Origin of the sequence: Rhodococcus sp. MEB041, assembly GCF_030208955.1 — a bacterium.
Taxonomy (GTDB): Bacteria; Actinomycetota; Actinomycetes; order Mycobacteriales; family Mycobacteriaceae; genus Rhodococcoides.
Map to the genome: position 1 here is coordinate 283,987 of NZ_JARVSZ010000004.1, position 113,164 is coordinate 397,150.

Below are 113,164 nucleotides of genomic sequence, written 5' to 3' on the forward strand. Positions count from 1 at the left end.
CATGTCGGACGTTCGGTAGAGCAGCTGCCATGCCGACACGCGCTGGCGGATGGTGCCGAACAGGGCGATCTCGACACGGCGCGACCGCAGCACGGTCCCCAGCTCGGCCTTCTCGAACCCGGCGGGGGAGCGGTAGAACGGATCCTTGTTCGGCGTCGTCGTCAGCCGCTCGACGGCATCGTCGGAGTCAGTGCTCCGGTCCGCCGCCGTCCCTCGCCCACCCGTGAACGCTGCATCTCGTTCGATGCTCATGTGCGTCTCGCTTCCTGATTCGTCGAGTCACAGTAACCCGACGACGCAGGAGGCGACCGACGCATGCGCCGGATCAGGTGAGGGAGACCAGCTCGTGGATGTCGTCCTTCGGCAGGCCGTCGGTCGCCACGGCCGTGACCGTGGAGCTGTTCAGCGTGATCGAACCCTTGTGGTTGTCGAGGAACGCGGTGTCGGCCGCATCGCGTCCGGTCGCGATCCGGACCAGCGTCGATCGAGGTGCGAGACACGTCGCGTCGACGACGTGCCAGGTGTCGTTCACCAGGGCCTCCGCGACGGCGTGGAAGTCCATCGGCTCGCATCCGGGTGCGTAGACGGCGACCAGACGAGCTGGAACGTTCAGCGCGCGCAGCATCGCGACGACCAGGTGCGCGTAGTCACGGCACACGCCGGCACCGGCGAGCAGCGTGTCCGCCGCACCGTCGATGGGATCGCTGCTGCCCGGGACGTAGTGCAGTCGACGGCCGACCCAGTCGGAGACCTCCGACAACAGCACCGCGTCGTCCGACTCGCTGCCGAACTCCGTGGCGGCGAAGCCGAAGAACTTGTCGGCCTCCGCGTACCGGCTCGGACGGAGGTAGACCGAGCGATCGAGATCCGTGACGGGGGACGGCTCCGCGTTCCCGGTGACGGTCGCGTCGTAGTAGACCTGCAGGTTGCCCACCGGCGCCTCGAGGACGTGGATCCGGTTGCCGTGGGCTCCGCTGACCTCGCGGGCCTCGACCGTCTTCCCGTCCAGGACGAACGAGAGGGTCTCGGCGACCTGCGCGCCGGGATGCGGGGCCACGGCGATCTGGAACTCCAGGGTGCTGGCGGCCGTGATGTCGACATCGAGGCGTGCGGAGACGACGCGTTCGGTCATGGAGGTGCTCGTTTCCGGGGGGCGAGGGGGTGTGCGCGGAGGTGTACCCAGCCTGACCAGGAACGACGCGTGTCGCTGGACACAGTGGGACGACCGCGAGTGTGAACTGTGGAATGTAGGCCCCGGATTCCGGGGTCCGGATTCCACCATCGCCCGGCGGCGAGGGGAGACGTGGAGCCGATGACGGGAATCGAACCCGCGTATTCAGCTTGGGAAGCTGATGTTCTGCCATTGAACTACATCGGCCGGTGGAGCTGCCCCTGAAGATTAGCAGGGCGCCCGGGTGGCCTCGGCGGGCTCGGTCGATAGTCTCTGTGCGTGCTGCTCTCCGATCGCGACATCAAGGCCGAGGTGGATGCCGGAACGCTCGGCATCGAACCGTTCGACGAGGCGATGGTGCAGCCGTCGAGTGTGGACGTGCGCCTGGACGGGCTGTTCCGGGTGTTCGACAACTCGCGCTACACCCACATCGACCCGAAGCTGCAGCAGGACGAGCTGACCACCTTGGTGGAGCCCGCCGAGGGGGAGCCGTTCGTTCTGCATCCGGGCGAGTTCGTGCTCGGGTCGACGCTCGAGCTGACGACCCTGCCGAACGATCTCGCGGGGCGACTGGAGGGCAAGTCGAGTCTGGGCCGGCTGGGACTTCTCACACACTCGACGGCGGGTTTCATCGATCCGGGCTTCAGCGGACACATCACGCTGGAGCTCTCGAATGTCGCCAATCTGCCCATCACGTTGTGGCCGGGCATGAAGATCGGGCAGCTCTGCTTGTTCCGTCTCTCCAGTCCGGCGATCAATCCTTATGGCAGCTCAGCGCTGGGATCGAAGTATCAGGGACAGCGCGGCCCGACTCCGTCGAAGGCTTATTTGAACTTTCTCCAGTAGACCTACGGTCGGTTTTCGCCGTCGTATACGTTGCTATGCCCGGTTTGACGCTCTACTATCGGTCTGTCTGAAACTCCGACAGCCGATGGTGGTGATCCATGATGCGAACCGAGACGGAAACGTTCGGTGTCTCCATGAGCACCGGGTGCGTGCGCGGAGTCGTGATGGACCCGGAGGGCCGGGTCGTCGAGGTGCGCTCGCTCGCCACCGGATCCGACCATCCTCTGTCCGCGGCCGCTGCGGCAGCGTTCGAGATGGCCGCGGATCTGTGCGTGAGTCCGGACGCGCCGGTGATCGCAGTGGGGGGAGACCCCGAGAGCACCTACGGTCCCGGCGGAGTTCGACTCGTCGCCGAGTGCGACGCGCTGCTGGCCGCCGCACGGATGGAGGGCTGCGTCGACGCGGCTCGCACGCTCGCGGTCGTCGACCTCGGTCGGGTCGGCACGCGCGTGCACGTCCTGGACACGCAGACCGGTGACCTGTACTCGAGCGTGGGCATCACGGAACTGTCCGGTGACGCGATCGACGCCGCGGTCGCCGATCACCTGTCCACCACCTTCGGTGCTGCCGAGAAGATGAGCCCCGCGGCCGTGCGCACCCTGGCCCGAGACAGTCTCGCGGCCAAGGAGATGCTGTCCGACGAGCGTGCGGTCGACCTGTCGGGGCCGTTCGTCACCGACTCGGTTCGCCTGCGCCGCACCGACTTCGAACTTCTCATCGCCCAGCCCACCGCGATGCTCGTCGACCTCGTGGACGACGCCGTGGCCCGGGGAGCCGACGCCGTGCTCCTGGTCGGCGGCGGCGCGCACATCCCGTCGGTGCGCCGCGACATCGCCGCTCGGGTCGCGGTCCCCGTCATCACGCCGCGCTGGCCGCAGTTCTTCGCGGCCATGGGCGCCGCACATCTCTCCACCGTCGTGCCCCCCGCCGTGGACGCCATGCCGCTGCCCGTCGTCACCGCACCGCCGGCGGACGACGAGGTCACGGCCGCCTTCACCACGGTGGCGGAGCCGGCTCACACCCCAGCGGCGGAGCCGGTTCCCACCCCGGAACCCGAGGTGGCACCGGAGCCGGAGACCGCTCGACCACCGCTGCCCACGCCGCGCGTCGTCACCGGTGCGCCTCGACGCGCCCGTTCCACGCGGCGACGTCGGTCCCGTGCCGGTGTCGTGGTGGGAACCACGGCGCTCGTCGCCGCGGTCACCCTCGGCGCGGCCGCCGGTGCGTCGGGACGGTCGGAGACCGAGGCCGTGCAGGCGACGGATCGCGTCGTCGTCACGTCGTCCGTCGACGCCACGCCCACTGCCACCACCGTGCCCAGCACTGCCCCGCGCGTCGACGCGGCGCCGGCCTCGCCCTCGGCGGCGTCGTCGAGCGCCACCGCCGCGCAGGCGCCGTCCACGGAGACGCCCGTCGCAGCACCGTCGAGCGTCACTCCGTCGACCTCGATCTCCCAGCGCCCGACGCTCGCCCCGGCACCCTCCACCGCGGTACAGGACGAGCCGGAGGAGACGCCGGCGCCCACCACGACACGGCGGCCGAACTCGAACACCAGCACGACGACGACATCTGCGGCTCCGTCGCCGACGACCACGACGACTCGGACGACCACGCCCACGGCAACCAGCGCGCAGGCCACCACGACGCCCTGACGTTGCCGGGCGGGACCGTACGAGACCACGCATCATCGAGAACGAACAGGCGGACGACGACGACATGCACATCGTGCTGGGAATCTCGGCGACGAGCGACGAGGTGACGGCGGCTCTCGTCGACGTCGAGCTGCCTCGGCTCGGTCCGGTCGACGAGCGCACCATCCCGATGCAGACCGGGTCCCCGGCCGAGGTGGCCGCGGCGGTCGCAACGTCCATCGGTGTCATGCGGCTCCGGGCTGCCCGCGCCGATCTGCTGCTCACCGGTGCCGCCGTCGTCCTCGAGTCGCCGCATCTGCGTGAGCCCGTCGAGTCCGCGCTGCGCGACGGTCACGTTCGCGACGTGGTCGTCGTCGACGCGGTGGACGTCGATCCGTCCCTCGAACCGGCGGTCGCCGTCGCGCTGTGGGCCGACCACGACGCGGGCGACGCGATCACCGGTCCGATCCCGGTGGTGCTGCCCGAGCCGGTCGACGCGTCCTCACGCGAGACGCGCCGAGGGTTCGCCGTCGTGGGTGCGGGAGTCGCTGCCGCCGTCCTGGCCGGATCGTTCGCGGTCTGGGCCGTGACGGGACCGCGGGCTCCCGAGGCCGCCGGTGTCGCGGAACCCCTGTCCACGTCGGCCACCGACTCGGCCGAGGCGGGCACCGGTATCGCCCCCAATCCCGCAGCGCCCGCCGGATCGAGCCCCACGGCCGTGCCGGCACCCGTGCCCGGCGGCACCACGGTCGCGGACGCCCTCACCGGCATCCGCCCCGGTGTCACGCAGCAGAACGGCGCCGCGTCGGTGCCCGCCGCACCCGGTGCCGCGACCACGCGACCGGGAACCTCGTCGGCGGCGCCGTCCAGCGGTGGATCGACGAGCGGCGGATCCACGAGCGGTGGATCGACGACGAGTGGTTCCACGAGCGGTGGTTCGACGAGTGGTGGTTCGACCAGCGGTGGTTCGACCAGCGGTGGTTCGACCAGCGGAGGCTCCACCGGCGGCGGATCGACCAGCGGCGGCGGAACCGGCACGGGTGGTACCGATCCCGGCACCGGTACAGGCGGTGGTTCCGGCGGCGGCGAGACACCCGGATCGACGGGAGGCTCGTCGTCCGAGCCGCCGACGGATTCCGAGCCGCCGACCCAGCCGTCCGAGCCCGACCCGACGCCGGACACGTCCGGTACCGCGTCGGTCGAGTGACGCCCCGGTTCCTAGTGAAACCAACCAAACTTTGCCAATAGCCACTGAGAACCGACCTTTTCCCTGTTCGAGCGCCTAGGCTTCGTCGCGGAACACCAGGAACGGGGCGGGTCATGCGAGCAGTGGTAGGAATTTCCCTCGGAGCGTCGGCGATACGAGCCGCGGTGATGGATCCCATGGGTCGTGCGTTGCTCGGTACCGAGTCCGTCACGGTGGCACGCGGTCGCGATCGACTGGAAGCCGCTGTCGACGTGGTGGATTCGGTCTGTGCGCGCCACGGCGCCGATCGTGAGACCGCCGTGCTGGTGGTTCCGGACGAGCCCCGGTCACGCGTGGGTACCATCTCCCTGTCCGTGCACACCGGCGGATGTGTCCGTCTCGCTTCGGAACTCGGCGCCCAGCTGATGTATCTGAGAATGCGCGGCCTGGTCGAGTCGGGATCCACGATCGCCGTCGTCGACATGGGGAAGAGCGGTACGTCGGTGTCCGTCGTCGACGTGGCCACGGGCTTCGTCAAGGACGCGACGTGGACCGACCGCTACCGGGGCAGTGCCTTCGCGGACAGTGTCCGCGAGCACCTCCTGGCTGCCTACGGCACAGCGGAACCGCTGTCGCCGAACGACTCTCAGCTACTGACCGAGGGCGTCGAGTGGGCGATGGAGATGATCGCCCTGCACCGCGTCGTGCGCGTCGGCGGACCGTTCGTCGGGGGCACCGTGAACGTCTGGCGGACCACGGTGGACCGGCTGATGCTGGACTACGTCACCGAGGCTGCCGACTGGGTGAGCGATGTGGTGCGCCGGGGTGCGCATCGTGTCGACGCCGTGGTGCTGGCCGGCGGACCGGCGAACCTCCCTCTGCTGCGCGGTGTGTTCGCGCGCGAGTGGGGTTCCGCTCTGGTGATGCCGCAGGATCCGCAGTCCATCGCCGCGACGGGGGCTGCCCTCCTCGCCGCACGGCGGTCGGAGTCTCCGTTCAGCGCGCCGCTGCCGGTGGTACCGACGCGGTCGGAACCGGTGCCCGCAGTGACGACGCAGTCGCGGCACGCACTGGTCTGACCGTCAGGCCGCGTTCCACCGCATCCGGACGGTCGTGCCGTCCTCCGAGGAATCCACCGACGCCTCGTGCGCGAGCGCATGAATGAGGGGAAGCCCTCGACCTCGGCGCGGATCGTTGCCGTTGTCGACCCAGGATCCCCGATCGGTCACGTCGATGGTCACCTCGCCGGCCCGCGGAGTACGCACCTCGAGTCCGACGGTGCGCACCACGGTGTCCGCGGAGCGCTCGTAGGCGTGCTCGACGCTGTTGGCCAGTGCCTCGTACGTGGCCAGGGTGATGTCCTGGCACAGGTCCTCGTCGAGGCCTCGGTCGCGCAGCCATGCGAGCACCGTCGTACGCACACCGGTCAGCGCCCGCGGCTCGGCGGGGATGTCCTGCAGGATCAGATCGCGGGTCGCGTCACCACGGTCGGTGACCGGCATGTCGTCGGCGACGTCGGTGATCATGGAAGCCCTGTACCCACTGCGCGCAGATTTTGCACATCCATGGTCGAGATCACTCGGTCGAATCGGACCGATCGTTCACCGGACCCAGCCGGCGGCGCAACGACACGGGCAGTACGAGGCAGACCGAGACGAACAGGGTGGCCGCCACTGCGCACGCGATGATGCCCGCGGTGGGACCCACCACCAGGTCGAAGATGAGCAGCGGTACGCCGGACATCGCGATGCCCAGCAGGACGAAGCCGGCGAGAGCGAACCGGTTCGCGTGGTCGACGAGCTGACGCAGTGCCCGGCGACGGAACAGGATCCTGTGCAGAGCCACCGGCGCGACCAGGAGGATGGTGGCGGTGACCGATGCTCCGAGCGTCACTAGGTAAACGGCCTGCTCGTACGTCTCGAGTTCCGGGAACCGGGCCTGGAACGGGAGGGTGAGCAGGAAGCCGGTGAGCAACTGGATACCGGTCTGCACCACTCGCAGCTCCTGCAGAAGGTTCGACCAGTTGCGATCGAGGCGCTCGGTCTCGGTCTCGTTCCGCTCGCGTGCGTTCCAGTCCGACCCGGTCAGGGGCCCGTCCGCTGTCATTCGGTGATACTACGGCGGAACCTCCGATACCCGGCGTCGTGCCTGTTTGACGGCTTGTACGATGACTCGGCTGTGGAATGGTCGAAACCTTTTCCCGCCCGTGACCGATACGGGGCTGGAACAGGTACGAATCACTGACGATCCGGGGGGTCACGGTGTCGGGACATGCCACGTCGGAACCATCCGACGGTGGCCTCGTAGAACGGACACGTCATGCAGAGGAGCGCACTCCGGCGCCAGAGTGAGTCGGCGCGGCACTATGTCGACTTCACGGCCACGGACTCCACGCTGCAGACCCTCACAGCTCTCGCGGCGACCACGCTGGGATTCTCCGCCGCGCAGCTCAACATCCTCGACGAGGACGTCCAGTACACCCGTGCTCAGCACGGGGGACCGTTCCCACACACACTGCCGCGCTCCGTCACCGCCTGCCAGCACGTGGTCGCGTCCGCGGGGCCCGTCGCGGTCTCGAACTCCGTCCTCGACCGGTTCTCGAACGATCCGGTCCGCGCGGCCACCGCGCAGGCTCTGCACGCTCTGTCGCTCGGGTCCTACGTCGGGGTTCCGTTACGCGGACGCGAGGGGCTGATCATCGGCACCCTCTGCGTGCTGGACGCCGAGCCGCACCCCGCGAACGAGTACACGGTCACCACTCTCACCGAGTTCGGTCGGGTGGTCGAAACCCATCTCGAGGCGCTGCGTGGTCACGGCCGCTCGAAGAGCGCCGGGTGCGTCCGCGCTGTCGCGGCCGCGATCGAGCGGGGCGAGATCACTCCCTGGTATCAGCCGATCGTGGACGTGTCGTCCGGCGCCGTCACGGCGGTCGAGGCTCTTGCCCGCTGGACGCGTCCGGGCGACGGCACCACTGCGCCGTCGATGGTGAGCCCCGCGGACTTCCTGCCCACCATCGAGGGCAGCGACCTCGAGATCGACGTCGACCACGCGGTCCTCGTCCGCGCGCTCGTCGACTTCGAGCGGTGGATGGTCGACGCTCCCGAGATGGACCTGCACGTCAACCTGTCCGCGCGGCATCTCGCGGCCCCCGACGCGGTACGCCACCTCATCGAGATCGTCGCCGCGTCCGCGGTGCCGGCGGCGCGCGTGGTCTTCGAACTGACCGAGACCGTGTCGCATGCTCGCCCGGCGCGGGCCCACGAGTTCGTCAGCGCCCTGCAGGCCGTCGGGTTCCGGGTGCTGCTCGACGACATCGGCATCGGCTTCTCGTCGCTCGAACGCCTCGTCGACTTCCCCGTCGACGGATTCAAGATCGACGCGGGCATCGCGCGCACGCTCGGTACCGCCGCGGGCGACTCGTTGGTCCGCGCACTGGCCGGATTCGCGGTCGACACCGGCCGTGCCCTGGTCGTCGAGGGAATCGAAAGCGACCACCAGGTCGCGGCCGCCCGCCATACTGGGTGCACTCGCGTCCAAGGATTTCTCTACTCTCGTGCGGTGCCCGCGCGCGACGTTCGCTCTCTGTTCGATTAGGGGGGCGCTCTCGCGGGTACCCCCCATCGTCGCGTCCTCCGGGACGCGTCGGCGGGACGGCCAAGATCGGGGACATCATGCGCAACGCGTACACAGCTCAACTCGAGGGACTGAACGACGATCTGTGCGCTCTCGCGCAGGCGGCGGAGACCGCCATGCGCGACGCCAGCATCGCTCTGCTCGACGGCGACCTGCAGGCTGCGGAGTCCGTCATCGCCCGCGGCGAGGTACTCGGAGAACTCGGTGCCCGCTGCGAGGATCAGGCTGTCACCGTACTGGCGCTGCAGGCACCCGTCGCGGCGGATCTCCGCCGAGTGTTCTCGGCCGTGCGCATCAGCAGTGACCTCTCACGGATGGTCGGCCTCGCGGTGCACGTCGCCGAAGCCGCGCGCCGTCGCTTTCCCGAGCCGATCGTTCCCGATCATCTGATGCCGCAGTTTCGTGAGATGAGCGAATTGTGTCTCGACATGTCCGGTCGAATAGTCGACGCACTGCGTACGAGTGATCTCGGGCGTATCGATTGTCTGAGTTCACAGAACGATCGGGTCGATTCTCTGAAGACAACGGTCGTGGACACCGTGTCGGCGGACGATCACGGGCACGACGTGATGAATGCCGTGGACATCGCACTGCTGGGACGGTATTTCGAGCGCTACGCCGACCAGATCATCGATGTCGCGTCGCGGATCGTCTTCTTCGTGAGCGGCCGCAAACAAATGGCCTGAGGGTCCTCTGAAATCGTGTCGTTCGAACACGCTAAATCTGTGTGAACTCACCGTGTGATTCACCGCACTGTGGTTGTCTGAGCGAGCCTTGCGGGAAGGCAATAAGCTACCGACTGCCCTGGTACACGTATCAGCGGTCGAGTCCCAGGCGGATCCAGTCGAACGGAACGAGGTACACGTGTCTGCTCCCAGCCCGGCGGAGAGCGAGTCGGCCGAGCGCCGCGACGTCGCACTGCCGCGGGCTCGGCGATCGCGGAGGGCGACCTCGCGACGCGACTGGGAGCGCGCGTACATGGACCGGCTCCGGGTGACCGACGTGCTCGTCGTCGTCGCCGCCGTCGCCTGCGCACAGGTGGTGCGCTTCGGTCGGCCGGATCTCGAGGTACCGCGCGCGGCGTTCAACTACACGTTGGTCTCGGTCACCCTCGCGCTGACGTGGATCGCATTCCTCGCGATCTTCCGCACCCGCTCGCCGCGTGTGCTCGGCGGGGGAGCCGAGGAGTACAGGCGTCTGCTGTCCGCCACCTTCCGCCTCTTCGGGCTCGTGGCCATCATCTCGTTGCTCTTCCGCTTCGAACTGGCGCGGGGCTACCTGGCCATCGCACTGCCGGTCGGGCTGATCGGGCTCCTCGTCTCGCGGTGGCTCTTCCGCAAGCACGTGGCTCGCGGACGTCGTCGCGGCGACTATCAGACGTCGGTCGTCATCGTCGGCAGTCACAGCTCGGCCCTCTCCATGGCGCGGTCGTTCAACCGCGACGGGAGTGCCGGATACGCCGTGGTCGGGGTGTGCCTGCCGCGCACCCAGTCGGTCACCGAGGATCAGCTGTCCGTCGACGGTCTCGAGATTCCCGTCCTCGGCAACGAGAACGACGTGCTCGATGCCATCGAGGCCACGGGCGCGGACACCGTCGCCGTCACCGCGACGGACCACATCGGCCACGAGGGCATCCGCCGCATGGTCTGGGACCTCGAGAAGAAGAACGTCGATCTGGTCGTGGCTCCCGGCGTCGTCGACGTCGCCGGCCCGCGCCTGCACATGCGGCCGGTCGCCGGCCTCCCGCTCATCCACGTGGAGAAGCCGCAGTACAACGGTGCGAGCCGCTTCGGGAAGACGGCGTTCGACATGGTGTTCGCCGTGGTCGCCCTCGTCGCCGTGGCCCCGCTGTTCCTTCTCGCCGCCCTTCTCGTCAAGGCCACCAGCAAGGGTCCGGTGTTCTACCGATCCGAGCGCATGGGCCTCGACGGCACACCGTTCCAGATGATCAAGTTCCGCTCGATGGTGCAGGACGCGGACGCTCGGGTGTCGGAGTTGTTGGCGCTCAACGACAGCGAGGGCGGCGTCCTGTTCAAGATGCGCGAGGATCCGCGTGTCACCAAGGTCGGCCGCGTGATGCGGCGGCTGAGCATCGACGAGCTGCCGCAGTTCTTCAACGTGCTGCGCCGCGAGATGTCGATCGTGGGCCCGCGGCCGCCGCTGCGCCGCGAGGTGGAGACCTACGACGGCGACGTGCGCCGCCGGCTGCTGGTCAAACCCGGTCTGACGGGCCTGTGGCAGGTGAGTGGCCGCTCCGACCTGTCCTGGGAGGAATCGGTGCGCCTCGACCTGAGCTACGTCGAGAACTGGTCCATGACAGGTGATCTGCTCATCGTGCTGAAGACCCTCAAGGCCGTCGTCGGCAGCGACGGCGCGTACTGAGTCGACCGCTCATCGGATGGTCGCGAGCACCTCGGCGGCGATCTCGGGCATCGTGGCGGACCGCGACGACGGCGTCGACGCCAGTCGCGCGACCGCGGCAGGTGCCTCGCATCCGTGCCGCACCATCAGTGCACCCACGGCGAGATCGATCGCGGCGCGCGCATCAGATCGATCGCGGCGCGCGCATCGAGGGACAGCCGGATGCGCTCGGTGACCACGGCCCCGAGTCGCTCGAGCAGTACGAGTTCGTCTGCGGCCGCGCGGATGCGTTCGTGCAACGACTGCTCCGGGTCGCTCGTCATGGGTCTCCGTGTTCTCGGTCGTTCGCCTGTTCGCCCGTTCACGAGTGCAACGGTGCGGGAAAACTCTACGCCGGTCGCCCGCGCGGTCCAGACTTGTCGCTACGGTTGACTCGCGGCACACGGGGCATTCCTCGGGTCGCGGACAACGGTGTGGACGTCGATCGACGAGGAGTGAGTGCTGGTCATGACGACGCGATCGGGTGGTGACGACGACGCGCACGCACCGTTGTCCATCACCGACATCGCCGATCTGTGCCGCAGTGTCGTGCAGTTGGTCGAGGTGGACGGCGCCGCCATCACCGTCATGAGCGGCACCACGCGCGAGTTGGTCTACGCCACCGACGCCGTGTCGCAGTACCTCGACGAACTGCAGTTCACCACCGGTCAGGGTCCCTGCGTCGACGCCTTCCACCGTGGCCGGACCGTGTTCGTCGCCGATCTCGACAGCGAGGCGGAGGAGCACTGGCCCGGATTCGCCGCCGACGCGTCGGACGGGGGCGCGGCCGCTCTGTTCGCCTTCCCGCTGCGCGGCGGCAACACCGTGTTCGGCGTGCTCGAGCTGTATCGCGCATCCGTCGGTGAACTCAGCGACGAGTTCGCCGCTGTCGCCCAGCTGACCGCGGACGCGGCAGCCATCAGCCTGCTGGAAGCCTTCGCGCCCGGCCTCGGCGCGGGACAGTCGCTCGGCGACGCCTCGGACGACTCGCCGCTGGGCGACCATCGCACCCGGCCCTACGTCAATCTGGCCGTCGGCATGATCACGGTGCAGATGCGGGTGTCGCCGACCGAGGCGCTCGCCCGGCTGCGCGCCGCGGCGTACTCGGCCCGACGCCCCGTCGACGACATCGCCCGCGAGGTGGTCGAGCGCAAGGTGCGCTTCTCCACCGACGACACCGCGTCGGACTCGACGACGAAAGGACAGCCGTCGTGACTTTCCCGCCCACTTTCGATCCGCCCGGCACCGGCGCCGTCGTGGTCCACACGTCGGGGCCGTGGCGGGCACCGGGTCACGCGGCGGCGTTCGTCCAGGCCGTCGCGGATCTGGCGGCGTTGGCCGTCAGCGTCGACACCGAGGGCGACGTGCGCCTGTCGGTCGAGGCGACGCGTCGACAGCAGGTCCTCGAGGACGCCGCCGTGATCGATCAGGCCATCGGTGTGCTCGCCGAGACCCACGGTCTCGACATCGGCCCCGCGACCGACCTGCTCGTCACCGACGCCCGCCGCTCACGGACCTCGCTCGCAGATCGGGCGCGTGCGGTGATCGATGCCCTGAGCTGACCGGCTCGTTTCACGGCCCCCTGCCGGGGTACCGCAGGTCCATGACCGACACCTCGACCGACGACCGCCCCGCCGTCGCGCCGGCCGTCACCGGCCCACGGGCCCTCGCCTACGCGGCGCGGCTGATGGGACCCTCGATCACCTCGGGGGTGATCCTTCGTCGTCCGGCGGCCATGGCGCTGGCCGAGAAGGTCGACGCCGATGCGGCCACGCTGGCCGCGATGCGGGAGCTGCGACTCCGGTACGGCTCCGCGCCCGTGCAGTTGGCTCTGCCCGGTCGCACCATCGCCGTCGTGCTCGACCCTGCCGATGTCCGGCGCATCCTCGTCGACTCCCCGGAGGACTTCACGGCGGCGAACCGGGAGAAGATCGGCGCGCTGGGACCGTTCCAGCCGCACGGGGTGCTCATCTCCCGTGGCCGGCTGCGCGACGAGCGACGTGCGTTCAACGAGCAGGTCCTGGACACCCCTCAGCCGCTGCACCATCTCGCGTCGGCGTTCGTGGCCGTGGTGGACGAGGAGGTCGACACTCTGCTGTCCGGTCCCGGTGCGGGAGCGCCGCGCCCGGTGTCGGCGGACGAGTTCCTGCAGCTGTGGTGGCGGGTGGTGCGCCGGGTCGTGCTGGGTGCGTCCGCGCGCGACGACGAGACGGTGACCGACCGTCTGCGTTCCCTGCGCGGGAACGGTAACTGGTCGTACTTCGTACCGCAGCGACGCCGTGCGCGGGATCGCTTCATCGACGACCTGTACTCGTATGTCGATGCGGCGGAGCCGAACTCGCTCGCCGCCGTCGTCGCGCACAGTCGGGTGGGCGGTGCGGTGGACCCGGTGGGTCAGATGCCGCAGTGGCTCTTCGCGTTCGACGCGGCCGGTATGGCGACGCTGCGGGCGCTCGCGCTGCTGGCCTCGCACCCCGACCTCGAGCGGCGGGCCGTCGAGGAGGCGAGCGCGGGTGACGTCGGCCGTCCGCAGGCGCTGCCGTTCCTGCGGGCGTGCATCCTCGAGTCGATCCGTCTGTGGCCGACGACGCCGGCGATCCTGCGGGACTCGACCGTCGACACGGAGTGGACCGGTGATTCGAGCACTCGAATCGTGCGAGCCGGCACGGCGTTCGCCATTCTGGCGTCCGGGTTCCACCGGGACGCGGACGCGCTGCCCTTCGCCGATCGGTTCGCGCCCGACATCTGGCTCGACGGCACCGCGGAGCAGTACCCGCAGCTGGTGCCGTTCAGTGCCGGGCCGGTGGTGTGCCCCGGTCAGAATCTCGTGTCGTTCACCGCGTCGTCGATGCTGGCGTCGATTCTCGCTCGGTCCGGGGTGGCTCTCACGAACCCTGCGCTCGCACCGTCGCGACCACTTCCCCCGACTCTGAACACCTACGGAGTCGAGCTGTCTCTCGAGCCCCGAACCTGAGCCGACCGACCTGAAGGATCAGCTGTGACAGATCAACTGCCCTCCATCGCCACGGCTTCCGTCGCCGAGCTCGGCGGCCGCACCAGCGTGTTGACCCGGCAACGCGACGACCACATCGAGCTCGACCAGTTGCTCCACGAGCTCGGCGAGACGCCGGCCGCAGATCGTGCCGACGTGCTGAACCGCATCTGTCGGCTCGTCTTCCCGCACGCGTTCGCCGAGGAGTCGGTGCTGTGGCCCGCCATCCGGAAGTGGGTGCCGGACGGCGAGTCGCTGACCCTCGAGATCGAGCGCGAGCATCAGGAGATCAACGAGCTGTTCTCCACGCTCGAGGAGAAGGGCCACGGCACCGACGAGGGCAGCGCGCTGCTCGATCGCATCGTCGTCCTGCTGCGTGAGGACGTGCGCGACGAGGAGGACCGGCTGTTCCCGATGCTGCGCCGCGCGATGGACGACGCGCAGCTCCGTCGGCTCGGCCTGGCGTGGACCGCGGTGCGGCGCACGGCGCCGACGAGGCCGCATCCGGTGGTGGCCCGCCGCCCACCGGGCAACGTCGTCGCCGCGCTGCCGCTCACGATGCTGGACAGATCGCGGGACGCACTGGACGTGGTGTCGAGGCGGGTGACCACGCCGTCGACGGTGCAGTTGCTGCAGCGCACCAGCGGACTGCTCGCGACGGTGGCGGGCGCGGTGGAACACGTGCCGCCGCTGACCCGAGGCGAAGACCCGTCGACGCGGTCGGGGCGCACTACTCGGCCGGAGTGACCTGACCCGACGGCACGCGCGTGTGCGCTGTCATCAGCAGCTTGCCGAGTTCGGTGGACAGAGCGTCCGGTGCATCGCCGAGCGAGCCGATGTCGCGGACCAGTTGCTCGGCGAGAGTCCGTACCTTGATGTTCGTGGTCTGCGAGCGCCAGAGCAGCAGGTCGAAGGCTTTGTCGGCCGACACGTTGAGTCCCAGCATCAGGGCGCCCTTGGCCTGTTCGATCGCGGCCCGGGACTCCATCGCGGCGGCATAGGTCTCGACCTGTCTCGCGGCGTGCTCGGAGTTCTCCGCTCCGGTCAGGGCCGACTGGGCGGCCTGCACGAACACCCGCATCGCCGACTCGTCGACGGAATCGAACCGGTGGTCGGTGTGGCTGTAGAGATTGAGGGCGCCGATGTGGGCACCACCCGCGGTGACGGGCGCGGACAGGAAACTCGCGACGTCGAGGTGATCGATCGCCTTCGCGAAAACGGGCCAGCGCTGGGACACGTCGTCGAGATCGGCACGCACCACCTCGTGGGTCAACGCCGACTCGATGCACGGTCCCTGCGCGCTGCGATACTGGGCCTGGTCCACCTCGAGGACGAACGTCTCGGTGCTCGCGGCGGTCTGCGGCCTGCCGCGGCGGAAGACAGTGACGCCCGCTGCGTCGGCGTCGGGAATCGCCGTCACGACGCGCGCGCAGATCGTGTCGAGCGCGCCGTCGGCCGTGTGGGAGACGGCGAGCGCACTGTCCAGGTCTGTCAGGGCCTCCGCCAACAGGGCCAACGCCCGTCGTTCGGCCGTGGTGTCCGCGCTGTCGGTCATTCCCGCATCTCCCGCCTTCGCCGATTCATCACTCGACGACCCGTACGCGGAGTGCGAGACCACCGTACCGCTGTCGGGGTGTCCGGTTATAGTTGCGCGGAAGGCGATACCCCGCCCGGCGTCCAGCAGTAGGCGTCGGCACTGGTGGGTGTCGCCTTTTGTCGTCCGGTCTGCGACGACCGAGTGACGACGGATGATGAGAGAACCGAAGGGATCAGCACCACACATGAGCAACGACGGTCGGCCGCCGAGCTCCGAGCACCTCGATCTGGTGCGCACTCTGGCCGAGCTGGCGCGCGAGTTCGCCGGGTCGCGCCAGGTCCGGACGATCGACGAAGTTCTCGATCACGTCCTCGCGGTGTCGGTCGATCTGATCGACGCCGCGAATCACGCGTCGGTGCGGCTCGCGGCCGATGTGCCGGGGCCTGCGGAGCCCAGCCGCACGAGCAGCGACATCGCGGCCGCACTCGACCGGGTGCAGAGGCGACCAGGGGACGGACCGACCGTCGATCTCCTGCATCGGTCCTTCGAGGCGGACGTGGACCTCGCTGCCGTCGTCGCCGGTCCGGTGCATCGTTGGCCCGGTCTGGCGGAGGTGGCCGACGCCGTCGGTGTCCGCGCGCTGGCCGCCGTACCGCTGGCGATGCACGAGCGCACGCTGGGAGTGCTCACGCTGTACTCGTCGTCGACCGCGGCGTTCGACGAGGACAGCCTGACCGTGGCGACGGCGATCGCGGCGCACGCCGCCATCGCGGTACAGAGTCTGCAGAAGGAAGCGCAGTTCCGGTCCGGCCTCGCGTCCCGCGACATCATCGGTCAGGCCAAGGGCATGCTGATGGAGCGGTTCGAGGTGGACTCGGTTCAGGCGTTCGAGATGCTCTCGAAGCTGTCGCAGAACAACAACCGACCGCTGCACAAGCTTGCCGCGGACATCGTCGAGGCGGGAGCCAAGCTGCGCTACCCGTCCACCTGAGGCAGGGTCGCGGCGAGTCGGTCGAGCAGAGCCTCGAGCGCTTTCTCGAACTCGGGCAGGCCGAGATCGCGCGCCAGCTCCGCCTTCATCCGCACCACGGTGGGGAACTCCGTCGGGTCGATGTCGTCTCCGGGCTGAGCGGTGGCGCGGGGATCGTCGGGATCGTTGGGGTCCGTCGGACCGATCGAGACTCCCTGCGCCGAGACCTCGAGCAACAGCTGTCCGAGCAGGAAACTCGTGTACGAGCGGTAGGCGGCGGCCGCGGCCGCGTCGTCGAATCCCCATTCCTTCAGGCTGGAGAGGAAGTTCTCGAGCCACCGCACGCTGCGGAGTGGGGGCCGCACCCACGGCGCGCTGTTCGGCCGGGTCGCGATGAGCGGGAACACCTCGGGATGTTCGAGCGCCATCCGGCGCACGCCGTGCGCCAGCCGCTGCAGGTAGTCCTGCCAGCTCGAGGCGCCCTTCATCAGCACCTGCGGGTCGCTGCCCAGATCGTCGATGACCTGGTCGACGATGCCGTCGAGCAGTTCTTCCTTGCCGCCGAAGTAGTGGTAGAGCGCCATCGCCTCGACGCCGAGACGCCCGCCGAGTCGGCGCATCGTCAGATCACGAGCGCCGTTGTCGTCGATGAAGGCGATGCCCGCGCGCAGGATGACGGTGCGGGTGAGCTGACCTCTACCGGGCGGTGGCGTGGTGCCGGGCGTCGAACCCACGATGAATCGACCCCCCGTTGTCTCGAGACTCGGACGCACCGAGTGGTGTCGACACTAGGCGTGTTCTGGCACGGTCACCACATGAGCACCGAGCACCTGTCCGTCCACGACGCCATCGCCGCACGTCGGGACGTCCGTAGCGAATTCAGCGGTGAGGTGGTCGACGACGCCGTCCTCACCCGCCTTCTCGCCGCCGCCCACCGCGCACCCAGTGTCGGGAACACCCAGCCGTGGGACTTCGTGATCGTCCGACACCCCGAGACGCTGGGGCGATTCGCCGCGCACGTGGCGCAGTGCCGCGCCGACTTCGCGGCATCACTGCCCGCCGACCGCGCCGAGACCTTCGACCCGATCCGCGTCGAGGGGATCGAGACCAGTGGCACCGGCGTCGTCGTGACGTACGACGACTCCCGCGGTGGTGAGCACGTTCTGGGCCGGGCCACGGTGCGGGACACGGGCCTGCTCTCCGTGGCCCTGGCCATCGAGAACCTGTGGCTCGCAGCGGTGTCCGAGGGTGTCGGCGTCGGGTGGGTGTCGTTCTACGACGAGGCGGTGCTGCGGGACATCATCGGCCTGACCGGCGACGACGCCGTGCGTCCCGTCGCGTGGCTGTGCGTCGGTCCGGTGACGCAGTTCCAGGAGGTTCCGGACCTCGAGCGGTTCGGGTGGCGTCCGCGTCGGCCCCTGTCCGACGCCGTGCACCGGGAACAGTGGGGCCGTCGGGGTTAACGTGGCCGGGTGACCTCCTCGCGTCGGCGTTCCCCGGTGAGCGCGCTGACGCGTCGCGGTGTCCCGATCGGCCGAGCCGACATCACCGTCGCGGAGGCAGCCGACGCGATGACCCGGGCGCGGTCGAGCACTCTCGTCGTGCAGTGCCCGGGCTCGGTGTGGGGAGTGGTGACCGACGGCGACCTGCGCCGACGCGTGATCGCCGCGGGCCTGAGCACCGCGGCACCGGTGTCGGCCGTCGCGTCCGTTCCTGCCGTCACTGTCGACGCCGAGGTGCCCGTCGCGGAGGCGGCGGCCGTCGCGCTCGCTGCGGGTGTCCGCCGACTGGTGGTGCTGGACGCGAGTGGGGGCGTGCTCGGCATCGCCCTCGAACAGGATCTGCTCTCGCCGGCGCTGCGTGCGGGCACAGCGCTGCGCACCGCGGTGGAGCGCTCGGCGAGTGTCGACGATCTGGTCGAGGCGTGCGGGCGGCTTGCCTCGGTGACGTTGTCGCTGAACGATTCCCGCGTCCCGTCGGCCGACGTGACGGCAGTGCGATCGTCCGTGGTGACGGCCACCGTGCGCCGGGCCGCCGAACTGCTGGGCGACGACGCGTCCACCTGGCTGGTCTCCGGAAGCGTCGCTCGACGCGAATCGGTCCCGTCGTCCGATGTCGAGACGGCGCGGGTGGGCGGCCCGTCCCCGATGGGGTCGGACGTGCACGCCGTACTCGAACGCTGCGGTCTCGCAGCCGATCCCCATCACGCGAGTGCCGCGTCGCCGCGCTTCGTGCGGACGGTCGACGAGTGGTCCGGCGCGGTGGCGGGCTGGGTGGCCGATCCGTACGAGGACACCGGTGTGGTGATGCTCTCGCTCGCGCTCGATGCGCGTCCGGTGATGCCGGGCGGATGGACACCGGCGGAGCCCGCGCGCGCCGCGCTGGCCGACGCCGCTCACTCGCGACTGCTGATGTTGCGTGAGGCGACGACGATCAAGGCGCGGGTGACACTGCGGGACAAGCTCTTCCGTCGTGCGGACACGATGGACGTGAAGGCGGGGATCCTGACTCCCATCGTGGACATCGCGCGCTGGGCCGGTGTCTCCGCCGGGCACGACGCCGTGGGCACGCCGGCTCGGCTCGAGCACGGTGCTCGCGCGCAGGTGCTGTCCGAGGACGACGCCGCGGTGCTCGCGGAATCGTTCGACGTCGTCCAGCGCATCCGGCTGCGGCACCAGTGCGAGGCACTGCGCGACGGCCGCCCCGTCGACGACCTGGTGCGCCCGTCGGACCTCACGCCCCTCGACCGGAGCCTGCTCGACGCGGCTGCGCGGGAAGTGGCGGGCGTGCAACGCGCCTCGGCGTACCTGGCTCGATGAGGCCGTCCGAGGAACATCCCGACACGTTCGCCGGGCTCACCCCGGATCAGTGTCACGCCGTCGATCAGGCCGTCGCCGCCGAACGGCTCGAGGGATGGCGTCCCACGCCGGCGGACCTGGCACTCCTCGTCGCCGAGTGTCGCGGCGAGACGGTGCTGCCGTCGGTGCGCGAGGGGCTCGTCGGCGATGGACCGAAGCGTGAATCACGCTGGGCGGCACTGCGTCCGCGGCACACCCCGTACCTGCTGCCCGGGTCGACGACGCTGCGCAACGTGCTGGGCATCGTCGACGCGGCCGCGTTGCACCGCGCGGAGAGCATCCTCACCGCACTCCGTCTGGTCCGCTGTCACACCGGGCGGGCCGACCTCGGGGGCGCCGTCGGTGTGCACCGCCTGCTGAGCGTGCACCGCTACGTCTTCCAGGACGTCTACGTGTGGGCAGGCGACGTGCGCACCGTGGAACTGTCGAAGAACGGCACCGCGTTCGCGAGGTGCTCCGTCGTGTGGGACGGCCTCATGAGCGTGCACGAGACCATCCTGGACGCCGACTGGACCGCCGCCGACCGGGGCGAGCTCGCGTACCTCCTGAGCCGCACCTACGCCGACCTCAACCAGGTGCATCCCTTCCGTGAAGGCAACGGACGGGCCGCGACCATGCTGCTGCATCTGCTCGTCGCGCCGACCGGGTTCCGGCTGGATCTGACCGACGTCGAGCGGCGGGACTGGATCGCCGCATCGCAGGACTCGGCGCCGTTCCGCCAGGCCGGTGCACCGTCGGCACGCCCCTTCCTTCCCCTCTTCCTGCGCGCTCTGAGCGCGTAACGCACTCGCAACATCTCGATACATCACGGACACCACCGAGGCCGCTGCGTCCGATTAACTATCACTCGACAGATACACCCCTCCCGTCGATGGAGAACACCCATGAGCCAGGCCGTGCTCCCACCCCCGTCGGACCGTCACGCGGACGGCGACTCCGACGATCTCCTCGAGTTCGGGTACGAACAACAGCTGCATCGCAAGCTGGGGAAGTTCGCGTCCTTCGCGGCGGGTTTCTCGTTCGTCTCGATCCTGACGACGATCTTCCAGCTGTTCGGCCTGGGCTTCAGCTTCGCCGGCCCGGCGTTCTTCTGGGCGTGGCCGGTGGTGTTCGTCGGCCAGTTCATGGTGGCGCTGTGCTTCGCCGAACTGGCCGCGCGCTACCCCATCTCCGGGGCCATCTACCAGTGGTCACGCCGCGTCGGCGGTGAGATCACCGGCTGGTTCGCCGGGTGGTTCATGATCATCGCGCAGATCGTGACGGCCTCCGCCGCCGCCATCGCACTGCAGGTGGTGCTGCCGAACGTCTGGAGCGGCTTCCAGATCGTCGGCACCGACACCGCACTGACCTCGTCGGACGGCGCCACCAACGCCGTCGTGCTGGGCACCGCGCTGCTGGTGATCACCACGACCATCAACTCCATCGGTGTCAACGCCATGGCGCGCATCAACTCGATCGGTGTCACCTGCGAGATCGTCGGTGTCATCGCGGTGATCGGCGTGTTCTTCACTCATGCTCAGCGCGGACCGGACGTCGTGTTCGACACCGGCGGCGTGCCCGTCGATTCCGGCTACATCGGGGCGTGGATCGTCTCGGGACTCATGGCCGCCTACGTCATGGTGGGATTCGGCTCCGCCGGCGAACTGGCCGAGGAGACGAAGAATCCCCGCCGGGTCGCACCGCGCACCATCCGTCTCGCGCTGTCCGTCTCCGCACTGGGCGGCGGGCTCATGATCATCGGTGCGCTCATGGCGGCACCCAGCCTCACCGACGGTGAACTCGCGACGCAGGGTCTGCCGTACGTGCTGAACTCCGTGCTCTCGTCCCCGTGGGGCACCGTGCTCCTGATCGACGTGGCCATCGCGATCCTCATCTGCACGTTGGCCATTCAGACCGCGGCGTCCCGGCTCATGTTCTCGATGGCCCGCGACGGCCGGCTCCCCGCGTCCCGTGTTCTCGGATCGGTCAACAAGACCACGGGCACGCCCATCGCCCCGGCCGTCGTCATCGGACTGGGCTGCGTCCTGGTGCTCGTGGTCAACGTCGGCAACTCGGCGATCTTTTCCACCCTCGCCAGCGTGTGCATCGTGCTCATCTACCTCGCCTACATGATGGTCACCGTGCCGCTGCTCCTCCAGCGGCTGAAGGGCTGGCCCCACAACACCACCGGCGCCCCGAAGGTCGACTCCGAGGGCAAGCCGCTGTTCACCCTCGGCCGACTCGGCCTGCCCGTCAACCTTCTCGCCGTCGTCTACGGCGCTGCCATGGTGGTCAACCTGTCCTGGCCGCGCCCCGAGATCTACGACCCCTCCGGCGATTTCCCGCTGCTGCGCTGGGCCGCGCCCCTCACCGTGCTGGCCGTCGTCGCCGTCGGTGCGCTGTGCTTCCCGCGCGGCAAGGCCCACCCCAACCCCGTCACCACAGGAGTGTCCGCATGACCGCCACCACCACAGCCGCCCGCGAGCACGCCCGGTCGCAGGCTCGGGAGATCACCGACTCGATGCCGGTGGTCCCACCCTCCCTGTGGCCGCACGAGGTTCCCGGAACCGATGCCGCGTCGCTCGTCTGGGCCGAGACCGTTCCCGGCGGGCGGTACACGACGAAGGTGCTCCAGCGCGGAACCCGAGTCCGGTTGCGCGACATCGACGGAGCGGCCTGCGCGCACGTCCTGCTGCACCGTGCCGACGCACCGTGGGAACGCCTCAACACCGCCGACACCGTCAAGGTGCCGTGGCAGGCGTACCTGGGTGTGGGTCATCCGCTGCTGTCCGACCAGGGGCGGGTGCTCGCCACCGTGCTGGCCGACTCGTCCGGACACCACGACGCACTGTGCGGTACGACGACGCTGCTCACCAACACCGCGAAGTACGGTGACGGCAGCGCATACTCGGCGTCGCCCGCGGGCCGCGAGTTGCTGATCCTGGCCGCCCTGAAGAACGGACTCGGTCCCCGCGATGTGCCGCCGACACTCAGCTTCTTCCACGGCGTCACCGTCGATCCCGACGGGGCGCTCCGTAGCACGGGTTCCGCGGGTGCCGGCCGCGAGGTCGACCTGATCCTGCACCTACCGGTGATCGTGAGCATCGCCAACACGGCGCACCCGATCGATCCGTCGCCCACCTTCGACACCACGTCCCTCGAGGTGCTGGCCTGGCCGTCGCCGCAGGATCTCGACGCGCTGCCGAACACCGATCCCGAATACCTCCGTGCCGTCGCCAACACGGAGGACACGTACGCAGCAGGAGGCTCGAAATGACCGCAGCAGTACAGGAACTGGCGCTGGTGGCCGGCCGGGTGATCCTCGACGAGGTCGCACCTGCCCGCGGCCCGTGGTCCGCCGTCGTGCGCGCCGGCGACGTCCTCACCATCCTCGACCTGGAGGGCAACCAGGCCGTCGACACCCTGGTCTACGGCGCCGACGACCACACCGTCCGCTACAGCGCACCGGCCACCATGGTGGGCCAGGGCAACGTCTACCTCACCACGGGAACGGTGCTGCGCGACAGCGAGTCCCGGCCGATGATGACCATCGTCGCCGACGAGGTGGGCAATCACGACACGATCGGCGGTGCGTGCTCGCAGGAATCGAACACGCTGCGCTACGGCCACCACACCAAGCACCAGCACGCGTGTGTCGAGAACTTCGTGCTCGAGGGGTCGCGGTGGGGTCTGGGCAAGCGCGACATCGTCTCCAACATCAACTTCTTCATGAACGTCCCGGTCGACGCGGACGGCACCCTGGGCATCGTCGACGGACTGTCCGCGCCGGGCAAGCGGCTCGCGCTGCGCGCGGAGATCGACTCGCTGGTCCTGATCTCCAACTGCCCGCAGATCAACAACCCGTGCAACGGTTTCGACCCGACACCGGTTCGTCTGATCGTGACGCGGCCCGCATGAGCATCCGCGTCGAGCGCCCCGGCATGCTCACCACCATTCAGGACTGGCCCGGCCGGGTGGGGTACTGGAAGGTGGGAGTACCCCCGTCGGGGCCGATGGACGACCTGTCGCTGCGGTTGGGCAACGTCGCCGTCGGCAACCCAGAGGGAGCGCCGGCGCTCGAGACCACGATGAGCGGTCCCGCACTGCGTTTCGACGACGAGACCGTCGTGTGCGTCACCGGTGCGGACGCACCCGTCACCGTGAACGGCGAACCCGCCGAGCGCTGGACTCCGATCACGGTGCCCGCGGGCGGGGTGCTCGACGTGGGTGCGGTGTCCGGGGCCGGTCTGCGGATGTACGTCGCGATCCGCGGCAGCGTCCTGGCCGAGGAGTACCTCGGCAGTGCGTCGACCTTCACGCTCGGGACGTTCGGCGGGCTCGACGGCCGAGTGCTGCAGGCGGGCGACGACCTCGCCCCGGCGGATCGCGCGACCGGTACGACCGCACCCGTGCCGATGGAACACGTTCCGGCGCTGACGCACTCGTGGCAGCTCGCCGTCACGGAAGGGCCGCACGGCGCACCCGAGTTCTTCACCCGCTCCGACATGGACACCATTCTCGGCACCGACTACGAGGTGCACTTCAACTCCGATCGCACCGGCGTGCGGCTGGTCGGACCCCGCCCGGACTGGGCGCGCACCGACGGGGGAGAGGCGGGTCTGCACCCGTCGAACATCCACGACAACGCGTATTCGGTCGGGGCGCTGGACTTCACGGGCGACACCCCCATCCTGCTCGGTCCCGACGGCCCGAGCCTGGGCGGTTTCGTGTGCCCGGTGACGGTGGTCGCGGCCGATCGCTGGAAGCTCGGTCAGCTGCGCCCCGGCGACACGGTGCGCTTCGTCGCGCTCGAGGCCGCTGCGGCCGCCTCGAAGAACACGCTGGGTGTCGGCCGGCGCGCCGGCCTGCCCGTGGTGTTCTCGCGCGGCGGCGACGGGGACGACGGAGTCATCGCGCGCCGCGACGGCGCGACGCCGGTCACCTACCGACGCTCCGGTGACGACAACATCCTGGTCGAGTACGGCGAGATGTCCCTCGACCTGGCACTGCGGGCCCGCGCGCACGCACTGCACGAGGCCGTCGAGGCCATCGCCCCCGCCGGACTGGTCGATCTGACGCCCGGTATCCGGTCATTGCAGGTGAAGGTCGACCCCGACGTGCTGCCGACTGCGAAACTCCTCGATCTGCTGCTCGAGGCCGAGGACGCGCTGCCGGACACCTCCGAGCTCACGGTGCCCAGTCGGCAGGTGCGGCTGCCGCTCTCGTGGGACGACCCGTCCACGCGCGAGGCGATCCAGCGCTACATGCACGGCGTACGCTCCGACGCGCCGTGGTGCCCGTGGAACATCGAGTTCATCCGCCGGATGAACGGGCTCGAATCCGTCGACGACGTGTACGACACGGTCTTCGACGCCGAGTACATGGTGCTGGGCCTGGGCGACGTGTACCTCGGTGCGCCGGTGGCGACTCCGCTGGATCCACGGCACCGCCTCGTCACGACGAAGTACAACCCGGCGCGGACGTGGACACCGGAGAACGCCGTGGGGATCGGCGGCGCGTATCTGTGCATCTACGGCATGGAGGGACCCGGCGGCTACCAGTTCGTCGGTCGCACCACGCAGGTCTGGAACCACCGACACCCGTCCGCAGTCAAGGGTTTCGAAGAGGGCACGCCCTGGCTGCTGCGTTTCTTCGACCGCATCTCCTGGTACCCCGTCAGCACCGAGGAACTCGCCGACATGCGCGCCGATCTCGCGGCCGGGCGCGGAGCGGGTGTCGAGATCACCGACGGCACCTTCTCTCTGGCCGACCACGACGAGTTCCTGGCCGAGAACGACAGCTCCATCGCCGAGTTCCGCAAGAAGCAGGCCGAGGCGTTCGGCATCGAGCGCGATGCCTGGTCCGCGGCCGGCGAGTTCGCCCTCACCACAGCACAGGGAGCATGATGACGACCGCCGCCGATCGAGTGTTGCTCGCGTACAAGCGCATCGCCGAGGTCGACCGCCCCGAGGTATGGATCACGCTGCGCGACGAGGCGGAGGTCCTCGCGGAGGCCGCCGGTCTGGACGAGAGCCTGCCGCTGTACGGGACGGTGCTCGCGGTCAAGGACAACATCGACGTCGCGGGTCTCCCGACGACGGCGGCGTGCCCCGAGTTCTCGCGTACCCCGGACGTCGATGCGACCGTGGTCGCGCGGCTCCGTGCCGCCGGCGCTCTGGTGCTGGGCAAGACCAATCTCGACCAGTTCGCCACCGGACTCGTGGGAACGCGCAGCCCGTACGGCGCGGTGCGGCACGCGCACGACCCTGAGAAGATCTCGGGCGGCTCGAGTTCCGGCTCCGCGACCGCGGTCGCGCTGGGCATCGTGGACATCGCCCTCGGAACGGACACGGCAGGGTCGGGCCGAGTTCCTGCGGCCTTCGCGTCCCTGGTGGGCATCAAGCCGACGCTGGGACTGGTGCCGAACACCGGCGTCGTCCCGGCGTGCGTGGACTACGACGCCGTGACGGTCTTCGCCGCCGACATCACCACGGCCACAGCAGCCATGGCGATCATGATCGGTGCGGACTCGGCGGATCCGCGGAGTCGTGCGTGGCCCGCGACGGTGCCGTTGTCGGCGCCGCCGCGCCCCCGTGTCGCCGTTCCACGCACCGAGGATCTCCGCGCGCTGTGCCCCGAGTACGCGGAGGCGTTCGAGCGCACGGTGTCGGGACTGGACGCTGTGGGGATCGACCACGAGATCGTCGACATCTCCGTGCTGCTGGACGCGGCCGTGCTGTTGTACGACGGGGCGATCGTGGCGCAGCGCTACGCGGCGGTCGGCGAGTTCCTGTCGACATCGCCCGAGCACGCCGACCCGACCGTCTCCCGCATCGTGCTGGGCGCGAAGGATCCGGCAGCGCACGCGTACGTCGACGACCTCTCGACGCTGCTGGCGGCGAAGGCGCACGCGGCGTCGATTCTCGACGGGCTCGACGGCCTGGTGCTGCCGACGACCACCGAGCACCCCACCATCGCTGCGGTACAGGCGGATCCGCTCGGCATCAACCGCAGGCTCGGCACGTTCACCAACTTCTGCAACCTCCTCGACATGGCGGCCGTCGCGGTGCCGGGTGCGCGCACGACGGCGGGGGATCCCTTCGGCGTCATGGTCGTGGGCCCCGCGTTCACCGATCAGGTACTGCTCGACATCGGCGCCGCGGTGGCGGATCAGGACACGGCGGTACTCGTGGAGGGCGGCGTGGACGTGCTCGTCGTCGGCGCGCACCTGCGAGGGTTCCCGCTGAACGGTCAGCTGGTCGAGCGTGGTGCGCGGTTCGTCGGTGAGGTGAGCACCTCCGCCGACTACCGCCTGGTCGATCTGGGCACCACGCCGCCCAAGCCCGGACTGGTGCGCGGCGGCAGCGCCTCCATCGCGGGCGAGCTGTATCGGATGGCCCCGGCGCACCTCGGCACGTTCCTGGCCGGGCTGCCCGCACCGATGGGCCTGGGATCGGTGACGCTGTCCGACGGTCGGGAGGTGGTCGGTTTCATGTGCGCCGCCGATGCGGCGGAGGCGGGCACCGACATCACCGAGTTCGGCGGCTGGCGGGCCTACACCGCGAATAGTGGAGTCTGAACCCCGGATTCCGGGGTCTGAGTTCCACGATCAGCTCGAGCGTGGCCGGTTCTCGTCGATGAGCCGTTCGAGTTCGCGAGGGTTCCTGGTCTGCAGCAGGACGCGGCCCGGACCGGTGAAGTCGAACACCAGCCCCTCGCCGGACTTCAGCGTCTGCATCGTCTTCCCCTGTACCGCTCGACGCACGTCGAACGTCATCGCGAGGTGGTACGCCACCACGTGACCGGTGTCGATGGTGACGCGTTCCCCGGGACCGAGGTCCATGACGTCGATGGCGCCGTACACACCCAGCAGCACGTGCCCGCGTCCCGACGCCTTGTAGCCGAAGGCGCCCTGGCCGCCGAACATCTGCTTCATTCCGCCGAACTGCGGGTCGACGGTGACGTCGGGGGAGTTGCCGAGCCACGAACCGTGGCCCACGAACCACTCCTGCCCGTCGGCGACGTCGACGGTGATGACGTCGCCGGGGAGCTTGCCGGCCAGGTCGACCCAGCCGCCCTGGTCCGGTGCCGTGTACGTGGTGACGTAGAAGGATCCGGCGCTCAGCGCGCTGCGTTTGAGTCCGCCGAGGAATCCGCCCGGGGTGCTGCTGCGGATGTCCACACCGGCCGAACACGCGAGCATCGCCCCGCCCTCGGTGTTCAGCGATTCCCGTGGCGCGAGGCGGCATCGGGCGACGGTGTTGGAGGGGTTGTGCCGGAGTTCGACGTCCATGCGCAGACGATAGAGCAGCGACGACCGCCGCGCGCGGCACGTGAGAGTGCCCGAGAAATTACTTTCGGGTAGCTCTGGTGTTGACGCCCGGTTACAGACATAATCCGATGCGTGAACAATGTAGGTGTTACCTCGAGTAACCTGATCGCACAGGCGCCGGCCGGTGGCGGCGCCGCGCTCGATCAGGTCTTCGGCATGACCGCGGCAGCCGGTGTCATCTCGCTGTTCCTGCTGTATCTGGCCGTGATGCACCGGACGAGGCGCATCACGTGGCTGCAGCGCCTCGCGGACTACGCGGGCGAGAAGCTGCACCGCCCCGGGTGGGTGGCGCTGCCGCTCGTCATGTTCATCTCGACGATCCTCACCGCGTTCTTCGGCTTCATCTGGGACGTCAGCCTGCACATCGGACGTGGTCGCGACGAGGGCCCGTTGGCCAACCCGGCGCACTACTTCATCCTGGTGGGCCTGTTCTTCCTGTTCATCGCCGGTGCGCTGGCGATCATCCTGCCGCGCGACGAGAAGCCCGGTCCGGCAGCCATCAAGATCACCCGGACCTGGTACGCCCCCACCGGCGGGCTGCTCATCGCCGGTTCGGGCCTGTACGCGCTCATCGGCTTCCCGCTCGACGACATCTGGCACCGCATGTTCGGCCAGGACGTGACGCTGTGGGGACCGACGCACCTCATGCTCATCGGCGGCGCCGGGCTCTCGCTCGTCGGCGTGCTGCTGCTCGAGCACGAGGGGCGCGTCGCGATGGCCTCCACCGCCGTGACCACCGCCGCCACCGGCGGTGAGCCCGACGGCGAGACGAAGGCGGACCCGGCGCAGGCCGTCGACTCGCGCAAGCGCTCGATCATCACCTGGTTCATGCGCAGCTCCGCCTTCGGTGGTCTCGTCATCGGCCTGTCCGTCTTCCAGATCGAGTACGACTTCGGCGTCGAACAGTTCCGGCTCGTCTTCCAACCGCTGCTCATGACGGCTGCCGGTGCCTTCGCGCTCATCGCCGCCCGCCTCATGGTGGGCCGCGGATCCGCTCTGTTCGCCGTCGCGTTCGCCGCGGTGATCCGCGAGGTCACCGCGCTGATCGTCGGTCCCGTCCTCGGTGAGCCGCACAGCGTGTTCACGCTCTACCTGGGCATGGCCGTGGTCGTCGAGATCATGGGTCTGACCACTCTCGTCCACCGCCGCCTCCTGTTCGGTGCCGTCACCGGTGTCGCCGTGGGCACCGTCGGCCTGTACCTGGAGTCCATGTGGGTCGACGCCGTCTTCCTCTACCCGTGGCCGAACAGCATGTGGGTCGAGGCGCTCGCCACCTGCATCCCCGCCGGCCTCGTCGTCGGTCTCACCGCGGGTCTCTTCGCGCAGGCGCTCAGCGGTGACGGACTCCCGCGTCCCGCCGTCCGGCGTTCCGTCGTCGTCGCGATGGTGCTGGTGCTCGGCGGCAGCGTCGCCAACGGCTTGATGATCGACGTTCCGCAGGGCGCGAGCGCGACCGTGAGTCTCACCGACGCTCCCCGCGAGGACGGCTTCCGCATGGTCACCGCCACGGTGAGCATCGACCCGAGCGACCTGGTGTCCGACGATCCCGAGTGGGTCTCCATCCTCGCCTGGCAGGGCGCAGGCGACTCGCTGCACGGACTCGTCGTCGACAACCTCGAGCGCACCGGCCCGGGTGAGTACCGCTCCACGCGTGCGATGCCGGTCGACGGGACGTGGAAGACGTTCCTGCGCATCCAGGACGGCCGCACCATGGCCGGTGCGCCCATCTTCATGGCGGCGGACGAGGGCATCGGCGCCGAGGAGGTCCCCGCGACCACCGAGTTCACCCGCGAATTCCAGTACGAGACCAAGCTGCTGCAGCGCGAGCGCTCGTTCGACCACCCGGCATGGCTGTTCACGGCGGCGTGCCTCGTGGTGCTGGCCTGCTCGCTGGCCCTCATCTGGTCGCTGTCCTGGGGCGCCGCGCGCATCAGCCTGGCCACCCCCGGCAACACCGCGACGAAGGGCAGCAAGGAGCGCAGTCGCGTATGACGCCCGATCCGAACGTGATCTACCTCGCGGATCATTCTGTCGTGCTGGCACTTCCGGCCGTCATCCCCGCAGTGCTCATCGCTCTCGTGGTGATCGTCATCGTCGTGCGTGACCGGCGGGCCGAGCGGGCGGAGAACGCCGAGAACGACCTGAAGGATGCGAACGAGAGGGAGGGCACGGAGTGAGCGGGAAGGCCGGAGGCCGGTCGGCAATCGGCATGCGCGCAGTGGTAGTCGGGCTGGCGGCCTTGGCGCTGGCGGGGTGCTCGCAGGCGGAGCCGGAGACCGAGGCGACGCCCGAGCAGGTCTCCTCGACACCGGCCACGTCCGTAGCGGCGTCCGACGTCCCACGCATCACGCCCACCACCACGCTCGACGTCTCCATCGCGGGCGGTGAGGTCACCCCGGTCGACCAGCGCCTCGAGGGCAGGGTCGGCGAGGAGATCCTCGTGACCGTGTCCAGCGACGCGGAGGACGAGATCCACGTGCATTCCGTTCCGGAGCACAGCTTCCCGGTGGCGGTCGGTGACGATCAGCAGTTCCGCTTCACGGTCGACGTGCCGGGCTCGGTCGACATCGAGTTGCACGAGGCCGACGTCACCGTGGCGACGGTGCTCGTCCGGTCGTGAGCAGCGAGCTCCTCGCGCACGGTCTCGGCGGGTCGACCGACCTGCCGATCCCGGTGACGTACGCCCTCATCGGCGGTGCCTGGGCGCTGGCAGCGTCCTTCGCGGTCCTGTTGTTGGCGTGGAAGACTCCGCGTCTGGCGCCCGATCGACACCTGGTCCGGACGCCGCTGGCGCGACTCGTGGACGCTGCCGCGTTCCGGGGCGTCGTCGGCGCCGCGTCGGTGGCGCTGGCCGTGTGGGTCGGTGCGGCGTCGGTGCTGGGTCCGCAGGACGCATCCAACGCGCTGCTCGGCGTGTTCTACGTGCTGGTGTGGGTCGGGCTGGTCCCGGCATCGCTGGTCTTCGGGCCGGTGTGGCGTACCGTGTCCCCGGTCCGCGCGCTGTATCGCGTTCTGCCGCACGGCCGGCCGCGGGCCCTGCCCGACGGCATCGGGGTGGTCCCGGCGGTGCTGGGCCTACTGGCCTTCGTGTGGCTCGAACTGGCGTCGAGTGATCCCGGTTCGGTTGCCGCCGTGCGTACCTGGTGTCTGCTGTACGTGGTGATCCTGCTCGGCGGCGCCCTGATCTTCGGCGAGGAATGGTTCGCGCGCGCGGATCCGTTCGAGGTGTTCAGCGACACCGTGGCGCGGTTGTCGATCCTGGCGCGCGACAGGGAGTCCCGCGCCCTCGTGCTGCGTAACCCGCTCGACGGTGCCGCCACCCTCCCCGTACGACGCGGAACCGTCGCCGTGACGGCCACGCTGCTCGGCTCCACCGCGTTCGACTCGCTGGCGCAGACGCCGAGTTGGAAGTCGTTCGCGCGTGACCTCGGTGACCCGGTGCTGATCCGCACGGCCGGCGTGCTGGCGTGTGTCGCACTGGTGGGCACCGTGTTCTGGCTCGCGGCGCGCACCAGCGGCGGTGTGACGAGGGAGCGTCGCGCGCAGTTGCCCGGCTTGCTGGCGCACTCGCTGATCCCGATCGTCGTCGGGTACTTCTTCGCCCATTACCTCACCTATCTCGTGGAGAAAGGTCAGCAGAGCGTCTTCACGTTGTTCGATCCGTTCGACCGAGGATGGAATCCGCTCGGCATCGCGGACGCGTCGGTGAACTACGCGTTGTCCTCGCACCCGTCGGTGGTCGCGTCGATCACGGTGCTGTGCGTGGTGATCGGGCACATCGTCGGAGTGACACTGGCGCACGACGCGGCTCTGCGGCTCCTACCGAAGAAGGATGCGCTGCTCGGTGAACTGGCACTGATGCTGGTGATGGTGCTGTACACCTTCCTCGGTCTCTTCTTGTTGTTCGGCGCATGAATGGTCGTTGACCTTTCCGTGACCGTAGGTTACCGTCCGGTAGGTTAGTGGCGCCCATCACAGGGGAGGGTGCCGATCAGAGCATGGGGGCTCGTGTGCGGCGTCGTTCCACGGTCATCTCGGGCGTTCTCGTCGCCCTCCTCGTCGCATCCGGTACCGCGGTGCCGGCCGCGGCGGATCCCACCGGCGGCGCGGACGCCGTCGCCTGGACCGCCGCGGCCGATGCGCCGCCGCACTACCCGCAGGTGGCCATCGACTGGGACGTCCCCATCACGATGAGTGACGGAACAGTGTTGCAGGCCAACATCTACCGGCCCGCCGATGCGTCCGGTCGCCCGGTGGAGACCGACCTCCCGACCGTCCTGAACATCACGCCGTACACCAAGCTCGTGGGCAACCTGATCGACTCGATCCAGCAGATCCCCGGGGTGAGCGAGCCGGTGCTCGACTTCCTGGCGAGCCTGAACTTCGCCGGTACGCCGTTCGACGGCATCACCGATCTCACGCAGGCGGTCGACGGCGGGGGCCTGCGCATCTTCGCCGTCAACCGGAACCTCGTCCAGAACGGCTACGCCCAGGTGGTCGTCGACGCCCGCGGCACCGGGTTCTCGCAGGGCGCATGGGACGTGTTGGGTCCACGCGAGCAACAGGATTCGGCGGAGATCATCGACTGGACCTCACGGCAGTCCTGGTCGGACGGTCAGGTCGGCATGTCGGGCATCTCCTACTCGGCCATCAACTCCGTGCAGGCCGCGGCGCTGCGTCCGCCGGCGCTGAAGGCCATCTTCCCGGTCGAGCCCGGCAACGACCTGCTGCGCGACATCGTGGGTACCGGCGGCGCGTTGGGTGTCGGGTTCATGCCGCTGTGGCTCACGTTGGTCAACGTGCTGAAGTTCGTCCCGAACGTGCAGTCGATCCTGCAGGGCCAGTTCGACACTCGGTGGCTCGCCGATCGATTGGCTGATCCGGCGATCCTGATTCCCGAACTCGCCAACGCTTTCACGGCGCCGACCATTGCCGACATCCGGCCCGAGACACTCGGTGTCGCGCAGGACGGCGAGTTCTACGCCGACCGTTCGGCGGATCTGTCGCAGATCGAGGTACCCACCATGGTCTACGGCGGCTGGCACGACATCTTCACCAACAGCGAGCCGCGCATCTACAACGACATACCGGTCGCGCCCGGACGCAAGCAGCTGATCATGGGCGACGGCTACCACGTCAATCCGGGTGCGGGCTTCGGACGCCCGGGCAACCCGCCGCGACTCGATGCACTCGAACGCGCGTGGTTCGACCATTGGCTGAAGGGCGTCGACAACGGTGTCGAGAAGTACGGCCCCGTGACGCTGTTCCAGCAGGGCGGCGGGTGGACCACCACCGATCAGTTCCCCCGAGCCGGAGCGCAGTCGCAGCGCACCTACCTCTCCGCCGCCCCCAGCGGCACCGCCGGGCACAGCCTCCATGACGGCACGCTGTCCTCGTCGCCGACGTCCGACACCGCGCGCCTCACCGTTGCTCCCGGGCTGCGCGGGGTCTGTTCTCGCGACGCCGCGGTCGGTACTGCGGGTGCGGCGGCGATCCTGGGGTCCGTGTGCACGAAGGACTCCCGGTTCAACGAGGCCGAGGCGCTGACGTTCACCAGCGCGCCGGCCGAGAGGCCCACCCAGATCTCAGGTGCCACCAACCTGCATCTCAACACGGTGCTCGATCGGCCCGACGGCTTCTGGGCCGCGACGATGAACGACGTCGCGCCGGACGGCACGTCCACCCCGATCAGCCACGGCGCTCTCACCGCGTCGCTGCGCCAGATCGACGAGGGCAAGAGCACCCGCTCCGCCAACGGTGACTACATCGACGCCAAGCCCGCGCTGACCTTGGCCAGCAGGCAACCACTTGTGCCCGGCGTCCCGACCACGGTGGACATCAACCTGCTCCCCACGGATGCCGTGATCGCGCCGGGCCACCGCATCCGCATCGACGTCTACGCCGCCAGCGTGCCGCGCTACCTGCCACTGGGGCCGATGCTCGTCGACTCCGCGCTGGCACCCCAGCACGTGCAACTCGACCCCGCGAACCCCAGCTTCGTGAACATTCCGTATGTGAACTGAGCGGATACCGTGACCATGTCGCGTCCTCGCAGGCGGTTCGGTCGCCGGTATCGGTGGAACACTTCGTGACATGTGGTGGTTCGTCATCGGCTTCGTGGCCGTCTGGATGGTGGTGTCGGTCGTTCTCGGCGTCCGAGTCGGCCATGCCATCCATGTGGCCGACGTCGAGGAAGACGTAGAGCATGCACACGACGTCGACGGTGACGCGCCACTCGCTCCCACGAGGTGATGGGGACCGAGATCGGATTGTGATCGAGCACGGCAATCCTCGCGAATGGCCGTGACGAAAACTCGTCGTGACGACACCGCACCACCTCGGGACCCGCTCGTGACCACGGGCTGGATGCTCGTGGTCGGCATCGCGGTCGCGTGGCTTCTCATGGCGGTCCTCATCGGTGTCTGGATCGGTCGCGCCGTCCGCAAGGCGGAGCGCGACGAGCGCGACGCGCGTCGGCAGGAGTCGACTCTCGAACACCGCCGCGACTCGGCGGCCTGACGACCGACCGTTAGAGTGACCCTCGAACAGTCGTTCAGCGAGGGAACCCGGTGCGATTCCGGGACTGGCGCGCAACGGTGACGAGCTTCGGCTCGAAGTCCGATCGCTTGCTGTCCGGCACCACCCTCGAAGCTCCGCGCACGGGCTCCCAGCAGGACGGCACAACCGAACATGACCCCACGCCTCGCGATCGCCGCTGTCGTCACGACAGTCGGCCTCCTCGCCACAGGATGCTCCACCGGCCCGACCACGACGGCTGCGGCCGAGGCCGGAAGCACCTATCCCGTCACCCTCGAGAACTGCGGCCGCACCGTCACCATCGACGCGCCGCCGCAGCGCGCCGTCTCCCTCAACCAGGGATCCACCGAGATCCTGCTGTCCCTCGGGCTGGAAGATCGGATGGTCGGTACCGCCACCTGGACGGACCCGGTACGGGCCGACCTCGCGGACGCCGACGCGCAGGTTCCTCGGCTGGCGGACAACAAGCCCTCGCTCGAGGTGGTGCTGGACACCGAGCCCGATCTGGTCACCGCGTCGTTCGGCGGAACGCTGGGAGAGGGTGGAGTCGCGGACCGCGACCGGTTCGATGCCCTCGGCGTCCCGACGTACCTGTCGCCGACCGACTGCATCGGTAAGTCGGCCACCAGCGTCAACGCTGACGGTGCCCGGGACGAGCCACTGAGCATCGAGACGGTGTTCGAGGAGGTGCGCGATCTTGCGGCGATCTTCGATGTCCGCGACCGAGGGGATGCCCTCGTCGACGAGCTGCGAACGCGCTACGACGCGGCATCCACGCCGGTGTCGGAGGCGTCGCTCGCGTACTGGTTCGCCGACACCACCGCCCCCTACATGGCCGGGTGCTGCGGAGCGTCCGGTGTCATCTCGAACGCGGTGGGCGTGCGCAACGTCTTCGCGGACACGAAGGACGAATGGCCGCAGGTGAGTTGGGAGAGTGTCGCCGACCGCAACCCCTCCGCACTCGTGCTGGCCGACCTCAGCCGGCGCAGCATCGACGGTGACGCGCTGGCGAGCAAGATCGCATTCCTCGAGAGCAACCCGGTGACGAGTCGCATGCAGGCGGTGATCGACAAGCGCTACATCGTCGTGAACGGTGCCGACCTCAATCCGTCGATCCGGACCATCGACGGTATCGAGAAAGTGGCTGCGGCACTGCAGGAGTGGTCGAACGGGTGAGGGTGCGACCGGCATTGGCGGTCGTGGCCACGCTGCTGGCGGTCGTCGCGTCGGTGGCGGTGTCCATCGCGCTGGGCCCGGCGAACGTGACGGTGCCCGACGTGGTCGCCGTCGTCGTCGCGCATCTCGGTGGCCCGCCGGCGGACGTCAGCCGCATCCAGGACGGCATCGTCTGGGAACTGCGGCTACCCCGTGCACTTCTCGCGGCCATCTGCGGGTGCGGCCTGGCGCTGTGCGGCGCGATCATGCAGTCGCTGCTGCGTAACCGCTTGGCGGATCCGTTCGTTCTCGGCATCTCGTCCGGTGCCTCGACGGGCGCGGTGTCGGTGGCGGTGCTCGGTGTGGGTGCGGGCGCACTGTCGCTGTCGACCGGCGCCTTCGTCGGTGCTCTCGTGTCCTTCGTGCTGGTGATGATGCTGGCCACCGGCGCGGGCGGTGGGACAGGGCCGGTGATTCTGGCGGGAGTGGCTGGTACGCAGTTGTTCTCGGCCCTCACCTCGTTCATCGTGCTGTCCTCCGCCGACGCCGAGCAGACGCGCGGGGTGCTGTTCTGGTTGCTGGGCTCGCTCGCCGGTGCCGGGTGGAGCGATGTCGCGGTGTGCGCCGGCGCCGTCGGGATCGGGGCGGTGGCGTGCGTGGTGGCGGCGCCGTCGCTCGACGCGGTCACGCTGGGATCGGACACGGCCCGCGCGCTCGGTGTCTCGATGCTCCGCCTGTCCGTCGTCCTGCTCGGAGTCACTGCACTGATGACCGCGACCATCGTGGCGTCGGCGGGAGCCATCGGGTTCGTCGGGCTGGTCATCCCGCACGCGGCTCGCATCCTCGTCGGCACCGCCCATCACCGCGTGCTGCCGGTGTCCATGGCGATCGGTGCCGTGTTCATGGTGTGGGCGGACACCCTGGCGCGCAGCGTCTTCGCACCGCAGGAGATTCCGGTGGGGGTCGTGACGGCGCTGGTGGGTGTGCCGGCGTTTGCGATCATCCTGTTGCGTGGAAAACGCTGATCGTGGAATCTGGACCCCGGAATCCGGGGCGCCGTTTCCACTATCGACGCAGTGCCCGACGAACTTCGGCGATCACGGCATCGGGCTCTCGAATCAGCCGGTGGTAGGTGAACCGGAGCACCGTCCAGCCGTCGTTCACGAGCGCGTTCTGACGCACCGCGTCGTGGGCCATGCGCTCGGCCGTGCGGTGATACGCCCAGCCGTCGATCTCGATCGCCACCCGTCGGTCGACGAAGGCCACGTCGATCACGTAGCCGCACGATCGCACGGCGCACTCCCATCCCGTGATGCGAAAGGTGCGCAGCAGTCGAAGGAAGATTCGCTCCGCCTCGGATTCGCCGCCGGTCGCCGCGTGCACGAGCATCGCCGCGGCGCGAGGGCTGCCGACACGTCCGGGGTTGCGAGCGTGGGCACTCTGCAGCCGGTCCAGTGATGTGCGGGTCTGCAGTGCGCGGTCGAGGAACTGGGTTCCGTCGCCGGGCCGTGCCTCCTCCAGGATCACGGCGGTCTCCAGCACAGTCAGAGCGAGGCCGGTGACGCGGAGATCACGGGCCACCGCCACGTCGACTGCAGGAACGTCGCGTCGTCGCACGGTGACCGACCGATCGAGGTAGCGCCGAGCACGCGGAATGGTCACCCAGGAGTGGGCGGGCGGCCGCTCGAGCAGGCCGAGCCACCATGCGGCGGTGGGCCCACTCGCCAGTGCTCCGCGACCGCATCGGAGCACCGCGATGCGCACCATCGCCTGCTGGGTGACCGGTTGACCTGCCGGCATGTAGATGCCCGACGCCATGCGGGTCCAGCGACCTGCGGACACGCGGCGTTCGAGCGCAGTGGACGACAGCCCCAGTGCGAGGGCCTGCGCCCGGCTGATGACGCCGTCGTGCCGACCAGCGAATCTGTCCAGTTCGTTCACGCACTGTTGGACGGGCGTGGGCCCACCGGGGATCCCCGCAGGAACAGTGGAATCGGAACCCCGGATTCCGGGGTCTGACATCCTCGATCAACACCCGCGCGGCGGCGGCTCCACGAGGTGATCGCGTGCCCGCGCGACGACGAACGCCTGCGCCGCCGTCTCCGTGCCGTGAGCGGATCGCACGGCGTCTCGGTGCAGCACGTATCCGCTGTCGATGAGCAGCGACTGCACCTCGTCGACGTCGTGGCGGAGGTAGTCGAGGTGCACGTCCCGCCCGAACGCGGTGCGCAGCTCGCGGGTGGGTGCTGCGGTCTGGAACGCCAGCAGCAGCCAGCCGTCCGGGACGGTGACGCGGCGGAACTCGGCGAACAGAGCGGGCAGATCGGCGGTGGGGGTGTGCACGATCGAGTACCAGGCGCACACGCCGTGAACAGAACCGTCGGCCAGGGGGAGCGCGGTCATGTCGCCCACCACCCAGGAGGCCGGCCCCGATGCTGCGGCGATCATGCCGCGCGACGCGTCGAGGCCTAGGACGTCGAGGCCGGCACCCGCGAGCTCGCGTGCCGCCTGGCCGGGCCCGCACCCGGCGTCGAGCACCGTCGTGCCGCGCGAGGACCGTACCGAGCGAGCGAACGACGACAGGAACCCGCGGTCGAAGGGGCGCGAGCCGAGCTCGTCGGCGAAGGCGGCCGCGTAGTCCGGGGCGATCGCGTCGTACTCCGAGTGCATGCGAGACAGCGTAATTGCCTGGCACCGAGGTACCCACACCTCGTACCGTCACTGACTCACCGACAACGAAGGAGATCACCATGCCACCGACAGGCGCGGGAACGCGGCTGCTCAACTGGGCCTCGGCCATCGAGGACGCCACGTTGGAGCAGGCGCGTCGCACCGCGGCCATGCCGTTCATCCACCCCCATGTCGCCCTGATGCCCGATGCGCACCCCGGAATGGGAAGCGCTGTGGGCACGGTCATTCCGACACTGCGCGCGGTCATCCCCGCCGCGGTCGGCGTCGACATCGGGTGCGGGATGATCGGCGTCGAGACGACGCTGACTCACAGCGACATCACGGACCTCGACCTGGCGCAGCTGCGTCAGGACGTCGAGCGCGTCATCCCCCTCTCGCCCGGCAACTACAACGGGCACCTCGACCGCTTCGAGTTCACCGCTGCCAAGATCGCGGAGCTCGAGGAACTGGCCGAGAAGAGCGGGGTGGACCTGTCGCACTCGCCGAAGTGGCGTCAGCAGCTGGGGTCTCTCGGTGGTGGCAACCACTTCATCGAGCTGTGTCTCGACGAGCGGGACCGGGTGTGGCTGTTTCTGCACTCGGGTTCGCGAGGGGTGGGCAACAAGATCGCCAAGAAGCACATCGCGATCGCGCAGAAGATGTGCGAGAAGTGGTGGATCCAGCTGCCCGACCGTGACCTCGCGTACCTGGCCCAGGGCACGCCCGAGTTCGATCGGTACATCGCGGATCTGACGTGGGCGCAGCGGTTCGCGTACCTCAACCGGGCGGAGATGATGGATCGGTTCCTGCACCAGTTCGCGCATCGGGCCGGTACCGACACGAGTGTCGAGTCGGATCGAATCAACTGTCACCACAACTACACCCGGCCGGAGAAGCATGCCGGCAAGGACGTGTGGCTCACCCGTAAGGGCGCAGTTCACGCGGCCGAGGGTGTGCGGGCCATCATTCCGGGCAGCATGGGAACGCGGTCGTACGTCGTCGAGGGCAAGGGCAGCGCGAGCGGTCTGCACTCGGCTCCGCACGGTGCGGGTCGGCGGTTCTCCCGTGCCGAGGCGCGCAAGCGCTACACGCAGGACGACCTGCGTGAGCGGATGGTGGGGATCGAGTACCGGGACTCGGCCGAGTTCATCGACGAGATCCCCGATGCCTACAAGTCCATCGACGTGGTGATGGAGGATGCTCGCGATCTGGTCACGGTGCTCCACGAGCTCCGCCAGATCATGAACGTCAAGGGCACCTGACGACCCCGATGGCCCTGCAGTGCAGGGCCATCGGACGTCACACGCTCCGCCAGGCGTCGTCCTTCACGAACTGGACGGCCTGCGGCCCCATCAGGGCCATGCCGCCGTCCACGACGAGGGAGGCGCCCGTCATGTACGACGACGTCGGGCCGGCGAGGAACGCGACGACGGAGGCGATCTCCCGTGCGTCGCCGGTACGCCCGAGCGGGACACCCGGCCGGGGGTTGCTCTCGGGGTTCTCGTCGGTCTGACCGGTCATCGGTGTCGAGATCTCGCCCGGTGCAACCGAATTGACGGTGATGCCGTACTGCGCGAGCTCGATCGCCATCACCTGCGTCAGTCCGCCGAGACCGGCCTTCGCGGCGCAGTACGGTGCCGCACCGACCTTGGGCAGGTGTTCGTGCACGCTGGTGACATTGACGATGCGCCCGCCGTGGCCCTGCTCCACCATCAGCCGTGCGGCGTGCTGGCCACACAGGAACGCCCCGTCGACGTCGACCGACAGCACCGTGCGCCACGAGTCGAAGTCAAGGTCGAGGAACGAGGTGGCGGTGCCTGTGCCGGAGCAGTTCACCAGCACGTCGATTCCGCCGAGCTCACTGGCCAGCGAGTCGACGGCGAACGGGGCGCCCGGGAGGTCGGTCAGGTCCATGTGGGCACTGAACCCGCTGCACCCGAGCGCGCGGATCTCCGCGACGGTGGCCTCGGCGCCCTCGCGGTCGAGGTTGTAGGTCACCCCGACGTCGAGGCCGCCGCCGGCCAACGCGACGGCCACCGCGCGGCCGATGCCGGAGTCGCCGCCGGTCACGACGGCGGTGCGGGGAACGAAGTCGGAACCTGGTGTCGTCATGGCCGGGCCATACCCGCTCAGAGGGCGTTCATGCCGTTCTGACGTCTCAGGATCGGAGTGGAGGTGGGGCGCCCCAGCAGGAACCCTTGCACCATGTCGGCACCGAGGCTGCGCGCCGACTCCAGCTCCTGCGGCGTCTCGATGCCCTCGTACACGCATTCCGCACCGATGGCGGCCGCGAAGGTGGTGAGGGCGCTGGCGGCGGCGCGGCGCATGGGGTCGGTGTCGATGCCGCGGACGATCGAGGCGTCGAGCTTGAGGACGTCGGGCTTGATCTCGACGAGCTGACGGAGACCGGAGTAGCCGGCCCCGACGTCGTCGACGGAGATGGACAGGCCCTCGTCGCGCAGATGATCGAGGGCGGCGCCGAGTGCGGTGTAGTCGCTGACCAGGTCGTGCTCGGTGATCTCGACGACGACGCGTCGGCACTCGGCGGCCTCGTCGAGGATCGGCACCAGGTCGGTGGCGACGATGGTGGTCGCCGAGACGTTGACGGCGAGGAAGACGTCGGTCGGGAGGTCTCGGGACGCCGCGACGGCGCGTCGGACAGCAGCGAGCTCCAGCGGGATCTGCAGGCCGTCGGCGGCCGCGTCGAGGAACCAGCTCTGGGTGGTGCCGTGCCCGGAAGGAAAGCGGGACAACGCTTCGTAGCCCATGACCCGACCCGTCGACACCGACAATACGGGTTGGAAGACGATGGCGGGCCCGCCGTCGGCGATCAGCTCGGCGACGTGGTGGTTGCTGCGCGGAGCCACGGCGTCGCCGTACTGCAGGAACGCGGCGGCGGTGAGGGTCTTGCCGAGCGCGACGGTCACGGTGGTGCGGTAGTCGACCGGCACGGTGGAACTGGTGCACGTCATGCTGACGGTGGCGCTGCGCAGGCGGGTCGACTCCACCAGGGCGCGCGCCGCGGCGAGCCGCTCGGCCACGTCGTCCGCGGAACCGAGCCAGACACAGGCGAATTCGCTCGGTTGGGTCCGGGCCACGATGGCGTCGGGAAACGCGTCCGTGAGGAGACTCGATGTCTCGGCGACCAGGTCGTGGCTCGTGGCGCGGCCGAGGCGTCGCTCGATCTGCACGAAGTCCCGGAGATGGACGACGGCCGCGCCCAGGGTCTGCTCGACTCCGCGGGGAACATCGAACCGGGCGACGGCGCCGTCGAGGCCGCGTCGGTTGAGCAGGCCGCTGACGCTGTCGCGTCGGCTGTTCTCGAGCTTGTCGGTGAGGAAGTCGACGTGCATCTTGAGCAGGATCGGCACGATGATCGCAGTGAGCAGGGTGAGCGCACGCGAGAGAACAATCCACCCGGAGACACCGTCGTGTACCGAGAGCACGGACAGCACGACGAGGATCGCCGCGGCGAAGGCCAGCTGGGCCGTCAGGATCCGCCCGGAGACGTACACGCCCGCGAACAACGACACCAGCATCAGCAGGACGACGCCGGGAAGGGCGTCGAACGGCGACCGGGAGGCGAACAGAACGACGGTGATGCCGATATCTGCGTAGACGACGAAAGGAATCGAGTAGCGGAGATTTCGCCCGTAGAGGTAGATGAGCAACGCGGACGGAAGAGTGGTCAGCGCCGCCACGGCGACGATGACGAAGGACGTCCTGTCGAACTGCGGTGACAGACCCCAGGTGATCCCGGCCAGGCCCACGATGATGACCAGCGTCAACACGACGAGACGCATCGCAGGCACGCTCGGGTACTCGAGGCGTGCCGCGGCGTGGTCAGCGGTCGGGATCGGACGTACGGGCAACACACACTCTCGTTCGTCGAGCCGCGTCGACCCCCGACGAACGATGCGGCAGTGAGGAGAAGGACAGGTCGAGTTCCCGGTATTCGGAGCTGCGGTTCGCAAGGACGGGCAAACGGTACCCGATGATCGAAGAATAGATGCCGAGTGAATGCAACAACCGAGAATGGCCTGATTTCGGCCATGATGACAACGTTCGTTGTACCAATTCGCGACGGCTCACTGCTTGCGTGGTACACCGAGTTGCAGTAACTTTTACTGCAACAGCCTGTCGCACCAAGTCGGCCCGGCACTCACGGAGGTTCACGCCATGACGATCACATCCGACACGCGCTCCGAGTACGAGCAGACGCTGCGCACCCTGTCCGAAGCGTCCGTTCACCAGCACTTCGATGCCTTCCTCGACATCCCCTGGGACGATCCGCACTACGCGATCGTGGCCGACGATCCCCGCTGGGTGCTCCCGGCAGCCGATCCGCTGGGCAACACCGAGTGGTACCGGTCGCTCCCTCTGGATCGGCAGATCGCGGTCGGCATGTACCGGCAGGCCAATATCCTCAAGGTGGGTCTGCAGTTCGAGCAGGTACTCATCGCCGGCATCATGAACTACGCGCTGCGGCTCCCGAACGGCTCGCCGGAGTTCCGCTACTCCACGCACGAGGCGACGGAGGAGTGCCACCACACCCAGATGTTCCAGGAGCTGGTGAACCGGATCGGTGTCGCCGTGCCCGGTGGCCCGAGGTGGTTCCGCAAGGCCGGCCCTCTCCTTCCCCTCTTCGCGGGCCCGCTCCCGTTCGGCTTCTTCGTCGGAGTGCTGGCCGGTGAGGAGCCCATCGACCACGCCCAGAAGTCGATCCTCCGCGCCGGTGCATCGCAGCACCCGTTGATGACTCGCATCATGCAGATCCACGTCGCCGAGGAGGCGCGACACATCGGCTTCGCGCACCAGTACCTGGAGCACCGCGCGCCCAAGCTGTCCCGACGTCAGCGGTTCGCGATGTCCATTGCGACGCCGATCATCATGCGCGTGCTGTGCGACGTCATCATGAAGCCCAGCAAGCAGGTGCAGCGCGAGCTCGGAATCCCGCGCGAGGTAGTGCGTGAGGTGTGGTGGGACAACGACGCCTCTGCGAAGACGTTGCGCGACATGTTCGGTGACGTCCGCAAGCTGTCGGAGGACATGGGGCTGATGAACCGCGTCTCGAAGCGTCTGTGGACGAGTCTGCGTATCGACGGACGCCCGTCGCGGTTCCGCAGCGAGCCCGCCTCCGCCGCGGCCTGATTCGATGCCCCACGTCGTCACCGGGACGTGCTGCGCCGACGCGTCCTGCGTCCTCGCGTGCCCGGTCAACTGCATCCACCCCGCGCCGGGTGAGCCCGGGTTCGGGACCACAGACATGCTGTTCATCGACCCGGCGACATGCGTGGGATGCAGTGCCTGTGTGACGGCGTGCCCGGTGGGCGCGATCGTCCCCGACACGAAGCTGACCATCGAGACCGCTCCGTACGCGGCCCTCAACGCGGAGTACTTCGAGCGGTCTCCGCACGCGGACCGCACTCCGCTGGCTCTCGTTGCGCCGCAACGACGTCTGCGCCGCGGTGGCCCGTTCCGCGTCGCGGTGATCGGTGCCGGGCCGGCCGGGCTGTATACCGCGGACGAGCTGCTCAAGCATCCCGAGGTGGCGTCGGTCGACGTCTACGACAAGCTCCACACTCCGCACGGCCTGGTGCGGCACGGCGTCGCACCCGACCACGCGACCACCAAGAAGGTCACCGACCTCTTCGAGGCGATCGAGAACGAGCCCGGCTTCCGCTACGTGCTGGGCGCCGAGGTGGGAACGACTGTCACTGTGGCGCAACTGCAGTCGGTCTATCACGCGGTGGTGTTCGCCGTCGGCGCGTCGTCCGACCGCTTGCTCGGCATTCCCGGTGAGAACCTGACGGGCTCCGTGGCGGCCACCGACGTCGTCGGCTGGTACAACGGCCATCCCGACCATCGGGACGCCGCCGTCACGCTCGATCACGAGCGCGCCGTCGTCGTCGGCAACGGCAACGTCGCCCTCGACGTCGCGCGCATGCTCACCCGCGACACCGAATGGCTATCGGAGAGAACGGACATCGCGCCGCACGCTCTCGACCAGCTGCGGGGTTCTCAGATCCGAGAGGTGCAGATCCTCGGCCGACGCGGACCGGCCGACGCGGCCTTCACCGTGCCCGAGCTGATGGGTCTCGCAGCGCTCACCGATGTCGATGTCATCGTCGAGGCGGATCCCGCGCAGCTGCAGGGTGACGATCAGCGGAGTCGCCTGCTCGCGGAGCTGGCTGCTCGGCCGCGATCGACAGACGCCACGCGCCGTCGCATCGTGCTCACGTTCGCGGTGTCGCCGGTGGAGATCCTGGGAGAGGACGGCCGGGTGAGCGGCGTCCGCGTCGCCCGGAACGACCTGGTCGAGGGTGCTGACGGTGCCGTCGTCGCCGTCCCGACGTCCGACGAGTACGTCCTCGACGCCGGCCTGGTGGTGCGGTCGGTCGGCTTCCGCGGTGTCGGTCTGCCCGGGCTCCCGTTCGATGAGCGCACGGGCACCGTGCCGAACGATCGCGGGCGGGTGGCGCCGGGTGTGTTCGTCGTCGGGTGGATCAAGCGCGGTCCGCGCGGCTTCATCGGCACGAACAAGACCTGCGCGCAGGAGACGGTGGAGGCGGTGCTCGACCACCTGGACTCCGACATCACCGAGCCGCACCACACGCCCGACGAGTTGATCGCAGCGGCGATCCCGCGGGCGGGTGACCTGGCGGCATGGCGCCGGCTGGATGCGGAGGAGCTCGCTCTCGGTCGACGGAACGGTCGGCCGCGCGTGAAGATCGTCGATCGGCTCGATCAGGAGGCCGTCGCGGCACGTGTGAACGTCAGGGCTCCGCGGAGACTACTGCGTACGTGAGATGCTTCGGTGCGATGAGCACCGAGCGCACCACCTCCGGTGACGGCCGGAGGCGACGGTGGGATCAGCACAACGCCGACCGCCGCCGTCAGGTGATCGCCGCTGCCCTCGACGTGCTCGAGCGGGGCGTGCATCCGGGGGAGTGGGTCACGGCGCAGCAGATCGCCGACGAGGCGCGCATCCATCGCACCGGCATCTACCGTTACTTCGCCGACAGGGCTGACCTCGACGTCGCCATCCAGCGCACCATCTGTGAGCAGCTGGAACACACCCTGACGGCGTCGGTGACACTCGAGGGTCTGCCACGCTCGGTGGTGCAACGGGTGGTCGACTCGTACGTGCGCTGGGTGGTGGCCCATCCCACCTGGACGTACGTCATCGAGCAGAACGTCACCGGATTGTCCGAATCACCGCTGCAGAGCACCATCGCCCGCGTCGCCGAGAAGATCGAGGTGGCCGTCGGCGGATTCCTCGCTCTCGTCGACGCCGACCTGGGCGACGAGGACCTGCGCCTGGTCGGACCGTGGGTGTCCAGCCTCATCTCCGGCTGCGTCGGCGCGGTGAGAACGTGGCGCGCACAGGAGGATTCGGTCGATCTCGACACGTTCGCTGCCTTCCTCGCCGACACCATCTGGCTGCAGATCACGGGCCTCGGCGCGTCGCGGGGGATCACGATCCCGAACGTGCCGCTGGAGCGGGTGCTGGACGCCAACTAGGCCGCGGCCGCGTGTGCCGACTGCAACTGACCTCGGTTGCGACGTAGATTGCAGCAATGACGAACGTGCGCTCCGCTGATTACGCGTGGATCACCGTCGACGACCCTTACCTGCTCGACGAAGGATTCTGCCTGTCGGTGTTCTCGCCTGCCACTGTGGACGACGTTCTCGCAGGACTTCCGGCAGTCACCGAGTCGAGCACAGGCGACTTGGGCGCGCTCTGTGATCTTGCCTGGGACAACGGCCGAGATCTGATCGGCGGTGTACTCCAAGTCGGCGAGTCGGTCGTTCTGTACGAACCCTATGGCTACCTCGACGACGACGCGAAGCAAAGCCTGTCGACTGGCCGAGTCGCGGTCAGCGTCGACGGCAACCTCGCTGCCAGTCACTTCCGGTTCTATCGTGACGGAGCGTCGGTGACCATGTTCGAGCACATGTTCGCGGACTCCCGCCAGGGCAACGATCCTGATGCGGTGTTGCCACTGATGGAACAGGTTGGTGGCTTCGACCTCGATCGCGGGCCCGAGGACGATCCAGCCCTCGACGCGAACTACCTTGCGTCGTCATTTGCGCTGTGCGAAGCGATAACTGGTGCGCGGCTCACTTATCGGCTCATGTCGGAGTCGCAGTTCTTGATCTGTCGATTCGCCTGAGTGCTACTGGCCGTAGGTATGGCGAAGGTTGCCATTGATCAGCCTGTCGATGCGCTTGCGCAAGCCACGAACGGCGTCGTCGTCCGGGCGCGGTGGGTCGAGAAGCAAGGTCCACCGGAGGTTCGTCCCAGCGCCATCGTCGGCCAGGTCGAATCGAATGAGAGCATCGGGTCTCGCCGGCCAGAGCGACGACCACACGACCAGCGACGGCGACTCGGTCGCGATGACGCGCGGAAGCGTCTCGTCGTCGAGCAGGTGCAACCACGGTCGTCTGGTCTCTCGACCCGGATGCGCGAGATCGTCGAAGACCACATGACGGGGCGGTGGTTGGTTCTTCCGTCGGGTCACGACCTCGTCCATGCACCGAACCGTACGGTGTCGAGGGGATCGTGAAAAACAGTTTTCCGAGCACCGGAATGCTTGCCACACTGGACCGATGTGGGTCCCCGATCTCGAGTACGTCGACGAATGGACGTTTCCGCTGATCCCCGACTCCGGAATGGGTGCGCCCACCCAGATGGTCGACGCGTGTGTCGCAGTGGGGTCGGACCTGCACTGGCGCCGGTCCGGTGCGCACCTGGACCTCGACAGACTTCGGTGGACCCTCTCGCTCCACGAGACGGGTGTCGTCGGACTCGGTGTGAACTCCAGCGGCCCTCGCCCACGCCTGAAGGCGAGCAACGTCGACGAGAGGACGCTCGGTATCGCGCGGTACACGGTTGACCTGCACATGGATCTGTCCCTCGCGGAGGCGACCGTCGTCATCGCGGACATCGTGCAGACCGAACTCGCGGGGTACCCGCCGTGGGTCGAGTGGCCCGTCGAAGAGAAGCGTCTGCTGTGGCCGACGGTCGTCGACGGCGAGGCAGTATGGCGCGATCCCCGCACCGACCGGGCAGTAGCGCCGATCGGACTGCTCGCAGCGAGAGAGGACGACTGACGTGAGTTCGTATGTACGACCGACGATCGACGAGCAGGTGTTCCGCGACTCCGACGGCCGGAAGATCGAGTACGGAAACCTGTGGGCCGACTCTCCGCCGGAGAGTGCGTATTCCGTGACCGAACACCCCGAACGCTATGCGCCACTTCATGTGATCGCGGATGCCCTCATCGAGCACCTACGCGACACCTACGACGTCGAGATCGACGAGGGTCCGGAGGCGGTGGCGGACTTGATTCGTCCGAATCGTGACGTGGTTCGGGGAGTCCGCGTTCGGCCGAACGCGTCGACGTGCGCACCTCTGACGCTGGTGTTCACCCCGTACCCGGGGATCGCAGTGCACGCTGGTCTGCTGCACGACTTCTACTTCCCGAGCTGCGGGTGCGACGCGTGCGACTCGACCTGGCAGGACGAAGCCGACGGCCTCGAGCGTCAGGTGTTCGCGGTCGTGAACGGCAACTATCGGGAGAGTGTGAAGCGCGGGCTCCGTCCGATGGTCGGGTACGCATTCACCTTTCCCGACGGCGCGAGCTCGGGGCGGACCGGCGCCGGCGATATCCCCGCAGCGCGTCTCGACGCTGCGGATCCCATTCTCCGTGCACTGCCTGACGGCTGGGCCGCCTGGCCACCGCGACCGTGATCGCACCAGGCCCCATGTGTCACAGCCCGGCGTGCGGGTATCTGCTGACAAAGGCCGAGAGGACGGAGGTAACCGATGGAACTGCGCATCGGCATCTCCGGCTGGCGCTACGCGGGGTGGCGGGGCGACTTCTATCCCGCGGGGCTGGCGCAACGCCGTGAGCTCGAGTACGCCTCCCGTGCACTGACCTCCATCGAGATCAACGGCTCGTTCTACTCGTTACAACGGCCGTCGAGCTATCAACGCTGGCGTGCGGAGACACCCGAGGGGTTCGTGTTCGCGGTGAAGGGGCCGCGCTTCGTCACGCACATGAAGAAGCTGGTGGGGGTGGACGCCGCCCTGGGCAACTTCTTCGCGTCGGGTGTTCTCGCGCTGGGGCCACGGCTCGGGCCGATCCTGTGGCAGCTGCCAGCCACGTTCCGTTTCGACGCCTCGAGGATGGCCGACTTCTTCGCGCTGCTGCCGCGGTCGACGACGGAGGCCGCTCGGCTGGGGGAGAAGCACGACGACGAGCTCGCCGACGACCGCGTGTTCCTGGACGTCGACGAGGACCGGCCGCTGCGACACTGCCTCGAGGTGCGGCACCCGAGCTTCGACTCAGCGGAGGCATACGAGCTGATGCGGGCACAGGGCATCGGGTGCGTGGTGGCCGACTCGGCCGGGAAGTTCCCGATGCTCACCGAGGTGACCAGTGACGTGGTCTACGTCCGGTTGCACGGCGACACGGAGCTGTACACGAGTGGGTACTCCGACGAGGCGCTCGGCCGGTGGGCCGAGCGCATCGGTGAGTGGCGCGCTGCGAAGCGAGACGTGTACGTCTACTTCGACAACGACGCGAAGGGCTTCGCGCCGTGGGATGCGTTGCGACTCAGCGAGATGACTCAGGCCGCTGGCTCGTCGTCCTCCCACAGATAGTCCTGTGGGTGGTGATAGTGGTTCACCCGGCCCGTCCTCGACGGGTCGATGAGGGCAGGCGGGTGCCACAGAGTGCGCCCGGCGTAGGGATGGCCTGGTGGTGCTGTGGTGGTGGACCATCCGAGTGCTCCGTCATGGACCATCGGATGGTGCATGTCGCACACGAAGGTGAGCGACTCGATGTCTGTGGGCCCGCCGTCCTGCCACTCGTGGATGTGGTGCGCCTGGGTGGCCACGGCAGGGCGATCACACCCCGGTGCTGTGCATCCGCGGTCTGTGGCCATGAGGACGAGGCGCTGGTCCTCACTGGCGATGCGGCGGGTGCGGCCGAAGTGCAGTGGCCTGCCGTCGTCGTCGCCGAAGACTGCGAGGTAGTGATCGGCGTGCGACCCCATGCGGATGACGTCGCGGATCGGCATGGTGGAACCCGTTGCGGCGGTGGCCAGTCCGGTGCCTCGGATCAGGTCCTTGAGACGGGCGACGATGATGACCTTGACCGGCACACCGCGGTGCTTGCCGAGATCGTCGGAGGACAGTGTGTCGCGTAGCAGCAGCTTGAGGGCGTCGTGCCGTCGTTGCGGTGTGGTCCGGGTGTCGCGCTGGCGGGTCTCGTCGTCCGGTTCTCCGATGACGGGCGCGCGTGTGTCCTCGGGATTGCCCACTCCGAGCGCCGCGTACTTGCTGTTGTAGGCGTCGATGTACGCCGCGGTCTCGGGATCGAGAACGAACCTGCCGCTGCGCATCCCGTCGCTGTCCTGCTTGCCCATGAAGATGCCGCGCTTGCGGACGCGCTCCGGCGGGAGCTCGAACTCGCCTTCCTCGACGATGTGCGCGGTGATGCGCTCGGCGAGCGCCGTGAGCTCCGCGGGACGCACCTCGCGCGCCGCGTCGGCGAGGTGACGCTCCGCGTGGGCGCGGGTATCGGCATCCACAGCAGCGGGGAGATTCTTGTCGAACTTCCGGATCACCTTCACGTGGGCCGGGTCGATGGCACCCTCGCGCAGCGCCGCGGCGGTGGCGGGTAGCTCGGGTTCCATGACGTCGCCGAGCAGGGTGGTCCTGTTGCCGAGCTGGGCGGCCACGGACAGTCGCGCCACAGCGGCTGCGCGATCGATGGTGAGGAGTTGGGCCAGCGCATCGGCGTTGTGCGCTCCGGTCTCCTCGAAGCCGCGCTGCTGGACGAGCTCGGCCAGCCACACGTGCGCCTGCGCCTGCCGCGCCCGCGTCACCCTCTCGTCCCGCACCAGAAGGGCGAGACGGTCCGATGTACCGATGTGCCGAGTCTCGTAGGCCGCGATGCGGCGCGTCAGCTCCTCCTGCGTAGCGACGAGCTGAGCGAGAACGGGGTCGCTGATGGAGCCGTCGTCACGACGACCGTCCCCTGCGTTTCCCCCCGAAAACATGCCTCACGGTACCTCGACCCACCGACAGAAATCGAACATGCGTTCGAACTGCCTACATGCGCGCAATCGGGCCGAGCTCAGAGGAGGCCGTGGCTGATGCAGAGAAACAGCAACACCAGGAAAGCGACGAAGCTGACACCGACGGATCCAACTTGTCCCAGCGTCGGTTTATCGGGCGCAACAATGCGCGAACGTCGTTTGACCATGTGGAAAGTATGCTCATCCGCTGTTTCGGCTGCAAGTCGCCCTGCAACCCCCGTCCGACTCGCCGTCGGCATCGAAGCATTCGAGACGTCGCCTGAGCGGCCCGACCGGCCGGAAGCGTCGCACACCCCGTCCTTCGATCGAATGACAGGCTCTGTGGTGCGGATCGCGTACCGAAGACGCCCGTGGTGGCGCTTCGAACCCCGCCGAGAAACGTTCTCAATGGTTTAATTGCCATTTATGGTCACATTTCCGGATTTCGGTGTCACACTCGTGCGATGTGGTGGATCGTCTACGGCATCGGCGCCGTCTGGGTTGTCGCAGCCCCGGTCATCGGCGTCGTGATGGGTCGTGCCATTCACAATGCGGACATCGAGGACGGGGCTCGCATTCTGCGCGAGGAGACGCCTCTGAACCGCATTCCCCGGACGCCCGTCACGCTCGAGTAGCGGCCGCCGAAACGGTGTCGCACTGTCCAGCAACGGCGACGTCAGCGGAAACCCGGCGCAGCGCGCCCAGCCGCGTCACCGGTCGCGGACCACCACTGCCCCGTCCGTCGGGTTCCACAGGATGCGGCCGGACTCGAAGTCCACGACGCGCTGACCGTCGGGCGCCTCGTACTCCCCGGTGACCGGGAACCCGAGCTCCGGCCGCCACTGATCGAGGATCGCGCCGACGACCGCCCATGTGCCGAACCGCGGATCGGAGAACACCCGGAACCCGCCGTCGGCCAGCAGGTCCTGGTATCCGTCGTGGAAGGGGCCCGCCGGAACGAGCCCCGTGGTGCGGGCGATGTCGGCGACCGCCGGCGGTGAGGTGAGCCAGCCGCTCGCGGTCGAGTACAGGCTGCCGTGGGTGTACTGGCGGCCCGAGCCCGCGGGGAGTGCGAAGACCGGGCCCCACGGCTCGCCCAAGTCGGAGGGTGCGGCGGCGTCGAACCGGTTCGCGATGTCGCGCTGGGGCAGCCCCGCCGCGGCCAGTGCGGCCAACTGTCCGTAGACGGGTTTGGGTACGAAGGCATCGTCGAGCACGCCGAAGCGCGCCTCCGGATCGGAGGACAGGCTGTCGCCGTCACGGACGGTGTAGACGTAGAACGGCCCGCCGTACGGCACCTCGCCCCACTGCTGCGCCGACTCCACGATGAGCCGCGCCTGCGTGTCCGCGTCCACGCCGGTGTCGGGCGCGCCGTACTCGGTGATCCAGATGCGTGCCGCCGCATCCCCGTGCGTCACCATCGTCTGCCGCATCCTGATGATCTGCTGCACAGCCGAATTGGGGTACAGGCCGGCGTCGGCGAGGGTGGTGCCGTAGTCGTACGCGTGGTACGAGAGCGCGTGGAACGACCCGGCCGCACCGGCGTCGTACATACCCACGAGGAACTCGTTCGAGTCCATCCGGCCGTCGGTGGTGTCCGTGTTGCCCAGTGCCCCGGCCACGACGACGGCGTCGGGATCGGACGCGGTGACGGCGGTGAAGGCGGACCGCAGCATGGCGGTGTACCGGGCGGGGTCGGGGTTCGGCCAGAAGAAAAGTCGGCCGTTCGGCTCGTTCCAGATCTCGTAGGTCGACACCCGCCCGCGATACCGATCGGCGACGACGCCCGCGAACGCGCCGTACTCCTGCGGGTTCCGGGGAGCCGCTGCGGCGAGGTCGGAGAACCCGATGGCCGCCCACGCCGGTGTCGTGGTCAGCGTGGCCACCACGTCCAGGCCGGCCGCCCTGGCAGCGTCGACCACCCGATCGGAGGGTCGCCAGTCGTACTGACCCCGAGCAGGTTCGGCGAAGCGCCACGAGATGTCGATACGAACCGATGTCGCCCCGCCGTCGCGGACCGCGGCCATCGTCCGGGAGACGTCCGCGTCGTCGGCCCACAGGATGGACGATCCGGTGGAGTAGCCGAGTACCCGGGGAGGCGCCTGGAGTTCCTCGGGCACGGGCGGCGCACTCCGGTCCCGCGTGCACGCCGCCGCCACTGCCGCGGCCGCGAGCACGAGGAACCCCCGTCGGTTCACGTGGTACGTCCGGCTCGCCATCGCATCATCGGTCGTTCCACCAGGTAGTACGTCAGCGACCCGAGCGCCACCGTCAGAGACATGACCAGCACGAATCCCCACACGAGACCGAGTGCGGTGGGCGGGATGGGAATCCCCGCACGGCCGACCAGGACCAGAACCGGGTAGTGCCACAGATAGGAGGACAGGGAGACCATGCCGAGATACTTGAGCGGCGCCCAGTCGGTCATCCTCGCGAGGCGGGAGTCCTCGCCGCGGCCGAGAGGCGCGACGATCGCGAGAATGGAGGCGCACGAGGCGATCGCGAACACCGAGGAGATGTAGCGAGATCCGAGCGCGAACAACAGCATCGAGCCGGACAGCGCCAGGACGGCGATGCTGAGGAGAACCGCCGACAACCGCGACGTCGACAAGCGGGAGAAAGCTCCCCGGGCGATCGCGGCGTAGACGACGGCCGCCACCATGCCCCAGGCGAAGTGGTCGGCGAGAGCGAGGAAGCTGCGCGAGAACACCGCGACCCAGTTCGGTCCCCAGTACTGCTCGAGCGGTGGGAGGCCGCTCGCGTGCTGCAGCCTGCCGACGATGGTGTTGGCGATCAGCCCGAGCGCGATGAGCGCCACCGCGGGGATCAGCGCGGTCACGAGGGGTCGCCGGCCGCCGCGGCCGAACCGGAAGAGCAGGAAGCCCGCTATCGGGAGGACGAGGTAGAAGCCCCACTCGGTGCTCAGCGACCAGGAGGGATTGATTCCGGTCTGCAGAGTGCTGGGGAAGTACGACTGCGTCAGCGTCAGGTGCGCCAGGAGGGGCAGCGGCGCGGTGATGGTGCCGGTGCCGTCGGCGGAATGATCCCAGCCGCTCGTCACGGGATTCACCACGTAGCCGGCGCCCAGGACGAAGTTCACGATCAGGAAGATGACGATGTAGGCGGGAAACACCCGTCGGACGCGGGCGACGAAGTAGCGCTTCGTGTTCGGGAACGCTGCCCCGTCGGCGAAGCGGGTGACGTACGGGAGATAGAGCAGGAAACCGGACAGCGCGAAGAAGAACGTGAGGGCCTGGCCCAGGAAGTCGATCCGCGTCGACGCGACGATGTTCGGGGTGTGCACCACGGCCACGTGGGCGAGGACGACGCAGATCGCGGCGACACCGCGGGGGCCTTCCAGCCCGGCGATCCAGGCCTTCCGCTGGGTCGGCGGTGCGGTGACGGGAGCGGGAGTATCGGTCACCGTGGAACCTCCTGCAGTCGAGCATGATCGGGTTCGACGGCGCTGTCGTCCGGTGTGGGTGTCGGGTTGACTGTGAGCAGAGCGAGGAAGACCGAGAACACCATCGTGACGATCGGATTGGTGACCACCGGGAAGTCCAGTTGCAGTGCGACGAGCAGGAATCCGATGAAGGCCGCACCGATCACACCGGCCTGCCAGTGCGTCGACGAGCGCATCCGTCGGTACGCGATGACCAGCGCGGCCAGCAGCAGCGCGAGGAACACGACGCCGACGATGATGCCCCCGCGATAGAGCGTCAGCAACGGGGTGTTGGCGACGTAGTTCGCGTTGTAGCCGGCCACCTCGTCGATGAGCTCGAGGGCACCCCACCCGCGCCCGAAGAGCCAATGCCCGTCCATCGATGGAAGGAAGTTCGCGAGTGCGCGGGCCCTGTCGTCGGTTCCGCGGTCGGACGAGCCGAAGCTGGACAGGAACCGCGCGTTGACGGCGGGGATGGCGAGTGCGACAGCCGCGCCCAGCAGCGTGGCCGCCACGACGATCACGCGGGTCCGTGTCCGCAGTTGCTGGAACGCGAGGTACACCGCCAGCGCGACGATCACCGACAGGATGGCCGAGCGCGACAGGGTCGCCATCAGCGCCAGTCCGATGACGGCACTCGACACGATGCGGATCCACCCGCGGGTCAACGCCAACGCGAGGGCGAAGCCGAGGAACAGAAAGATGCCCGCCACGTTCGGGTCGATGTAGGTGCCGGCCAACCGACGGATGGACGTGCCGCCCACCTCGAACCAGCGCAGCGTGGTGCCGATGGTCCCGGTGTTCCCGTACCCGATGGGGGACAGGACGGAGATCGCCGTCCCGGTGCGGTCGAAGAACAGGATCAGGAGGGAAGCGCCGCCGCCCACCGCCGCGCCGCACACATAGGACAGGCCGAAGCGGCGCAGGTCGACCGCATCGAGTCGGAGCAGCGGGAAGATCAGTGACGTCGCCACTGCCCATTTGAGGAACTCGGTGACATGGACTCCACTGGTGGCGCTCTGGGTGACCGAGGCGAGCGAGACGAGCAGGAGCAGCGCCACCATCACGTCGAGGCTGCGCACCCGCAGGACAGGGGGCGGGTGGGTGAGCATCGCGGCCCACACCGCGACCGCGAGGAGCAGCACCGCGGGTCCCGCGCCGGGAATCACCGCGAACGGGACGCCACCGAGCGTGAATCCCAGTGCGGCATAAACGAATTTCGGTGAGGCAAGGGTGACCGTCACGCCGACCACCATGCCGATCAGGCCCACCGCGAGCAGCCGGGCGGCGCTGGTGCTCGAGCCGGACAGCAGGCCCACCGCGACGGCCACACCGGCGCCGAGGATGCCCACCAGGAGAGACGCTCTGCGGGGGGTCATGGCGCCAACCACTCCTGCACCGCGCGGTGCGGCGCGCCCTCGTTCCAGCGGTCGGCGTTGGCTCGGTAGAGGGCGTCGCCGTCGGCCACCGCGGCCGAACGGTCGAGCAGGTAGCGCCGGCAGCGCTGCACGAACTCGTGCTTGTCGTCGATGCCGTCGATTCCCAGGACGGGTCCGAGCGATCCGACGGCCGCGGTGGTGCCGACGACGGGCATGCCCCGGCTGGCCGCGTCGAGGATCTTCACCCGGACTCCGCCGCCGGTGACGATGGGCGCGACCATGGCGCGGCTGGTCGAGAGGAACGCGTCCAGGTCGTCGACGAAGCCCAGATCCTCCACACCGGGCGGCAGCGGTACGGGCCGTCCGGGTCCGCGCGAGCCGACGATGCGCAGTTCCGCACCGTCGATGCCGCGGGCGATGTCCGGCCACCACGTCAGCAGCCGTTCGAACGCTTCCTGGTTGGGCGACCACTGGCGGTCGCCGAGGAACACCAGTCGAGGGCCGGACTCGCCGATGTCCACCTGCGTCTTCGGGGGCAGTGTCAGATCCAGCCAGTGCGCTCGCCGCACCCCGTGATCGGAGTAGAACTGCGCCTCCTCCGCGTCGTACGTCCCGACGGAGTAGGCCTGCCGCGCGACGCGGAGCTCGTCGCGCACGATGCGGCGCGAGTCGACCCGGCCGAGCACTCCCCGAGTGGCCCTCCACACCAACGTCTCCGACACGACGGTGCTCACCGCGAGGATGGGGTCTCCGTGTCGACGGGTGTGTGCCCGCGAGGAGTGCAGGAAGGCCTCGGCCATGTAACTGTGGTCGGCGACGAAGATGTCGGCGTCGGTGTCGTCCACGGCCTTCACGAGGCTGTCCGACGTGAAGCGCGTGTGCACCAGACTGCGACGGGTGCGCAGGCTCCGGCTCACCAGTTCGGCCGGGCGCGGAGCCGTCTTGGGAATGCGGACGACGTCGGCCTCCGCCACCTCCGGGCGGCCGGAGAGGCACACGACGGCGACGTCGTACGACGACCGGGCGAGCGTCATCACGAGGTTCGCCATCGTCAGGTCGCCGGTCGACTCGAACCGGGGATCCTTGGCCAGGAGAAATGCCGCTTTCATCGAGTAGCCCTGTCGTGGAGTGGTTCTCGGATGGAGGACGACGCCGCGCCGTGCACGGCGCGGTGGTACACGAACAGCAGGGCCGCCTCGCACACGACACAGGCCACGGCCGCGCCGTACCCGCCGAGCGGGCCCACGAGCAACGCCAGTGCCGCGAGCTTCGCCACCGCCACGGCGACGGTGGCCTTCACCCGCAAGGCGTCGCGCTTCTGCACGAACAGCACCACGATGAACGAGTGGTTGATCGCCCGCGCGACCACGAACAGCGAGAGGATCAGCGTGATGTGGCCGGTGTAGTCGGCGCCGCCCCAGAGCAGGATGCCGACGCCGATGACGGCCATCGACCCACCGGTGAGCAGGCCGACCTTGACGACGTCGCGGAGCGCCGGCGCTCCCGACACGTGACCGCCGGCGGCCCGGATCTTCTCGAGGTAGGTGTTGGCGTAGTTCTGGCCGATGGTCGAGATGGCCAGTGCCGCCACGAGTGCCACGGAGTAGTAGCCCGCGACCTCGTCGCCCGCGACCCACCCGATCACGACGACGTCGCCCTGCGCGTAGAGGGCGGCGGCGAGAGCCTCGAAGGAGAGCAGCGCGAACTCCTTCGGCCCGCCGGGTGCGGCGGGGGTCCGTCCGGGGATGTACCGGAGGCAGGCGCCGGCCACCACGAGGTAGGGGAGCAGGTACAGGGCCGCGGCCGTCGACAGTGACGGTGCCTCCACCGCATACAGATACGTGGCACCGAGGACGATGCTCGTGATCTGCCGGACCGCGTCGAAGCGCATGGCGACGTCGGGACGCCCTTCGCGGAGCAGGTGGCTCTTCCAGGTGTTGAACAGCAGCTCGCCCGCCGCGACGATCACGGCGAAACCCATGACGAACGACGCGGTGAACGCGACGACACCGACCACCGCCACCACCGAGCCGAACAGCACGCGGGCGCAACGCTCCCGCTCGTATCTGGCCTCGTCGAGTCGGAGGGAGCGCACGTAGAACGCGTTGTCGATACCGGCGTTCACGATGGCAGCCGTCGCCACCGCGACGGCGTACTGCCCGTAGGAGCCGATGCCGAGGGTGTGGATGAGGGCGAACGTCCAGCCGAGCCCGACGAGCCGGCCGCTGTAGTTCCAGAACGACGCCACCCCCGTGCGGAGGAGATGGCTGTCGAGCGCTCTCATCGCACCGAGTACTCGGCGGCGTCGAGGCTCGCCCCGGCGGACCACGCGTCGAGGAAGACGGCCGCACAGTGGGTCATGGCGTCGGCTCGCCGTACCGCGTCGACCTGGCGGGTGAGGTCGTCGAGCCGGGCGCCGTCGCGCACCACATCGAGTACCGCGGCCGCGAGATCGTCGACGCTGTCGACTCCCACGGCGCCTCCGCGCTCCACCGTCTCGGCGAGCGCTCCCTCGGTGATGCAGACGATGGGCGTTCCGTACGCGAACGATCGGGTGACGGCGCTCGAGGCGGGATAGGCCTTGCCGTACGGATTGTGCTTGGAGTAGGGCACCAGCAGCAGTCGGATCGACTCGAAGAAGCGGTCCTCGTCGGGACCGTTGACCTCGCCCACGAGGGTCACACCGTCCATCGCCGGCAGTGCCGCCGTTCCTCGTCCGGCGGCGCGGATGTCGATGTGGGCGTCCAGTTCCTCGCGCAGACGGCCGATGAGATCGAAGCCTTTGCCGCGGTAGACATGGCCGAACAATCCGACTGCGAGTGGACGCTCCGCGGGCGGAGTGAGGTCGGGGCGGGCCGGCACGAAGATGCGTGCCGCGACCGGGTGTGACCGAGGGAAGGTGCGACGGATGCTGTCGGCGCCCATCGTCGTGAGGGCGAAGACGGTGCGCCCCCGCAGCACTCGACGTTGCAACGCGGTGGTGACGATCCGGAACGGGTAGTGGACGGCGTGGTGCAGGAGGCGGTGGCGCCCGACCGACTTGGTCTTGAACGGCCACCACACCGGGTACGGCGGATCGTGCACCGTGGCCGTGACGGTCACCCCGCGCAGCAGCGATGCCCAGAACACCGACAGCGACCCGCCGCTCTGCTCGAAGTGGACGAGGGTGGGGCCTTGCGCCGACGATGCCTTCACCAGCGCGCGGATCCGTCTCGCATGGGCGAGTACCTCGCGCGCCGTCTCCGCGCCCTCTGTCTCGATGCGGTAGTCGACGACGTCGAGGAAGTGCGGGGCGACCTCGGCGAGGAAATCGTCGGCGTAGTCGCCGACGCCGCTGCGGCCGGCAGCCGGTGCGACGTAGACCAGCCGTGTACGGGCGAGATCCACCACGTCGGGTCCCATCAGTAGAGGAGTGGGCGGAAGGTGGGGTGGTAGTCCAACGCGGACGTGCGCTTGCCCAGCGCCGTGGCGGGGACGCCGGCGGCGATCTCCATCTCGCCCACGTCGCGGCGGACCAGAGACGCGGCACCGATCACGGCGCCGGCGCCGATCTCCACGTCCCTCAGCACCGTGGCGCGGCTCGCGATCCACGCGTGGTGTCCCACGTGCACCGGCCCGAGGCGGACACCGAAATCGTCACTGTCGACGTCGTGGTCCCCGGTGATGATGTGGACGTCGGACGCGATCACCACGTCGTCGTCGATGAGGAGACCCCCGCGGGCGTCCAGCAGCACGGACGATCCGATGGACACGTTGTTGCCGATCACCAGCCGTCGGAGCCCGAACGTCGTGGAGCCCAGCATGATCGACGAGCCCGTGCCGATGGTGGCGCCGAAGAAACGGAGCCACCCCTGGCGGAGCGTGTGCGACGGGATGTGGGTGATCAGGAAGTTGAAGACGCGCTCACCCAGTTGTTCCTTGCGCGTGCTCGAGTAGGGCGCGGAGTTCACAGGGCACCGGCCGCACGCTTGGACTGATCGTCGACGTCGTGCCGCACCATCATGCGGACCAACTCGTCGAAGCCGACCCTGGGGCGCCAGCCGAGCGTCTCCCGTGCCTTCGTGGAATCGCCGATGAGTTCGTCCACCTCGGCCGGTCGCATGAAGGCCGGATCGATGTGCACCCGCTCGCTCCAGTCGGTGATCCCGATCTCGTCGAACGCGATGTCGAGCAGTTCGCGGATCGAGTGCGTCTCACCGGTGGAGATGACGTAATCGTCGGCGTGGTCGTGCTGCAGCATCAACCACATCGCCTCGACGTAGTCGCCGGCGAAGCCCCAGTCGCGCTTGGCGTCCAGGTTTCCCAGTGCGATCTCGTCCTGCAGGCCCAATGTGATGCGAGCGACGGCCTGCGACACCTTTCTGGTGACGAATTCCGGTCCACGGCGCGGTGATTCATGGTTGAACAAGACGCCGGAGCTGGCATGCATGCCGTAGGACTCGCGGTAGTTGATCGTCATGTAGTGGCCGTACACCTTGGCGACGCCGTAGGGCGAGCGTGGCCAGAGAAGCGTCTTCTCGGTCTGCGGTACTTCCTGCACCTTGCCGAACATCTCGGAACTCGATGCCTGGTAGAACCGCACGTCGCGGCCGGAGCTGTCCTGGAAGAAGCGCACCGCCTCGAGGATGTTCAGCACACCGCCGCCGGTGACGTCACTGGTGAGCCGGGCGTTCTCCCACGAGTACGCGACGAAGGAGATGGCGCCGAGGTTGTAGACCTCGTCGGGCTTCGCATGGGCGACGGCGCGAATGAGGCTCACCAGATCGAGCAGGTTGCCGCTGATGATCTCCACGTACGGGTGGGTGACGCGGAGCAGATCCGCCTTGGGATTGTTCTGTCCGGCCACCAGGCCGAACACGTCGTACCCCTTCTCGTGCAGCAGTTCGGCGAGGTACATGCCGTCCTGCCCGGTGATTCCTGTGATGAGAGCTCGCTTGGTCAAGACACACCATCGCTTCCGTCAGTCGAGCTCGAGTGTCCGAAACGCCGAACTCCGTCGCGTCGTGCTCATGTACGTCCCCGTAAACGGGGCCATTTCCGGGTATCGCCGTTTCATTCTGTCAGTGCGACTGCGCGAGCGGATGACCATTCTGTGACACCCATGTTGCCCTGCGCTTTTCACTGATCATCCGCATACTATGAGCAATCATTCCCGGCCACAATCGCTGGGTATCTTCCGCGGGGAGAACGGGTCATGGACATACGGGAGTATTTCTCGGCCTGGCGGAGACACTGGGTCACCATCGTGCTGTGCACCGTCCTCGCGGTCGGTGCTGCCGGTGCGGTGTCGGCCCTGTCGCAACCGACCTACGTGGCGACGGCGCGACTCTTCATCTCGACCACCGGTGCGGGATCCATCAGCGACGCGTATCAGGGCAGCCTGTTCTCCACCGGTCGCGTCGCGTCGTACGCGGGGCTCGCGGTGGGCAAGCAGGTGGCCGAGCGCGCGATCGACGAATTGGGTCTGAACGTTCCTCCGGAGAGCGTGATGTCGAGAGTCACCGCCGCGGCCGTCACGGGATCGGTGCTGCTGGACGTCACGGCCAGCGACTCCGACGCGGCCGCTGCTCGCGACCTGGCCAATGCGGTGGCGTCCCAGACGAGTCAGCTCGTGCAGGAGTTGGAGACGGCGCAGGCGGGGCAACTGCCGGCAGCCACCGCCACGGTGGCTGATTTCGCCGACCTCCCCGTCGCCCCATCGAGTCCCCGCTGGGGTCGCAATCTGGTGTTAGGGCTGTTCGGTGGGTTGATCCTGGGTCTCGCGACGGCTGTGGGTCGCTCGGCCCTCGACTCGACCGTGCACACCGACGACGACATCGCGGCCGGCGCCGCCGGGCCCGTGCTCGGCGTCGTTCCCCGCCAGGAGGACGCGATGGCCGACTCCTTGCTTCTCGGCTCGTCGTTCCCGACGGCGGAGGAAGCGTTCCGCGAGATCCGTACGGCGATCCTCGCGCTCAGAACGGGCACGCCGCCGCGGACCATCGTGGTGGCGGCGCCGACGGTGGGGACCGGATCGACGACGGTGGCGGCAGGACTGGCGGCTGCACTGGCGGACACCGGCAGATCGGTGGCCCTGATCGACGCCGACTTCCGCGGCGGGCGGCTCCCGACTCTGTTCGGTATCGGGGGAGTGCCGGGGCTGAGCGAGTTGCTGCGCGGCAAGGCCACACTCGACGACGCGGTGGTCCCCACCGACCGTGACAACCTCAGCATCATCGGTACCGGCGTCGCCACCGAGTCGTCGAGCGCCCTGTTCGGCCGCGTGACGATGAACGAGATGGTCAAGCAACTTCACGAGTATTTCGAGTTCGTCATCATCGACGCACCGCCGGTGCTGTGCTCGGCCGACGCGGCCGTCCTCGCGGGAGTCGCGGACGGCGTCCTGCTGGTGGCACTTCTGGGGTCGACCACCTCGGCGGATCTGACGCACTCGGTGGGGAAGTTGGGACTGTCCGGCGCGAGTGTCCTGGGGTGCGTGGCCACCAGCCACCGTCGGCGCAGGCAGCACGACGCACCTCAGGTGAGGCGCGGGCTCCCTACCGGGTGATAGTCGAGAGCCGCGTCGCGTGTCCCGATGGGACGAGCAGGGACACCCGCGACGACGGTCCTCGGCGCCACGTCGTCGCGCACGAGCGACGCGGCTCCCACCACTGCACCGGCTCCGATGCGCACGCCGACCACCACCATCGACCGGCTGGCGATCCAGGCGTGGTGGCCGATGACGATGGGGCAGTAGGTGGTACCGAAATCGTCCGAGTCGACGACGTGCTGGCCGCTGATCATCTGCACGTGCGCGTCGATCTCCACGTCGTCGTGGATGGTGACCTGCCCCCGCGCGTCGAGCAGGCAGCCTGCACCGATGGCGCAGTGCGCACCGATGACAAGGGAGCGCAGCCCCAGCACTCGGGTGCCCATCCTGATGGTCGTGCCCTCGCCGATGGTGGCCCCGAACAGCCGCAACCAGCCCACCCGAAGCGTGCGTGACGGGATCCGGGTGATCACCACGTTGTAGAGCCGCTCGCCGGCCTGCTCCCGAGCGCCCGTCTGCACGCGGGACACCCACTGCTTGCGCGATTCGTCCATCGAGACCGGTGCCGCCATGCCGACAACTATGGCACGAAAATAGACGGATCGTCATGGTCTGTCACCGTGCGCCCGCAGCCTCGAAACAGTCACGACGCCGCTTTCCGGACGGTTTCACCGACCTTATCCGTAAAGTAGCCGTGCCTTTTCCATTGTAAGAACGCGAGCGACGCGAACAAACATTGTTCGGAGTGCGAAGAATGGTCCAGGGCGTTATGTTTCGTCTGCACGCGGGTGGGGAGCGTCGTGCCACCCACGACCGAGAAGGTGCGAGATGAAGATCGTGCATGTGTCGGAAGCATTCGGCGGCGGGTTGCGCAGCGCCATCGTGAACTACGTCCGCGGTGCCGATGCCCACGAGCACCATCTGTTCGTCCGCACCCGCGTGGGCCACGAGACGTTCGACGTGCCGGAGACGGCGACCGTCCAGACGTTCGACGGCGACCTCATGGCGTTCCTCCGTGACGCACGAAGATTCATCCTGGACAACGACTTCGACATCGTGCACCTGCACTCGAGCTACGCGGGGCTGCTCCGCGCGATGCTCCCCAAGGGCACCCGCATCGTCTACTCCCCGCACTGCTACGCCATGGAGGAGGGCCACCCGCCCGCGAAGCGCCTCACGTACTGGGCGGTGGAACGCTTCCTCGCCGGCCGCGAGCAGATGCTGATGGCCGTGAGTCCTCGCGAACTGGCCATCGGGCACGATCTGCGCCCGAGCATGCCGAGCCGCGAAGTGCCGAACACCGCTACCCCCATGTCCCTCGTCGTGGAGCGCCCGCCCGCGTCGGACCGCCCGTTGGTGGCGATGCTCGGACGGATTGCCGACCAGAAGGACCCGCGTTTCTTCGCCGAGGTGGCCGAGGTGGTGGGCCCGTCGTGCGAGTTCGTGTGGATCGGGTCGGGTGACGAGGGGCGCGAGTGCCTCGAGCGAGCGGGAGTCCGCATCACGGGATGGATCGAGCCGGCCGAGGTTCGTCGTCTGGTCCAGACCGCGAGCCTCTACCTCCACACCGCTGCGTGGGAAGGTGCTCCGCTGTCCACTCTCGAGGCGGCCGAGATGGGATGCCCGATTCTCAGCCGATCCATCCCCAGCATGGTGTCGCTCAATTACCCCTTGGCCGGCACCACCCCGGTGGAGATGGCGATCGCCGTCCGGCGCTTCTTCGCCGACCTGGACTACCAGGAGCTCGTGAGGGCGCAGTCGGTGGAGGTGGCGAAGTCCTTCGACTTCGCGCTGATGGCCGGGCGGTTGACCGAGGCGTACGACTTCGCGCGTTCACGACTGGGCAACACAGCGAACGTGGCTGGGGATCGAGGCACGCGGGACGGCATACTGACCGCATGAGCACCGGCCGTACCGACGTGGAGCTCGACACCACCGCACCCGTGGCTCTGATCACCGGAGTGGGTGGTCAGGACGGGACGTACCTGGCCGAGCTGCTGGTGTCGAAAGGGTGGCAGGTCCACGGCATCACGCGCCCGAACGACGACGGACCCCCGTTTCTGCAGTACCTCGACGGCGTGACCGTGCGATACCAGGACATCGCCGACCCGATCGCGACGACGACGGCGGTGCAGGAGATCGCGCCCGACTACGTCTTTCACCTGGCAGGCATCTCGTCGGTGTGGAAGTCGTGGCAGGACCCGGTGACCACCGCGCGAGTCAATGGAGTCTCCGCGGCTGCGCTGCTCGACGCCTGCCTGCAGCAGCAGGAGAAGTCGGGGAAGAAGGTGATGGTGGTCAACGCCTCGTCCGCCGAGATCTTCGCCGGATCGACCGAGTCACCGCAGACCGAGGACACCCCGATCAGGCCCACGTCGCCGTACGGCGCGTCCAAAGCTTTCTCGCACAACCTCGTTCAGGTCTACCGAGCCCGTGGTCTCGAGGGCACCAACGCGATCCTGTACAACCACGAGTCACCTCGCCGACCGACCACCTTCGTCACCCGCAAGATCACCGCGGCCGTCGCCGCCATCGCCGCCGGCAAGCAGGACACCCTCACCCTCGGCGACACGAGCATCCGGCGCGACTGGGGCTGGGCCCCGGACTACGTCGACGCGATGTACAGGATGGCGATGCACGGCAAAGGCGACGACTTCATCGTGGCGACGGGGGAAGCGAGGTCGATCATGGATTTTGTCGCGGTTGCGTTCGATGTTGCCGGCGTATCTGACTGGCAGCGTTTGGTGAAGTCGGACACGTCTTTGACGAGGCCTGCGGATTCCGCGGTGAGTATCGGAAATTATTCGAAGGCGCGGTACGAGCTAAGTTGGGTGCCCGCAACGAATTTCAAAACTGTCGTCGCATCGATGGTTCAGCACGATAGTGCGATCAATGGTGAACTATCGGCCGACTTCGGTCTCTCGTAGAACGCGGCCGAATCGCCGTACCGGCTCAGGCAGTCGACTGGTCAATCTTCACCATAGGGCTTGAGGATGACGACAGTAGTTCCAGCGCATGCGTGGCCTCGGGTAGGCAACAGTGGGTGTGTGCCACGAAGTCTTCTCGGCATAGGTGCGCCGTGGCGGATCGGCAACAGTCAACCAGCGAGCTGGCCTACATCATTGTCGGGCGATGCACCCCGCTCCTGAATGTCAGCGAGCCTGAGGCGCCAGACTCTGTTGGGGGTGTTCACTGTCGCGCTGGCCTTGGGTCGCACATCTGCGACCGTGGTTGCAGATTGCGTCTTTGCACCGGGAGGTGCCATGCGATCTCCGGTCGTATTCGATCAGTGTTCACCCGAAGCACCCATGGTTATCATGGGCACCGCCGCTAAGGTCGGCATGCCCGTTCATGAAGGATGTCGCCGTGTCTTTTCTCGCGTGAAGTGCGGGTCATCCAATCGGATGAACCGGGCTTGATCACACACCATCCGCGGGAAAGTTGGGATCGAATACGAGGCGTGATCCTCGCGCTCCGCCGTCTGATCGCCGCAGTGACGCGGCGCCGGTACCGATCGAACTGCACCTGCGCCGCCTGCAACTGGACGCGCGACTGAGAGTCGCTCGACACGCGCCGAGGTCGCCCGGTACGGCATGATTCGGTGATGCTCAGTGACATCTCCCGGTGGGTGGAAAGCACGCAGGGCGCGGTGATGCTGCTCAGCGGCGCCGCTCTGCTCGCGTGGTGGACGGTCCCGCGGAAGCCTGATGCCCTGCCCCGCACCCTGGTGCTGTTCACCGGCGCATTCACTTTCGGATCACTGCTGTCCGGGACCATCGGGCTCGCCCTTCAGGCGGTCGCACTGATCTGCGGGTTTACCGCCTGGATCGCCACGCCGGTCGCCGAACGTCGAGGTGGGTCGGTGGTGAAGGCCTGCGCGCTGCTGATCGGCTTCTGGACGCTGCTGATGTTTCATCCCAACGTCCCCGACTTCAACCCAGGGCTCCTCGGCTTCCGGAAAACTGCGCTCGCGTTCGGCGGCATCGTGCTCGGGTGCGCGATCGCCCGCCGCCACATCCGACGCATGGAACGACTCGTGATCGGCATGGTGACGTTCGCGCTCGCGATCTCCCTGTTCGGATACTTCTACCTCCCCGAGATCGCCGAGCTCGTGCCGCGTGCGGCCGACCAGTACACTTCGAACTTTCGCGGCACCGAGCGACTGCAGGGCGTCTTCTCGGGTCCGTTTCACGTGGCCGGTGCCGGACTGCTCGTCCTCGGATGGGCCGCGGTCCGCAGACGCCAGCACCCCGTTTTCGCGCTCATCGTCGGCGTCGTCGGAAGCATCGCGGTCTATTACACGTACGTGCGCAGCGCATACGTGGCAATCGTTCTCCTGGTCATCGTGCTCGTGATCTCCAGCGCAACCCCGGTCCGCCGACTTCAGGGCGTCTACTTCGTCTGTATCGCGTCGCTCGTCGGCTACATCGTCCTCAGCCGCTCAGCAGACAACCGCTTCGCGTCGACCATCCTGTCCATCTCCGACGCCTCCGAGGATGGTCGCTTCCAGAACCGCTTCCCGGAATGGCGCGAGGGCCTGCGGTTGATCGGGGAATCTCCGATCTTCGGCTGGGGCGCGGGCTCGGCGGGCGACACCCTCGGTCGAGCGTTCCGCGCAGGCGAGCACGTGACCCCGCATAACATCGCACTCAAGTTCTCGGTCGAGGGCGGGTTGATCGGGGTCTTGCTCGTCATCGCCGTCATCGCAGCGGTTCGGAAGTCGGTCGTGTGGACGAATCCCCAGGGCCAACTCGCGGCGATCTCGGCGGTGGGCCTCATCGGGATGGGCCTGACCGGATCAGCCATTGATACGCCGCCGATCTCGTATCTGGCCCTAGTCCTCGTGGGACTGGCCGTCGGGAGCACACCGGACGCTGGTGACACGACGGTTGCCGTGTCGGAAACCGACTCCAGTACGCCCCCTGAGATCGTCAGTCCACGACGGCGTACGACAGCTGATACACGCCGAGCGCCTGGCTCGAGACCGGCGCAGCCAGCAGCCCGACGTTGAATCCCATCGCGGTGAAGTCCTGGACGAATGGCCCTGTCTCGGCCTGAGCAGCGACGCCCACGACCGTGGGCGCTTCCGGATCTGGCTTTCCCAAAGCCACCGCGACGAGCCACACCGGCAGCCGGTGAGGAGCCGGTGCCGGTGCCGGTGCCGATGCCGGTGCAAAGGTCCGCGCCAATGGTTGCACCCCGACTCCAGCGTCGCGCCGTCTCGCCTGCGTTGCCGCTGGTCAACAGGGAGGGCGTATCAGCGGCACCAGCGACGGTAGGTCGTCGATAGCCGGGCGGTACTTGAACTGGGTGCGGCGAGGGTCAGCAGCGCCGTGCCGGTGCTCTCTGACGCCGTCGGCCATCTCGACAGGAACGTGCTCAGTCGAGCCACCGGTCGGGAGAACGCGCTCGGCGGGTGCATCATGCAGAGTCTCAGCTAGTTTCGTGACCAAACCGGCTGGCGTGCCGCGGAAAGCGCACTCGTACCGGTGCGGCCGTTTCGACGTCTTGTACGCACATTCACGTTCGAGGACAAATTCTTGTGCCGCCGCTGAAGGGTTGGAGCGTCCGTTCGCCGGCCGATGCGTAGGCCGCTTCGGTCGCGGCTTTCTGAGGCGCCCACCAGGATTCGTTGTCGCGGTACCAGTCGATGGTGGCGGCGAGTCCGCTGCGGAAGTCGGAGTAGCGGGGTGTCCAGCCGAGTTCGGTGCGCAGGCGGGTGCTGTCGATGGCGTAGCGCAGGTCGTGGCCGGGGCGGTCGGTGACGAAGTCGAAGTCGGCCTTGTCGTGGCCGCAGAGTTCGAGGATGGTCTCGACGACGGTGCGGTTGTCGACCTCGCCGTCGGCGCCGATGAGGTAGGTCTGGCCGAGGGCGCCCTTGTCGATGATGGTCCAGACGGCGGTGTTGTGGTCCTCGACGTGGATCCAGTCGCGGACGTTGAGTCCGGCGCCGTAGAGCTTGGGGCGGATGCCGGTGAGGACGCCGGTGATCTGGCGGGGGATGAACTTCTCGACGTGCTGGTAGGGCCCGTAGTTGTTGGAGCAGTTGGAGATGGTGGCGCGGACGCCGAAGGAGCGGGTCCAGGCGCGCACCAGCAGGTCGCTGGAGGCCTTGGTGGAGGAGTACGGCGAGGAGGGGTTGTAGGGGGTGTTCTCGGTGAACCGGGCGGGGTCGTCCAGTTCGAGGTCGCCGTAGACCTCGTCGGTGGAGATGTGGTGGTAGCGGACGTCGTGGGTGCGGACCGCTTGGAGGAGGGTGGTGGTGCCGATGATGTTGGTGTGCACGAACGGCCAGGGGTCGCCGAGGGAGTTGTCGTTGTGGGATTCGGCGGCGAAGTGGACGACGAGGTCGGTGTCGGCGACGAGGCGGTTCACGAGGGCGGTGTCGGTGATGTCGCCGTGGACGAAGGTGATGCGGTCGGCGACAGGCTGGAGGGAGGCCTTGTTGCCGGCGTAGGTGAGGGCGTCGAGGACGGTGATCTCGATGTCGGGGCGGGTGCGGGCGGTCAGGTGCACGAAGTTCGCGCCGATGAACCCGGCGCCGCCGGTCACGAGCATTCTCATGCGCCGAAGAGTACGTTCAACGCTTTCGAGTTTCGACTCGACTGAAATGTGTGACCGGCATCGCTCGAGACGCGCGATCTGCTGGCTTCTGAAACACTTCGTTCTCATGCGGGGAATCATTCTGGCCGGGGGAACCGGCTCACGGTTACATCCGATCACCGTCGGGGTGAGCAAGCAGTTAGTGCCTGTCTACGACAAGCCCATGATCTATTACCCCCTGACTACATTGATGCTGGCGGGCATCCGAGACATCCTCATCATCACGACGTCACACGATGCGGATCAGTTTCACCGTTTACTTGGTGACGGCTCACAATTTGGTGTTTCCATCACCTATACGGTTCAACATCAACCTAACGGCTTGGCTCGGGCGTTCGTATTAGGCGCGGAGCATGTCGGTTCCGAGCAGGTCGCGCTCGTACTGGGCGACAACATCTTCTATGGTCCCGGCCTGGGCTCCCAGTTGGCGCGCTTCGAGAACCTCGGTGGCGGTGCAGTCTTTGCGTACGAGGTGTCCGACCCGTCGGCCTACGGCGTCATCGAGTTCGACAGGGCGGGACGAGCAATTTCGCTGGAGGAGAAACCGGCCCACCCGCGGTCGAATTACGCGGTGCCGGGGCTCTACTTCTACGACAACGACGTCATTGCCATCGCCCGCGACCTGAAGCCGTCGGCGCGGGGTGAATACGAGATCACCGACGTCAATCGGCACTACCTGGAGGCCGGCACCCTCCAGGTCGAGGTGCTGCCGCGTGGTACCGCGTGGCTTGACACGGGTACTTTCGACTCCTTGTTGGACGCGTCGAACTTCGTACGCACCATCGAACAGCGCCAGGGACTGAAGGTGGGGGCGCCCGAAGAGGTGGCATGGCGCCGAGGTTGGATCACTGACGACGAACTGACTCAGCGGGCGACTCCGCTGGTCAAGTCGGGGTACGGCACGTACCTCCTGGAACTCATCGACAAGAAGGTGGGGTTGTATGAGTTTTCGTGAACTGCGCGTCCCCGGGGCGTTCGAATTCACTCCCCGCCAGTTCGGCGACGACCGCGGCGTGTTCTTCGAATGGCACAAGGACTCCGCCTTCACCGCCGCCGTCGGCCACCCCCTGGAACTGCTGCAGGCCAACTGCTCCGTCTCCGCCGCAGGCGTGCTTCGCGGGATCCACGTCACCGTCGACCCACCCGGGCAGGCCAAGTACGTCACCTGCACCCGCGGCGCGTTCCTCGACGTCGTGGTCGACCTCCGCAAGGACTCACCGACGTACGGCACCTGGGACTCGGTGCTCATCGACGACGTCGACCGCCGCGCGGTGTACCTGCCCGTCGGGCTCGGGCACGCGATCCTCTCCCTCGAGGACCACTCCACGGTGATGTACCTGTGCAGCCTCGAGTACACCCCCGGAGCGGACCGCGACATCCACCCGCTCGACCCCGACCTCGCCATCGACTGGCCCACCCACGGCCGCGACGGCACACCCCTGACCTACCAACTCTCCGACAAGGACGCCGCGGCACCCTCGTTCGCGGACTGGGCGTAGCCGCCCAGCACCTTCGTACAAAAGCTCATAAAAGTAGCCAGCACACGCTCAGCAAACCGACCGACTGCAACTTTCAAGTGACGGCACTGATGTGAAGATTCGTGCGCGGCACATCGAACCGATGGTTCGCATGTTGGTCGGAGCGGCATCTTGAGTTCATCACGCTGCGCTTTCGCTCTAATTCCGTGAATCGAGATTGACCAGATCGAGCCCGCCGAACCCGACTAAGGGTCGGGACTCGGCGGGTCGCCAGCGTCTTCTCGCACTTCTGCGTAATTTTGCAACTTCGTGACGACAGGTCTTTCAGCGGTTGAACAAAGACAAAATATGCTCAGCCTTGGACTTCCACTCCATGTCAACATTGATCGATTCCGGAATACGTTGTATACGATTGTAATTCGATGCTAGGTCCTGCAGATATGCGGCATGCTCTGACCTGTCGAGAACCTTCACGTGTTGGAGCCCTCGAGCCCCCGCTCCAGCAACGGGCGTAGTCAGTACCGGAAGGCCAGCCGCTCGATATTCGTAAGTCTTGATCACATCGCCTCCTACCTCGCCCTGCCCCACGTTGTGGGGTACCCAACCAATATCGAAGGTCTCCAGTAGGGATGGCATATCGTCGTAGTGCACATCTCCTGTCAGGGTGATATTAGCTGCCTTACGGCTCAAGTCTTTGTATGCCGAATCGAGAATCGGCCCTGCTACAACAAACTTCACACCTGGGAGGGCGCGAGCAGTCTCGACCACGAGTGCGTAGTCAACACGATTGCCAATCTTCCCAACGTACCCGACGGTTAGCGGACCTGAGGCGGAATGAGTTGGCGTGAACCGTGTCGAGTCGACGCCATTCAAAATCATCTCCGCGTCGGTACGCCCGAACCGATGAGCTAAAGATAGCGTTCCTTCCGCATTTGTTGTGACATGGTCTGCGCTGTCAAACAGAACTTTATAAGCATGCTCTGTCTCTTCCCTGATGCCCGCAAAAGCAAAATGGGTGGTCCAGTCGTCGAGTAGGTCCACGATTACTACTCTTCGCCCATTGAAAACGTCATTCTTGATATTGGATACTGCAACAAAAGGGTTCCAGATGATTGCTGGACTTTCGGGTGAGACAGAGTCCAAGGATCGATAAGAATTGGCCGACTTGACCCACCAATGCTGCCGATTGGAAAGCTTCGGCAACCTCCCCGAATAGGAAGGCTGCTCGAGCATGTTCGCGTGTATATCCGACAGGTGCTTTCTGCGCGAGTCGGCGAGTCGCGTAACGGAGGGCTCCGGCCGGGAATAAACGTTCACTGTGGATCGCTGACCGAGGATCTTTGAAAACCATTCTAATAAGTGGCCATCTCTAGTTCGAAAACCTTCCTCGATCATTTTTCTACTGCCATGCATCGGGAAGCCGGCGATCGAATCAAGCGGTTCTGTCATATTGCCCGTCCTATCGAATCGAGATTGTATTTTTCTCCGGTCGAACTCGTTGTGGTGAACGTCCTCTACGGAATAACGCAAAGAGTGTGAGCAACCAAGCCAAGTATGACACCGCAAGGACCGCAGCCACGGCAGATGATCCGCCCAAGCGGACCAGGGCAATATTGGCGAGAACCGAAACCGCGCTGATGAGAAGGGCTGTTATTGCCGCAACTTTGAGATACTGACTCCCGATCACGTACAGATATAGTGGTGACGATAACAGCATTATCGCGCCAGCCATTGACAGAAGGGAAGCGAGACCAAACCCCGTCGGATATTTACCAGAAGAAAGTAGACTAGAGCCAAAAGGCAACAAAGCAACCGACACCAAGCCTAAAGTAACCACCAAGGTTATCCATGGAATCAATTGTTGTCGGAACTCTCCGGACAGCGCTCGAGAAAGTTTCTTTGACACGTATGCTGTTTGTACCGAGCGGAACGCGCGATCGACAAGCGCGTAAGCGAGCGTGAACACTGCTAATTCATATGCGGTCACGCGTTCGTTCATTACCAGACGGCCATTGCTGCTTACCACCCAAAGCCCCACGTTCATCAGTCCAACCCATTCTATCGCATTCTGCTGACGAAGAAACGATGTAAGTTCCCATGATTTGAGAGGGTTGATCAAGCAGCACAGCAGGTTGCCAGAAATAATGCAGACCATGGTAATCGTCAGATCAAGACCGTCGAAGGCCAGTTCGAACGCCCACAGAAATAGAAGCGGCAATAACACTTTTAATGTGAGAAGTACGAGATACGACCAGAAATTCGAACGACCTAGGTCGAGCGACAATCTGGCCTCAGCTAAAACGAATGTGACAAGCGTTAGGGCTGATAGCAGTCCGAGGACGGGAGAACCCCAACTGACTATGCAGTAAATAAAACTAACAACAGACGAAAGTAGAATGAGCGATACGTCGCGAACCGTGAACATTATGCGTTGACCGTCCACAGCTGCGGACCGTGCCACGCGGGTCCCAATGCTGGTGCCAAGAACCGCGTTACCAATTGCCCACACCGCGGTGAGGGCTCCGTACTTCGCGTACTCGTCAGTTGGCAGAAACCGGGTTATCAACGCGATTTGACCGAGGGCGCATGTAACGGCAACGACTTGGGCAGCTAGCGTTGGCTGCAATACTTTCTTGAAAAGACTGCGTACTCTTCGCACAGCTACCTAATCTTCGAGTCACGCTGGTCGGCGTGATCCAGAAAGTCTTTCAGGATCGCTGCTGCCGCTGAATTCGACGAGGTCTCTTCGAATCGCGATCGGACGCGTTCGCCGCCTCTGGCGATTGCCTCGTCTATTCGACCCCGGACTTCGCTCACATCAGTATTATCCGGAAGATAAGTGACAGTGTCGCCTGCTATCTCGTAAATTGCTGAGGACTTAGATGTGACGACTGGTACTCCGGCACGCATTGCGTCGATCAGTTTTGCAGGAAGTTGAACATCCGCGCCCGACTCGGTGGACATAGGAATAAGGGCCACGTCTACACAGCCATATACGTGCATCAGATCTTCGTCGACGGAATGTTCGACGACTCGGCCGCTCGGCAGAGACGATGCAACTAGCCCGGAGTTTTCGAACACATGCATCTCCACGGCTTTATCGTACTGGATCAGTTCCCGGATCAGGCTCAGTCCTTTGTGGTCTCGGATCGTGCCGAAGGTCCCAACTTTAATGACCGCCAGCTCTGGCGCTGAGGCTCTCCGTCGCGGTTTCGGCTCAAGAGGACGAACATGCGGAATTCGCACCCGGGGCGTGAATGTATTGGGAAATACTTCCGCCAGAGAGTATGTCGAGAATGTAAACAACTGAGCGCGTTGTGCGATCATATTTTGACTCATTCGTATACGTCGAGGGTGTCCTTTTCTTAGGGCATTGAGTTTGAGCTTGTTCATGGTTCTGCGGTGGCGAAACATTTCCGCGAGCGCTGCATCGTCATCGTCTAGATCGAGAACAACAATTATTTGGGTGCAGTCGGCCAGGGCTCTCTTCATGATTTGCAATGACGGGCTGATCCCCTTGCTTATCCATAAAATTTTGCGGACGTCGGGCCGCTTTGATGTCCAAGATATGGTGCCGCTGCTTGAGACAAGATTAATGGAATGGCCAAATTTTGCTGCGGCAGGCCAAGTGGGACCGTCATCCACTGCCCAAACAGTAACTGGGCCGACCGACTGCGCGACTGTGGCCATAGCTAACGCACGACCCAATGCGTTCGATTTCGACGTATGGCTGAGTACGGCAAATTCGTATTTGGGAGTCATTCGTTCCTTTTCCATGCTCCGAGTGCCGGACCCAGGTAGTTGACTTTGGATTTGCCCCTGCTCGATTTAGCCGCGGCGTGCGCGTCTATCTTATAGAAACTCTATTGTTTCTTTCTGCGTCATTTTTCGGTTCGAGCCTCACCTGGGCTCGAACCAGAGCTTGGACGGCCTTCTGGTGAAACAGTGTCTTTGCTAACGGAAGGGGACAGAGTTGTGTTGTTCGCGAGCGCATGCAGTGCCCTCTGGTAGCTGCTGCATACTGACTCCCAGGTGTAGATCTCTGCGACCCGGCTTACCGCAGAACGGCTTAATTCCTGTTGCAGTTGTGAACTGGACATCATTTGATCGATCGCGATAAAAATCGCATCGCGATTGGGTTTCGCGAACACGCCAGAGTCGCCGAGGACCTCCCTGTTGAATACCGTGTCGCGGGCTACTGTCGCCGCGCCCAAGGCCATTGCTTGAACAAGTGCGGGATTCGTCCCACCAACGCTGTGTCCATGGAAGTAGACGCCACAGTTCTCCCAGAGTGAGAACAGCACCTCGTCGTCGCTGACATGGCCGAACCATCGAACTCTCGGGTTGCGCTCCGTGAGTGCCGTGAGTCGGTCTTCGAGCTCGCCGCCATACCCGGACGAACCGACGACAACAACGTCCCAGCGTTCACTCAGCTGCTCTGCGGCTTCGAGGAACTCCGCGACGGTGTTCTCAGGCACGAAGCGTGCCACCATCAAGATGTAGCCCCTGCGCTCGAGGCCGTCGACTACCGGCCGATCTTTGCCGAACGAGCCACCGTAGGGGATGAACTCACCGGTGCGGTTGAACTCCTCGCTCCACCTAGCGCCCAGCGCCTTCGAATCGAAGACGAGGTTGTCGGCGTGCCGCGCGGTTGCAGTCGCTCCAGCACGGAACAACTTCTTGGCCGCGTTGCCCCACTTGGCGCGCTCCCATTCGATGCCGTCCACGTTCACCAGTGTGGGGATGCCGCGAGCGCGAAGCAGGGGGAGCCAGAAGCCGTTGGCCACGTTCATGACGAGCGCCACGTCCGGTTTGGCGTAGGCACAGTGAGCGGTCGAGGTCAGACCGTAGGAGAGAGTACTCAACGACTTGGATTCGACGCCTACCGTGTCGATGGAGCGGATGCGAGAGTCGCCGTCCGCCTTACCGGCGTCGGCGGTACGGCCCCGGCCGTACACGGTGACGTCCCAGCCTTGATCCGCGAGGTACGGGGCGAGGCGACGGACCAACGTCTCGAAGCCCCCGTAATAACTCGGATAGCCACGAGTGCCAATGATATGCACAGATGGATTGGTCATGCATTCCCCACAATACTTGTGCGGTATTTCCACGCAGCGATTGTCAGCGGCGTGTGCGCGGTATGCGCGTCCCGATTGATCAGAGCCTACAACAGGCTGCAGTGCCCGTCTTGCTGGGGAAAGTGTCAGGATATGTGTCGAATATCGCAGTGAATGCCGGTGCCGCGCAGGATTTGTGGTCTGTCTGAATGATTGAGGTGATACTCCGGGCTGTGTGCAGTAACGACGCCGCGGAATCTATGGTTGCGCTCGCGCCCGCCTCCTATTGGACTCTCGGTTCAGATCTCAGCAACGCGCCGTGCGTCCATGTGTCCAATCCGTGTTCGTGCGTCGGCGTCATGGACTACCTGTTCGGGGGCTGTTTCTCTCGATAGCAAGGCGACACGGCATCGCCACGAATCGGGGGATCAGATGAAGCTCGCACGAACACTTGTCATCGCAGTAGCAGTCGGATCGTGCGCCGTCGTCGGTGCGGGGCCGGCAGCGGCATCCGAGGTGACCGATCCGGTGCAGCAAATCGCGGAGTCGTGGGAGTTCGCCGTCGACGAGTGTTCCTCCGGGATGCTCACCGGCGCCATGGGCGGTGCGAGTGTGGGCGGAATGCTCGGTGCCGGCGGGGGCCCTCTTGGCGTGGCTGTCGGTGCGGCTGTGGGGGGCTTGATAGGAGAAGTCGGCGGGGGAGAGACGTCCTGTGAGGAACGGGTGGTCACGGGACGAGCGGTGGCCGACCCCGATCAGGTCACTCGCGGACACAAGGGCACGGGTCGACGATGACCAGGCGACTCGACGCACGCACCGCGTCGGTACTCGCTGTCCTTCTTCTCTGTACGACGCTGGGACTTATGGTGGGCGGTGCTCCGGCTGTGCTGGTGTGGTGCGTCGCAGCCTCCACAGTGCTCTCGGCCACGTGGGCCATGGTCCCGCGCCGCTGAGCGACGCGGTATGTCCGGTTCTTGCGATCTACCGGCCGATCCATCACCATTCCACAGTGTCCGAAGCCTCCGCTGACCCCCGCATCACCGTCGTCGTACCCACGTACAACGAGCGCGAGAACCTTCCCAAGTTGGTCGGAATGCTCACCGACCTGCAGATGAAGAACCTCGGAGTCCTCGTGGTCGACGACGGATCGCCGGACGGGACGGGCGACGTGGCGGACGGACTCACCACCTCCGCCGCCATCCCGGTGAGTGTTCTGCATCGCACCACCAAGGACGGGCTGGGCCGCGCGTACGTCGCCGGCATCCTTCGTGCGCTGGAGGAGGGGGCGGACATCGTCGTACAGATGGACGCGGACCTCTCGCACCCGTGCGAAGCCATCCCGCGCATGGTGCAGCGCCTGCAGGAGTCGGACGCCGCCGTGGTGCTCGGATCGCGCTACGTGCCGGGCGGCGCCGTCGCCGAGGACTGGCCGTGGCACCGCAAGGCACTGTCGAAGTGGGCCAACCTCTACGTCAACGGCATTCTGCGTCTGAAGGTCAAGGACGCGACGGCCGGCTTCAAGGCCTGGCGCGCGTCGACGCTGCGCACCATCGACATCGCGTCCGTCGGCAGCAACGGCTACGCCTTCCAGGTGGAGATGAACTACCGCGTGATCAAGCACGGACTCCGCATCGCCGAGGTGCCCATCCGCTTCGAGGAACGCGTCGACGGCACCTCCAAGATGAGCCTCGCGGTACAGCTCGAGTCCGCCGCGGTTCCGTGGAAGCTGCTCCGCAGCGGGATCGGAAAGTAACAGACGCATTCCGCGTCCGGGACACCGCGCGTGGGACACTGGGTGTCGAGGCGCACAGTGCGTCCTGAGGAGGTTCGCTCGTGGATTCCATGCCCGACGACCCCACCCGCGACGACGATCGTCACGGTGCTTCGCGTGACGGCCTATCGTCGTTCACCGGCATCCGCCACGTCACCGAGACGTCGGTTCGGTTGACGGGTGTCGACGGTGCCGCGGTCGCGCTTCTCGGCACCTCGCACGATGTGCGTGAACTCGTCTTCGCCACCGACGCCCTCTCGCAGCAGCTCGACGAACTGCAGTTCACCGTCGGTGAAGGCCCGTGCATCGATGCGCACCGCTCCGCCGAGCCGGTTCGGGTGGGCGACATCCGCTCGCCCGTTTCCGCGGCCCGCTGGCCCATCTTCGGGCAGGGCGCGGCCACCCTGGGCGCTCGCGGGATGTACGCCTATCCGCTGCTGGGTGGGGCCTCGTCGTTCGGCGTCCTGGAGCTCTACCGCTCGACGCCCGTGGACCTGACCGACGTCGAGCACGACGCGGCCCGCATGTGCGCTGTCGCGATCGCGCGTACGGTGCTCGGGCACTACGTGAACCCGGACGACACCGACGACGCGGCGGCCACCCCGGAGGATGCTCTGGCATCGGAGGACGTCGCCGCCATCGAGGGCGCCGGCCCGTACAGCCGCGCCGACGTCTACGTGGCGGCGGGCATGATCGCGGTGCAACTGGCCGTGACCACCGATGTGGCGATGGACCGTCTGCGCGCGCACGCCTTCGCGCGGGGGCGCAGCGTCACCGAGGTCGCCGCCGACGTCGTGGCCCGTCGGATCAGCATGAGAGACGAACGAGACAACGGAGGTCCCCGGTGAACACGACGCCCACTCGGCTCGCCCTCGCCGACATCACCGCCACGCTGATCACTCGCTTCGACCTGCCAGCCCTCCTCGAGCGCATCGCGGGCACCGCACTCACCGGGTTCGACGCACACATCGCCGTCATCTCCCTGCTGGACGGCGATACCCTGCATACCGTGGCCACCGCCAGTGTCGGCAGTGCGGCCGCCGACGAGCGGCTCTTCACGTCCGGTCCCGTCCGCACCAGTGCCCGGGAAACGGCCGTGGCCATGATCGGCGACGCCTCAGAGGCGGGAAGCAGCCGGTGGGAGCAGTACCGCGCACTTGCCGAGGAGAGCGGCGTCGGCGCCGTACGGGCGTATCCGGTCGTCGCACTGGGCGTCGGACTCGGCGCCCTCGCCGTCTACACCGCCGAACCGTGGGGGACCCAGCGTCCGGACGAGCTGGGGCAGATGCTCGCCGACCTGACGGCGTTGGCCCTCACCACCGGAGCGTCGGAGATACGACGCGTCGACGCGTCGGCCGCCGTGCAGGCAGTACTCAGCGGCGCGGCCACCATCTCAGGGGCGACCGGTGTGTTGGCCGAATTCTTCGACGACTCCACGTCGGCGGCACGCACTCGGCTGTCCCGCCTGGCGCGGGCGCACGGCACCACGGACAGCGAGCACGCCGCCGCGATCATCGCCGCGCAGAACGTCGCGCCGGCGGACATCGGATCGTCGGAGCTGATCTACCTGCCGACGAGTCCGGTGCCGCCCCGGCGCTTCGACTCCTGACCTACTTCTTGGTGATGGCGGCGCTGACGGCGTCGGGTCCGTCGTAGCTGTCGTCGGGCATGGACGATAGTGCGTCGACCACGTCGTCGTCCGCGCCGTTGCTCTTCGCGAGATCGGCCAGGTCTTTCGGCGACGCCGGGTAGTCGGCGCCGGCCAGGTGCTTCTGCAGTTCGATCGGATTGACGGCCATGGGACGGTCCTCTCGTCGGTCGGGTGATGGCTCGCGTGCGAGCTACCCGAGGAGAGGGACGGCAAACCGTGCGGACGTCAGTCCGTGTAGACCACCACGGTGTTGCGGCCCGCGGCCTTGGCTCGATACATGGCGATGTCCGCGAGGTGCATTCCGTGGTTGATGGTCGACGCGATCGGGGCAGCCGTCATCCGAGTGGTGTCGAGACACGAGACCCCGATGCTCACCGTCACTGGGATGAGGTCGGACGTGTCGGACAGCGCGAGCCGGATCGATTCGGCGAGAGCGTGCAGTCCGGTCGACTGCGCGTCGAGCACCACGAGGAACTCCTCGCCGCCGCGTCGGGCGACCACTGCCCGGTCACCCAGGTGATCGCGCAGGCGCTGGGCGGCGAGCGCGAGCACCCCGTCGCCCGCGATGTGCCCGTGATGATCGTTGACCCACTTGAAGTGATCGAGGTCGACGAGCAGGAATCCCACCTGTGACCGTCCGCGGAGCTGCCGCTTCGCCTGCACCTCCAGGCCGCGCAGGTTGAGCAGTCCCGTCAGCGGATCGGTCCGCGCACTGTCGATCTGGCGCTCGAGGTGCCGGTGCAGAGACATCGAGGTGGTGCTCACGATGGACATGGTCGCGTTGACCGCCAGCCAGATGCTCGTCGCCGCGGCGATGGTGGCCATGGCGCCGATCGGTTGCTCGCGCAGGACCAGCGCTGTCATCCAGCCGATCACGACGGTGGTCAGCACCAGGTGCACCACCACGGTGGCGCGTCCGCCGAAGAAGGCGACGTACGAACTGATGACCGCGAACAGGGCGCACCCGGCGAGACCCAGAGCGTGACTGCTGCACAGCAGGAGGAAGGTCGACGTCCCCACGTCGGCGTAGACGGTGAAGGCCAGAGCGACGGCGCGCTGGGTGCGCGCCCGGCGCCACCAGGTGAACGACTTGCGAGCGGTGGCGACGATTGCCGCCACGGGAAGAGTGGACAGCAGAACGGCGATGGCAGCGATACGCGGGGCGCCGGCGGCCGGGCCGGCAGCGCTGAACATCGTCAGGATGCCGGGGAGGGCGAACGTCGGGATCAGCACAGCGATACGGCGACGCACGACGTCGGTCAAGGGTGCCCGGGACCGACCACGACTGCGGCCGCCGGAACCTGGGCGTATCACCTGTCGGACGGTATCAGCGTGGAACCTGCGTCGAGGGGTGGTTGCACGCTTCCGTCGGGCCCGATCCCTGTTTTGCGCACACGTAACAGGAGTGGAATCAGGAATTGTCGTTCTCGCGCGCAAGTCTTTCGATCAGCGGCCGGGTGCGATAGGGAATCGCTTCGCGCATCACGACGGAGACCGTCGTGCGTTCGACTCCGGGAACCGCAAGAATTAGCCCGGCCACGCGATATAGATCATCTGCGTCGGCGGCCGAGACGCCGATCTGCAGATCCGCTCCGCCCGAGACGCCGACCACCTCGGTCACCTCGGCAATGTCCCGCAGGCGATCGATGACCGCTTCGAGGCGGTGTTGGTCCGTCACTGCGCCCACGTACGCGCGGAGGGGATACCCCAGGTCCCGAGGGGAGACGAGCCGGTCCATCGGCGCGAGGGTATGTGAGTCGTCCCAACGAGAGAGTCTGGCCTGAACCGTGTTTCGCGCCAGTCCGAGAACCGAGGCGAGGTGGACTCCGGTGGCGCGAGGGATGTCGCAGAGCGCGAGCAACAGGCGAGCATCGGTGCGGTCGAGCTTGGTCACGTGGTGAACTGTGCCACACGGCGAGCGGAGCAGCCCGAAGTATGCAGTGCTCACGAACTTGATCGTGATTTCAAAAATCGGTGTTTCTCACATTTATCGCGTAAAAACCGGAGCGGGGCTTTCGCCCCGTTCCCGAGATGCCCGATGGTCACGACATGGTTAAGGTGAGCCCAGAAGTTTGCCCCAGATGTGTGGTCCGGGTGCTCGGTCCGGCCGTCATCGATGTGAGGAGTCGTCTCGGTGGAGATATCTGATTACGTGAGAATTCTCCGCGCGCGGTGGATCGTGATTGTTCTGACCACGGTGATCGCCGCAGCGGCGTCGCTGGTGTTCTCACTCGTGTCCACGCCCGTCTACGAGGCGTGCACCCGCCTCTACGTCTCCACCGGCTCGTCGTCGTCCTCGGTGACCGAGGTGTACCAGGGCAACCTGGCGTCGCAGCAGCGCGTCGCCTCCTACACGCAGCTCCTCGGCGGCGAGAGTGTCGCGCAGCGCACCATCGACAGCCTCGGCCTCTCCATGAGCCCGTCGGCACTGGCGTCGAAGGTCCGCACCACGTCGTCGCCCGACACCGTGCTGATCGACACGTGCGTCTCCGATTCCAACGCGACGACCGCGCGCGATCTCGCGAACGGCATCGGCACCACGTTCGTGGACTTCGTCGACGACCTCGAGACGCCTCCCGGCGGCGGCGCTCCGCTGGCCCAGGTCAGCGTCGTCGAGCCGGCACAGGTTCCCACCGGCCCGATCTCGCCGAAGACGACGCGCAACCTGGCGCTCGGTGTGGCCGTCGGACTGCTGCTCGGTATCGCGCTCGCCGTGATCCGCGACCGGCTCGACAACACCATCAAGGACCGCACCACGCTCGCCGACCTCTCGGGCGTTCCCGTCGTCGGCGTCGTGCCCTTCGACAAGACGATCAAGGAGGAGGCGGCGCTCTCGTTCGCCGAGTCGTCCTCCGGCACCGCCGAGGCGTTCCGCGAACTGCGCACCAACCTCCAGTTCCTCGAGGTGGACTCGCCGCCGCGCGTCATCGTCGTGACGTCCGCCGTGCCCGCCGAGGGCAAGACCACCACGGCCGTCAACCTCGCGCTGGTCCTCGCCGAGGCCGGCCACCACGTGGCTCTCATCGAGGGTGACCTCCGTCGTCCCCGTGTCTCGAAGTACCTCGGCCTCGTCGGGTCGGTCGGCTTCTCCACCGTGCTGTCGGGACAGGCGGACGTGGAGGAAGTGTTGCAGCCGACCAAGTTCCACGGTGTCGACGTGCTCGCCTCCGGACCGTTGCCGCCCAACCCGTCCGAGCTGCTCGGGTCCGAGGCGGCGCGCACCGTCATGGACACGCTCCGCGCGAGCTTCGACTACGTCGTCGTCGATGCACCGCCGTTGCTGCCCGTCACCGACGCGTCGGTCATCACGGCGCACGCCGACGGCGCCATCGTCGTGGCGCGCCACGGCCACACCAAGCGGGACGAACTCACCCGTGCACTGGGCAACCTGACGCAGGTTGGTGCCCCGATCCTGGGCGTCATCCTCACGATGGCCCCGTCGCGCGGCAAGCGGGACTACGACTACCGCCACTACTACGAGACCGACACCACGGTCGCTCGTCAGGACGCTCCGTCCGCCGCCGTGCGGCCGGCAGCGCCGGTCGTGGTGCCCGAGCCCGCACCGGAGCCCACTCCGGAACCCGTCCCCGAGGCCTACCCCGCGCCCCGCTACGAGCCCACCCGGAGCCATGGCGGCCGAGCTGCCCGGCGTCAGGCCGAGAACGCGAACGGCAACGGGTACGAGGCCGAGCAGGTTCCGAGTCGGTCGACGATGCGTCCGCCGCCTCGCCGTCCGTATCAGTCCTGACGGCGGCGGTATGTGAGGGCAACGCCGACCAGTGCGCCGAGAAGGCCGCCGGTGACGGTGTAGCCGACAGCGACGGCGACCGCGTCGACATCGAGGCGAGAAACGTTGTCGACCACGGTGTCGTCGAAGGATGCGCCGTCAGGTGGCGGTGCCACCATGTAGGACGAGTCGGTCACTCCGACGATGTGGACGACGGGCGGGTGCACGGTCGAGACGATCGCACCGGCTCCACCGCTTGCTGCACCCGCGACGGTCGTCGCGACGACGATGCCGATCGCTCGGGACACGAGGTGACGACGGGAGACGTACTTGTGCATCAGCCCGCAGGCGACACCGATCAGGGCTCCCAGAAGGGGAAGCACCAGAAGGGTCGGCCACCAGGTGGGGCCGTCGACGTGGCGCAGGTAGTCGGAGACACTGATGTACCCGACATCGGTCGGTGACATGTCGGGCGGCGGTTCGGCGTCGACGTAGATCCGCGGAACGACGTAGTGATGTCCGAGCGCAGTCGACAGCCCCAGCACGAGACCGAACAGTGCTTGGACGGCTACCTCGCGGGCCGGTCGGGTGTCGCTGTACGTCACAGCCAGTCCACAGTGATGACTCCTCGACTCCTGCTCGGATACCCGTTGTGTCAGAACGACAATAGCCGCAGACCTGCGGTCCGCGGCTATGTCATCAGGCGACGGTGCCCGCCAGTGCGCCTCTCGGCAGGTGGCCGCTCGAAGCGGCTGATGGTTGGTACCCGGGGCAGTGGAATCGAACACCGTCGGCCTGTTCAACGGCACCCGTGGCCGGAGTATTCCGGGTGTGTCAGGCTGCCGATCCCCATTCCGGATCGTGGTGCGCGGGCGTCTCACGGCTGTCACGCTCGCTGCGGCGGACCCGGTCGGCTTCGTCCTCGATCTCGGCATTGTGCAGGGAAGAACCGATCCAGACGCCGAGAACGACGGCCATCAGAATCCAGACGGCCACGATGCCGACGATCACCCACCCCATCGGCCGAGTGTCACATGTAACCAAGCATTCAGGCGCAGTTTGGTTACGATTCACAGGTTCGTGCACGTTTGCCAGCCGAGGCGGTCACGCAAGTCCGTGACGATGCCGTCACTGCCGGGCGATCGCCCTCTCGGGGTTCATTCGATCGAATGAAAGATCGAACGAATGATTGAATTACGCCCTGGGTGTGAAAAAGGCTGCGCTACAGTCGATTTGCGCCGTTCGCGATGACCGGTATGCGGGGGTGCAGTCTGGTACGACCACGCGGCGCGTGACGGAAGGCCAATGATGACCTCTCGAACATTCGCGAAGCCCACTCTCTACGCTGCTTCCGTACCGCTTGCTCTCGGTGCGCTGCTCTTCGGAGCATCGACCGCGTCAGCAGCGCCGGTGACGGCCCAGTTCGACGTCCAGGCGGCAGTGGAGGGTTTCCAGAACTCCGGCGTCGTCGCCACGGCGGCGGGCACCACCACCATCACCGCGACCGGTACCGCGTTCTTCGCCGACGACCCGCGTACGACCACCACTCCGGACGGCGCGTACGGCCTGTGCGGTGACACCTGTGTGTTGCCGGATCAACAGATCGGCGCTCTCGTCGTGACGGTGGGTGACGGCGCTCCGACCTTCGTCGGTTCCGGACCGACCGTGGTCACCGGTGTGGGTGCAGTTCGATTCGCCTACAACGACGCGGCGGGTGCCGGCAGCTACGCCGACAACACGGGTTCCTACGCTGTCACCATCGCCTACGACGATGGCATCACCCCCGAGCCCCAGCCCGAGCCCGAGCAGCCGGACTGCCTCGACCTCGGTTTCGTGTGCATCCCGCTCTCCGCCTTCGGATCCTGACATCTGACCGATCGCGCTGACACGAAGCCCCCTCGTCCGCCCGGCGAGGGGGCTTCACTCAGTGGTGCAGCCGCACTCTCGCCTAACCTTGACCCATGTCCTGGACGGTGCGCCTCGCGCTGGTGATGGCGTCCCTCGTGGTCGCCGGCACCGTGGGACTCGGCGCCTCGGGATATGTGCTGTTCACCCGTGCAGCAGAGGATCCGGTGACGTCCGTCGACGCCATCATCGTGCTGGGTGGTGAGCACGACGGGCGCGAGGAGTACGGCCTCGACCTCGCCCGTTCCGGAGTCGCCGACACGGTCGTCCTGTCCGATCCCTACAACTCGCGGGATCGGCGCATGGCAGCGTGGTGCGCGTCCGGCACCGCGACCCTGACGGTGCTGTGCCCCGCGCCGGTGCCGAGCACCACGCGAGGCGAAGCGATCTTCACGCAACGCCTGGCGCAGCAGTACGGATGGTCGCACGTCATGGTGATCAGCTGGCGGTATCACCTTCCGCGCGCGAGATACATCTTCGGACAGTGCTTCTCGGGTGAGGTCACCATGCGGGCCGTTCCTCGGTCGTATGCCTTCTCGCTGGCCGACTGGGAGTACACCTACCTCTACCAGGTCGCCGGCTTCGTCAAGGCTCGCGCGCAGGGCACGTGCACCGACGTCTCTCAGCGCAGCTTGCGATAGAGCGTCACACCGAAACGTAGGGACAGGTAGCCGAGCAAGGCAGCGGCCGCACCGGCCAGCACGTTCGCGCCGATCCCGAGAACGATGGTGCGCACCCGGCCGGGGCCGGGCGTCGTACTCGCCTGCAGCCCCAGGGCGGTGAACGGTGCTGCCGCTCCGGCGAATCCGAGCAACGCGGCGGCCCACGGCGTGTTCCAGCCGCCTGCGTAGTGCGCACCCATCGCGGCCACCACCCCGTACAGCGCGGACGCGGCGACGTTGGCCGCCAGCACCATTCGCTGGGGTGCCCTCGACATCGAGGTGGCTACGTAGTGGACCACCGTGCCCAGTGTTCCGCCGACGACGAAGGCCACGGCGGAGCTCATCGGCGCACGATCGAGGCGGTGAGAAGAGCGCCCGCAGCCATCGCCGCGAGAGCGACGACGGGTGTGACCACCAGGAAGACGACGCCGATCCACGCGGTCGACAACGCGGATCCCACCACCGCGTACAGGGAGAAGCTGGCGAAGCCGCCGCAGAGTCCGATCGCGAAGACGCGGAACGGGTTCGTGGGGGATCTCGTCGTCGCTCCCAGTACGAGACCCAGTGCGAGACAGCCGATCACGAGCATCGCGGCGACGGTGACGCGAAGTCCGGCCGCGGGGACGGCATCCGACAGAACGGCGTGACGGCCGGCCGACCCGATCGCCCCACCCAGCGCGACGATCACCACGTCCGTGACCGGGGGACGCGGCACTGTCAGTTGTCCCCCGAGTCCGTGTCCCCGGACTCGGCGTCGTCCGCGTCGGTGGTGGTGGTCGTGGACGTGCGGGTGCGCCGCGTCGTGGTGGTCGGCTCGTCGGCCGTCGTGGCCGCGGTGGTGGTCGGCGGAGGCGTGGTGGTGGGCCGGGGTGTGGTGACGGGGGCGATCTGCCACGTCGGGGACGGCGGCACCTCGATGGTGGGCGCGTAGGTCAGGCTGCCCACGACGGCGACCGTGCCGTCGATGGGTGGGGGAGAGACCCGTCGGACGTCCGCGTCGAACATTCCGCCGGCGGCAGCGACGGTGAGCCCGCCGGCCAGGGCGGCCGCGGCGATACCCATCACGACGGCGACGGCAGCTCTCTCACGCATGGTCTCCGCGCTCCGTTTCCGCCCGTGTCCTCGAGCCGAGTCATACCGTAGCCGGGGAGACGGCGGGTGGCAGTCCGAACTTCGATCAGCGAGCGCCCCAGATCTCGAACAGCGGACCGAGCGCCTCCGAGATGGCGTCGCCCACCCGCTCGTACACGTCGGTCGACTGACCGATGGGATCCATGATGTCGAGTTGTGTCACCGGGTTCGCCGCGCGCTCCGAGACCCACGCGGCCGGGTCGATCACCCCGGTGCGCCGCGCGAACTCCGCCGCCTCGAGCAACGTGAACGTGCGGCGGAGGTTGCGCGGCGCCACCGTCAGCACCTCGTCACGGTGCCGCGAGGTCATCGTCAGCACCAGATCCGCCCCGGACGCGATGGTCGGGGTGAGTCGGCGGGCCACGAACCCGGTGGGATCTCCGCCCAGGGATTCGAGAACGCGGGCCGCCTCGGCCTGGACACCGTGCCCGATCACGGCACGAGTGCCGGCGCTGTCGGTGGTCACGTCCAGGTTCAGGTCACGGGCGAACGCGGCGGTCAAGCGTTCCGCGGTGGGGGAGCGGCAGATGTTGCCCGTGCAGACGTAGAGGACATGCATGAGCGGAGTGTAGGTCCGCCCCGGTGTCAGGTGCGCGCGTTGTCCGTCGTGGTGTACGCCTGGTCGTCGAACCGCAGGCTGTCCCCTCCCGCGCGCTTCGCCTCGTACATCAGACGATCGGCGCGGCGGATCAGCAGTTCGACGTCGTCGGCGTCGAGGGTCCACCGGCTGCCGGGGATCCACGCCACTCCGGCACTCGCCGTGACCGGTACCTCGTCGGCGTCGCACCGGACGGCGGCGTGGACGTCGTCGAGACGGTTCCGCATCTCCGCCCACGGCACGATCCCGACGACGCAGAACTCCTCGCCGCCGAGACGGGCGACATACGCCCAGGTGGTCGTACTGGTCTGCAACCGTTCGGACACCCGTCGCAACACCTCGTCGCCGCCCTCGTGGCCCACGCGGTCGTTGACCGACTTGAACCTGTCGAGGTCGATCACCATCATCGCCACCACCTCGTCGTGACGTGCCGCCGCCAGCAATGGCGCGTGCACCACCGCGCTCAGCCCCCGACGGTTCAGCGCCCCGGTCAGTGGATCGGTGCCCGACTGGTACGCGTCGTCCCGCAGGTTCGACAGCGGGATCTGCGAGAGCAGCGGTGCGAGGAGGAACAGTGCCAGCTGCACGACCAGCAGGACGGACAGGTACGCCACGTCACTGTCGCCCTCCGCGGCGGCCGAGCCGAAGAAGTAGAGCGACACGGCCACCGTCAGCGCGATGTGCGCCACGAGCGTGCGGATCGAGTGGAAGTAGCCGCAGTAGATGCCGAGCAGGGCGAACACCACGGACACGGTGAACGAGGCCTGCACGTCGGCCAGCATCGACAGCCCCACCACCAGCGCCACGTCGTCGCCGAACAGGAAGACGAGGGATTGCCGACGAGTCGGCCACGTCCCGCGGAGCCACAGCAGCGCCGACACGGCGCCCGTGACCAGGCAGGCGATGAACACGGCGCGGGCGGCAGGTGAGGGGGGTGCCCCGCTGGTGAAGAGCAGCAGGGACCCGGCGAGCACCACCATGAGCACCACTGCGGCCATCATGCGGCGGTAGGGCCGCTGCAGTCCGCGCTGCGCCATGTAGCCGGGCATCGCGGAGTAGTCGAAGGGTCGACTCCACCACTCGCCCACAACACGGAACATCGACTGGCAACTCTCGGCTGGGAAGAATGGTGAAAGGTAAACCTACTCACAGGTTCGTGACGACGCCCCGCTTCGTTACAGCACCGAGGCCTCGCGTGGCAGGATTTCGAGCATGGCTGATGAACTCTCACGACAGCGCCCGAGTGTCGTCGTCGTCGGCGGCGGATTCGGTGGGCTGTACGCCGCCCGGCGACTGCGTCACATCGACGGCGACGTCACCGTGATCGACCGCGGCACCTCGCACGTCTTCCAACCGCTGCTCTACCAGTGCGCCACCGGCCTGCTGTCCGAGGGATCCATCACCTCGCCGCTGCGGCACCTCCTGCGTCGACAGAAGAACACCCACGTCGCGCTCGGGGAGGCGTCGGGCATCGATCTCGAGAAACGACGTCTCACCGCGTCGCGCATCGACGGGTCGACGTTCGAGCTCCCCTTCGACTACCTCGTGTTCGCGGCCGGCATGCGGCAGAGCTATCACGGCAACGAGGAGTTCGCGAAGTACGCGCCCGGCATGAAGACCGTCGACGACGCGCTCGCGATCCGCCGCAAGCTCATCAGCGCGTTCGAGATGGCCGAGTCGCTGCCCACTCCCGAGGAGCGTCGGCCGTGGCTCACGTTCGCGGTGTCCGGCGGCGGCCCCACCGGCGTGGAGATCGCCGGTCAGATCCGTGAGCTCGCCGTCGGTGCCCTCGAGCACGAGTTCCGCTCGATCGACCCGAGCGAGGCGCGGGTGCTGCTGTTCCACGGCGGTGACCGCGTCCTCGAGTCGTTCGACGCCACGCTGTCGGCGAAGGCTCAGAAGACCCTCGACCACATCGGGGTGGAGACCCACCTCGGGGTCCACGTGACCGACGTGACGGCCGACCACATCGAGGTCACCCGCAAGTCGGACAAGCAGAAGACGACCTACGACACCCACACGGTGCTGTGGACCGCGGGCGTCGAGGCGGTGCCGTTCGCCGGGACCCTGGCGTCGGCACTGGGCGTCACGCAGGCGCGTGGCGGACGCATTCCGGTGGAGAAGGACCTCTCGGTCGCGGGGCACCCCACCGTGTACGTCGTGGGCGACGTGGCCGCGCTGAACGATCTGCCCGGCGTCGCGGAGGTCGCCATGCAGGGCGGCCGCCACGCGGGCGCGATGATCGCCAAGACCATCGAGAACGGGACGCGCGCGTCGTCGCCGTTCAAGTACCACGATCTCGGTAGCGCGGCCTACATCGCGCGTCGGCACGCCCTGCTGCAGGCGGGCCCCATCCAGCTCTCGGGCTTCGCCGGGTGGGCCGCGTGGGGCGCGATCCACATCGCGTTCCTCTCGGGTCGACGCAACCGTGCCGGCACCTTGATCAACTGGGCCGCGACCCTCGCCTCGGGAACCAGACGCGAGCGAGCGGTCACGTTCGGCGATCCGGAGACCGCCCGCATGCCCTACGCGTGACCGGCCTCCGGACAAAGTGGACGCCTGCCCCGTTTGCAAGGTCGTAACAGCCGATGTGACGGCGATGGCGCGGCCTGGTTACACTCTGTGATCGCACGCGCTCGTCGTGCGGTACATCGGTCCGGACAAGGCGGCTCATGACAGTACTGGGAGTGTCGGTGGGCACCAGTGCCGTGCGCTTGGCCAGGCCCGTTCAGGGGCTGCGCGCCGGCGTCGAGGCCGCCTTCCGTCACCGCGCCATCGACACGACGTTCGACCAGGCCGAGCAGCTCGCGGCCGAGTCCATCGGTGTCATCCTCGCCGACCCCGCCGATCCCGAGTCGATCTCCGCCACCGGCGTCGCCTACCGCGACGACGCGCAGGCCGGCGCCGTCGCCCGGGCCATGGCCCGCCAGCACATCGTCAACTACCGCCTCGTCCCCGAAGTGCATGCGGCCGTGCAGTTCCTGCGGTCCACGGGCGACCTCGACGGGCTCCACGTCGTCGGGTTGTACGACCTGGGCAGCTCGGGTCTCAGCGTCACCGTCGTCGACCTGGACAACGGCCAGGTGCTCGCCTCGGAGCGCAGCTTCGCCGTCAGCGGCAACATGTTCGACGCCACCATCCGCGACAACCAGATCGGCCGCCAGCAGAGCGGCCTGGACGACGTGGACGGACGCGAGTTCGAGCTCCGGTGCCGCGTGGCCAAGGAACAGCTCTCCTCGAGTGGCGCCGTGTGCCTGCCGGGTATCGGCGGGCTCATCCTGCTGTCCCGCGAGGCGTTCGAGTCGATGGTCGCCGTCCCCATCGAGCAGTCCGCGCGGCTCACCCGCGATGTCATCACGCGCGCCGGCCGCCCCGTCGAGGCTCTCGTCATGATCGGCGGCGGATCCCGCATCCCCCTGGTCCGGGCGACGCTCGCGGGCTGGGTCGGTCTCCCCACCATCACGCCCGCGGAGCCCGAGCTGGTCGCCGCGAAGGGTGCGGCACTGTCCGCGACTCCCGTGGACGGCCAGTCGAACTCCGGTCCCGTCCCGATGGCCGCCCCTCGTCCCGCTGCTCCCGCTCCGACCGTCGCGGCACCGCTGGTGTCCGCTCCCGTGGTCGCCGGGCCGGTCGAGCCGCGCACGCCGGACGCACCGGCGCCGGAGAAGGCGCTCAGCGCACCGTCCGCGGAGACCATGGCCTACAGCGACGTGGAGAGCCGTGAGCACTCCGCGCGCGACATCGACCATGCGGCTCGCGACTCGGAGCATCGCCCCGACGTGGCGGATCCGCGCGCGGCGGAGACTCCCTCGTGGCTCTCCGGGTCCGGTTCCGCAGCGCCGGAACAGCGTTCGTCACGCCCACGGCTGCCGCTCATCGCGGCCGTCGGTCTCGCGGTGATCGCTGCCGTCGGGCTCGCGCTCGGGTACGGCGCGACGCCGTCGCAGTCCACCGCCGACGTCACGCCGGCCGATCAGGCGGGAACGTCGAGTTCGGACTCACCGTCCACGACGACGACGACCACCACACGGACCACCACCACGGTGCCGCCGACCACCACCACCGTTCCCCCGGTCGCTCCGGCTCCGGTGGAGGCGCCCGCTCCGGCCGCCGAGGTTCCCGACGTGGCGCCGGCCCCCGCGCCCGCTCCGCCGACCATCCCGGGACTCCCCGGTGTGCAGCTGCCGCCCGGCATCCAGATCCCGCCGGGTCTCATCCCCGGGTTCTGATCCTGCCGTTCGCGGTGCATGTCGTTGTCCTGCTGTGAACGTCGTCGAACACGAGCGCCGTAGCCCCCGACGGCATCGCATCGCAGCGATGCCGCACTACGGCGTTCGTGTTCGTCGCGTGTCCGGGCCTCAGGCCACGGTCACGAGCACTCGCTGTCGAGTGCAGCCTTGATGTAGCCGGCAGTCTGATAGATGTAGCTGCCGATCCACTCTCCGATCCCCTCCTGAGTGGGGTTGGGAGACATGGTGACCTCGCCGTCGAAGCACTGCTGGACGATGTAGCGCGACCGAGACAGGTGCGGCGTGTAGGTCACCACGATGATGTGTTTCCAGTTCTCCGCGGCGGCGCGGCGCTTGATCTCCTCCGCCTCGCCCTTCGTGGAGTACGGATCCGGGAGGAAGCACGACACCGTCACGGTGTAGGTGCCGTTGCAGATCTGCTGCATGCGCACGTCGTCCGGGCCCACCGAGTTGGAGAGCACCACCTCGGGTGCGTACCCCTGCTCGGCGATGTCGATGCCGTAGTGGAAGCGCCCGTAGGGCTTTCCCCCGAGCACCACGACGGCGTCGGCCGGTCGGAGTGGGTCTGTCTGAGGGTGGACGTACACGGGCCATCCCGCGGCCACGATGGCCACGAGCAGCACCGAGAACGCCACCAGAAGGCGGCGAAAGGTCACTGGTCTCAGCCACCGGTCCGCCGCAGTACGGACAGGACCGTACGGAGCAGGATCTTGACGTCGAGCCAGAGACTCCAGTTCTCGATGTAGAAGTTGTCGTAGAGTGCGCGGTCCTTGAGCGAGGTGTCGCCTCGGAGTCCGTGCACCGCAGCCCATCCCGTGAGCCCGCCGGGCACGCGGTGACGCGCGGAGTAGCCCGGGATCTCGGTGGTGAACTTGTCGACGAAGTGCGGTCGCTCGGGGCGCGGGCCCACCAGATCCATGTCGCCCACCATGATGTTCCACAGCTGAGGCAACTCGTCCAGAGAGGTCTTGCGCAGGAAGCGGCCCAGTCGCCCGACGCGGTCGTCCTGGGAGATGTTCCACGTCGTGTCCGACTCGGTGCGCGACGCGGGTTTCATCGACCGGAACTTGAGGCAGGCGAACAGCTGACCGTTGCCGGTGACGCGCAACTGCTTGAACAGCACGGGCGCGCTCGGATCGGAGAACCGCACGGCTGCCGCGATGGCGAGCAGGAGCGGGGACAGTATGAAGAGAGCCATACCCGCAAGGATGCTGCTCAGGACGCGCTTGATGCGCCAGGCGAGCGACCGGTGCGCGTCGCGTCGGATACGCACCAGCGGGATGGCGTGCAGTCGGTCCATCTCACCGGTGACGCTCACGAACTCGAACAGACGAGGCACCACGAAGATCTCGCAGTCCATCCGGTCGCACTCGCGCAGCAGTGTCAGCAGAGCCGACTCCCGCATCGCCGAGAACGCGATGACGATGGTGTCGATCTGGTGCAGGTCGATGTAGGTCCGCAGCTGGTTCGCCAGCGGCTCGACGGGGATGTGGCTGGCCACGCTCGCCGGCATCGGTGAATCGTCCAGCAGGGCGTGCGGCTCGAGACCGTGCTCCGGGTAGGACTGCATGCTCTCGACGAGCTGCGTGGCCACGAGCCCGCTGCCGATCACGACGGTGCGGCGCTGGAAGCGCGGCCGACGCCGCAGCCGACGGGCGACGAAGTAGGACGCCTCGCGCCCCGCCATGGTGGCCGCCAGGACGGACAGGGAGATGAGGGCGGCCGTGAGCAGGGTGGTGGACGGCGCCACGATGACGATGGCGCTCATGGAGACCAGCAGCACGATGGCGGCCATCAGCGGCAGATCGTCCAGCATCGACAGCGTGAGACGCTGACGACGGCGCTGCGGCAGCACCGCGAAGACGACGATCAGCACGGTCACGATCACTGGGTGGCCGTCGAACGGCGCGAGCGCGATCGCGAGGGAGACGAACATCGACTCGAGGACGATGCCGAGCACCGCGCTCAGGTGCAGAGCCGGCCAGCGCGACAGACGGCTGCGCGGATCCGGGATGTTGGGACGGAGCGGGATGGGCGGGGTGACCTCGGTGGCCGTCGCCTCCTGCGCTGCCTGTGCGTACTGCACGGCCTCGGCATGGCGGGCGAAGCGGGGGAGCAGGTTCTCCGGCTCGAGATCGGGTGAGTCCGCCCCGCGGCGCTTGTCGCCTCGGTGGTTGTCGCCACGGAGATCGATCGGCGAGGTGTCGGGGTGCGAGGTGGTCATCGGCTCGCCTCCGGCTGGACGGCGGCGGAGGTGTCGGACACATGGTCCAGCGCGTCGCGGATGGCGGCGATCGTGGAGAACGTGGAACGACGCAGAAGGTGATCGGGGAACTCGACCTGGGCCGATTCCTCCAGATCCACGAGCACGGCCACGCTGGCGTGCGAACTCAGGCCGGCGTCGAACAGGTTCTCGTCGTCGCCCAGCGTCCACGGATCGACGGGTAGCCGACCGGCTCGGTGCAGCGAGCTACGGACGATGGTGTCCCGGGTTGGTGACGGGTGCGTCACGAGGGTTTACTCCTTGCCTACGGTTCAGACAGACAGTCACGCTCATATCGCGCCCCGCGGCGAATGCATCGTCGACTTACATGGAAGAACTCGACCGCGTCGGCTCTTGTGGACGCCGCAACAATCTACGAGAAGTGTATATGAGAAGTTTCCGTACCGCAGGAAGGTTTTGGTGAAGGCGTGAGTGAGATGCCGATCGGACCGTCGTCGGAGCGCGAGATGGAGGCGCTCCGGCAGTCGTTCGGACAGACGACGCGCTCCTGGGCGGACCACACGTTCGAGTCGACCGACTCCGGGTGGGTGGCGTTCAGCGGGCTGGCCCGACCCGACTACAACCTCGCCCTGGTGCACGGCGGAGACGCCGCTGAACAGGTCGGACGGGTGATCGACTCGGTGACCGCGCTCCGCCGACCGGCTCTGGTGATGCTGGCCGGCGCCGGCCTCTCGGGGGCGCAGACCCTGGCCGACGCCGGCTGGGTGAGCCTGCAGGCCATGCCGTTCATGCACCGGTCCGCCGGTGGGTCGCAGCCGGTGGACGGCGTGCGCGAGATCACAGAGGCCGACCTGCCCGCCTGCCAGGAGGTCGCGTCGCTCGCGTTCGGGGTGGGACCCGAGCTGGCCGCCGCCGTCTACACCGCGGAGACGCTTCGCCGTCCCGACGCCATGGCGTTCGGCCTGTTCGTCGACGACGAGCTCGTCTCCTGCCTGCTGTCGTGCCGCGCCGCCGACACAGTCACGGGGTGGGCGCTGGCCACCCACCCCGACCATCGCCGTGCCGGACACGCGGCGCGCCTCATCGCGGGCGGCAAGCACGTCGAGACCGGACTGCACGGGCCGTCGCAGGATCTGTGCCTCGCCTCCCCGGCCGGAGTGCCGCTCTACGCGTCGCTGGGCTTCCACACGACGGAGTACTGGCAGGTGTGGTCGCGGCCTCGGTGGGTGCTCGGCGCCGCGTGACGGCCGACACGCTTTCCTGCCTTTGTCTTGGTGGGCGGGCGCGAAACACGATGCCCATCAGTGAACGGCTTTCGATGTGGAAGCCGCGGTCGGTCTTTTTCACACCGCCGTGTATCGCAGGTCTCTCGGGGCGGCGCGTCGCGTCGTGAATGCGCATTTCTTTGCTTGTGTATGGGCAGGCGCCGAGCGGGGGCAGGAGGTGCGCCGACCACGATGGTGAAGGGGTAAACCATGAACGACAGAGGTCCTTCGGGTTCGCGGCTCGACCGCCGCGCACTGCTCATGGGGGGACTGGCCGCTGGAGTGGGCACCACGCTCGCGGCGAGCAGCATCCTCGCGCAGGCCGGCGACCCCGTGGCCGTGACCCTCGCGGCGGGCGAGACCGACCCCGGCGCCCTGCTCGGGTGGGTCAACGTCAAGGCCGCCCCGTACAACGCGAAGGGTGACAACGCCGCCGACGACACCGCCGCCGTCGCCGCCGCGTATACCGCAGCGCAGCAACAGAACCGGCCGCTGTACTTCCCGCCCGGCATGTTCCGGGTGCGTTCGCTCCCACAGTTCGCCAACTACGCCACCGTGTTCGGAGCCGGCGCCGATCTGACGACGATCGTGCACACCAGCTCGGGCACGCTGCTCACCCTCAAGGGCCGCCAGCGCGTCGCACTGAAGAACCTGGGCATCTTCTCGCTGGATCCCTCGTCGCTGGCCGTGCTGCTCGACGCCTGCTTCCGCTGCTCGTTCGACTCGGTGGTCTTCCGCGGTAACCACACTCCGCAGAGCTACCCCCGGTTCCTGCCGCAGAAAGGCGTGTCGCTGATCAACAACACCGGCGGAACGTCGTTCGTGAATTGCGACTTCAACAATTACGGAACGGCGATGTCGACGACGGCCATTCAGTCGTACATCGCCAACTGCAAGTTCGCGACCAACTGGATCGGGCTGCTGGGAACGGGCAACAATTTCGCGTCGGGAATGTCGATCGTCAACACCGAGTTCGTCTCCGACATCAATGCGAACACCACCACGTCGCATCTCGTCGTGGACGGCCGGGCCAACGACTGGTGGCTCACCAACGTGTGGTTCGAGGGAGCGGCGACGGCCCTCACCATCGGTAAGGCGGGCACGGGCGGACCGTCGCAGTTCGGCATGGTCAACTGCAAGGTCGCCGCTCGCGGGATCTGCCTCGATCTGCAGCACTGCCGCCAGCCGTACCTCGCCAACGTGGCGTTCGACGCCGACCAACAGTCGAATCCCCAGCTCATCAGGGTGAACGCGCAGTACGTCGCGGAGGGGACCGCGATCAACCTCATCACCAGCCAGGGCGCCGACTTCCCCGGCAACACCTTCCCGGGCGGCTGGTCGGTGCTCGGCCGCGGCAAGCTCTTCTCCGCCGGCGGCGGACCCGTCGTCAAGTCGCCGGACGGCAAGAGTTGGCGGCTGTCGATCAGCAACACCGGTGTGGTGAGCGGGCAGAACCTCGGGGTGCTGTAGCGGTCAGCGCGGCCGATCGGTGCCGAGGGACTCGGTACTCAGGGTTCCGTCCGTCCCCACCACCAGACGCCAGTACGCGTTGGACTCGTCTTTGAGCACCACGCCCGCCTCCCGGCGGTCGGACAACCAGGTGCCGTCGGACAGGACGGCGGCGGTCACGGCATCGCCGCTGTCCCGCGCCTGCAGCAGGTCGACGTCGTCCTGCACGGTGCGCGTGACCACGGTGCTGGTGAAGGTGGGCCCCGACATGGTGCCGCGACCGATCACGGTCCACGCATCGGGGAAGACCGCGCCGTTCACGTCGTCGTTGACGCCCGAGATCAGGTTCACCGCGGTGCCCGTCGGGACGTGCTCCGCGTCGATGACCAGCTCGGCGGGCCGGCTGTTCGGGTCCGGATCGAAGATGATGTTGGCAAGGTAGGGCTGCCGGCAGTACAGCAGCTCGACACACGTGGTGCGCGCCGAGATCTTGCAGTTGACCATGCCGAACTGGGACGGCCCGCCGGTCTCGCGCGTGCCGATGCTCAGGGCCACCTCGGACCCCTCGAACCAGACGTTGGTGAACCACCAGTCGTTCGCGGGACCGTCGACGCGGACGTGCCGATCCGTCGTGTCCGGGTCGTTGTCCGACACGAACTCGACGTTGGTGAACGCCATGCCGGCGTTGAAGTCGCCGCCGGTGCCGAGCACCCCGACGCGGTTGCTCGTGAACTTCGAGGCCGTCACGTAGTTCTGGATGCACTCCGACGTCAGACCGATGCCGTAGTTGTTGATGTCGCAGTTGGTGAACGTGGTGCCGCCCGTGTTGTCGGTCAGCAGCACTCCGCGCTGGTTCTCGTACTGCGGGAACGTGGACGACGAGTGGTTGCCGCGGATGGTCACCGAGTCGAACGAGCAGCGGAAGCACGCGGACAGTGAGAAGCACGTCGACGTGGCGCCGGTGGTGAAGAACCCCATCCGGCGGAAGTTGACGCGCTGGCGTCCCCGCAGGTCGATCAGAGTGCCGTTCTGTTCGTACAGGACGGTGGTGACATCGGCGCCGTCGCCGTACACGGCGGCGTAGTCGGCCATCGCCGGCCACGCCGTCACCCGGTAGGTGCCGCCGGGCAGGTAGACCGCAGAGGCTTGGGTGATGCCTTCGAACGCCCGCGCGATCGCCTCGGTGTCGTCGGTGGTGCCGTCGCCCGTCGCCCCGAAGTCACGCACGTTGCGCGCAGCCGGGGTGTCCGTGACGTTCGGCGACTGGAACTGCACCGACTCGGCGTCGTCGCGCGAACACGCGACCGCGAGCGGAACGGTGGCGGCGACGAGGGTGCCTGTGAGCAGCCGTCGCCGGCCGAAGGAACTCGCGGTCACGCGGTGACCTGCTGTCTCTGCGGTTCGATGGTTCGGGCGAGCACCGAGGAGATGATCGTGCGGCGCATGTCGGCGTGGTACGCCGAGTGGTCACCGACGGGCGCGCTGACGATCAACGGCACGGTGCCGCTGCGACGCTGGATGCGTGTGAGGCCCTCGGGCCCACGCTGATCGACGAACCAGCGGTGATCGGCCGGAGCCAGGATCACGGTGGCGTCGACGTCGTTGTCCGCCAGCGAACGCAGGATGACCTCGGGAACCTGGGTCACGCCGCGCACACCGAGCAGCCGCCACGCCCGGTACGGCAGGTGCGTCTGCAGTGCGTTCTTGATGCGCGCCCGGGGCGTCTTCTGCCACGCCGGGTCCGACCGCGGGATGCCCAGATCGGCAGGATCGATCTCGCCCTGCGTCGACTTCTTGCGCTTCCAGCTCCACGCGATGGCGTTCACCATGACGGCGCCGCCGGCCCCGATCTCCGTGGCGGCGTGGGCCGCGTTCCACGACCCGGAGCAGATGCCCGTGAGCACCACGCGACGCGGATCCGCATGCGCCGCACGGGCGGCCGCGACCACGTCGTCGGCGCTCTCCGCCGAGTAGATCGGAGTGTGCTCGTCGGCACGCACCACCTCCGATTCACCGGTTCCGCGTCGGTCGAAGCGCAGCGCGGACGCACCGGAGCGCGCCGCCTCGCGAGCGAGCTCGACCCATAGCCGCGCCGGTCCGGTGCGCGTGTCGTTCGCCGTGGCGCAGAAGACCAGAGTCGGTGCGGAATCCGGTGTCCCGACCGGAGTGGATCGGATGCCGAACAGGCCGTGCGCGCCGATGCTCTCGATGTGCTCGGTGAAGGTCGACCCGTCGCTCGCCTGGTGCGTGACGCTCGTGGTCGGGGTGAACTCGACCGCGCAGTCGCGGGCGGAGTCGTGTGCGCCGTCGAGGATGTCGACGACCGCGCGGATCGCCGTGTTCGGCAACGGCACCAGGAAGCTCTCGGGCGTGACGAACTCGGTCATCGTGCCGACGTGCCGCACCGTCGCCCCCGACCGCTCGATCGCCTTGTCGAGCCGAGGCGAGGAGTACCCGTCACGCAGCGCGAAGATCCACTGCGACACGGCGGGTGACGCCGCGGTGAGCTCGAGGGCGGACAGCGCTGCCGCGGCCTCGGTGGACAGCGAGTGCCCGATGGTGTGCAGATCGGTGTCGTCGGTGTCGGTTCCGACGGTGTCCGTGCCCACGCCGAGCCGGTACAGCGCCTGCTGCTCGCGCAGGTACGCGCGGCCGCGCGGCACCGGATCCCACAGGACGACCGTGTGCAGCGGGCCGACCGCGTCGGCGGCGCGATCGAGAAGCAGGGCACCGGCGCGCAGGCCGACGGCGGAGACCGTCGTGCAGCCGAGCGAGCGCACCAGGCTCACCGCGTCCCCGATGCTCGCGAGCCACCCGTCCATCGCCGCAGCGTCGTTCTGGTCGCCGCCCGAGTCGCCCACACCGAGGTAGTCGAACCGCAGCACGGCGAAGCCGGCCGCGGCCAGCTCCTGCGCGAGCAGCTTGAGGCCACGGTAGGTGTCGACGTGCTCCTTGCCCATCGACGGGCACAGCACGATGCCCGCGCGCGCGTGGTCGCCTTCGGGAAGGTGAACCACGCCGAACAGGCGACGGCCGTCCGATCCGAACCAGGTCGGTGTCGTCGACATGGGTGCTCGGTCCTCTCGGGAGTGCGAGCCGATCGGGCTCGGGGTGCGGGTGGAGTGGAGGGTCTGCGTCACTTGGTGACCCGGAAGGTGCGGCGGCCGGTCTGCGTCCGAGGGCGGACGGGCCGCGAGGTGGTGGGCTCCGCGGGACGGGTCGCCTTCGTGACCGTCGTGTCCTGCGCAACCTTGTCCGCCTTGTCGGACGCGGCCGGCGTGGTCGTGTCGGCCTTGGTGATCGAGACCGGCTCGGGCGTCGCGCTGGTGTCGGCGTCGTCCGTCTCGGACTCGTCGGTGTCGACGTCCTCGACGTCCGCGGTGATGGTGTCGTTCACCTCGGACTCGGTCGAGTCCTTCTCCGCGACACCATCTTCTGCGTCGTCCTGCGGAACCTCGATCGGCTCCGCCGTCACCACGTGGAAGCGATCGGTCTCGGCGTCCGCCGGCGACTGGACCACGTCGTAACGCTCCTCCTGGCGGGGCTCGGGACGCGCGGCGCGCTCGGCACGAGGTGCCGGCTGGACGGTGTCCCAGCGATCCTGGTGATCGTCCCGGTAGCCGTCGGTGCGGTAGCCGTCACTGCGGTAGTCGTCGTTCCGGTACTCGGACTCGTGGACCGGCGACGGCGCGCGGTAGGACTGCGGTGCGGTCGGACGCGCAGCGGTGGTGGTCCGGGTGGTGGTCGGCACGTCGCGCACCTCGGCCACGGGAGCAGCCTTCGGCGACGTCGCGGGCACGACGTCGTCCTTCGCGGCGGAGGACTTCAGCAGCGACAGCGGCCAGCGGCGAGCCGAGACGTGCGGCACCAGAACGGTTCCGGCCACGGCGACCCCGATGCTGTCGAGCTCGGTCAGCAGTGCGCGGAGCTGCGCGGCGGTGGTGGTGCCGTTCTCGACGGCCACGACGACGTGGTCGACGTGCACGGCGATGGCGAGCGCATCAGTCGCGTCCGCCACCGAGGTCGCGTCGATCACCACGTAGTCACGATCGGCCTTCAGGCTCTGCACGATGGTGCCGAAGCGCGGGGAGGCCAGGAACAGGGTGGTCCGATCGTCACCCACGCCCATGGGCAGGATGCTCAGACCCTCGACCTGGCTCGGCCGCGTGAGATCGGTGGCCGACCGCTTGGGCGAGCGTGCGAGATCGGCGAGCCCGCCGGCGTTCTGCATGCGAGACGACACTCCGGTGCCGTCGGTGCAGGCGTCGACCACGAGAGTCGGGCGGCCCAGTCCGCTGAGCGCACGCGCCAGGGCGAGGACGGTGTCCGACCCGCCGGCGGGGGAGACGCCGACGACCGCGATGGAGTGCGGGGTCGTCCGGCCGACCGAGGCGTCGAGGCGCAGTGCGGCGCGCCGTGCGTCCGCGGTGCGCGTGGCCGCCTTGACGTCACCGAGGAACGTGGTGGGAGCGACCGCGGCGACCTGGCCGGTGGTGCGGATGCGCTTGTCGAGCCGGTCACGCAGGTACGCCGCAGCGCAGCCGAGCAGCATGCCGGCGACGGCGCCCATGAGCAGGGTGCGCATCGGTGCGGGCCCGCCCACGGCGGCCGGGGTGGTCGCCGGGTCGACGACGGTCACCTTCGCCGCGGGAGCCGCGCCGATCTCCGTGGTCTCGATCTCGTTGACCAGATCACGGAACTCGGTGACCACCGCGTCGTTGATCGCCCGCGCGCCGTCCGGCGTCGTGTCCGACACCGAGATGCCGATGAGCACGGTGGCCGGCGCGAAGGACGTGGTGACCGTCGACGCGAGAGCCGCCGGCGTGGTGTCGAGCTGCAGATCGGAGATGACACCCGACATGACGCGCTCGCTGGTCACCAGGTTCACGTAGGACGTGACACGCTGCTGCGCCGCCATGTTGCCCTGGTAGGCGTCCGACACCGAGGTGCCGGTCGCCATCGAGACGTAGAGACGGCTCGAGGAGGTGTAGGAGTAGCTCAGCGTCGACGTGTACGCCGCCGCTGCCACCGTTCCCAACACGACGAAGGCCAGGATGGTCATCCACCGGCGTCGTGCGATGTTCACGTAATCGATCAAACCCATGATGCAGATCCTTTGCTCGAAGAGCGGTCGAGTGTGGAGATGTCGTCGGGAACGTGCGTGGTCGGAGGGGGTGTCTCCGCGCACTGTCGGGAGTACTCGCCGACGAGAAGCGTCACGATCCACACGAGAATTGCCAATTGGAGTGATTTGCCGATGGACTCGGTCGTCCCGAGGATCCCGCGCTCGAACAGCACCGGATACTCGATGAGCGTCAGCCCGAGCACCACGAAGAGGAAGTTCCTCGCGAGGAGCCATCGAACGGCGACCAGCACCATGACGAAGGTGAAGGTCATGGTGACGGCCACGCCGGCGTACCCGCCGAACACGAAGCCCTCACTGATGTTTCCCTCGGCCAGGGAGACGGACACGTTGCGCATGTCCACCGACGACCCACGGACCTGGTTGGCCCACGCGGTGCCGGACTGGAACTTCTCCGATCCGAGGAGCTGGGACGGGATGAAGTTGAGGAGCGCGTTCTTCACCACGTCGCCGTGCGAGATCCATTCCCGGCCCTGCATGTAGTACGCGTCCGTCGCGGCCTCGAGGAGGTCGAAGCGGCGCAGGATCGGCAGGAACGGTTGCACGACAGGGGGATAGCTGGCCTCGGCGGCCGCCGAGATCGCGCGGGCCTCGGGGTCCACCTTCAGCGACTGCAGGATGCCGAACGCGCCGATGGCGCCCGCCGAGATACCGAGCACGCCGAGGATGGTCCCGCGCGTCCACCCGATGAGGGCGAAGCGCACGGCGACGGCGAGAGCCGCACCGAGCACGGGGGTCTTGGACTCCACGATCACGGTCCACACGAGCTCCATGCCCATCAGGCCGAGCAGCAGGACCGCGGTCTGCCACAGCTTCTCCGGTCGCGCGAAGACGATGAGGCCGAGGGCGCCCACCGTCGCCATCGTGGCGGCGAAGTCGAGGAGCGGGTTGGAACTGCTGACCTCACCGGCGGATCCGGTGTTGCCCGTCGCGAAGGACACGAAGCGTCCGCCGAGACCCAGCACGTAGATGGTGCCGAGGCTGCGGAAGAAGTACGGATCCGCGACGGCCGCGCCGATGGTGGTCCGCTCCTGCGGTCCCCGGCGCCACCGACGGAACAGCACGTATCCGACGACGAGAGCCACGTAGAACCACAGACCGAACACGACGGGCTTCAGCACCTCGGCGATGCCGATGTCGTAGCCGATGTTCGCCAGTCGCGGGTCCGCCAGGCTGTCCGCGAACTGCGGCTGCGGGAGCGTCCACAGCAGGACGAGGGGACGCGCCACGTAGCTCAGCGACCAGTAGGCGGACTGCGCCAGCAGGAACACCTTGGCGACACCCGGCACGAACATCGCGGACACGACGAGGGCGACGATGGCCGCAGTGGTGAGCGCGACGGCGGTGTAGGCGGTCACGGCGCGACCCCCGTCGGGCGGCGCACGGCGACGATGTCACAACGCATCGGTCATCTCCCGTGCTCGGTCCACGTACGCGTGGTGATCACCGACGATCCGCAGCCGGCCGCGCTCCGCCATCTCCCTGGCTGCATCAGGTTCGGTGCGGCACCACGCCAGGATGTCATCGAGCTCGTCCGAACTGGAGAAAAGACGGCAATCCCGTCCGTCCTCCAGCAGCGCCATGTGCTCGTCCGTGCGCTCACCGACGAACAGACCGCCGGCCGCGGGCACCTCGAACGTGCGGCACGTGTGGGTGTCGCGGTTGTCCGAGTTCAGCAGGACGAGGTTGGCCAGCACGGCCGACACCGCCACCGAGAACCCCTCGCCGTACACGGCGCCGCCGATGTGAGCCGACGTCGTCCGCAGCGCGGACACGCGTCGCCATCCCGGACCCTGGACCGTCATCGCGGAGCCGTGCGTGCGGGCGAGCTCCACCATCGAGTCGCGGCGGTCCGGTCGGCAGGCACCGATGAAGCCGACGAGGTACTCGGCCGGATCACGACGGGCGGTCGGACGGTGCCAGGCCGGGTCGTACGCGCTGTGGACGAAGAGCGTCGACTTCGCGCCGCGCGACTCCAGCTCGGGCACGTTGTGCCGCTTGGTGGTGACGACGAGGTCCCAGTCGGCCTCGCGGCGCAGGTACTCCGGCGTGGTGTTGTACGGGTTGGACACGTCGTCCGGGCTGTAGTGCACGTGCAGACCCGCCGGCAGAGCCAGCAGTCGGTCCTGGTCGAGATGCACAGTGCGGAACGCGAACAGCATGTCGGGGCGGAACTGCGCTGCCGCCGCCTCGATGCGGCGGTGCAGCGCCTCGAGAACCCAGGGGGCGCGGCCGCGGCCGAGCTTGCTGTACACCCACGGCGGGGACAGCCGGGTCGGCAGCGCGACCGGAGTGGTGTCGACGACGAGCACGGTGTGGCCGGCCTCGCGGAACCCGTCGGCCATGGACCGGGCGTTGCTGCCGATCCAGTCGTCTCCGAGGAACAGGATTTTCATCGACTTGCCTCCCGGAAGCGGCGAACGGCGAGGGGAACGGTGGGGGCATCGGAGGCGACCACGGCCATCGGCACGGTGGGTGCCTCCGATTCCGTGTGCAGCGCATCGTCGTTGCGGCGATGCAGCATGCGCACCCGGAACAGGTACCAGGCCGCGACTGCGACCTCGCAGGTGAGCGTGCCGTAGACCAGCGCCCACACCGACTCGGTGGACAGCGCGGTGGCCAGCGCTCCCGCGGCGAAGACGGTGCCGACGACGGCGCCGATCAGCACTCCCTTGGTGTCCTGGCGGACCGGCAGGATCGCGGTGGTGACGAACGAGGTGATGGCGGTGAAGGGCAGGATGAACACCTGCACGCGCATGATGTCCACCGCGGACGAGAACTGATCGCCGAACACCAGCGAGATCAGCAGCGGCGCGCTCACCCACAGCCCGACGGTGGCCACGACGGCCACACCCACGCACGCGGTCAGTCCGCGCAGTGCGTTCTGCCAGAAGTGGTCCTCCCGGCCGCGGGCCAGCCGCGGCAGAAGGCCGTAGCCGATGGCGTCGAGCAGCGACTGGAACGCGCGGATCAGCCGGTCGCTGGCGGAGAAGATGCCGAGCGACGCCGCGGGCAGCGCCACTGAGTAGAAGGTCGCGGCGCCTTGGCCGTAGCTGGTGATGAGCAGCCGCGAGGTCAGGACGGGCACGCCCATGCGGACCATCGCGGTGACGTCCTTCGGCTTGCTCGGCGGGCCGAACTCGCGGATGGTGAGCCGCCAGGTCAGGGCCACGGACACCACCGACGACGCCAGCAGGCACAGCATCGCGACCGCGGCGCTGGGGAACATCGGCAGCAGCGTCACCAGCAGCACGAGGTACAGGATGCGGCCGATGCCCTGGTAGACCACGCCGATACCGAAGCGGGCCTGGGCCACGAGCACCCAGTCGTCGCCGAACGACGCGAAGCCGCCGGCGAAGAGGCCGAGCAGGATCATGTGCAGGTGCACGTGCGCACCCACGGTGAGGCTGGCCAGCAGCCCGGTGCCCATCACGGCGAGCACCGTGGCGCGCAGTGCGAGGTAGTTGCCGCGCAGCTGATTGAGGTTCTCGTCGTTCGCCATCGCCGCGAGGAACGTGGTGATGCCGAAGTCGACCAGCAGCGAGCCGATGAAGTACGCCGACATCGCGATCGCGAGCAGACCCAGCCCCTCGGTGCCGAGGATGCGAGCCGTGAGCGGCAGCGTGACGATCGTGACCAGGTACTGGCCGTACTTGCCGAAGCTGACGAAGGCGATGTCGCGTACCGCCGACAGCTTGTGCAGCGATCCACGGCGGTGCTTCGGGGGCTCGGTGGTGGGGCCGCCGCGCGACCCGCCACGGGTGAGTTCACCGACCATGACGCACGCTCACGGTGTCGAGGACGTCCTCGAGGAAGCTCTCGACGGTGCGGGCCGATTCCTCGATGTCGAAGTGCGCGGCACGGGCCGGAGCGGCAGCGGACAAACGCGTCCGCAGGTCACGGTCGGCGACGACGCGATCGAGCATGGCGGTGAGCGCCTCACGGTCGCCGGAATCGACCAGCATGCCGTTGACGCCGTGCTCGACGATCTCCGCAGGTCCGCCCGGCCGTGACGCGACGACGGCGCACCCGGCCAGCATGCCCTCGACGACGACCTGGCCGAACGGCTCGGCCGTCAGGGTGCAGTGCACCAGCACGTCGGACATCCGCATGTAGTCCCGCGGATCGTCGACGTGGCCGGTGAAGGTTACGGGCAGCTCGAGATCGGCGGCCATGGCCTCGAGCTCCGCGCGGTACGGCTCCTCGCCGAAGAAGGTGCCGCCGACGAGGAAGACGTGCGCCGGCCGGGTGGTCATCGCCGCGACCGCCTCGAGGAAGAGGACGTGTCCCTTCCAAGGGGTGAGGCGGGCGACCAGACACAGCACCGTGTCCGCGGGAGCGGACTGCTCGGGGCGGGCACCCACCGGGCGGTCCGCCGACCCGTCGACGCCGGGGTAGGCGACCACGGCGGGCCGACGCCAGGTGGGCAGCGAGGCCAGCGTGGACGTGCTGTTGGCGATGAAGCCGCGGCACGCGGTCCAGCCCAGAACGTGCAGCACGGCGGTGAACAGCGTGCCGAAGTACTCGCGGGAGATGCGGTCGTGGGAGTGCCACACCAGGGGCACGCCCGCTCGCCGTGCGGCGATGGTCCCCATGAGCAACGCCTTGGACGACTCGGCGACGACCACGTCGGCACCCGACTCGCGAACGACGGCGCCCACGGCCCACCCCAGCCGGAGCAGGCCGGTGACTCCGCCGATCATGCGGCGGACGGACATGCCCTCGATGGTCACGGAGCGGCTGTCGAACGCGCCGTCCACGACGACGACGGTGTCGATGCCGTCGGCCCGGAGCTTGTCCACCATCGGACCCGTCTCGGTGAAGACGACGGTGACCTCGGTCTTGTCCATGGCGCGCACCAGGCGGTGCAGCGCGATCTCGGCGCCGGACGGCGCCGCGGTGTGGGCGAGGAACAGTGCGCGGGTCATCGCTGGACCAACTCTCGGTACACGTCGACGTGCCGGCGGGCCGAGGACTCCCACGAGAACGACTCGGCATGGGCGCGGCACGCGGCGGCACTCGGCACGTCGCCGCTCAGCGCGGTGGACAGGCGGTGGGCGAGTGCGTCGACGTCGCCGGCGGGTACCACGAGGGAGGGATCGAGGCCCGCGACGGCGTCGGGCAGGCCGCCGCAGTCGGTCACGACGGGGGCGCGTCCGCTGGCGCAGGACTCGAGGGCGATGAGCCCGAAGCCCTCCAGGCTCAGGGTCGGGACCACGGAGACGGTGGCCTCGGCGTAGAGCGCTGCGAGGCGCTCGTCGCTGGTCCGGCCGGTGAAGACGATGGAGTCGCCGGCGGTGGACTCGGCGGCCTGGCTGCGCAGTGCCGCCTCCTCGGTACCGGTCCCGACGACGACGAGCTGCGCGTCCGGGTGGTCCGCCACGACGGCGGGCCAGGCCGCGACGAGCCGGTCGATGCCCATGCGGCGCTCGAGTCGGCGCACGCAGAGGACGGTGGGGCGAGCGGTGCTCGGTGCCGGGGTGACGGCGAAACGGTCCAGGTCGACGCCCGGCGGGATGATCGTGATCGCGGCCGGATCGACGGCGTAGTCCTCGGTGAGGATGCGGGCGGAGTGCCCCGACAACACGATGAACCGGCGCACGTCGAGGAAGCGCAGACGCTCGACCCAGTACTTGGCGCGCACCACCAGATCGCTCTCGCCGGACATGGCGCTCTCGGCGGCCCAGGGTCCGTGGAAGTGCGCCACCGACGGGTGCGCACCGCGCAGGCCGACGGTGGGGCGTCCGAAGAGGCTGAAGTGGCGGTCGATCACCGTGTTCCTCGGCAGACCGCGATCGGCGGAGAGGGCCGACCAGACGCGCGAGAGCGTGGAACCCGTCGAGGGTCCCCACGAGGACGTGCCGTGGTGGCCGTCGCTCAGATCGGAGTCGCCGAACGCGGACGCGGAGGCGCTGACGCCGTCGAGAGCGGAGAGCGCGACGTAGAGATCGGTGAAGTAGCGGTTGAGGCCACCCGGCGAGTCGGCGAACCACTCGGCGCCGGTCATGTGTACCTGCACCGTGGCCGTGCGGTCACGAGTAGCGGGTGCGGGGATCATCGGGGTCGACAGCCTTTCGTCTCGGTCCGGTGCTCGTCGATGCGTCCACGGCGCCGGGTTTGTGACTCCGAACCAAACTTCTGGATCGGAGCGTCCGGTGCGCCGCGTCTGCATCGGCGAAGCTCGGCCGTGCGCGTCGGCCCCGCTCGACACGCTGCTCGGTCAGGGATTTCTGCGATCGATGTGCCACTGACAGTCGCCCTGGGGCCCTACCTGGCAGTAAGGTGTGCCCGGTCGCATCCACGACCGGTATCGATCTCGCAGTTCCCTATTTCATCGTTTAACATACCGGAAGATTCTTTTGGGCGCCATACAGCAGGAGCTGGCCGGTTCCTGCGCCCGAAGCGGGTGCGACGTGAACAGGGCTGTGACAAGTGACAATGCAGGGGAATCACCACCCACCGAGAGGAAGCGCCGACGGATGTCCGACACCGAAGCTGTGACGTCGGTCCCTCGGGGCGTGGTCGATTCGGGCGTTCTGTCCGGTCTCACCACGGTGTTGCTCTACGACCTGGGCCGTGGCGGCGCGACGGCGAGCCTCGTGGACGTCGACGAGATGGCGGTCCTGGGCTCCGTCGACTCCTCGGTGGCCGGTGGGGATGTTTTCGATCACATCGTGCTCGATCACATCGTCGACCGCGGCATTCTGGAGCGTCCCGCCGAGGGCGCGGACGACACGGACGTCATCGTCTTCTGCCGCCGCGTGAAAGAGTCACTGTCCTCCGCGACCGTCGCGCGCACCCCCGGCGGCGGCACCACACTGATCACGCGTCAGGAGTTCGAGACCGCGGTTCGCCCTCTGCTCGACCTCTCGCTCGACACCGCGGCGTCGCTTCTCGGCGAGCGCGACCTCGACGCGGTGATTCTCGTCGGGGGCGGTTCGCCCATCCCGATCCTGTCGATCGCCGCCGCGGAACGCTTCGGCGTTCCGGTCCTCACCGCGCTGGACCCGCGCGCGACGCGTGTGTCGGTACCGGCGCCGGCGCCCGAGCCCTCGTCCACGGATCGGACCGTCGCCTTCGCGGCCGCCCCCGCCGAGCCGGAACGCGAGCCCGACGCGTCGGCGCCCGCGGACGTCGTCGACGTGGGCGGGGAACCGGTGCCCGATCCGAAGCGCAGCAGGGTCCCCGTCGCCCTCGTCATCGCCTTCTCGTGCGCCGTCATGGCGGGCGCCGCGGCGTGGGCCTTCACCTCGATGCCCGAGCCGATGGACCCCGCCACGGTCAGCACCCCGTCCGTGGCACCCACCAGCGCGGTGGCGCCCGTCGGGTCGCGTGGAGTCCCGCCGCCCGTCACCACCACCGCCGACCCGTTCGCCGACGAGACCGACGGGGACTTCGGCGGTGGCGGAGACTTCGGTGGCGGGGACTTCGGTGGTGGCGGGGACTTCGGGGGGTTCTGATCACCTCTCTCGCGGCTACTGTCGTGCGTGATGTGAACGCGTGGGCCGACACCTCGTGTCGACGACCAATGGAGGAGCAGTGACGGTGAATCTCTCGGCGACGCCGGTGGGCGGGTCCCCGTTGCCCGCGGACCTCGATCCCGCGACGTACCGATCGCACTCCCTGCACTCGTCGGAGCGCACGTGGTCCGAGACCAACTGCTACGTCGACCTGTGGATCGAACTGCTGCACGCGATGGGCGCAGATCCGACACCCGCACTGGCGTTCGCCCTCAGCGCGGGGTTCGACGGCCGGCAGTGGGACTTCGTGAAGTTCCAGCCCGAGGATCTCCGCCTCCTCTACGGGGTGGACGTCTCCGAGATGAACATCTGGAAGCCGTTCGGAGAGCACCTGATCGAGAACATGCACGACGGTGTGCTGAGCACGGTCGAGATCGACGCCTTCTACCTCCCCGACACCGACGGCACCAGCTACGGCCGGGAGCACACCAAGACGACGATCGTGCCGACGGCCATCGATGCCGACGCGCGCCGGCTCGACTACTTCCACAACGCCGGTCTGTTCCGCCTCGAGGGCGACGACTTCGACGGCGCACTCGCCCGGTCGCTCGCTCCCGGAACGGTGGCGCTGCCGCCCTACGTCGAACGGGTCGTCGTCGACCGTGACGCTCTGGCCGCCGGTCCGGAGACCGACGATCACGACCTGCAGGTGGTGCGCGCGCACCTCGAGCGCGCCGATGCGGGCAACCCGGTGGAGCGCCTCGGCGAGCGTGTCGTCGAGGACGTCGCGCTGATCCAGCAGGCGGGCCCGGACTTCTTCCACCTGTGGTCGTTCGGCACCCTCCGTCAGTGCGGCTCCACCGCCGAACTCGCGGCCGACCTGGCCGAGTACCTCGAACGCCGCGGAGTCGAGGGTGCGGCGGCTGCCGCCGAGCCCTTCCGGGAGGTGGCGTCCGGCGCCAAGTCCGTGCAGTTCCGGATGGCGCGAGCCGCTCGGGGACGCGACGTCGACGTGCGTGACTCGATGGCCGGCATGGCAGCGGCCTGGCAGCGCGGTATGGACGCAGTGCGTTCGGCGCTGTGACCGCGCCGCTCGATCTGCTGGCCGACGCACACTGGACGCTTCTGTCGACCGATGCCGGTGCCGTCGAGAGCCCCGATGGTCTCCCGGACACCGATACTGCTGTGCCCGCACGGGTTCCGGGTACCGTCGCCGGCGCGCTGGCCGCGGCCGGGCTGCCGATCGAGGACCTCGACGGGCGCGACTGGTGGTTCCGCACCGAGGTGTCGGTGCCGGACGGGACGGAGTCGATACGGCTGCATCTCGAGGGCATCGCCACCCTCACGGAGGTCTGGGTCGACGGGACGCTGACGACCACCAGCACGTCGATGTTCGTTCCCGTCACCGTCGAGGCCCTCGTCGCCGGCACCGTCTCGATCGCGCTGTGCTGCCGTTCGCTCGACGCGGCACTGGCGACGCGCCGCCCGCGCGGCCGGTGGCGATCGTCCATGATCTCGTCGCAGGGCCTGCGGTGGATCCGCACCTCGATGCTCGGCCGCGCCCCCGTGTTCACCGGTGCCCCGGCTCCTGTCGGACCCTGGCGCGCCGTGCGCTGTGTCGCCGTGGACGTCCCTGCCGTGACGGTGCGCGGGCTGGTGCGGGACGGACGCTGCGTCCTACAGGTCGACGGCACGGCCACGACCGGCGCTGCTGTGCGAATCGAGCTGGGCGACAGCGTGTTCGAGCTCTCGGCCGATGCCGACGGACGAGTGACGGACGAGATCGACGCGGGTGAGCGGGCCCTGTGGTGGCCGCACACGCACGGTGATCCGACCCTCCACGACGTCACCGTGACCGTCGACGGTCACGCCATGCACTTCCGAGTGGGGTTCCGCTCGAGCGCACTGCGCGACACGACGCTGCTCGTGAACGAGGTGCCCGTCTTCTGCCGCGGCGGATGCTGGGTCCCGCTCGACCCGATCACGCTGCAGAACGATCCCGACCACCTGCGGGACACCCTGACCTCGTATGTCGAGGCCGGGCTGAACATGGTGCGACTCACGGGCACGATGGTCTACGAGTCGGCCGAGTTCCACACGCTCTGTTCGGAACTGGGCATCATGGTGTGGCAGGACGTCATGCTGGCGACCATCGATCCACCGGACGATCCCGCCGTCGAGTCCGCCGTCGTCGACGAGGTCCGGGCGATGCTCGCGACCGCCGGTGGGCCCTCCCTCGTGGTGGTGAGCGGCGGTAGCGAGACGTACCAGCAGCCGACGATGCTCGGGCTCGCCTCGGACGAGTCACGGATACCACTGCTGGACAGCATCATTCCAGACGTGGTGCACGCCTTCTCCGGTGTCGCGTACGTCCCGTCCACCCCGTCGGGCGGCGACCTCGCCACCCACGTGGGCTCCGGCTTCGCGCACTACTTCGGCATCGGCGGCTACCTGCGACCTCTCTCGGACGTGCGGTACGCCCGGGTGGCATTCGCGACGGAGTGCCTGGCGTTCTCCGTGCCCCCGGAGCGGCGCGTCGTCGACTCCGTGTTCGGCTCGGCACATCCGGCGGGCCACGATCCGCGCTGGAAGGCCACGGTTCCGCGTGATCGGGGAGCGTCGTGGGACTTCGAGGACGTGCGAGACCACTACGTGCGCACTCTCTTCGACGTGGAGCCGTCCGCGGTGCGCCGCGACGATCCGGAGCGCTACCTCGACCTGGGTCGCGCGGCCGTCTGTGAGGCGGTGACGCAGTCGTTCGGGTTCTGGAGGCAGGTGGACTCGGGTTGCGGGGGAGCGCTGGTGCTGACTCTGCGCGACCTCGAGCCGGGCGCGGGATGGGGATTCACCGACAGCACCGGCATCGCCAAGGCGCCCTGGTACGCGGTGGCGCGGGCCAGCGCACCGATCACCGTCCTCGTGACGGACGAGGGGATGGACGGGCTTCGTCTCGACGTGATGAACGACGGCGCGGATCCCGTCGCCGGAACACTCACCGTGCGGGCGCATCAGCGCACGGGAGCCGTTGCTGCCGAGGGTGTTCAGCAGCTCGCTCTCGATGCCCACTCGTCGTGGACCGGTACCGCGGACGGTGTCGTCGGCAGGTTCACCGACATGACGCACGCTCACCGATTCGGGTCGCGCACCGTCGACGCGGTGAGTGTCGTGCTGGCCGCCCCGGAGGGCACCGTGCTCGCCGAGGCAGTGCATCTGGTGGAGAACGGGCTGCTCCCGCTGCAGAACTCGGTGGGTCTCACCGCGTCGGCGGCCCCGGAGGGCGACGGCCGGTGGACCCTCACCGTCGCGTGCACGGATGCCGCGCAGTACGTGTGCGTGGACGTGGACGGCTACCGGGCGTCCGACTCGTGGTTCCACCTCGCCCCCGGAACGAGCCGCGCCCTGACTCTGCTGCCACGCACGGGTTCGACCACGCCGCGAGGGCATGTCCGAGCGGTGAACAGCACAGCCAGGGCGACGGTGACGGTTCTCGAGAGGTAGATCAGCTGAGGCGGAGCGACGCCGGCCACCGCGAGGTGTCGAGGCCGTGAGTACGCACCATCGCGAGGGCGATGCGCTCCATACCGAAACCGACACAGGCACTGTGGGCCTCGTTGCCGTCCGCGGTACGGATGTCGAAGGTCTGGCCGAAGTGGTCGCGGTGGCAATTGCACGACACCACCGCGGTGCCCTCGTCCAGGTCGCCGTAGAGGCGGACGACCAGCTCGGTCTTGAGGTTCTCGTTGCGCTGGTTCGCGGCCAGCATGCGTCCCGCGCGACCGAAGAACGGGTCGTTGGCGATGACGGGCGAGGCGTCGAGCCCGAGGTCGGACAGCACCGTCATGCCGCGTTCGATCCACGACTCACGGTGCTCCACTGCCTGATCGGGCGTGCCGACCTGGACGAACTCGTGCATCCGGAACGCCTGCATGCGAGCAGGATCCACGGCGGGCTCGTGGCGGAAGCAGTACCCGTAGACGTCGAGCATGGTGCCGCCGTCGGGAAGCTGACCGGTGAGCATGGAGTAGGACGGGTGGCACGCGGCCGACACCAGCATGGTGCCGGCGGACTCGAGCCAGTGGTCCCAGTCCTTGCCCTCGGACCGTGCCGCGAGCAGCTCGGCGTGGGCCTTGTTGTCACCGGAGAAGGTGGTGATGGCACCGGTGAGGTTGGGGAACGAGGCGATGTAGTCGGTCTTCTCGAACGCATCGCGCGGGAACACCGGCGGGAACCGGAAGCGGCGCAGCGCATCTCCGTGTGCGGCAGCGCCTGCGGCCTTCACCTTGGAGTCGATGAGATCGATGATGTCCTCGAACTCGCCCGAGCGGCCGTAGAGACCGTCGAGCGAGCTGGGGACGAGGAGACCGGCGCCGACGAGCTGATCGCGGAAATCGGCACGAGCGAGATCGAGGTCGGAGACCACGTCGCGGTCGAGTGTGGAGGTCATGGTCAGATCCCCTTGTAGACGAGCGAGAGCTGCGCGTTGTGGTTGAGGATGCGCTCGTTGCTCACCATGATCGCGGAACCGTGCGAGTCGCGGAGGTGGCGGCTCATGCGGAGCTCACTGTCCTCGCGGTAGCCGGCGATGCCGCAGATGAGCAGCGCGCGGGCGACGATGTCGATGAGCAGATCGGACGCCGTGACCTTCACGTTGTTGATCTGCAGCGCGAAACCGATGGCGCTGAGCGCAGCCGGATCGTCGGCGATGGAGTCGAACTTCGCGGCGGCCGTGAACACGGTGTCGGACAGCTGCTGATGGACCACGAGCAGCTCGGCGAGGCGCGCGGCGGACGGCGGCGTGACACCGGGCGTCTTGCGGGCCAGCTTCTGCACGGACTTGCGAGCCTTGCGCACCGCGGCGTCGGCGATGCCCAACCAGGCGCCACCCCAGAGGACGTGTGCCGAGGGCAGCATCGTCTGGGCCGAGATGTCGCTGTACGTGGCGGGAACGACCCACTCCGCCGAACCCGATGCGCGGAGCATGAAGCCGGGGCTGCACGTACCGCGGAAGCCCATGGTGTCCCACGTGCCGGTCTTCTGCAGCGTGACATCCTCGCGCTGACACGCGACGAGCACCTGATCGCTGGGCGCTGCGTCGGGGGACCGACGGGCCGTGGCCAGGATGACGTCGGCGTACTCGCCGTACGAGATGACGGGGGCATTCTTGGTGAGCGTGTAGCGGTCGCCGTCGTACTCCACCGCGCACCCGCTGGTGCGGACGTCGCCACCGATGTTGATCTCGGTGGTGGCGGAGGCCACGAGGGGCTGCTCCACGACCATGTTCGCCAGGAACTCCCGGATGACCGGGGACTCCATACCGTGGCGGGTCAGCGACAACACCTGCGTGTGGTGCATCGCGTAGATCATCGCGGTGGACGCGCACTCGCCACCGAGAGCGCGGCCCACGGTCGCGAGTTCGGTGAGTGTGAGTCCGGCGCCCCCCAGCGACGTCG

Annotated in this window: 110 protein-coding genes and 1 tRNA gene (2 of these 111 running past the window's edge); 58 read left to right on the plus strand and 53 right to left on the minus strand. The window is 67.9% G+C overall.

The genetic code is table 11. The features are described 5' to 3' along the window. The 3 genes from QRN16_RS13375 to QRN16_RS13385 all read right to left on the minus strand — a co-directional run. Positions 1-252 carry the beginning of a lipase family protein gene (locus tag QRN16_RS13375; protein ID WP_285187362.1) on the minus strand. Its footprint begins 1,077 nt before the window's first position, so the window shows 252 of its 1,329 coding nt (coding positions 1-252); it begins with the start codon at positions 250-252; its stop codon lies off the left edge, out of view. A gap of 73 nt (positions 253-325) precedes the next feature. Continuing rightward, positions 326-1,132: a transglutaminase-like domain-containing protein gene (locus QRN16_RS13380; protein WP_285187364.1), complete on the minus strand. Its 807-nt coding sequence runs from the start codon at positions 1,130-1,132 to the stop codon at positions 326-328. Between the two features lie 172 nt (positions 1,133-1,304). Beyond that, a tRNA-Gly gene (locus QRN16_RS13385) sits at positions 1,305-1,378 on the minus strand. A 72-nt stretch (positions 1,379-1,450) separates the two neighbouring features. Between QRN16_RS13385 and dcd the strand changes: the two genes are divergently transcribed. From dcd to QRN16_RS13405, 4 genes are all read left to right on the plus strand, one after another. Further along, positions 1,451-2,017: a dCTP deaminase gene (dcd, locus tag QRN16_RS13390; RefSeq protein ID WP_027506388.1), complete on the plus strand. Its 567-nt coding sequence runs from the start codon at positions 1,451-1,453 to the stop codon at positions 2,015-2,017. A gap of 98 nt (positions 2,018-2,115) precedes the next feature. Continuing rightward, positions 2,116-3,669 carry an Hsp70 family protein gene (locus QRN16_RS13395; protein ID WP_285187366.1) on the plus strand — a complete coding sequence of 518 codons (1,554 nt, stop codon included), beginning with the start codon at positions 2,116-2,118 and terminating at the stop codon, positions 3,667-3,669. 64 nt (positions 3,670-3,733) lie between these two features. Next, positions 3,734-4,855 (plus strand): hypothetical protein, encoded by a 1,122-nt coding sequence (locus tag QRN16_RS13400; protein ID WP_285187368.1) that lies wholly within the window; start codon positions 3,734-3,736, stop codon positions 4,853-4,855. 113 nt (positions 4,856-4,968) lie between these two features. Further along, complete coding sequence (locus tag QRN16_RS13405) at positions 4,969-5,913, plus strand: Hsp70 family protein (protein WP_156380600.1); 945 nt, start codon at positions 4,969-4,971, stop codon at positions 5,911-5,913. A gap of 3 nt (positions 5,914-5,916) precedes the next feature. On the opposite strand, the gene QRN16_RS13410 is transcribed toward QRN16_RS13405, so the two are convergent. Beyond that, entirely contained in the window at positions 5,917-6,360 is a 444-nt protein-coding gene (locus tag QRN16_RS13410; RefSeq protein WP_051613502.1) for an ATP-binding protein, read from the minus strand. A gap of 49 nt (positions 6,361-6,409) precedes the next feature. Beyond that, positions 6,410-6,940: a DUF6328 family protein gene (locus QRN16_RS13415; RefSeq protein WP_056443779.1), complete on the minus strand. Its 531-nt coding sequence runs from the start codon at positions 6,938-6,940 to the stop codon at positions 6,410-6,412. A gap of 213 nt (positions 6,941-7,153) precedes the next feature. Between QRN16_RS13415 and QRN16_RS13420 the strand changes: the two genes are divergently transcribed. The 3 genes from QRN16_RS13420 (at position 7,154) to QRN16_RS13430 (ending at position 10,849) form a co-directional block, all read left to right on the plus strand. Then, positions 7,154-8,428 carry an EAL domain-containing protein gene (locus QRN16_RS13420; RefSeq protein ID WP_285187373.1) on the plus strand — a complete coding sequence of 425 codons (1,275 nt, stop codon included), beginning with the start codon at positions 7,154-7,156 and terminating at the stop codon, positions 8,426-8,428. A gap of 77 nt (positions 8,429-8,505) precedes the next feature. Continuing rightward, complete coding sequence (locus tag QRN16_RS13425; protein WP_285187376.1) at positions 8,506-9,153, plus strand: phosphate signaling complex PhoU family protein; 648 nt, start codon at positions 8,506-8,508, stop codon at positions 9,151-9,153. Positions 9,154-9,445: 292 nt separating this feature from the next. Continuing rightward, a complete protein-coding gene (locus QRN16_RS13430; protein WP_037186361.1) occupies positions 9,446-10,849 on the plus strand; it encodes a sugar transferase in 1,404 nt (467 codons plus the stop codon). Between the two features lie 9 nt (positions 10,850-10,858). On the opposite strand, the gene QRN16_RS13435 is transcribed toward QRN16_RS13430, so the two are convergent. Then, on the minus strand, positions 10,859-10,975 hold the full coding sequence (locus tag QRN16_RS13435) for a hypothetical protein (RefSeq protein WP_285187378.1): 117 nt from the start codon (positions 10,973-10,975) through the stop codon (positions 10,859-10,861). Then, positions 10,975-11,151: a hypothetical protein gene (locus QRN16_RS13440; RefSeq protein ID WP_285187380.1), complete on the minus strand. Its 177-nt coding sequence runs from the start codon at positions 11,149-11,151 to the stop codon at positions 10,975-10,977. Before QRN16_RS13440 ends, QRN16_RS13435 begins: the two co-directional genes overlap by 1 nt. 184 nt (positions 11,152-11,335) lie before the next feature. Between QRN16_RS13440 and QRN16_RS13445 the strand changes: the two genes are divergently transcribed. From QRN16_RS13445 to QRN16_RS13460, 4 genes are read left to right on the plus strand one after another with little or no spacing between them, the layout of a single operon-like run. Further along, positions 11,336-12,082 carry a GAF domain-containing protein gene (locus QRN16_RS13445; protein ID WP_056443790.1) on the plus strand — a complete coding sequence of 249 codons (747 nt, stop codon included), beginning with the start codon at positions 11,336-11,338 and terminating at the stop codon, positions 12,080-12,082. Then, positions 12,079-12,429: an ANTAR domain-containing protein gene (locus QRN16_RS13450; protein ID WP_285187382.1), complete on the plus strand. Its 351-nt coding sequence runs from the start codon at positions 12,079-12,081 to the stop codon at positions 12,427-12,429. Before QRN16_RS13445 ends, QRN16_RS13450 begins: the two co-directional genes overlap by 4 nt. Positions 12,430-12,470: 41 nt before the next feature. After that, positions 12,471-13,841 carry a cytochrome P450 gene (locus QRN16_RS13455; protein WP_222646728.1) on the plus strand — a complete coding sequence of 457 codons (1,371 nt, stop codon included), beginning with the start codon at positions 12,471-12,473 and terminating at the stop codon, positions 13,839-13,841. Positions 13,842-13,865: 24 nt separating this feature from the next. After that, positions 13,866-14,606: a hemerythrin domain-containing protein gene (locus tag QRN16_RS13460; RefSeq protein WP_285187385.1), complete on the plus strand. Its 741-nt coding sequence runs from the start codon at positions 13,866-13,868 to the stop codon at positions 14,604-14,606. Here QRN16_RS13460 and QRN16_RS13465 read toward each other — a convergent pair. Continuing rightward, on the minus strand, positions 14,590-15,414 hold the full coding sequence (locus QRN16_RS13465; RefSeq protein ID WP_285187387.1) for a GAF and ANTAR domain-containing protein: 825 nt from the start codon (positions 15,412-15,414) through the stop codon (positions 14,590-14,592). The genes QRN16_RS13460 and QRN16_RS13465 overlap by 17 nt on opposite strands. A gap of 226 nt (positions 15,415-15,640) precedes the next feature. On the opposite strand from QRN16_RS13465, the gene QRN16_RS13470 reads away from it, so the two are divergent. Then, complete coding sequence (locus QRN16_RS13470) at positions 15,641-16,387, plus strand: GAF and ANTAR domain-containing protein (protein WP_285187389.1); 747 nt, start codon at positions 15,641-15,643, stop codon at positions 16,385-16,387. On the opposite strand, the gene QRN16_RS13475 is transcribed toward QRN16_RS13470, so the two are convergent. Further along, the gene (locus QRN16_RS13475; protein ID WP_231476411.1) at positions 16,372-17,100 is read right to left on the minus strand and encodes a TetR/AcrR family transcriptional regulator; all 729 of its coding nucleotides are present in this window, start codon (positions 17,098-17,100) and stop codon (positions 16,372-16,374) included. The two genes, QRN16_RS13470 and QRN16_RS13475, sit on opposite strands and share 16 nt — an antisense overlap. An 81-nt stretch (positions 17,101-17,181) precedes the next feature. Here QRN16_RS13475 and bluB point away from each other — a divergent pair, with 81 nt between their 5' ends. The 8 genes from bluB (at position 17,182) to atzF (ending at position 26,782) form a co-directional block, all read left to right on the plus strand. Beyond that, a complete protein-coding gene (bluB, locus tag QRN16_RS13480) occupies positions 17,182-17,829 on the plus strand; it encodes a 5,6-dimethylbenzimidazole synthase (RefSeq protein WP_222650708.1) in 648 nt (215 codons plus the stop codon). A 9-nt stretch (positions 17,830-17,838) separates the two neighbouring features. After that, positions 17,839-19,185, plus strand: coding sequence for a putative nucleotidyltransferase substrate binding domain-containing protein (locus QRN16_RS13485; RefSeq protein ID WP_285187393.1), 1,347 nt, complete (start codon positions 17,839-17,841; stop codon positions 19,183-19,185). After that, positions 19,182-20,006: a Fic family protein gene (locus tag QRN16_RS13490; protein ID WP_285187396.1), complete on the plus strand. Its 825-nt coding sequence runs from the start codon at positions 19,182-19,184 to the stop codon at positions 20,004-20,006. The genes QRN16_RS13485 and QRN16_RS13490 overlap by 4 nt, the downstream gene beginning before the upstream one ends. 102 nt (positions 20,007-20,108) lie before the next feature. Continuing rightward, entirely contained in the window at positions 20,109-21,662 is a 1,554-nt protein-coding gene (locus QRN16_RS13495; RefSeq protein ID WP_222638827.1) for an amino acid permease, read from the plus strand. Then, positions 21,659-22,480, plus strand: coding sequence for an urea amidolyase associated protein UAAP1 (locus QRN16_RS13500; RefSeq protein ID WP_285187398.1), 822 nt, complete (start codon positions 21,659-21,661; stop codon positions 22,478-22,480). Before QRN16_RS13495 ends, QRN16_RS13500 begins: the two co-directional genes overlap by 4 nt. After that, positions 22,477-23,121: an urea amidolyase associated protein UAAP2 gene (locus tag QRN16_RS13505; protein ID WP_285187400.1), complete on the plus strand. Its 645-nt coding sequence runs from the start codon at positions 22,477-22,479 to the stop codon at positions 23,119-23,121. Before QRN16_RS13500 ends, QRN16_RS13505 begins: the two co-directional genes overlap by 4 nt. After that, complete coding sequence (locus tag QRN16_RS13510; protein WP_285187402.1) at positions 23,118-25,109, plus strand: 5-oxoprolinase/urea amidolyase family protein; 1,992 nt, start codon at positions 23,118-23,120, stop codon at positions 25,107-25,109. The genes QRN16_RS13505 and QRN16_RS13510 overlap by 4 nt, the downstream gene beginning before the upstream one ends. Then, complete coding sequence (gene atzF / locus QRN16_RS13515) at positions 25,106-26,782, plus strand: allophanate hydrolase (RefSeq protein WP_285187404.1); 1,677 nt, start codon at positions 25,106-25,108, stop codon at positions 26,780-26,782. Before QRN16_RS13510 ends, atzF begins: the two co-directional genes overlap by 4 nt. A gap of 30 nt (positions 26,783-26,812) precedes the next feature. Here the strand turns inward: atzF and QRN16_RS13520 are convergent, their stop codons facing one another. Beyond that, complete coding sequence (locus QRN16_RS13520; protein WP_051613494.1) at positions 26,813-27,496, minus strand: TIGR00266 family protein; 684 nt, start codon at positions 27,494-27,496, stop codon at positions 26,813-26,815. A gap of 195 nt (positions 27,497-27,691) precedes the next feature. Here QRN16_RS13520 and QRN16_RS13525 point away from each other — a divergent pair, with 195 nt between their 5' ends. From QRN16_RS13525 to QRN16_RS13565, 9 genes are all read left to right on the plus strand, one after another. After that, positions 27,692-29,527 (plus strand): hypothetical protein, encoded by a 1,836-nt coding sequence (locus QRN16_RS13525; protein ID WP_285187406.1) that lies wholly within the window; start codon positions 27,692-27,694, stop codon positions 29,525-29,527. Then, positions 29,524-29,712: a hypothetical protein gene (locus QRN16_RS13530; protein ID WP_222638821.1), complete on the plus strand. Its 189-nt coding sequence runs from the start codon at positions 29,524-29,526 to the stop codon at positions 29,710-29,712. Before QRN16_RS13525 ends, QRN16_RS13530 begins: the two co-directional genes overlap by 4 nt. A gap of 32 nt (positions 29,713-29,744) precedes the next feature. Continuing rightward, positions 29,745-30,155, plus strand: a complete 411-nt coding sequence (locus tag QRN16_RS13535; protein ID WP_285187407.1) for a hypothetical protein — start codon at positions 29,745-29,747, stop codon at positions 30,153-30,155. Then, complete coding sequence (locus QRN16_RS13540; protein WP_285187409.1) at positions 30,152-31,450, plus strand: hypothetical protein; 1,299 nt, start codon at positions 30,152-30,154, stop codon at positions 31,448-31,450. The genes QRN16_RS13535 and QRN16_RS13540 overlap by 4 nt, the downstream gene beginning before the upstream one ends. A gap of 83 nt (positions 31,451-31,533) precedes the next feature. Continuing rightward, positions 31,534-33,558 carry a CocE/NonD family hydrolase gene (locus tag QRN16_RS13545; RefSeq protein ID WP_285187410.1) on the plus strand — a complete coding sequence of 675 codons (2,025 nt, stop codon included), beginning with the start codon at positions 31,534-31,536 and terminating at the stop codon, positions 33,556-33,558. 70 nt (positions 33,559-33,628) lie between these two features. Then, on the plus strand, positions 33,629-33,787 hold the full coding sequence (locus QRN16_RS13550; protein WP_155957071.1) for a hypothetical protein: 159 nt from the start codon (positions 33,629-33,631) through the stop codon (positions 33,785-33,787). Between the two features lie 99 nt (positions 33,788-33,886). After that, a complete protein-coding gene (locus tag QRN16_RS13555; RefSeq protein ID WP_285187412.1) occupies positions 33,887-34,054 on the plus strand; it encodes a hypothetical protein in 168 nt (55 codons plus the stop codon). Between the two features lie 171 nt (positions 34,055-34,225). Next, positions 34,226-35,248: an ABC transporter substrate-binding protein gene (locus QRN16_RS13560; RefSeq protein WP_222633104.1), complete on the plus strand. Its 1,023-nt coding sequence runs from the start codon at positions 34,226-34,228 to the stop codon at positions 35,246-35,248. After that, a complete protein-coding gene (locus QRN16_RS13565) occupies positions 35,245-36,252 on the plus strand; it encodes a FecCD family ABC transporter permease (protein WP_222638817.1) in 1,008 nt (335 codons plus the stop codon). The genes QRN16_RS13560 and QRN16_RS13565 overlap by 4 nt, the downstream gene beginning before the upstream one ends. 40 nt (positions 36,253-36,292) lie before the next feature. Here the strand turns inward: QRN16_RS13565 and QRN16_RS13570 are convergent, their stop codons facing one another. Both QRN16_RS13570 and QRN16_RS13575 read right to left on the minus strand, forming a co-directional pair. Then, positions 36,293-37,249, minus strand: coding sequence for a type IV toxin-antitoxin system AbiEi family antitoxin domain-containing protein (locus QRN16_RS13570; RefSeq protein ID WP_285187416.1), 957 nt, complete (start codon positions 37,247-37,249; stop codon positions 36,293-36,295). 6 nt (positions 37,250-37,255) lie between these two features. Then, positions 37,256-37,897, minus strand: coding sequence for a class I SAM-dependent methyltransferase (locus tag QRN16_RS13575; protein WP_285187418.1), 642 nt, complete (start codon positions 37,895-37,897; stop codon positions 37,256-37,258). An 80-nt stretch (positions 37,898-37,977) separates the two neighbouring features. Between QRN16_RS13575 and QRN16_RS13580 the strand changes: the two genes are divergently transcribed. Next, a complete protein-coding gene (locus tag QRN16_RS13580; RefSeq protein WP_285187419.1) occupies positions 37,978-39,159 on the plus strand; it encodes an RtcB family protein in 1,182 nt (393 codons plus the stop codon). Between the two features lie 37 nt (positions 39,160-39,196). On the opposite strand, the gene QRN16_RS13585 is transcribed toward QRN16_RS13580, so the two are convergent. Together QRN16_RS13585 and QRN16_RS13590 are read right to left on the minus strand one after the other, a co-directional pair. Continuing rightward, positions 39,197-40,009: an SDR family oxidoreductase gene (locus QRN16_RS13585; protein WP_285187421.1), complete on the minus strand. Its 813-nt coding sequence runs from the start codon at positions 40,007-40,009 to the stop codon at positions 39,197-39,199. Positions 40,010-40,026: 17 nt separating this feature from the next. Next, positions 40,027-41,700 carry an EAL domain-containing protein gene (locus QRN16_RS13590; protein ID WP_285187424.1) on the minus strand — a complete coding sequence of 558 codons (1,674 nt, stop codon included), beginning with the start codon at positions 41,698-41,700 and terminating at the stop codon, positions 40,027-40,029. A 376-nt stretch (positions 41,701-42,076) separates the two neighbouring features. Here QRN16_RS13590 and QRN16_RS13595 point away from each other — a divergent pair, with 376 nt between their 5' ends. From QRN16_RS13595 to QRN16_RS13610, 4 genes are read left to right on the plus strand one after another with little or no spacing between them, the layout of a single operon-like run. Beyond that, positions 42,077-43,048, plus strand: coding sequence for an AurF N-oxygenase family protein (locus tag QRN16_RS13595; RefSeq protein WP_056443859.1), 972 nt, complete (start codon positions 42,077-42,079; stop codon positions 43,046-43,048). A 4-nt stretch (positions 43,049-43,052) separates the two neighbouring features. After that, entirely contained in the window at positions 43,053-44,705 is a 1,653-nt protein-coding gene (locus QRN16_RS13600; protein ID WP_285187425.1) for an FAD-dependent oxidoreductase, read from the plus strand. 14 nt (positions 44,706-44,719) lie between these two features. Next, positions 44,720-45,421: a TetR/AcrR family transcriptional regulator gene (locus tag QRN16_RS13605; RefSeq protein ID WP_285187427.1), complete on the plus strand. Its 702-nt coding sequence runs from the start codon at positions 44,720-44,722 to the stop codon at positions 45,419-45,421. Between the two features lie 56 nt (positions 45,422-45,477). Further along, a complete protein-coding gene (locus tag QRN16_RS13610; protein WP_285187429.1) occupies positions 45,478-46,074 on the plus strand; it encodes a DUF6461 domain-containing protein in 597 nt (198 codons plus the stop codon). A gap of 3 nt (positions 46,075-46,077) precedes the next feature. On the opposite strand, the gene QRN16_RS13615 is transcribed toward QRN16_RS13610, so the two are convergent. Continuing rightward, positions 46,078-46,434 (minus strand): hypothetical protein, encoded by a 357-nt coding sequence (locus QRN16_RS13615; RefSeq protein ID WP_285187431.1) that lies wholly within the window; start codon positions 46,432-46,434, stop codon positions 46,078-46,080. Between the two features lie 76 nt (positions 46,435-46,510). Between QRN16_RS13615 and QRN16_RS13620 the strand changes: the two genes are divergently transcribed. The 3 genes from QRN16_RS13620 (at position 46,511) to QRN16_RS13630 (ending at position 48,569) form a co-directional block, all read left to right on the plus strand. Beyond that, positions 46,511-47,014 carry a hypothetical protein gene (locus tag QRN16_RS13620; protein ID WP_285187433.1) on the plus strand — a complete coding sequence of 168 codons (504 nt, stop codon included), beginning with the start codon at positions 46,511-46,513 and terminating at the stop codon, positions 47,012-47,014. 1 nt (position 47,015) lies between these two features. Beyond that, a complete protein-coding gene (locus tag QRN16_RS13625) occupies positions 47,016-47,654 on the plus strand; it encodes a DUF6226 family protein (RefSeq protein ID WP_285187435.1) in 639 nt (212 codons plus the stop codon). A 75-nt stretch (positions 47,655-47,729) separates the two neighbouring features. Next, positions 47,730-48,569: a DUF72 domain-containing protein gene (locus QRN16_RS13630; RefSeq protein WP_285187437.1), complete on the plus strand. Its 840-nt coding sequence runs from the start codon at positions 47,730-47,732 to the stop codon at positions 48,567-48,569. Here the strand turns inward: QRN16_RS13630 and QRN16_RS13635 are convergent. Further along, on the minus strand, positions 48,536-49,972 hold the full coding sequence (locus QRN16_RS13635) for an HNH endonuclease signature motif containing protein (protein ID WP_285187439.1): 1,437 nt from the start codon (positions 49,970-49,972) through the stop codon (positions 48,536-48,538). The genes QRN16_RS13630 and QRN16_RS13635 overlap by 34 nt on opposite strands. Positions 49,973-50,454: 482 nt before the next feature. Between QRN16_RS13635 and QRN16_RS13640 the strand changes: the two genes are divergently transcribed. Beyond that, on the plus strand, positions 50,455-50,625 hold the full coding sequence (locus QRN16_RS13640; protein ID WP_285187443.1) for a hypothetical protein: 171 nt from the start codon (positions 50,455-50,457) through the stop codon (positions 50,623-50,625). 75 nt (positions 50,626-50,700) lie between these two features. Here QRN16_RS13640 and QRN16_RS13645 read toward each other — a convergent pair whose 3' ends face one another. From QRN16_RS13645 to QRN16_RS13680, 8 genes are read right to left on the minus strand one after another with little or no spacing between them, the layout of a single operon-like run. Continuing rightward, positions 50,701-52,209, minus strand: coding sequence for a cellulase family glycosylhydrolase (locus QRN16_RS13645; protein ID WP_285187446.1), 1,509 nt, complete (start codon positions 52,207-52,209; stop codon positions 50,701-50,703). Then, positions 52,185-53,414 carry an acyltransferase family protein gene (locus QRN16_RS13650; protein ID WP_027506357.1) on the minus strand — a complete coding sequence of 410 codons (1,230 nt, stop codon included), beginning with the start codon at positions 53,412-53,414 and terminating at the stop codon, positions 52,185-52,187. The genes QRN16_RS13645 and QRN16_RS13650 overlap by 25 nt, the downstream gene beginning before the upstream one ends. After that, complete coding sequence (locus QRN16_RS13655; protein ID WP_285187448.1) at positions 53,411-54,811, minus strand: O-antigen ligase family protein; 1,401 nt, start codon at positions 54,809-54,811, stop codon at positions 53,411-53,413. The genes QRN16_RS13650 and QRN16_RS13655 overlap by 4 nt, the downstream gene beginning before the upstream one ends. Beyond that, entirely contained in the window at positions 54,808-55,920 is a 1,113-nt protein-coding gene (locus QRN16_RS13660; RefSeq protein ID WP_285187450.1) for a glycosyltransferase, read from the minus strand. Before QRN16_RS13660 ends, QRN16_RS13655 begins: the two co-directional genes overlap by 4 nt. Further along, complete coding sequence (locus QRN16_RS13665; RefSeq protein WP_285187452.1) at positions 55,917-57,095, minus strand: lipopolysaccharide biosynthesis protein; 1,179 nt, start codon at positions 57,093-57,095, stop codon at positions 55,917-55,919. The genes QRN16_RS13660 and QRN16_RS13665 overlap by 4 nt, the downstream gene beginning before the upstream one ends. Further along, entirely contained in the window at positions 57,092-58,213 is a 1,122-nt protein-coding gene (locus QRN16_RS13670) for a glycosyltransferase family protein (RefSeq protein ID WP_285187454.1), read from the minus strand. Before QRN16_RS13670 ends, QRN16_RS13665 begins: the two co-directional genes overlap by 4 nt. Next, positions 58,213-58,761, minus strand: a complete 549-nt coding sequence (locus QRN16_RS13675; protein ID WP_051613483.1) for an acyltransferase — start codon at positions 58,759-58,761, stop codon at positions 58,213-58,215. Before QRN16_RS13675 ends, QRN16_RS13670 begins: the two co-directional genes overlap by 1 nt. Next, positions 58,758-59,753: a GDP-mannose 4,6-dehydratase gene (locus QRN16_RS13680; protein WP_285187457.1), complete on the minus strand. Its 996-nt coding sequence runs from the start codon at positions 59,751-59,753 to the stop codon at positions 58,758-58,760. The genes QRN16_RS13675 and QRN16_RS13680 overlap by 4 nt, the downstream gene beginning before the upstream one ends. A gap of 252 nt (positions 59,754-60,005) precedes the next feature. Between QRN16_RS13680 and QRN16_RS13685 the strand changes: the two genes are divergently transcribed. Next, positions 60,006-61,358 (plus strand): tyrosine-protein kinase domain-containing protein, encoded by a 1,353-nt coding sequence (locus tag QRN16_RS13685; RefSeq protein WP_285187458.1) that lies wholly within the window; start codon positions 60,006-60,008, stop codon positions 61,356-61,358. Here QRN16_RS13685 and QRN16_RS13690 read toward each other — a convergent pair. Next, positions 61,328-61,912 carry an acyltransferase gene (locus tag QRN16_RS13690; protein WP_285187460.1) on the minus strand — a complete coding sequence of 195 codons (585 nt, stop codon included), beginning with the start codon at positions 61,910-61,912 and terminating at the stop codon, positions 61,328-61,330. The two genes, QRN16_RS13685 and QRN16_RS13690, sit on opposite strands and share 31 nt — an antisense overlap. A gap of 256 nt (positions 61,913-62,168) precedes the next feature. On the opposite strand from QRN16_RS13690, the gene QRN16_RS13695 reads away from it, so the two are divergent. The 3 genes from QRN16_RS13695 to QRN16_RS13705 all read left to right on the plus strand — a co-directional run bounded on the left by QRN16_RS13695 (position 62,169) and on the right by QRN16_RS13705 (position 66,351). Continuing rightward, complete coding sequence (locus QRN16_RS13695) at positions 62,169-63,242, plus strand: glycosyltransferase (protein WP_051613481.1); 1,074 nt, start codon at positions 62,169-62,171, stop codon at positions 63,240-63,242. Then, complete coding sequence (locus QRN16_RS13700; protein WP_285187462.1) at positions 63,239-64,267, plus strand: GDP-mannose 4,6-dehydratase; 1,029 nt, start codon at positions 63,239-63,241, stop codon at positions 64,265-64,267. Before QRN16_RS13695 ends, QRN16_RS13700 begins: the two co-directional genes overlap by 4 nt. Before the next feature lie 677 nt (positions 64,268-64,944). Then, a complete protein-coding gene (locus QRN16_RS13705) occupies positions 64,945-66,351 on the plus strand; it encodes an O-antigen ligase family protein (RefSeq protein WP_285187465.1) in 1,407 nt (468 codons plus the stop codon). 509 nt (positions 66,352-66,860) lie between these two features. Here QRN16_RS13705 and rfbB read toward each other — a convergent pair. Further along, a complete protein-coding gene (rfbB, locus tag QRN16_RS13710) occupies positions 66,861-67,904 on the minus strand; it encodes a dTDP-glucose 4,6-dehydratase (protein WP_285187467.1) in 1,044 nt (347 codons plus the stop codon). A 106-nt stretch (positions 67,905-68,010) separates the two neighbouring features. On the opposite strand from rfbB, the gene rfbA reads away from it, so the two are divergent. Next, the gene (gene rfbA / locus QRN16_RS13715; RefSeq protein ID WP_285187469.1) at positions 68,011-68,898 is read left to right on the plus strand and encodes a glucose-1-phosphate thymidylyltransferase RfbA; all 888 of its coding nucleotides are present in this window, start codon (positions 68,011-68,013) and stop codon (positions 68,896-68,898) included. Then, positions 68,885-69,442 (plus strand): dTDP-4-dehydrorhamnose 3,5-epimerase family protein, encoded by a 558-nt coding sequence (locus QRN16_RS13720; RefSeq protein WP_285187472.1) that lies wholly within the window; start codon positions 68,885-68,887, stop codon positions 69,440-69,442. Before rfbA ends, QRN16_RS13720 begins: the two co-directional genes overlap by 14 nt. 303 nt (positions 69,443-69,745) lie before the next feature. Here the strand turns inward: QRN16_RS13720 and QRN16_RS13725 are convergent, their stop codons facing one another. The 4 genes from QRN16_RS13725 to QRN16_RS13740 all read right to left on the minus strand — a co-directional run bounded on the left by QRN16_RS13725 (position 69,746) and on the right by QRN16_RS13740 (position 74,499). Further along, positions 69,746-70,870, minus strand: a complete 1,125-nt coding sequence (locus QRN16_RS13725; protein ID WP_285187474.1) for a glycosyltransferase — start codon at positions 70,868-70,870, stop codon at positions 69,746-69,748. A gap of 10 nt (positions 70,871-70,880) precedes the next feature. Further along, positions 70,881-71,864 (minus strand): hypothetical protein, encoded by a 984-nt coding sequence (locus tag QRN16_RS13730; RefSeq protein WP_285187476.1) that lies wholly within the window; start codon positions 71,862-71,864, stop codon positions 70,881-70,883. Positions 71,865-72,082: 218 nt separating this feature from the next. Next, positions 72,083-73,183: a glycosyltransferase gene (locus QRN16_RS13735; protein WP_285187477.1), complete on the minus strand. Its 1,101-nt coding sequence runs from the start codon at positions 73,181-73,183 to the stop codon at positions 72,083-72,085. 119 nt (positions 73,184-73,302) lie between these two features. Beyond that, on the minus strand, positions 73,303-74,499 hold the full coding sequence (locus QRN16_RS13740; protein WP_285187478.1) for a glycosyltransferase: 1,197 nt from the start codon (positions 74,497-74,499) through the stop codon (positions 73,303-73,305). Between the two features lie 411 nt (positions 74,500-74,910). On the opposite strand from QRN16_RS13740, the gene QRN16_RS13745 reads away from it, so the two are divergent. From QRN16_RS13745 to QRN16_RS13760, 4 genes are all read left to right on the plus strand, one after another. Then, complete coding sequence (locus tag QRN16_RS13745; protein ID WP_285187479.1) at positions 74,911-75,273, plus strand: hypothetical protein; 363 nt, start codon at positions 74,911-74,913, stop codon at positions 75,271-75,273. A gap of 214 nt (positions 75,274-75,487) precedes the next feature. Further along, positions 75,488-76,231 (plus strand): polyprenol monophosphomannose synthase, encoded by a 744-nt coding sequence (locus QRN16_RS13750; RefSeq protein WP_285187480.1) that lies wholly within the window; start codon positions 75,488-75,490, stop codon positions 76,229-76,231. A gap of 89 nt (positions 76,232-76,320) precedes the next feature. Then, the gene (locus tag QRN16_RS13755) at positions 76,321-77,097 is read left to right on the plus strand and encodes a GAF and ANTAR domain-containing protein (RefSeq protein ID WP_350310213.1); all 777 of its coding nucleotides are present in this window, start codon (positions 76,321-76,323) and stop codon (positions 77,095-77,097) included. After that, positions 77,094-77,858, plus strand: a complete 765-nt coding sequence (locus tag QRN16_RS13760; protein ID WP_285187484.1) for a GAF domain-containing protein — start codon at positions 77,094-77,096, stop codon at positions 77,856-77,858. The genes QRN16_RS13755 and QRN16_RS13760 overlap by 4 nt, the downstream gene beginning before the upstream one ends. A 1-nt stretch (position 77,859) precedes the next feature. Here the strand turns inward: QRN16_RS13760 and QRN16_RS13765 are convergent, their stop codons facing one another. The 3 genes from QRN16_RS13765 to QRN16_RS13775 all read right to left on the minus strand — a co-directional run bounded on the left by QRN16_RS13765 (position 77,860) and on the right by QRN16_RS13775 (position 79,794). Further along, complete coding sequence (locus QRN16_RS13765) at positions 77,860-78,048, minus strand: DUF2795 domain-containing protein (protein WP_056443925.1); 189 nt, start codon at positions 78,046-78,048, stop codon at positions 77,860-77,862. Positions 78,049-78,125: 77 nt separating this feature from the next. Beyond that, positions 78,126-79,163, minus strand: a complete 1,038-nt coding sequence (locus QRN16_RS13770) for a GGDEF domain-containing protein (RefSeq protein ID WP_056695889.1) — start codon at positions 79,161-79,163, stop codon at positions 78,126-78,128. 148 nt (positions 79,164-79,311) lie between these two features. Next, positions 79,312-79,794: an Lrp/AsnC family transcriptional regulator gene (locus QRN16_RS13775; protein ID WP_027506980.1), complete on the minus strand. Its 483-nt coding sequence runs from the start codon at positions 79,792-79,794 to the stop codon at positions 79,312-79,314. 240 nt (positions 79,795-80,034) lie between these two features. Here QRN16_RS13775 and QRN16_RS13780 point away from each other — a divergent pair, with 240 nt between their 5' ends. After that, positions 80,035-81,648, plus strand: a complete 1,614-nt coding sequence (locus tag QRN16_RS13780) for a tyrosine-protein kinase domain-containing protein (protein ID WP_285187489.1) — start codon at positions 80,035-80,037, stop codon at positions 81,646-81,648. Here the strand turns inward: QRN16_RS13780 and QRN16_RS13785 are convergent. Continuing rightward, the gene (locus QRN16_RS13785; protein ID WP_285187490.1) at positions 81,639-82,232 is read right to left on the minus strand and encodes a hypothetical protein; all 594 of its coding nucleotides are present in this window, start codon (positions 82,230-82,232) and stop codon (positions 81,639-81,641) included. The genes QRN16_RS13780 and QRN16_RS13785 overlap by 10 nt on opposite strands. 229 nt (positions 82,233-82,461) lie before the next feature. Further along, positions 82,462-82,638, minus strand: coding sequence for a hypothetical protein (locus QRN16_RS13790; RefSeq protein ID WP_285187491.1), 177 nt, complete (start codon positions 82,636-82,638; stop codon positions 82,462-82,464). A gap of 297 nt (positions 82,639-82,935) precedes the next feature. Here QRN16_RS13790 and QRN16_RS13795 point away from each other — a divergent pair, with 297 nt between their 5' ends. Further along, positions 82,936-83,493 carry a LecA/PA-IL family lectin gene (locus QRN16_RS13795; RefSeq protein WP_285187492.1) on the plus strand — a complete coding sequence of 186 codons (558 nt, stop codon included), beginning with the start codon at positions 82,936-82,938 and terminating at the stop codon, positions 83,491-83,493. A gap of 95 nt (positions 83,494-83,588) precedes the next feature. Continuing rightward, on the plus strand, positions 83,589-84,173 hold the full coding sequence (locus QRN16_RS13800) for a YdcF family protein (RefSeq protein ID WP_222650755.1): 585 nt from the start codon (positions 83,589-83,591) through the stop codon (positions 84,171-84,173). Here the strand turns inward: QRN16_RS13800 and QRN16_RS13805 are convergent. From QRN16_RS13805 to QRN16_RS13825, 5 genes are all read right to left on the minus strand, one after another. Beyond that, positions 84,155-84,538 (minus strand): hypothetical protein, encoded by a 384-nt coding sequence (locus QRN16_RS13805; protein WP_285187493.1) that lies wholly within the window; start codon positions 84,536-84,538, stop codon positions 84,155-84,157. The two genes, QRN16_RS13800 and QRN16_RS13805, sit on opposite strands and share 19 nt — an antisense overlap. Then, on the minus strand, positions 84,535-84,909 hold the full coding sequence (locus tag QRN16_RS13810; RefSeq protein WP_285187494.1) for a CrcB family protein: 375 nt from the start codon (positions 84,907-84,909) through the stop codon (positions 84,535-84,537). Before QRN16_RS13810 ends, QRN16_RS13805 begins: the two co-directional genes overlap by 4 nt. A gap of 2 nt (positions 84,910-84,911) precedes the next feature. Further along, positions 84,912-85,286 carry a hypothetical protein gene (locus QRN16_RS13815; RefSeq protein ID WP_285187495.1) on the minus strand — a complete coding sequence of 125 codons (375 nt, stop codon included), beginning with the start codon at positions 85,284-85,286 and terminating at the stop codon, positions 84,912-84,914. 85 nt (positions 85,287-85,371) lie between these two features. Beyond that, on the minus strand, positions 85,372-85,884 hold the full coding sequence (locus QRN16_RS13820) for an arsenate reductase/protein-tyrosine-phosphatase family protein (protein ID WP_056443943.1): 513 nt from the start codon (positions 85,882-85,884) through the stop codon (positions 85,372-85,374). A 26-nt stretch (positions 85,885-85,910) separates the two neighbouring features. Beyond that, complete coding sequence (locus QRN16_RS13825; RefSeq protein ID WP_285187496.1) at positions 85,911-87,023, minus strand: GGDEF domain-containing protein; 1,113 nt, start codon at positions 87,021-87,023, stop codon at positions 85,911-85,913. A 112-nt stretch (positions 87,024-87,135) separates the two neighbouring features. Between QRN16_RS13825 and QRN16_RS13830 the strand changes: the two genes are divergently transcribed. Both QRN16_RS13830 and QRN16_RS13835 read left to right on the plus strand, forming a co-directional pair. Further along, positions 87,136-88,458: an NAD(P)/FAD-dependent oxidoreductase gene (locus QRN16_RS13830; protein ID WP_222633055.1), complete on the plus strand. Its 1,323-nt coding sequence runs from the start codon at positions 87,136-87,138 to the stop codon at positions 88,456-88,458. Between the two features lie 137 nt (positions 88,459-88,595). After that, positions 88,596-90,152: a DUF7159 family protein gene (locus QRN16_RS13835; protein ID WP_285187497.1), complete on the plus strand. Its 1,557-nt coding sequence runs from the start codon at positions 88,596-88,598 to the stop codon at positions 90,150-90,152. Between the two features lie 140 nt (positions 90,153-90,292). Here QRN16_RS13835 and QRN16_RS13840 read toward each other — a convergent pair whose 3' ends face one another. The 3 genes from QRN16_RS13840 to QRN16_RS13850 are packed head-to-tail and all read right to left on the minus strand — an operon-like array spanning position 90,293 to position 92,684. Further along, the gene (locus tag QRN16_RS13840) at positions 90,293-90,829 is read right to left on the minus strand and encodes a YdcF family protein (RefSeq protein WP_056443957.1); all 537 of its coding nucleotides are present in this window, start codon (positions 90,827-90,829) and stop codon (positions 90,293-90,295) included. A 5-nt stretch (positions 90,830-90,834) separates the two neighbouring features. Next, positions 90,835-92,397 carry a sugar transferase gene (locus QRN16_RS13845; protein WP_285187498.1) on the minus strand — a complete coding sequence of 521 codons (1,563 nt, stop codon included), beginning with the start codon at positions 92,395-92,397 and terminating at the stop codon, positions 90,835-90,837. After that, positions 92,394-92,684, minus strand: a complete 291-nt coding sequence (locus QRN16_RS13850; RefSeq protein ID WP_285187499.1) for a phosphopantetheine-binding protein — start codon at positions 92,682-92,684, stop codon at positions 92,394-92,396. Before QRN16_RS13850 ends, QRN16_RS13845 begins: the two co-directional genes overlap by 4 nt. Before the next feature lie 180 nt (positions 92,685-92,864). Here QRN16_RS13850 and QRN16_RS13855 point away from each other — a divergent pair, with 180 nt between their 5' ends. Together QRN16_RS13855 and QRN16_RS13860 are read left to right on the plus strand one after the other, a co-directional pair. Further along, a complete protein-coding gene (locus QRN16_RS13855; RefSeq protein WP_285187500.1) occupies positions 92,865-93,641 on the plus strand; it encodes a GNAT family N-acetyltransferase in 777 nt (258 codons plus the stop codon). 231 nt (positions 93,642-93,872) lie between these two features. Further along, a complete protein-coding gene (locus QRN16_RS13860) occupies positions 93,873-95,132 on the plus strand; it encodes a glycosyl hydrolase family 28-related protein (protein WP_285187501.1) in 1,260 nt (419 codons plus the stop codon). Positions 95,133-95,135: 3 nt separating this feature from the next. On the opposite strand, the gene QRN16_RS13865 is transcribed toward QRN16_RS13860, so the two are convergent. The 8 genes from QRN16_RS13865 to QRN16_RS13900 all read right to left on the minus strand — a co-directional run bounded on the left by QRN16_RS13865 (position 95,136) and on the right by QRN16_RS13900 (position 106,261). Next, positions 95,136-96,488, minus strand: a complete 1,353-nt coding sequence (locus QRN16_RS13865; protein WP_285187502.1) for a glycosyl hydrolase family 28-related protein — start codon at positions 96,486-96,488, stop codon at positions 95,136-95,138. After that, positions 96,485-98,179 (minus strand): alpha/beta hydrolase family protein, encoded by a 1,695-nt coding sequence (locus tag QRN16_RS13870; RefSeq protein ID WP_156380614.1) that lies wholly within the window; start codon positions 98,177-98,179, stop codon positions 96,485-96,487. Before QRN16_RS13870 ends, QRN16_RS13865 begins: the two co-directional genes overlap by 4 nt. A gap of 68 nt (positions 98,180-98,247) precedes the next feature. Beyond that, entirely contained in the window at positions 98,248-100,215 is a 1,968-nt protein-coding gene (locus QRN16_RS13875; RefSeq protein WP_285187503.1) for a Wzz/FepE/Etk N-terminal domain-containing protein, read from the minus strand. Continuing rightward, positions 100,206-101,612: a hypothetical protein gene (locus QRN16_RS13880; protein ID WP_051613634.1), complete on the minus strand. Its 1,407-nt coding sequence runs from the start codon at positions 101,610-101,612 to the stop codon at positions 100,206-100,208. The genes QRN16_RS13875 and QRN16_RS13880 overlap by 10 nt, the downstream gene beginning before the upstream one ends. A 36-nt stretch (positions 101,613-101,648) precedes the next feature. After that, the gene (locus QRN16_RS13885; protein ID WP_027506967.1) at positions 101,649-102,650 is read right to left on the minus strand and encodes a CgeB family protein; all 1,002 of its coding nucleotides are present in this window, start codon (positions 102,648-102,650) and stop codon (positions 101,649-101,651) included. Continuing rightward, positions 102,647-104,032 carry a lipopolysaccharide biosynthesis protein gene (locus QRN16_RS13890; RefSeq protein WP_285187504.1) on the minus strand — a complete coding sequence of 462 codons (1,386 nt, stop codon included), beginning with the start codon at positions 104,030-104,032 and terminating at the stop codon, positions 102,647-102,649. Before QRN16_RS13890 ends, QRN16_RS13885 begins: the two co-directional genes overlap by 4 nt. Then, the gene (locus tag QRN16_RS13895; RefSeq protein WP_285187505.1) at positions 104,022-105,182 is read right to left on the minus strand and encodes a glycosyltransferase family 4 protein; all 1,161 of its coding nucleotides are present in this window, start codon (positions 105,180-105,182) and stop codon (positions 104,022-104,024) included. Before QRN16_RS13895 ends, QRN16_RS13890 begins: the two co-directional genes overlap by 11 nt. Beyond that, complete coding sequence (locus tag QRN16_RS13900; RefSeq protein ID WP_285187506.1) at positions 105,179-106,261, minus strand: glycosyltransferase family 4 protein; 1,083 nt, start codon at positions 106,259-106,261, stop codon at positions 105,179-105,181. Before QRN16_RS13900 ends, QRN16_RS13895 begins: the two co-directional genes overlap by 4 nt. Positions 106,262-106,733: 472 nt before the next feature. Between QRN16_RS13900 and QRN16_RS13905 the strand changes: the two genes are divergently transcribed. The 3 genes from QRN16_RS13905 to QRN16_RS13915 all read left to right on the plus strand — a co-directional run bounded on the left by QRN16_RS13905 (position 106,734) and on the right by QRN16_RS13915 (position 111,212). Continuing rightward, the gene (locus tag QRN16_RS13905; RefSeq protein WP_285187507.1) at positions 106,734-107,714 is read left to right on the plus strand and encodes an Hsp70 family protein; all 981 of its coding nucleotides are present in this window, start codon (positions 106,734-106,736) and stop codon (positions 107,712-107,714) included. Between the two features lie 79 nt (positions 107,715-107,793). Next, on the plus strand, positions 107,794-108,798 hold the full coding sequence (locus tag QRN16_RS13910; protein WP_502944001.1) for a DUF1839 family protein: 1,005 nt from the start codon (positions 107,794-107,796) through the stop codon (positions 108,796-108,798). Beyond that, positions 108,795-111,212, plus strand: coding sequence for a glycosyl hydrolase 2 galactose-binding domain-containing protein (locus QRN16_RS13915; protein WP_285187508.1), 2,418 nt, complete (start codon positions 108,795-108,797; stop codon positions 111,210-111,212). The genes QRN16_RS13910 and QRN16_RS13915 overlap by 4 nt, the downstream gene beginning before the upstream one ends. Before the next feature lies 1 nt (position 111,213). Here QRN16_RS13915 and QRN16_RS13920 read toward each other — a convergent pair whose 3' ends face one another. Together QRN16_RS13920 and QRN16_RS13925 are read right to left on the minus strand one after the other, a co-directional pair. Beyond that, positions 111,214-112,158 (minus strand): amino acid--[acyl-carrier-protein] ligase, encoded by a 945-nt coding sequence (locus QRN16_RS13920; protein WP_056443985.1) that lies wholly within the window; start codon positions 112,156-112,158, stop codon positions 111,214-111,216. 2 nt (positions 112,159-112,160) lie between these two features. Then, positions 112,161-113,164 carry the 3' portion of an acyl-CoA dehydrogenase family protein gene (locus QRN16_RS13925; RefSeq protein ID WP_027506959.1) on the minus strand. 193 nt of this gene lie beyond the right edge of the window, so only the last 1,004 of its 1,197 coding nucleotides appear in the window; its start codon lies beyond the right edge, outside the window; the stop codon is at positions 112,161-112,163.

Bases quoted from the DNA above. Each gene is read 5' to 3' on its own strand.
- QRN16_RS13380 (WP_285187364.1), bottom strand. From the start codon at position 1,132: ATGACCGAACGCGTCGTCTCCGCACGCCTCGATGTCGACATCACGGCC.
- QRN16_RS13395 (WP_285187366.1), top strand. From the start codon at position 2,116: ATGATGCGAACCGAGACGGAAACGTTCGGTGTCTCCATGAGCACCGGG.
- QRN16_RS13400 (WP_285187368.1), top strand. From the start codon at position 3,734: ATGCACATCGTGCTGGGAATCTCGGCGACGAGCGACGAGGTGACGGCG.
- QRN16_RS13405 (WP_156380600.1), top strand. From the start codon at position 4,969: ATGCGAGCAGTGGTAGGAATTTCCCTCGGAGCGTCGGCGATACGAGCC.
- QRN16_RS13410 (WP_051613502.1), bottom strand. From the start codon at position 6,360: ATGATCACCGACGTCGCCGACGACATGCCGGTCACCGACCGTGGTGAC.
- QRN16_RS13415 (WP_056443779.1), bottom strand. From the start codon at position 6,940: ATGACAGCGGACGGGCCCCTGACCGGGTCGGACTGGAACGCACGCGAG.
- QRN16_RS13420 (WP_285187373.1), top strand. From the start codon at position 7,154: ATGCAGAGGAGCGCACTCCGGCGCCAGAGTGAGTCGGCGCGGCACTAT.
- QRN16_RS13425 (WP_285187376.1), top strand. From the start codon at position 8,506: ATGCGCAACGCGTACACAGCTCAACTCGAGGGACTGAACGACGATCTG.
- QRN16_RS13430 (WP_037186361.1), top strand. From the start codon at position 9,446: ATGGACCGGCTCCGGGTGACCGACGTGCTCGTCGTCGTCGCCGCCGTC.
- QRN16_RS13435 (WP_285187378.1), bottom strand. From the start codon at position 10,975: ATGGTGCGGCACGGATGCGAGGCACCTGCCGCGGTCGCGCGACTGGCG.
- QRN16_RS13440 (WP_285187380.1), bottom strand. From the start codon at position 11,151: ATGACGAGCGACCCGGAGCAGTCGTTGCACGAACGCATCCGCGCGGCC.
- QRN16_RS13445 (WP_056443790.1), top strand. From the start codon at position 11,336: ATGACGACGCGATCGGGTGGTGACGACGACGCGCACGCACCGTTGTCC.
- QRN16_RS13455 (WP_222646728.1), top strand. From the start codon at position 12,471: ATGACCGACACCTCGACCGACGACCGCCCCGCCGTCGCGCCGGCCGTC.
- QRN16_RS13465 (WP_285187387.1), bottom strand. From the start codon at position 15,414: ATGACCGACAGCGCGGACACCACGGCCGAACGACGGGCGTTGGCCCTG.
- QRN16_RS13470 (WP_285187389.1), top strand. From the start codon at position 15,641: ATGAGCAACGACGGTCGGCCGCCGAGCTCCGAGCACCTCGATCTGGTG.
- bluB (WP_222650708.1), top strand. From the start codon at position 17,182: ATGAGCACCGAGCACCTGTCCGTCCACGACGCCATCGCCGCACGTCGG.
- QRN16_RS13490 (WP_285187396.1), top strand. From the start codon at position 19,182: ATGAGGCCGTCCGAGGAACATCCCGACACGTTCGCCGGGCTCACCCCG.
- QRN16_RS13495 (WP_222638827.1), top strand. From the start codon at position 20,109: ATGAGCCAGGCCGTGCTCCCACCCCCGTCGGACCGTCACGCGGACGGC.
- QRN16_RS13500 (WP_285187398.1), top strand. From the start codon at position 21,659: ATGACCGCCACCACCACAGCCGCCCGCGAGCACGCCCGGTCGCAGGCT.
- QRN16_RS13505 (WP_285187400.1), top strand. From the start codon at position 22,477: ATGACCGCAGCAGTACAGGAACTGGCGCTGGTGGCCGGCCGGGTGATC.
- QRN16_RS13510 (WP_285187402.1), top strand. From the start codon at position 23,118: ATGAGCATCCGCGTCGAGCGCCCCGGCATGCTCACCACCATTCAGGAC.
- atzF (WP_285187404.1), top strand. From the start codon at position 25,106: ATGATGACGACCGCCGCCGATCGAGTGTTGCTCGCGTACAAGCGCATC.
- QRN16_RS13520 (WP_051613494.1), bottom strand. From the start codon at position 27,496: ATGGACGTCGAACTCCGGCACAACCCCTCCAACACCGTCGCCCGATGC.
- QRN16_RS13525 (WP_285187406.1), top strand. From the start codon at position 27,692: ATGACCGCGGCAGCCGGTGTCATCTCGCTGTTCCTGCTGTATCTGGCC.
- QRN16_RS13530 (WP_222638821.1), top strand. From the start codon at position 29,524: ATGACGCCCGATCCGAACGTGATCTACCTCGCGGATCATTCTGTCGTG.
- QRN16_RS13535 (WP_285187407.1), top strand. From the start codon at position 29,745: ATGCGCGCAGTGGTAGTCGGGCTGGCGGCCTTGGCGCTGGCGGGGTGC.
- QRN16_RS13545 (WP_285187410.1), top strand. From the start codon at position 31,534: ATGGGGGCTCGTGTGCGGCGTCGTTCCACGGTCATCTCGGGCGTTCTC.
- QRN16_RS13550 (WP_155957071.1), top strand. From the start codon at position 33,629: ATGTGGTGGTTCGTCATCGGCTTCGTGGCCGTCTGGATGGTGGTGTCG.
- QRN16_RS13560 (WP_222633104.1), top strand. From the start codon at position 34,226: ATGACCCCACGCCTCGCGATCGCCGCTGTCGTCACGACAGTCGGCCTC.
- QRN16_RS13570 (WP_285187416.1), bottom strand. From the start codon at position 37,249: ATGTCAGACCCCGGAATCCGGGGTTCCGATTCCACTGTTCCTGCGGGG.
- QRN16_RS13575 (WP_285187418.1), bottom strand. From the start codon at position 37,897: ATGCACTCGGAGTACGACGCGATCGCCCCGGACTACGCGGCCGCCTTC.
- QRN16_RS13580 (WP_285187419.1), top strand. From the start codon at position 37,978: ATGCCACCGACAGGCGCGGGAACGCGGCTGCTCAACTGGGCCTCGGCC.
- QRN16_RS13585 (WP_285187421.1), bottom strand. From the start codon at position 40,009: ATGACGACACCAGGTTCCGACTTCGTTCCCCGCACCGCCGTCGTGACC.
- QRN16_RS13590 (WP_285187424.1), bottom strand. From the start codon at position 41,700: ATGCGTCTCGTCGTGTTGACGCTGGTCATCATCGTGGGCCTGGCCGGG.
- QRN16_RS13595 (WP_056443859.1), top strand. From the start codon at position 42,077: ATGACGATCACATCCGACACGCGCTCCGAGTACGAGCAGACGCTGCGC.
- QRN16_RS13600 (WP_285187425.1), top strand. From the start codon at position 43,053: ATGCCCCACGTCGTCACCGGGACGTGCTGCGCCGACGCGTCCTGCGTC.
- QRN16_RS13605 (WP_285187427.1), top strand. From the start codon at position 44,720: ATGAGCACCGAGCGCACCACCTCCGGTGACGGCCGGAGGCGACGGTGG.
- QRN16_RS13610 (WP_285187429.1), top strand. From the start codon at position 45,478: ATGACGAACGTGCGCTCCGCTGATTACGCGTGGATCACCGTCGACGAC.
- QRN16_RS13615 (WP_285187431.1), bottom strand. From the start codon at position 46,434: ATGGACGAGGTCGTGACCCGACGGAAGAACCAACCACCGCCCCGTCAT.
- QRN16_RS13620 (WP_285187433.1), top strand. From the start codon at position 46,511: ATGTGGGTCCCCGATCTCGAGTACGTCGACGAATGGACGTTTCCGCTG.
- QRN16_RS13630 (WP_285187437.1), top strand. From the start codon at position 47,730: ATGGAACTGCGCATCGGCATCTCCGGCTGGCGCTACGCGGGGTGGCGG.
- QRN16_RS13635 (WP_285187439.1), bottom strand. From the start codon at position 49,972: ATGTTTTCGGGGGGAAACGCAGGGGACGGTCGTCGTGACGACGGCTCC.
- QRN16_RS13640 (WP_285187443.1), top strand. From the start codon at position 50,455: ATGTGGTGGATCGTCTACGGCATCGGCGCCGTCTGGGTTGTCGCAGCC.
- QRN16_RS13645 (WP_285187446.1), bottom strand. From the start codon at position 52,209: ATGGCGAGCCGGACGTACCACGTGAACCGACGGGGGTTCCTCGTGCTC.
- QRN16_RS13655 (WP_285187448.1), bottom strand. From the start codon at position 54,811: ATGACCCCCCGCAGAGCGTCTCTCCTGGTGGGCATCCTCGGCGCCGGT.
- QRN16_RS13660 (WP_285187450.1), bottom strand. From the start codon at position 55,920: ATGAAAGCGGCATTTCTCCTGGCCAAGGATCCCCGGTTCGAGTCGACC.
- QRN16_RS13665 (WP_285187452.1), bottom strand. From the start codon at position 57,095: ATGAGAGCGCTCGACAGCCATCTCCTCCGCACGGGGGTGGCGTCGTTC.
- QRN16_RS13670 (WP_285187454.1), bottom strand. From the start codon at position 58,213: ATGGGACCCGACGTGGTGGATCTCGCCCGTACACGGCTGGTCTACGTC.
- QRN16_RS13685 (WP_285187458.1), top strand. From the start codon at position 60,006: ATGGACATACGGGAGTATTTCTCGGCCTGGCGGAGACACTGGGTCACC.
- QRN16_RS13690 (WP_285187460.1), bottom strand. From the start codon at position 61,912: ATGGCGGCACCGGTCTCGATGGACGAATCGCGCAAGCAGTGGGTGTCC.
- QRN16_RS13695 (WP_051613481.1), top strand. From the start codon at position 62,169: ATGAAGATCGTGCATGTGTCGGAAGCATTCGGCGGCGGGTTGCGCAGC.
- QRN16_RS13700 (WP_285187462.1), top strand. From the start codon at position 63,239: ATGAGCACCGGCCGTACCGACGTGGAGCTCGACACCACCGCACCCGTG.
- QRN16_RS13705 (WP_285187465.1), top strand. From the start codon at position 64,945: ATGCTCAGTGACATCTCCCGGTGGGTGGAAAGCACGCAGGGCGCGGTG.
- rfbB (WP_285187467.1), bottom strand. From the start codon at position 67,904: ATGAGAATGCTCGTGACCGGCGGCGCCGGGTTCATCGGCGCGAACTTC.
- rfbA (WP_285187469.1), top strand. From the start codon at position 68,011: ATGCGGGGAATCATTCTGGCCGGGGGAACCGGCTCACGGTTACATCCG.
- QRN16_RS13720 (WP_285187472.1), top strand. From the start codon at position 68,885: ATGAGTTTTCGTGAACTGCGCGTCCCCGGGGCGTTCGAATTCACTCCC.
- QRN16_RS13725 (WP_285187474.1), bottom strand. From the start codon at position 70,870: ATGACAGAACCGCTTGATTCGATCGCCGGCTTCCCGATGCATGGCAGT.
- QRN16_RS13735 (WP_285187477.1), bottom strand. From the start codon at position 73,183: ATGACTCCCAAATACGAATTTGCCGTACTCAGCCATACGTCGAAATCG.
- QRN16_RS13740 (WP_285187478.1), bottom strand. From the start codon at position 74,499: ATGACCAATCCATCTGTGCATATCATTGGCACTCGTGGCTATCCGAGT.
- QRN16_RS13745 (WP_285187479.1), top strand. From the start codon at position 74,911: ATGAAGCTCGCACGAACACTTGTCATCGCAGTAGCAGTCGGATCGTGC.
- QRN16_RS13755 (WP_350310213.1), top strand. From the start codon at position 76,321: ATGCCCGACGACCCCACCCGCGACGACGATCGTCACGGTGCTTCGCGT.
- QRN16_RS13765 (WP_056443925.1), bottom strand. From the start codon at position 78,048: ATGGCCGTCAATCCGATCGAACTGCAGAAGCACCTGGCCGGCGCCGAC.
- QRN16_RS13795 (WP_285187492.1), top strand. From the start codon at position 82,936: ATGACCTCTCGAACATTCGCGAAGCCCACTCTCTACGCTGCTTCCGTA.
- QRN16_RS13800 (WP_222650755.1), top strand. From the start codon at position 83,589: ATGTCCTGGACGGTGCGCCTCGCGCTGGTGATGGCGTCCCTCGTGGTC.
- QRN16_RS13805 (WP_285187493.1), bottom strand. From the start codon at position 84,538: ATGAGCTCCGCCGTGGCCTTCGTCGTCGGCGGAACACTGGGCACGGTG.
- QRN16_RS13815 (WP_285187495.1), bottom strand. From the start codon at position 85,286: ATGCGTGAGAGAGCTGCCGTCGCCGTCGTGATGGGTATCGCCGCGGCC.
- QRN16_RS13820 (WP_056443943.1), bottom strand. From the start codon at position 85,884: ATGCATGTCCTCTACGTCTGCACGGGCAACATCTGCCGCTCCCCCACC.
- QRN16_RS13825 (WP_285187496.1), bottom strand. From the start codon at position 87,023: ATGTTCCGTGTTGTGGGCGAGTGGTGGAGTCGACCCTTCGACTACTCC.
- QRN16_RS13830 (WP_222633055.1), top strand. From the start codon at position 87,136: ATGGCTGATGAACTCTCACGACAGCGCCCGAGTGTCGTCGTCGTCGGC.
- QRN16_RS13835 (WP_285187497.1), top strand. From the start codon at position 88,596: ATGACAGTACTGGGAGTGTCGGTGGGCACCAGTGCCGTGCGCTTGGCC.
- QRN16_RS13845 (WP_285187498.1), bottom strand. From the start codon at position 92,397: ATGACCACCTCGCACCCCGACACCTCGCCGATCGATCTCCGTGGCGAC.
- QRN16_RS13860 (WP_285187501.1), top strand. From the start codon at position 93,873: ATGAACGACAGAGGTCCTTCGGGTTCGCGGCTCGACCGCCGCGCACTG.
- QRN16_RS13870 (WP_156380614.1), bottom strand. From the start codon at position 98,179: ATGTCGACGACACCGACCTGGTTCGGATCGGACGGCCGTCGCCTGTTC.
- QRN16_RS13875 (WP_285187503.1), bottom strand. From the start codon at position 100,215: ATGGGTTTGATCGATTACGTGAACATCGCACGACGCCGGTGGATGACC.
- QRN16_RS13885 (WP_027506967.1), bottom strand. From the start codon at position 102,650: ATGAAAATCCTGTTCCTCGGAGACGACTGGATCGGCAGCAACGCCCGG.
- QRN16_RS13890 (WP_285187504.1), bottom strand. From the start codon at position 104,032: ATGGTCGGTGAACTCACCCGTGGCGGGTCGCGCGGCGGCCCCACCACC.
- QRN16_RS13895 (WP_285187505.1), bottom strand. From the start codon at position 105,182: ATGACCCGCGCACTGTTCCTCGCCCACACCGCGGCGCCGTCCGGCGCC.
- QRN16_RS13900 (WP_285187506.1), bottom strand. From the start codon at position 106,261: ATGACCGGCGCCGAGTGGTTCGCCGACTCGCCGGGTGGCCTCAACCGC.
- QRN16_RS13905 (WP_285187507.1), top strand. From the start codon at position 106,734: ATGTCCGACACCGAAGCTGTGACGTCGGTCCCTCGGGGCGTGGTCGAT.
- QRN16_RS13920 (WP_056443985.1), bottom strand. From the start codon at position 112,158: ATGACCTCCACACTCGACCGCGACGTGGTCTCCGACCTCGATCTCGCT.